At 70.0% G+C, this 112,521-nt stretch carries 107 protein-coding genes (1 of these 107 only partly in view); 50 read left to right on the top strand and 57 right to left on the bottom strand.

Features of this window, described 5'->3' with window-relative positions:
* Both OO70_RS15545 and OO70_RS15540 read right to left on the bottom strand, forming a co-directional pair.
* A protein-coding gene (locus OO70_RS15545) for an SDR family NAD(P)-dependent oxidoreductase (protein WP_043670332.1) crosses the window boundary here: on the bottom strand, positions 1–234 show its 5' portion. Its footprint begins 735 nt before the window's first position; only the first 234 of its 969 coding nucleotides appear in the window; its start codon is at positions 232–234; its stop codon lies beyond the left edge, outside the window.
* Positions 235–530: 296 nt separating this feature from the next.
* Positions 531–1,553 (bottom strand): PHP domain-containing protein, encoded by a 1,023-nt coding sequence (locus OO70_RS15540; protein ID WP_043670327.1) that lies wholly within the window; start codon positions 1,551–1,553, stop codon positions 531–533.
* A gap of 80 nt (positions 1,554–1,633) precedes the next feature.
* Between OO70_RS15540 and OO70_RS15535 the strand changes: the two genes are divergently transcribed.
* Positions 1,634–1,870 (top strand): hypothetical protein, encoded by a 237-nt coding sequence (locus tag OO70_RS15535; RefSeq protein WP_043670324.1) that lies wholly within the window; start codon positions 1,634–1,636, stop codon positions 1,868–1,870.
* A gap of 18 nt (positions 1,871–1,888) precedes the next feature.
* On the opposite strand, the gene OO70_RS15530 is transcribed toward OO70_RS15535, so the two are convergent.
* The 3 genes from OO70_RS15530 to OO70_RS15520 all read right to left on the bottom strand — a co-directional run bounded on the left by OO70_RS15530 (position 1,889) and on the right by OO70_RS15520 (position 4,583).
* Positions 1,889–3,130, bottom strand: coding sequence for a glycoside hydrolase family 16 protein (locus OO70_RS15530; RefSeq protein ID WP_043670321.1), 1,242 nt, complete (start codon positions 3,128–3,130; stop codon positions 1,889–1,891).
* A gap of 153 nt (positions 3,131–3,283) precedes the next feature.
* Positions 3,284–3,880: a VanZ family protein gene (locus OO70_RS15525; protein WP_043670318.1), complete on the bottom strand. Its 597-nt coding sequence runs from the start codon at positions 3,878–3,880 to the stop codon at positions 3,284–3,286.
* 40 nt (positions 3,881–3,920) lie between these two features.
* Positions 3,921–4,583: a DUF4230 domain-containing protein gene (locus OO70_RS15520; protein ID WP_043670315.1), complete on the bottom strand. Its 663-nt coding sequence runs from the start codon at positions 4,581–4,583 to the stop codon at positions 3,921–3,923.
* A 144-nt stretch (positions 4,584–4,727) separates the two neighbouring features.
* Between OO70_RS15520 and OO70_RS15515 the strand changes: the two genes are divergently transcribed.
* Positions 4,728–5,918: a cytochrome P450 gene (locus OO70_RS15515; protein ID WP_043670312.1), complete on the top strand. Its 1,191-nt coding sequence runs from the start codon at positions 4,728–4,730 to the stop codon at positions 5,916–5,918.
* 7 nt (positions 5,919–5,925) lie between these two features.
* Here OO70_RS15515 and otr(A) read toward each other — a convergent pair whose 3' ends face one another.
* Positions 5,926–7,785, bottom strand: a complete 1,860-nt coding sequence (gene otr(A), locus OO70_RS15510) for a tetracycline resistance ribosomal protection protein Otr(A) (RefSeq protein ID WP_043670310.1) — start codon at positions 7,783–7,785, stop codon at positions 5,926–5,928.
* A 200-nt stretch (positions 7,786–7,985) separates the two neighbouring features.
* On the opposite strand from otr(A), the gene OO70_RS15505 reads away from it, so the two are divergent.
* Both OO70_RS15505 and tuf read left to right on the top strand, forming a co-directional pair.
* Positions 7,986–8,939, top strand: coding sequence for a ribose-phosphate diphosphokinase (locus OO70_RS15505; RefSeq protein ID WP_043670307.1), 954 nt, complete (start codon positions 7,986–7,988; stop codon positions 8,937–8,939).
* A gap of 55 nt (positions 8,940–8,994) precedes the next feature.
* Positions 8,995–10,188 carry an elongation factor Tu gene (gene tuf, locus OO70_RS15500; RefSeq protein WP_043670303.1) on the top strand — a complete coding sequence of 398 codons (1,194 nt, stop codon included), beginning with the start codon at positions 8,995–8,997 and terminating at the stop codon, positions 10,186–10,188.
* 45 nt (positions 10,189–10,233) lie between these two features.
* Here tuf and OO70_RS15495 read toward each other — a convergent pair whose 3' ends face one another.
* A complete protein-coding gene (locus OO70_RS15495; RefSeq protein WP_234336849.1) occupies positions 10,234–10,614 on the bottom strand; it encodes an anti-sigma factor antagonist in 381 nt (126 codons plus the stop codon).
* Positions 10,615–10,792: 178 nt separating this feature from the next.
* Complete coding sequence (locus OO70_RS15490; RefSeq protein ID WP_407702776.1) at positions 10,793–11,242, bottom strand: MarR family winged helix-turn-helix transcriptional regulator; 450 nt, start codon at positions 11,240–11,242, stop codon at positions 10,793–10,795.
* Between the two features lie 115 nt (positions 11,243–11,357).
* On the opposite strand from OO70_RS15490, the gene OO70_RS15485 reads away from it, so the two are divergent.
* Complete coding sequence (locus OO70_RS15485; protein WP_043670296.1) at positions 11,358–12,812, top strand: aldehyde dehydrogenase family protein; 1,455 nt, start codon at positions 11,358–11,360, stop codon at positions 12,810–12,812.
* Positions 12,813–12,857: 45 nt separating this feature from the next.
* Complete coding sequence (locus tag OO70_RS15480; protein WP_043670293.1) at positions 12,858–13,964, top strand: NAD(P)-dependent alcohol dehydrogenase; 1,107 nt, start codon at positions 12,858–12,860, stop codon at positions 13,962–13,964.
* 60 nt (positions 13,965–14,024) lie between these two features.
* Here OO70_RS15480 and OO70_RS15475 read toward each other — a convergent pair whose 3' ends face one another.
* A complete protein-coding gene (locus OO70_RS15475) occupies positions 14,025–14,975 on the bottom strand; it encodes an NADP-dependent oxidoreductase (RefSeq protein ID WP_043670290.1) in 951 nt (316 codons plus the stop codon).
* A gap of 71 nt (positions 14,976–15,046) precedes the next feature.
* Between OO70_RS15475 and OO70_RS15470 the strand changes: the two genes are divergently transcribed.
* Entirely contained in the window at positions 15,047–15,994 is a 948-nt protein-coding gene (locus tag OO70_RS15470; RefSeq protein ID WP_043670287.1) for a GlxA family transcriptional regulator, read from the top strand.
* A gap of 57 nt (positions 15,995–16,051) precedes the next feature.
* Positions 16,052–16,879 carry a hypothetical protein gene (locus OO70_RS15465; protein ID WP_043670284.1) on the top strand — a complete coding sequence of 276 codons (828 nt, stop codon included), beginning with the start codon at positions 16,052–16,054 and terminating at the stop codon, positions 16,877–16,879.
* 7 nt (positions 16,880–16,886) lie between these two features.
* Here OO70_RS15465 and OO70_RS15460 read toward each other — a convergent pair whose 3' ends face one another.
* Complete coding sequence (locus OO70_RS15460) at positions 16,887–17,450, bottom strand: TetR/AcrR family transcriptional regulator (RefSeq protein WP_043670281.1); 564 nt, start codon at positions 17,448–17,450, stop codon at positions 16,887–16,889.
* On the bottom strand, positions 17,447–17,809 hold the full coding sequence (locus OO70_RS15455; protein WP_043670278.1) for a DUF1304 domain-containing protein: 363 nt from the start codon (positions 17,807–17,809) through the stop codon (positions 17,447–17,449). The genes OO70_RS15460 and OO70_RS15455 overlap by 4 nt, the downstream gene beginning before the upstream one ends.
* 259 nt (positions 17,810–18,068) lie before the next feature.
* Between OO70_RS15455 and OO70_RS15450 the strand changes: the two genes are divergently transcribed.
* The 5 genes from OO70_RS15450 to OO70_RS15430 are packed head-to-tail and all read left to right on the top strand — an operon-like array spanning position 18,069 to position 22,410.
* A complete protein-coding gene (locus tag OO70_RS15450) occupies positions 18,069–19,787 on the top strand; it encodes an ATP-binding protein (RefSeq protein ID WP_043670274.1) in 1,719 nt (572 codons plus the stop codon).
* Between the two features lie 5 nt (positions 19,788–19,792).
* Positions 19,793–20,203: a roadblock/LC7 domain-containing protein gene (locus tag OO70_RS15445; protein WP_043670271.1), complete on the top strand. Its 411-nt coding sequence runs from the start codon at positions 19,793–19,795 to the stop codon at positions 20,201–20,203.
* On the top strand, positions 20,200–20,571 hold the full coding sequence (locus OO70_RS15440) for a DUF742 domain-containing protein (RefSeq protein ID WP_043670268.1): 372 nt from the start codon (positions 20,200–20,202) through the stop codon (positions 20,569–20,571). The genes OO70_RS15445 and OO70_RS15440 overlap by 4 nt, the downstream gene beginning before the upstream one ends.
* Positions 20,552–21,160: a GTP-binding protein gene (locus tag OO70_RS15435; protein ID WP_043670264.1), complete on the top strand. Its 609-nt coding sequence runs from the start codon at positions 20,552–20,554 to the stop codon at positions 21,158–21,160. Before OO70_RS15440 ends, OO70_RS15435 begins: the two co-directional genes overlap by 20 nt.
* On the top strand, positions 21,157–22,410 hold the full coding sequence (locus OO70_RS15430; RefSeq protein ID WP_043670261.1) for a cytochrome P450: 1,254 nt from the start codon (positions 21,157–21,159) through the stop codon (positions 22,408–22,410). The genes OO70_RS15435 and OO70_RS15430 overlap by 4 nt, the downstream gene beginning before the upstream one ends.
* A 102-nt stretch (positions 22,411–22,512) precedes the next feature.
* Here the strand turns inward: OO70_RS15430 and OO70_RS15425 are convergent, their stop codons facing one another.
* The 3 genes from OO70_RS15425 to OO70_RS15415 form a co-directional block, all read right to left on the bottom strand.
* The gene (locus OO70_RS15425; protein WP_043670258.1) at positions 22,513–23,526 is read right to left on the bottom strand and encodes a 7-epi-alpha-eudesmol synthase; all 1,014 of its coding nucleotides are present in this window, start codon (positions 23,524–23,526) and stop codon (positions 22,513–22,515) included.
* Between the two features lie 178 nt (positions 23,527–23,704).
* A complete protein-coding gene (locus OO70_RS15420) occupies positions 23,705–25,336 on the bottom strand; it encodes an amidohydrolase (RefSeq protein ID WP_043670255.1) in 1,632 nt (543 codons plus the stop codon).
* A gap of 19 nt (positions 25,337–25,355) precedes the next feature.
* Complete coding sequence (locus OO70_RS15415; protein WP_043670252.1) at positions 25,356–26,846, bottom strand: APC family permease; 1,491 nt, start codon at positions 26,844–26,846, stop codon at positions 25,356–25,358.
* Between the two features lie 135 nt (positions 26,847–26,981).
* Between OO70_RS15415 and OO70_RS15410 the strand changes: the two genes are divergently transcribed.
* Together OO70_RS15410 and OO70_RS15405 are read left to right on the top strand one after the other, a co-directional pair.
* Entirely contained in the window at positions 26,982–27,701 is a 720-nt protein-coding gene (locus OO70_RS15410) for a TetR/AcrR family transcriptional regulator (RefSeq protein WP_043670250.1), read from the top strand.
* A 16-nt stretch (positions 27,702–27,717) separates the two neighbouring features.
* Positions 27,718–28,182, top strand: a complete 465-nt coding sequence (locus OO70_RS15405) for a pyridoxamine 5'-phosphate oxidase family protein (RefSeq protein ID WP_043670247.1) — start codon at positions 27,718–27,720, stop codon at positions 28,180–28,182.
* Between the two features lie 12 nt (positions 28,183–28,194).
* On the opposite strand, the gene OO70_RS15400 is transcribed toward OO70_RS15405, so the two are convergent.
* Positions 28,195–29,628: an FG-GAP repeat domain-containing protein gene (locus OO70_RS15400; RefSeq protein ID WP_043670244.1), complete on the bottom strand. Its 1,434-nt coding sequence runs from the start codon at positions 29,626–29,628 to the stop codon at positions 28,195–28,197.
* A 168-nt stretch (positions 29,629–29,796) separates the two neighbouring features.
* Between OO70_RS15400 and OO70_RS15395 the strand changes: the two genes are divergently transcribed.
* On the top strand, positions 29,797–30,189 hold the full coding sequence (locus tag OO70_RS15395; protein WP_043670242.1) for a VOC family protein: 393 nt from the start codon (positions 29,797–29,799) through the stop codon (positions 30,187–30,189).
* 6 nt (positions 30,190–30,195) lie between these two features.
* Here the strand turns inward: OO70_RS15395 and OO70_RS15390 are convergent, their stop codons facing one another.
* The gene (locus OO70_RS15390; protein WP_043670240.1) at positions 30,196–30,498 is read right to left on the bottom strand and encodes a DUF4235 domain-containing protein; all 303 of its coding nucleotides are present in this window, start codon (positions 30,496–30,498) and stop codon (positions 30,196–30,198) included.
* 116 nt (positions 30,499–30,614) lie between these two features.
* Here OO70_RS15390 and OO70_RS15385 point away from each other — a divergent pair, with 116 nt between their 5' ends.
* Positions 30,615–31,622 carry a cation diffusion facilitator family transporter gene (locus OO70_RS15385; RefSeq protein ID WP_043670237.1) on the top strand — a complete coding sequence of 336 codons (1,008 nt, stop codon included), beginning with the start codon at positions 30,615–30,617 and terminating at the stop codon, positions 31,620–31,622.
* Positions 31,623–31,705: 83 nt separating this feature from the next.
* Here OO70_RS15385 and OO70_RS15380 read toward each other — a convergent pair whose 3' ends face one another.
* Positions 31,706–32,155: a nitroreductase family deazaflavin-dependent oxidoreductase gene (locus OO70_RS15380; RefSeq protein WP_043670234.1), complete on the bottom strand. Its 450-nt coding sequence runs from the start codon at positions 32,153–32,155 to the stop codon at positions 31,706–31,708.
* Between the two features lie 194 nt (positions 32,156–32,349).
* Here OO70_RS15380 and OO70_RS15375 point away from each other — a divergent pair, with 194 nt between their 5' ends.
* The 3 genes from OO70_RS15375 (at position 32,350) to OO70_RS15365 (ending at position 34,358) form a co-directional block, all read left to right on the top strand.
* Positions 32,350–32,793, top strand: a complete 444-nt coding sequence (locus tag OO70_RS15375) for a nuclear transport factor 2 family protein (RefSeq protein WP_043670231.1) — start codon at positions 32,350–32,352, stop codon at positions 32,791–32,793.
* Positions 32,794–32,935: 142 nt separating this feature from the next.
* On the top strand, positions 32,936–34,150 hold the full coding sequence (locus OO70_RS15370; RefSeq protein ID WP_043670227.1) for a cytochrome P450: 1,215 nt from the start codon (positions 32,936–32,938) through the stop codon (positions 34,148–34,150).
* 13 nt (positions 34,151–34,163) lie between these two features.
* Positions 34,164–34,358 carry a ferredoxin gene (locus tag OO70_RS15365; protein WP_043670223.1) on the top strand — a complete coding sequence of 65 codons (195 nt, stop codon included), beginning with the start codon at positions 34,164–34,166 and terminating at the stop codon, positions 34,356–34,358.
* A 116-nt stretch (positions 34,359–34,474) separates the two neighbouring features.
* Here the strand turns inward: OO70_RS15365 and OO70_RS15360 are convergent, their stop codons facing one another.
* Positions 34,475–34,825, bottom strand: a complete 351-nt coding sequence (locus OO70_RS15360) for a nuclear transport factor 2 family protein (RefSeq protein ID WP_043670220.1) — start codon at positions 34,823–34,825, stop codon at positions 34,475–34,477.
* Positions 34,826–34,893: 68 nt separating this feature from the next.
* On the bottom strand, positions 34,894–35,469 hold the full coding sequence (locus OO70_RS15355; RefSeq protein WP_043670218.1) for a TetR/AcrR family transcriptional regulator: 576 nt from the start codon (positions 35,467–35,469) through the stop codon (positions 34,894–34,896).
* Positions 35,470–35,567: 98 nt separating this feature from the next.
* Between OO70_RS15355 and OO70_RS15350 the strand changes: the two genes are divergently transcribed.
* Positions 35,568–36,026 (top strand): nuclear transport factor 2 family protein, encoded by a 459-nt coding sequence (locus OO70_RS15350; RefSeq protein ID WP_043670215.1) that lies wholly within the window; start codon positions 35,568–35,570, stop codon positions 36,024–36,026.
* Positions 36,027–36,035: 9 nt separating this feature from the next.
* The gene (locus OO70_RS15345) at positions 36,036–36,560 is read left to right on the top strand and encodes a flavoprotein (protein WP_043670212.1); all 525 of its coding nucleotides are present in this window, start codon (positions 36,036–36,038) and stop codon (positions 36,558–36,560) included.
* On the opposite strand, the gene OO70_RS15340 is transcribed toward OO70_RS15345, so the two are convergent.
* The 6 genes from OO70_RS15340 to OO70_RS15315 all read right to left on the bottom strand — a co-directional run bounded on the left by OO70_RS15340 (position 36,557) and on the right by OO70_RS15315 (position 42,971).
* The gene (locus tag OO70_RS15340) at positions 36,557–37,411 is read right to left on the bottom strand and encodes a hypothetical protein (protein ID WP_234336848.1); all 855 of its coding nucleotides are present in this window, start codon (positions 37,409–37,411) and stop codon (positions 36,557–36,559) included. The genes OO70_RS15345 and OO70_RS15340 overlap by 4 nt on opposite strands.
* Positions 37,412–37,566: 155 nt before the next feature.
* Positions 37,567–38,877 (bottom strand): alpha-glucosidase/alpha-galactosidase, encoded by a 1,311-nt coding sequence (melA, locus tag OO70_RS15335; protein WP_043670206.1) that lies wholly within the window; start codon positions 38,875–38,877, stop codon positions 37,567–37,569.
* Between the two features lie 39 nt (positions 38,878–38,916).
* Positions 38,917–39,735: a carbohydrate ABC transporter permease gene (locus tag OO70_RS15330; RefSeq protein WP_043670202.1), complete on the bottom strand. Its 819-nt coding sequence runs from the start codon at positions 39,733–39,735 to the stop codon at positions 38,917–38,919.
* Positions 39,732–40,694 carry a carbohydrate ABC transporter permease gene (locus tag OO70_RS15325; RefSeq protein ID WP_043670200.1) on the bottom strand — a complete coding sequence of 321 codons (963 nt, stop codon included), beginning with the start codon at positions 40,692–40,694 and terminating at the stop codon, positions 39,732–39,734. The genes OO70_RS15330 and OO70_RS15325 overlap by 4 nt, the downstream gene beginning before the upstream one ends.
* Before the next feature lie 23 nt (positions 40,695–40,717).
* Complete coding sequence (locus tag OO70_RS15320) at positions 40,718–42,010, bottom strand: ABC transporter substrate-binding protein (protein WP_051741263.1); 1,293 nt, start codon at positions 42,008–42,010, stop codon at positions 40,718–40,720.
* Between the two features lie 10 nt (positions 42,011–42,020).
* Positions 42,021–42,971, bottom strand: a complete 951-nt coding sequence (locus tag OO70_RS15315; RefSeq protein ID WP_043670197.1) for an endo alpha-1,4 polygalactosaminidase — start codon at positions 42,969–42,971, stop codon at positions 42,021–42,023.
* Positions 42,972–43,229: 258 nt separating this feature from the next.
* On the opposite strand from OO70_RS15315, the gene OO70_RS15310 reads away from it, so the two are divergent.
* Both OO70_RS15310 and OO70_RS15305 read left to right on the top strand, forming a co-directional pair.
* Positions 43,230–44,201 carry an aldo/keto reductase gene (locus tag OO70_RS15310; RefSeq protein ID WP_043670194.1) on the top strand — a complete coding sequence of 324 codons (972 nt, stop codon included), beginning with the start codon at positions 43,230–43,232 and terminating at the stop codon, positions 44,199–44,201.
* Between the two features lie 528 nt (positions 44,202–44,729).
* On the top strand, positions 44,730–46,535 hold the full coding sequence (locus OO70_RS15305; protein ID WP_043670191.1) for a ricin-type beta-trefoil lectin domain protein: 1,806 nt from the start codon (positions 44,730–44,732) through the stop codon (positions 46,533–46,535).
* A 3-nt stretch (positions 46,536–46,538) separates the two neighbouring features.
* Here OO70_RS15305 and OO70_RS15300 read toward each other — a convergent pair whose 3' ends face one another.
* From OO70_RS15300 to OO70_RS15285, 4 genes are all read right to left on the bottom strand, one after another.
* Positions 46,539–47,030 (bottom strand): universal stress protein, encoded by a 492-nt coding sequence (locus OO70_RS15300; protein ID WP_043670187.1) that lies wholly within the window; start codon positions 47,028–47,030, stop codon positions 46,539–46,541.
* 16 nt (positions 47,031–47,046) lie between these two features.
* The gene (locus OO70_RS15295; RefSeq protein WP_078651421.1) at positions 47,047–48,297 is read right to left on the bottom strand and encodes an arsenic transporter; all 1,251 of its coding nucleotides are present in this window, start codon (positions 48,295–48,297) and stop codon (positions 47,047–47,049) included.
* Positions 48,298–48,367: 70 nt separating this feature from the next.
* Positions 48,368–49,072, bottom strand: a complete 705-nt coding sequence (locus OO70_RS15290) for a DUF4232 domain-containing protein (protein ID WP_043670184.1) — start codon at positions 49,070–49,072, stop codon at positions 48,368–48,370.
* Between the two features lie 158 nt (positions 49,073–49,230).
* Positions 49,231–50,613: a serine/threonine-protein kinase gene (locus OO70_RS15285; protein WP_043670181.1), complete on the bottom strand. Its 1,383-nt coding sequence runs from the start codon at positions 50,611–50,613 to the stop codon at positions 49,231–49,233.
* 46 nt (positions 50,614–50,659) lie between these two features.
* Here OO70_RS15285 and OO70_RS15280 point away from each other — a divergent pair, with 46 nt between their 5' ends.
* On the top strand, positions 50,660–51,211 hold the full coding sequence (locus tag OO70_RS15280; RefSeq protein ID WP_043670178.1) for an RNA polymerase sigma factor: 552 nt from the start codon (positions 50,660–50,662) through the stop codon (positions 51,209–51,211).
* 6 nt (positions 51,212–51,217) lie between these two features.
* Here OO70_RS15280 and OO70_RS15275 read toward each other — a convergent pair whose 3' ends face one another.
* Complete coding sequence (locus tag OO70_RS15275) at positions 51,218–53,593, bottom strand: SpoIIE family protein phosphatase (RefSeq protein WP_043670175.1); 2,376 nt, start codon at positions 53,591–53,593, stop codon at positions 51,218–51,220.
* Positions 53,594–53,849: 256 nt separating this feature from the next.
* Between OO70_RS15275 and OO70_RS15270 the strand changes: the two genes are divergently transcribed.
* The 3 genes from OO70_RS15270 (at position 53,850) to OO70_RS15260 (ending at position 59,812) form a co-directional block, all read left to right on the top strand.
* Complete coding sequence (locus tag OO70_RS15270) at positions 53,850–56,948, top strand: glycoside hydrolase family 2 TIM barrel-domain containing protein (RefSeq protein ID WP_043670172.1); 3,099 nt, start codon at positions 53,850–53,852, stop codon at positions 56,946–56,948.
* A 157-nt stretch (positions 56,949–57,105) separates the two neighbouring features.
* Positions 57,106–59,349, top strand: coding sequence for a glycoside hydrolase family 9 protein (locus OO70_RS15265; protein WP_043670169.1), 2,244 nt, complete (start codon positions 57,106–57,108; stop codon positions 59,347–59,349).
* Between the two features lie 7 nt (positions 59,350–59,356).
* A complete protein-coding gene (locus tag OO70_RS15260) occupies positions 59,357–59,812 on the top strand; it encodes a hypothetical protein (protein ID WP_043670166.1) in 456 nt (151 codons plus the stop codon).
* 6 nt (positions 59,813–59,818) lie between these two features.
* Here OO70_RS15260 and qcrB read toward each other — a convergent pair whose 3' ends face one another.
* The 3 genes from qcrB to OO70_RS15245 all read right to left on the bottom strand — a co-directional run bounded on the left by qcrB (position 59,819) and on the right by OO70_RS15245 (position 62,860).
* A complete protein-coding gene (gene qcrB, locus OO70_RS15255) occupies positions 59,819–61,285 on the bottom strand; it encodes a cytochrome bc1 complex cytochrome b subunit (protein ID WP_043670163.1) in 1,467 nt (488 codons plus the stop codon).
* Positions 61,282–62,220: an RNA polymerase sigma factor SigJ gene (sigJ, locus tag OO70_RS15250; RefSeq protein ID WP_106971685.1), complete on the bottom strand. Its 939-nt coding sequence runs from the start codon at positions 62,218–62,220 to the stop codon at positions 61,282–61,284. Before sigJ ends, qcrB begins: the two co-directional genes overlap by 4 nt.
* A gap of 142 nt (positions 62,221–62,362) precedes the next feature.
* Positions 62,363–62,860 (bottom strand): methylated-DNA--[protein]-cysteine S-methyltransferase, encoded by a 498-nt coding sequence (locus OO70_RS15245; RefSeq protein ID WP_043670160.1) that lies wholly within the window; start codon positions 62,858–62,860, stop codon positions 62,363–62,365.
* Positions 62,861–62,997: 137 nt separating this feature from the next.
* Between OO70_RS15245 and OO70_RS15240 the strand changes: the two genes are divergently transcribed.
* Positions 62,998–63,243, top strand: a complete 246-nt coding sequence (locus OO70_RS15240) for a hypothetical protein (protein WP_019057811.1) — start codon at positions 62,998–63,000, stop codon at positions 63,241–63,243.
* A gap of 3 nt (positions 63,244–63,246) precedes the next feature.
* Positions 63,247–63,624, top strand: coding sequence for a toxin Doc (locus tag OO70_RS15235; protein ID WP_043670157.1), 378 nt, complete (start codon positions 63,247–63,249; stop codon positions 63,622–63,624).
* Positions 63,625–63,659: 35 nt separating this feature from the next.
* Here the strand turns inward: OO70_RS15235 and OO70_RS15230 are convergent, their stop codons facing one another.
* Positions 63,660–64,553, bottom strand: a complete 894-nt coding sequence (locus OO70_RS15230; protein WP_043670154.1) for a helix-turn-helix domain-containing protein — start codon at positions 64,551–64,553, stop codon at positions 63,660–63,662.
* A gap of 148 nt (positions 64,554–64,701) precedes the next feature.
* On the opposite strand from OO70_RS15230, the gene OO70_RS15225 reads away from it, so the two are divergent.
* The 3 genes from OO70_RS15225 to OO70_RS15215 all read left to right on the top strand — a co-directional run bounded on the left by OO70_RS15225 (position 64,702) and on the right by OO70_RS15215 (position 68,310).
* Positions 64,702–65,589 carry an oxidoreductase gene (locus OO70_RS15225; protein WP_051741261.1) on the top strand — a complete coding sequence of 296 codons (888 nt, stop codon included), beginning with the start codon at positions 64,702–64,704 and terminating at the stop codon, positions 65,587–65,589.
* Positions 65,586–66,290 (top strand): SDR family NAD(P)-dependent oxidoreductase, encoded by a 705-nt coding sequence (locus OO70_RS15220; RefSeq protein ID WP_043670151.1) that lies wholly within the window; start codon positions 65,586–65,588, stop codon positions 66,288–66,290. Before OO70_RS15225 ends, OO70_RS15220 begins: the two co-directional genes overlap by 4 nt.
* A gap of 388 nt (positions 66,291–66,678) precedes the next feature.
* Positions 66,679–68,310: an RICIN domain-containing protein gene (locus OO70_RS15215; RefSeq protein WP_199827316.1), complete on the top strand. Its 1,632-nt coding sequence runs from the start codon at positions 66,679–66,681 to the stop codon at positions 68,308–68,310.
* A gap of 66 nt (positions 68,311–68,376) precedes the next feature.
* On the opposite strand, the gene OO70_RS15210 is transcribed toward OO70_RS15215, so the two are convergent.
* The 4 genes from OO70_RS15210 to OO70_RS15195 all read right to left on the bottom strand — a co-directional run bounded on the left by OO70_RS15210 (position 68,377) and on the right by OO70_RS15195 (position 72,139).
* On the bottom strand, positions 68,377–69,072 hold the full coding sequence (locus tag OO70_RS15210) for an alpha/beta fold hydrolase (protein ID WP_043670145.1): 696 nt from the start codon (positions 69,070–69,072) through the stop codon (positions 68,377–68,379).
* A 45-nt stretch (positions 69,073–69,117) separates the two neighbouring features.
* Positions 69,118–69,786, bottom strand: coding sequence for a cyclase family protein (locus OO70_RS15205; RefSeq protein WP_043670142.1), 669 nt, complete (start codon positions 69,784–69,786; stop codon positions 69,118–69,120).
* Positions 69,786–71,384, bottom strand: a complete 1,599-nt coding sequence (locus tag OO70_RS15200; RefSeq protein ID WP_043670139.1) for a purine-cytosine permease family protein — start codon at positions 71,382–71,384, stop codon at positions 69,786–69,788. The genes OO70_RS15205 and OO70_RS15200 overlap by 1 nt, the downstream gene beginning before the upstream one ends.
* Positions 71,385–71,587: 203 nt before the next feature.
* Positions 71,588–72,139: a hypothetical protein gene (locus OO70_RS15195; protein ID WP_043670136.1), complete on the bottom strand. Its 552-nt coding sequence runs from the start codon at positions 72,137–72,139 to the stop codon at positions 71,588–71,590.
* Positions 72,140–72,509: 370 nt separating this feature from the next.
* Between OO70_RS15195 and OO70_RS15190 the strand changes: the two genes are divergently transcribed.
* Complete coding sequence (locus OO70_RS15190) at positions 72,510–72,947, top strand: protease inhibitor (RefSeq protein WP_043670133.1); 438 nt, start codon at positions 72,510–72,512, stop codon at positions 72,945–72,947.
* 136 nt (positions 72,948–73,083) lie between these two features.
* Here the strand turns inward: OO70_RS15190 and OO70_RS15185 are convergent, their stop codons facing one another.
* The 3 genes from OO70_RS15185 to OO70_RS15175 all read right to left on the bottom strand — a co-directional run bounded on the left by OO70_RS15185 (position 73,084) and on the right by OO70_RS15175 (position 75,705).
* A complete protein-coding gene (locus OO70_RS15185; protein ID WP_043670131.1) occupies positions 73,084–73,470 on the bottom strand; it encodes an STAS domain-containing protein in 387 nt (128 codons plus the stop codon).
* A 137-nt stretch (positions 73,471–73,607) separates the two neighbouring features.
* The gene (locus OO70_RS15180) at positions 73,608–74,114 is read right to left on the bottom strand and encodes a methyltransferase family protein (protein WP_043670128.1); all 507 of its coding nucleotides are present in this window, start codon (positions 74,112–74,114) and stop codon (positions 73,608–73,610) included.
* Between the two features lie 88 nt (positions 74,115–74,202).
* On the bottom strand, positions 74,203–75,705 hold the full coding sequence (locus OO70_RS15175; protein ID WP_043670126.1) for an MFS transporter: 1,503 nt from the start codon (positions 75,703–75,705) through the stop codon (positions 74,203–74,205).
* 122 nt (positions 75,706–75,827) lie between these two features.
* On the opposite strand from OO70_RS15175, the gene OO70_RS15170 reads away from it, so the two are divergent.
* Positions 75,828–76,670 carry an alpha/beta fold hydrolase gene (locus tag OO70_RS15170; protein ID WP_051741259.1) on the top strand — a complete coding sequence of 281 codons (843 nt, stop codon included), beginning with the start codon at positions 75,828–75,830 and terminating at the stop codon, positions 76,668–76,670.
* A 20-nt stretch (positions 76,671–76,690) separates the two neighbouring features.
* Here OO70_RS15170 and OO70_RS15165 read toward each other — a convergent pair whose 3' ends face one another.
* Positions 76,691–77,356 carry a TetR/AcrR family transcriptional regulator gene (locus OO70_RS15165; RefSeq protein WP_043670123.1) on the bottom strand — a complete coding sequence of 222 codons (666 nt, stop codon included), beginning with the start codon at positions 77,354–77,356 and terminating at the stop codon, positions 76,691–76,693.
* Positions 77,357–77,432: 76 nt separating this feature from the next.
* On the opposite strand from OO70_RS15165, the gene OO70_RS15160 reads away from it, so the two are divergent.
* On the top strand, positions 77,433–77,873 hold the full coding sequence (locus OO70_RS15160; protein ID WP_043670121.1) for a VOC family protein: 441 nt from the start codon (positions 77,433–77,435) through the stop codon (positions 77,871–77,873).
* Positions 77,874–77,993: 120 nt separating this feature from the next.
* The gene (locus OO70_RS15155) at positions 77,994–78,521 is read left to right on the top strand and encodes an SRPBCC family protein (protein ID WP_043670119.1); all 528 of its coding nucleotides are present in this window, start codon (positions 77,994–77,996) and stop codon (positions 78,519–78,521) included.
* Positions 78,522–78,546: 25 nt separating this feature from the next.
* On the opposite strand, the gene OO70_RS15150 is transcribed toward OO70_RS15155, so the two are convergent.
* The 4 genes from OO70_RS15150 to OO70_RS15135 all read right to left on the bottom strand — a co-directional run bounded on the left by OO70_RS15150 (position 78,547) and on the right by OO70_RS15135 (position 84,698).
* Entirely contained in the window at positions 78,547–81,363 is a 2,817-nt protein-coding gene (locus tag OO70_RS15150; protein WP_043670117.1) for an NHLP bacteriocin export ABC transporter permease/ATPase subunit, read from the bottom strand.
* 1 nt (position 81,364) lies between these two features.
* Positions 81,365–83,587, bottom strand: coding sequence for an NHLP family bacteriocin export ABC transporter peptidase/permease/ATPase subunit (locus OO70_RS15145; RefSeq protein ID WP_043670115.1), 2,223 nt, complete (start codon positions 83,585–83,587; stop codon positions 81,365–81,367).
* The gene (locus tag OO70_RS15140) at positions 83,584–84,390 is read right to left on the bottom strand and encodes an HlyD family efflux transporter periplasmic adaptor subunit (RefSeq protein ID WP_043670111.1); all 807 of its coding nucleotides are present in this window, start codon (positions 84,388–84,390) and stop codon (positions 83,584–83,586) included. Before OO70_RS15140 ends, OO70_RS15145 begins: the two co-directional genes overlap by 4 nt.
* A 92-nt stretch (positions 84,391–84,482) precedes the next feature.
* Positions 84,483–84,698, bottom strand: coding sequence for a hypothetical protein (locus OO70_RS15135; protein ID WP_043672476.1), 216 nt, complete (start codon positions 84,696–84,698; stop codon positions 84,483–84,485).
* Positions 84,699–85,466: 768 nt separating this feature from the next.
* On the opposite strand from OO70_RS15135, the gene OO70_RS15130 reads away from it, so the two are divergent.
* The gene (locus OO70_RS15130; protein ID WP_199827315.1) at positions 85,467–86,870 is read left to right on the top strand and encodes a S1 family peptidase; all 1,404 of its coding nucleotides are present in this window, start codon (positions 85,467–85,469) and stop codon (positions 86,868–86,870) included.
* A gap of 76 nt (positions 86,871–86,946) precedes the next feature.
* On the opposite strand, the gene OO70_RS15125 is transcribed toward OO70_RS15130, so the two are convergent.
* A complete protein-coding gene (locus tag OO70_RS15125; RefSeq protein ID WP_043670108.1) occupies positions 86,947–89,085 on the bottom strand; it encodes a SpoIIE family protein phosphatase in 2,139 nt (712 codons plus the stop codon).
* Positions 89,086–89,253: 168 nt separating this feature from the next.
* On the opposite strand from OO70_RS15125, the gene OO70_RS15120 reads away from it, so the two are divergent.
* From OO70_RS15120 to OO70_RS15095, 6 genes are all read left to right on the top strand, one after another.
* The gene (locus OO70_RS15120; protein WP_043670105.1) at positions 89,254–91,698 is read left to right on the top strand and encodes a SpoIIE family protein phosphatase; all 2,445 of its coding nucleotides are present in this window, start codon (positions 89,254–89,256) and stop codon (positions 91,696–91,698) included.
* Between the two features lie 80 nt (positions 91,699–91,778).
* On the top strand, positions 91,779–92,063 hold the full coding sequence (locus OO70_RS15115; protein WP_043670102.1) for a hypothetical protein: 285 nt from the start codon (positions 91,779–91,781) through the stop codon (positions 92,061–92,063).
* A 91-nt stretch (positions 92,064–92,154) separates the two neighbouring features.
* A complete protein-coding gene (locus tag OO70_RS15110; RefSeq protein ID WP_043670098.1) occupies positions 92,155–93,222 on the top strand; it encodes a glucose-1-phosphate thymidylyltransferase in 1,068 nt (355 codons plus the stop codon).
* A complete protein-coding gene (gene rfbB, locus OO70_RS15105; protein ID WP_043670095.1) occupies positions 93,219–94,190 on the top strand; it encodes a dTDP-glucose 4,6-dehydratase in 972 nt (323 codons plus the stop codon). Before OO70_RS15110 ends, rfbB begins: the two co-directional genes overlap by 4 nt.
* Positions 94,190–95,071 carry a dTDP-4-dehydrorhamnose reductase gene (rfbD, locus tag OO70_RS15100; RefSeq protein ID WP_043670090.1) on the top strand — a complete coding sequence of 294 codons (882 nt, stop codon included), beginning with the start codon at positions 94,190–94,192 and terminating at the stop codon, positions 95,069–95,071. Before rfbB ends, rfbD begins: the two co-directional genes overlap by 1 nt.
* Positions 95,068–95,871, top strand: a complete 804-nt coding sequence (locus OO70_RS15095; RefSeq protein ID WP_043670087.1) for a class I SAM-dependent methyltransferase — start codon at positions 95,068–95,070, stop codon at positions 95,869–95,871. Before rfbD ends, OO70_RS15095 begins: the two co-directional genes overlap by 4 nt.
* Here OO70_RS15095 and rfbC read toward each other — a convergent pair.
* From rfbC to OO70_RS15075, 5 genes are all read right to left on the bottom strand, one after another.
* Positions 95,861–96,469, bottom strand: coding sequence for a dTDP-4-dehydrorhamnose 3,5-epimerase (gene rfbC, locus OO70_RS15090; protein WP_043670084.1), 609 nt, complete (start codon positions 96,467–96,469; stop codon positions 95,861–95,863). The two genes, OO70_RS15095 and rfbC, sit on opposite strands and share 11 nt — an antisense overlap.
* Positions 96,470–96,503: 34 nt before the next feature.
* Positions 96,504–98,474, bottom strand: a complete 1,971-nt coding sequence (locus tag OO70_RS15085; protein WP_043670081.1) for a glycosyltransferase family 2 protein — start codon at positions 98,472–98,474, stop codon at positions 96,504–96,506.
* Between the two features lie 136 nt (positions 98,475–98,610).
* A complete protein-coding gene (locus tag OO70_RS15080) occupies positions 98,611–99,204 on the bottom strand; it encodes a hydrolase (protein ID WP_043670078.1) in 594 nt (197 codons plus the stop codon).
* Between the two features lie 30 nt (positions 99,205–99,234).
* A complete protein-coding gene (locus OO70_RS54605; protein ID WP_158711479.1) occupies positions 99,235–99,372 on the bottom strand; it encodes a hypothetical protein in 138 nt (45 codons plus the stop codon).
* Entirely contained in the window at positions 99,369–99,830 is a 462-nt protein-coding gene (locus OO70_RS15075; protein WP_043670075.1) for a MarR family winged helix-turn-helix transcriptional regulator, read from the bottom strand. The genes OO70_RS54605 and OO70_RS15075 overlap by 4 nt, the downstream gene beginning before the upstream one ends.
* A gap of 86 nt (positions 99,831–99,916) precedes the next feature.
* On the opposite strand from OO70_RS15075, the gene OO70_RS15070 reads away from it, so the two are divergent.
* Positions 99,917–100,417 (top strand): metallophosphoesterase family protein, encoded by a 501-nt coding sequence (locus OO70_RS15070; protein ID WP_043670073.1) that lies wholly within the window; start codon positions 99,917–99,919, stop codon positions 100,415–100,417.
* An 8-nt stretch (positions 100,418–100,425) separates the two neighbouring features.
* Here the strand turns inward: OO70_RS15070 and OO70_RS15065 are convergent, their stop codons facing one another.
* On the bottom strand, positions 100,426–101,532 hold the full coding sequence (locus tag OO70_RS15065) for an XdhC family protein (protein ID WP_043670070.1): 1,107 nt from the start codon (positions 101,530–101,532) through the stop codon (positions 100,426–100,428).
* Between the two features lie 218 nt (positions 101,533–101,750).
* On the opposite strand from OO70_RS15065, the gene OO70_RS15060 reads away from it, so the two are divergent.
* Both OO70_RS15060 and OO70_RS15055 read left to right on the top strand, forming a co-directional pair.
* Positions 101,751–103,754: an elongation factor G gene (locus OO70_RS15060; protein ID WP_043670067.1), complete on the top strand. Its 2,004-nt coding sequence runs from the start codon at positions 101,751–101,753 to the stop codon at positions 103,752–103,754.
* Between the two features lie 87 nt (positions 103,755–103,841).
* Positions 103,842–105,698: a cellulase family glycosylhydrolase gene (locus OO70_RS15055; protein ID WP_043672470.1), complete on the top strand. Its 1,857-nt coding sequence runs from the start codon at positions 103,842–103,844 to the stop codon at positions 105,696–105,698.
* Between the two features lie 50 nt (positions 105,699–105,748).
* Here OO70_RS15055 and OO70_RS15050 read toward each other — a convergent pair whose 3' ends face one another.
* Positions 105,749–106,996, bottom strand: coding sequence for a YncE family protein (locus OO70_RS15050; protein ID WP_043670064.1), 1,248 nt, complete (start codon positions 106,994–106,996; stop codon positions 105,749–105,751).
* Between the two features lie 165 nt (positions 106,997–107,161).
* Between OO70_RS15050 and OO70_RS15045 the strand changes: the two genes are divergently transcribed.
* A complete protein-coding gene (locus OO70_RS15045; RefSeq protein ID WP_043670061.1) occupies positions 107,162–107,827 on the top strand; it encodes a TetR/AcrR family transcriptional regulator in 666 nt (221 codons plus the stop codon).
* Here OO70_RS15045 and OO70_RS15040 read toward each other — a convergent pair.
* Entirely contained in the window at positions 107,824–108,798 is a 975-nt protein-coding gene (locus OO70_RS15040; RefSeq protein WP_063749720.1) for a helix-turn-helix transcriptional regulator, read from the bottom strand. The two genes, OO70_RS15045 and OO70_RS15040, sit on opposite strands and share 4 nt — an antisense overlap.
* A gap of 107 nt (positions 108,799–108,905) precedes the next feature.
* On the opposite strand from OO70_RS15040, the gene OO70_RS15035 reads away from it, so the two are divergent.
* Both OO70_RS15035 and OO70_RS15030 read left to right on the top strand, forming a co-directional pair.
* Positions 108,906–109,304 (top strand): VOC family protein, encoded by a 399-nt coding sequence (locus tag OO70_RS15035; protein WP_043670058.1) that lies wholly within the window; start codon positions 108,906–108,908, stop codon positions 109,302–109,304.
* Between the two features lie 123 nt (positions 109,305–109,427).
* The gene (locus OO70_RS15030) at positions 109,428–111,386 is read left to right on the top strand and encodes a ricin-type beta-trefoil lectin domain protein (protein ID WP_043670055.1); all 1,959 of its coding nucleotides are present in this window, start codon (positions 109,428–109,430) and stop codon (positions 111,384–111,386) included.
* Positions 111,387–111,435: 49 nt separating this feature from the next.
* Here OO70_RS15030 and OO70_RS15025 read toward each other — a convergent pair whose 3' ends face one another.
* Positions 111,436–111,777, bottom strand: a complete 342-nt coding sequence (locus tag OO70_RS15025) for a hypothetical protein (protein WP_106971703.1) — start codon at positions 111,775–111,777, stop codon at positions 111,436–111,438.
* A 5-nt stretch (positions 111,778–111,782) separates the two neighbouring features.
* Positions 111,783–112,521: cytochrome c oxidase subunit I (locus OO70_RS15020; RefSeq protein ID WP_043672465.1), on the bottom strand; the 739-nt coding region annotated here is incomplete at its 5' end.

Below are 112,521 nucleotides of genomic sequence, written 5' to 3'. Positions count from 1 at the left end.
CACCTCGACGCCGGGCAGGCCGGCCACGGCCTCCCGGGCGGCGTCCGGGCGGCGGGCGGGGACGATCACCTGGGCGCCCGCCTTGGTGAGCGCGCGGGTGGCCTCCAGGCCGAGGCCGGAGTAGCCACCGGTCACGATCGCGAGCTTGCCGCCGAGGTCGAGGCCGTCCAGGACGTCGTCGGCGGTGCTCTTGTCGTCGAATCCCGAACCGATCTTGTGCTGTGCAGTGGTCATACCAGGAACGCTACGAATTGAAGTGCGCTCCAAGTCAAGCCGAGGAGAGCCGGGGGCGGACCCGGACAGGGAGAAGCCCCGACCGCGACGGGGGAATCACGGCCGGGGCGGCCAAGTGGTGGGCACGGAAGGCGGTCGCCTCGCGGCGAAAGGCTCCACAGGGCTTCAGCCGAACGATCTTCCCTGTGGGCGGAGGTTGAGGCCCGGGGACACTGTTCCCTCCGCACCCACGGTCTGTTCAACGGGGAACCACCTGTGAGTGTTCCTGGGCGGGTCGCCGCACGCGGTGATGTGCATCACTTGCCAGTGGTCCAGTCCAGTAGCTTCTCCGCCGACCAGGTCGTCAGCACCCGTTCGGCGGACACCCCGCACTCCTCCGCCCGCGCACAGCCGTTGATCTGCCAGTCGAGCTGACCGGGCGCGTGCGCGTCCGTGTCGATCGAGAACAGCACCCCGGCGTCGACGGCCTTCCGCAGCAGCCGCCTCGGCGGGTCGAGCCGTTCCGGACGGCTGTTGATCTCCACGGCCGTCCCGGACTCGGCACACGCGGCGAACACCTCGTCCGCGTCGAACTCCGACTCCGGCCGCGCGGCACCTCCGTCCCGCCCGATGAGCAGCCGCCCGGTGCAGTGCCCGAGGACGTCCGCGTACGGATTCCGTACGGCGGCCACCATGCGGCGGGTCATGGCGCGGGATTCCATGCGCAGCTTGGAGTGCACGGAGACCACGACAAGGTCGAGCCGCTCCAGCAGCTCCGGTTCCTGGTCCAGCGAGCCGTCGTCGAGGATGTCGCACTCGATGCCGGTGAGCAGCCGGAACGGCGCCCAGGTCTCGTTCAGCGCGGCCACCACGTCCAGCTGCTCGCGCAGCCGCTCCGGGGACAGTCCGCGGGCCACGGTCAACCGGGGCGAGTGGTCGGTCAGCACCGCCCACTCATGGCCGAGCCGGGCCGCCGTACGGCCCATCTCCTCGATCGGGCTGCCGCCGTCCGACCAGTCGGAGTGGAGGTGGCAGTCGCCGCGCAGCAGCGCCCGCAGCTTCTTGCCGCCGGGGCTGGACGGGATCGGGGCCTCGGCCTCCAGTTGCTGCAGATAGGCGGGAACCTGCCCGGAGAGGGCCTCGCGGGCCACCTGTGCGGTCTTCGGGCCGATGCCCTTGAGGGACTCCAGCGTCCCGGCGGCGGCGCGTTCGGCGATCTCGCCGTCGGGGAGTGCCGCCAGGACCCTGGCCGCCGTACGGAAGGCGCGTACGCGGTAGGTCGGGGCCAGGGAGCGTTCCAGCAGGAAGGCGATCCGGTCCAGTGCCTGCACGGGATCCATCGAGCCTCCTCCCGCGAGTGGTCCCCGGACGGAAACCGTGGACCACTCGCGACCGCGTGATGCGTTCTAGGCTCTATTGCATGACCGAAATCGCCAGCCCGCACATCTCGACCCCGCGGATCATGGTGCTCAAGGTGCAGCCCGGTACCCCGCCGTTCCGCATCGTGCAGATCGACGGGGAAATGGTCTGCGAGGCCCGAGGCATCACCGATGTCCTGGAGGTCGCGGCCGTGTGCGGCATCACGGTCCGCGACCTGGACGACCCGGACGTGGTCCGCTGGGTCGGTGGGGACAAGCTCACCTGGTTGCCGCACTAGTCCCTACGGCCTGTGGACTCAGCCGACCGTCCACTTCTGGTTGGCGGCGCCCGAGCAGGTCCAGATCTGCAGCGGCGTGCCGTTCGCGGAGTTGTTGCCGGTCACGTCCAGGCACTTGTTGGCCTGCGGGTTGACGATGTCGTTCGCCGAGCTGACGGCCCACTGCTGGGCGGCGGAGCCGTTGCAGTCGTAGAGCTGGACCTTGGTGCCGTCCGCGGTGCCGCCGGCGTTCACGTCCAGGCACTTGCCGAGCGCGCGGATCGTGCCGTCGGAGCCCACCGTCCACTGCTGGGCGGCGGAGCCGTTGCAGTCGTAGAGCTGGATGGCGGTCCCGTTGGCGGAGCTCGCACCGTTGACGTCGACGCACTTGCCGGCGAGACCCTTGATCGCCACCCCGGTGGCCGTGTTGCTCGTGGTCACCGACACCGAGTCCACCACCAGCTGGGCCGGGAAGGCCGTGGCGCTGTTCGGGTCGCCGGGCCAGTCGCCGCCGACCGCCAGGTTGAGGATCAGGAAGAACGGCTTGTTGAAGGCCCAGGTGTTGCTGCCCACGTCGGCGGGTGTGCGGGTCTGGTAGACGACACCGTCGACCGACCACTTGATCGAGTTGGGCGCCCAGTCGACGGCGAACGTGTGGAAGGCGTCCGCGAAGGCCGCGCCGTTCGCCAGCGTGTAGGCGGCGCCGATGCCGTTCGAGCCGGAGTAGCCGGGGCCGTGGATGGTGCCGTGGATCGTGGAGGGCTCGTAGCCGACGTTCTCCATGACGTCGATCTCACCCGAGTTGGGCCAGCCGACCGAACCGATGTCAGTGCCGAGCATCCAGAACGCGGGCCACATGCCCTGCCCGCGCGGGATCTTCATCCGGGCCTCGACATGCCCGTACTGCGCGCTGAACTTCCCGGAGGTGTTCATCCGGGCCGAGGTGTACTGACAAGTGCCGTACCAACACTGGTAGTTGGCCGGGTTCTCCTTCTTGGCCGTGATCACCAGATGGCCCTGGCCGTCCAGGGCCGCGTTGTTGGTACCGGACGTGTAGTACTCGCGCTCGTGGTTGTTGACGTTGTCGCCGGTCTCCAGTGACCACTTCGAGGAGTTGACGGCACTGCCGGCGGTCCCGTCGAAGGTGTCGGAGAACGTGACGGCGTCGGCCTGGGCGGCCGACGAGGAGACCGCCTGCGCCGGACCGATCGCGGCGGACGCGACCAGTGCGGCGGACAGGGCGGCGAAGAGGCATCTGCGCAGGAGTCGTGGGGAGGCCACGGCATTCCCTTCTGTGCGGCGGACGTGGGGACCGACACGCCGACTGAGGTGGGGGGTGAAAGCGTCGCCTCTTGATTTAAGGAGTGAGATAAGGAGAGCGTCAATACCTTGGTACGGACCAGTAGTTGAATGTTACGGGCCAGTAGTTGATCGTTACGAAGCGGCCTTCGGCGCTTTGGACGCCTTCGCTGGCTTTGTTGTCCTTGCTGCCTTCGCGACGGGCTTCCGCGCGTGCACCGCCCGGCCGAGCCGGCGCCCCAGCAGGACCCAACCGATCAGCGCGCCCGAGGTGTTGAGGATGACGTCGTCGATGTCGAAGGCCCGCCCGGTGATCAGCGCGCCCTGCGCGAACTCCACCAGAAGCATGACGGTCGCCGTCAGTAGCAGCACTTTCAGAATGCCGCGTGCCCGTGGTGCGAACACGGGCACCAGCACCCCGAACGGGATGCCGAGCACCACGTTCCCGCCGATCTGCTTGATGGCGTCCCGCATGGCCGGCTGGTCGAGATAGGCCTTCAGGGAACGGCCCGGGTGCAGATTGGTGTGCACGAGCGCCTTGGACGCGGGGGACGGCTCCAGCGTGAGCTTGGCCAGTACGACGGCGAAGGCCACCATGAGGACGAAGCCGATCAGCATCGCCAACAGACGTACAGGGAGGGACAGTCGATGGCGTCCGCGCTCGGGGCGGGTCGACCTCGAATCGGGCTCCGTCTTCTTGGTGGTGCGCAGGCGCGAGACGGTACGGGCCATGCGGTGGGCCTCCAGTTATTCATGGTTGATCAGTGTCCGGTCAGGCGCTGTACGAGATGTTCACGTTCTTGAAGCCGAGCGAGCCGAGGAGACCCTTGAGCATGTTGGTGGTGTTCGTCTCGGCGCGGGTGGTCAGGCCGCTGGTCTTCGCCGCCTCGGCGATGTGCTTGGAGGCGAGCTTCTGCACGGCCTGCTCGCTGTTGGGGTTGTCGGAGAAGATGTCGCCCAGGCGGTCCAGCAGACCGCGCTGCTTGGAGACCGTGTAGGAGTGGTCCGGGTCCAGCGCGGGCTTGCCGAGCGTCGCGTGCGGCAGCTTGATACTGGCCGACGTGCGGTCGCTGTTGACCGTCACGTCCTGCTTGCCGAGCTTGCCCAGGTCGACATAGCCCTCCACGGTGCCCGCGCCGACGTACAGCGTGCGGGTGCCGCGGATCGCCTGGGGCAGGAACTTGGCGTCCTTCTCCAGGTCCACGACGACCTGGAAGTTGCCGGCGGCCGCGTCGTAACGGCTCATGTCCTGAATGGACTTGAGCAGAGCGGGACCCGAACGGTCGTGGGTCTCGGTGCCGAAGATGTCCCGCAGTCCCGGGAGCACGGCCAGTCGGAGCCCCGCGAACAGCACGGCGATCACAACGACGACGGCGGTGAGCACCTTCGCCCAGCCCGGCATGCGCCGGGTCGTACGGCTGATGGAAGTCGTCATGGGGACGGCCCTCCCTTCCTCTGTATCCGCATGCCCCTCAAATCGCTTGTCAGACCGACCTGTTGGCCGAATGAACCCGCTGACGGGAGCGTGGAGGGCGCACTAGCGTGAAAAGTCACTGTTCCGGCCCGCCAGGAGTCCCGGATGACCGCAGACAGCATTTCCCCGCCGCTTCTCCCCATGCATCTCGTGACCTATCCGGAGTCCGCTCCGCCCCGTCTCGTGACACTGGCCACGGGTACCCCGGTGTGGCTCGTCACCCGGTACGCCGACGTACGGCGGGTGCTCATGGACCCCCGCTTCGACCGGAGTTCGCTGCACGCGAAGGACGCGCCGCCGCTCCTCGTCGTACCGAACATCCTCGACAACCCGGACGGGCTGCTGAACCAGGACGGTGCCGGGCACCAACGGCTGCGCGGCACCGTGCAGCGGGCGTTCACGCCCCGCGCGATCGCCCGGTGGCGGCCCTGGGTGGCCTCGGTGGTCGACGCGCTCCTCGACGACTTCGCCCGGCAGTCGCAACCCGCCGACATCGTCGAGGGGTTCACCTGTCCGCTGCCGGTCTCGGTGATCTGCCGGCTCATGGGGCTCGACCACCTGGAGCGCGACCGCATCCGGAACTGGGCCGACCACGCCCTGTCCGGCGGTGCGCACACGGCGGAGCAGGTCATCGCCGCCATGACCGAGTTCGGGGTGTTCGCCGGCCGGCTGATCGACGAACGGCGCCGGAACCCCGGCGAGGACCTGGTGAGCGCACTGGTGACGGCGGGCGACAGCCTCGGCATCGAGGACCGGCACCTGGTGGCGCTGGTCTGCGGACTCGTCGTCGCCGGACACGAGACCACCATGACCGCGCTCGGCAACATCGTCGTCTACCTCCTCACCGACGGACAGGCGGCCCGGACCGCCCTCGCCGAGAACGAGGAGACGGCCGCGACCGCCGCCGAGCAACTGCTGCGCCACGTGCCGCTCAGCGAGGGCCGCGTGCTGCCCGGGCTGATCCGCCGGGCCGTCGAGGACGTCGAGATCGGCGGGGTGACGATCCCGGCGGGCAGCGTGGTCGCCGTCCAGACCAACTCCGCCAGCCGGGATCCCGACGTCTATCCCGTGGGCCCGCCCGACGTGACCGCCCCGCTGCCGGTACCCGGCGTGATCTTCGGGGCGGGACCCCACCACTGTCTGGGCGCCTGGCTGGCCCGCCTGGAACTCGAACTGGGCCTGCACCGCCTGACCGCCCGATTCCCGCTGCTGCGCGCCGAGTTCACCCCGGACACCATCGAGTGGCGGGAGGGACAACTGACCCGCGGCCCGCTACGGCTGCCCGTGTCCTGGTGAACACCCGCTAGTGCGACCGCAGTTCACGGTCACCGGACGGACGCGACCACCACACCCCCTCACCGTGCGTGAGCCCGCGCAGACTCAGCTCCACCTCGCGCACCCGGCGGGCCGGCAGCTCGCCGGTGATCAGCCAACTGCCGACACCGCCCGTCGCCCCCGCGAACTCGGCGCGGCAGGAGGCGAGTTGGGCGGTCACCGGCGCGAGCGCGTCGAGCGGGACCTCCGCCTCGAACGCGACGTACGGCTCGTAGAGTCGCGTCCGCGCCAGCCGCAGCGCCCGACGCAGCACGATCGGGGTGAGACCGCGGAAGTCGGCCGCCGTGCTGATCGGGGCGGCGTACCCGGAGCGGGTGAGGGTTACCCGGTAGTCCGTGACGGGTGCGCCCTCCAGTCCGCTGAGCAGCGTCGCGTGGACCGTGTCCTCGATGGCCTGGTGGAACGCGCGGGGGAGGGCGCCGAGTTCGGTCTCGTAGCCGAAGACCCCGCCGGAGCCGCGCTCTCCCGGTTCGACGCGCAGCCCGATCGTGGCCCAGTAGTGGGTGTGGTCGTGCCACGGGAACTCGTCGCAGGCCTCGCCGGTCCCGGCCGGGCGTTCCAGGAACCGCACCCGGCTCGGTTCGAAGTCGGCCTCGACGCCGAAGTCCTGGACGAGGGTCGCCGCGATGACCTCCTTCTGTACCTCGCCGTACAGGAGCAGCACGGTCGCCCCGGAGGCGGCCGGCCGCGCGTGCAGCAGCGGGTCCTGGTCGGCCAGGGTCAGCAGCGCCGAGCGCAGCGCCGCCGCCTGCTCGGGGCGCCGGGCCCGTACGACGGTCTCCAGGGTCGGCGGCGCGAACTGCGGTGCCCGCTCGGTGAGTTCACCGAGCCGGTCGCCGACCCGGATGTCCTTCGGGCCGGTCAGCGCCCCGATGTTCCCGGCGGTGAGCGGGCCCGGTCGGCCGATCACCTCGAGACGCGTGACCCGTCCGGAGATCTCGACGGCCCGTCCGTCCGCCCCGTGCCGGCGGAACGTGAGCCGCTGCTGCGGGGCCACCTCACCGTCGTAGAGCCGCAGATACGCCGTCCGTTCGCGGCCGGGACCGGGGCGCACCGCGAACACTGTGCCCCTCGGTGTGCCCGGGCCGGTGACCGAGGGCGGGATCAACCGGATCAGGTGGTCGACGAGTTCGGTGACGCCCTGGCCGCCGAGGGCCGAACCGAAGAGGAGGGGGTGGATCGAGCCTTCGGCGGTGCGGGCGGCGAGGCTCTTGCTCAGGTCGTCCGGGGTCGGGGACGGGCCGTCGACGACTGCCGCGAGGATGGCCGGGTCGACGTCGGCAAGTGCCTCGGCCAGCTCCGGGTCGCCGGGCGGGCGGGGCAGCACGCGGGCGCCGGGTGTGCCGAGGCCCGTCACGTCCGTGAGCGGGACGACGTGCGGGGTCAGCCGGCGTCGGATGTCCGCGAGCAACTCTTCGGCGCGGGCGCCCGCGCGGTCGATCTTGTTGACGAAGACGAGCGTGGGCAGCCGTAGCCGTCGCAGGGTTCGCATCAGGACGCGGGTCTGCGCCTGGACGCCTTCCACGGCGGACAGCAGCAGGACGGCGCCGTCGAGCACCTCCAGGGCGCGCTCGACCTCCGCGATGAAGTCCGAGTGGCCGGGGGTGTCGATCAGGTTGATCTGGGTGTCGCCGGACGTGAACGCGGCGACGGCCGAACGGATCGTGATCCCGCGCTGCCGCTCGATCGCGCCGTCGTCCGTACGGGTGTCACCGGCGTCGACGCTGCCGAGCCGGTCGATCGCGCCGTGGTCGAACAGCAGCCGCTCGGTGAGGCTGGTCTTACCGGCGTCGACGTGGGCCAGAATTCCGATGTTCAGGGTGTGCATGCGTGGTCGAGTCCTCGAGAACCGTCGTCCAGTGGGGAAGCTGGTGGATTCCGAGGAGTCGGCGCATCTGGGGCTCCTGACATGCGGGGGAGTGCGGACGCCGTCATCATGGCCTGCGGGAGTGGGCGGTACGCAACCCGTTTTCGCGGGTCAGTAGCATGAGGCACGGCCGGGAATGATCATGCGAGGAGCAGCAGATCGTGCGAGACATCGCCGTGTTCAGCGGGAGTGCCCATCCCGAGTTGGCCAAGGAGGTCTGCGCGCATCTCGGTGTTCCGCTCAGTCCCACCCGGGTCAGCCGGTTCGCCAACGACTGCCTGGAGGTACAGCTCCAGGCCAACTGCCGGGAACGGGACGTCTTCCTGATCCAGCCGCTCGTCAAGCCCGTCCAGGAGAACCTGGTCGAGCTGCTGCTGATGAGCGACGCGGCGCGCGGCGCCTCCGCCGGACGGATCACCGTCGTCATGCCGCACTACTCCTACGCCCGCTCCGACAAGAAGGACGCCCCGCGCATCTCGCTCGGCGGACGGCTGGTCGCCGACCTGATGGTGGCGGCGGGCGCGAGCCGCGTTCTGGCCATGACCCTGCACTCGCCGCAGGTGCACGGCTTCTTCTCGGTGCCGGTCGACCATCTGCACGCGCTGCGCGAACTGGCCGCGCACTTCCGGCAGTACGACCTCTCCCGCACCACCGTCGTCTCCCCGGACCTCGGCAACGCCAAGGAGGCCGCCGCGTTCGCCCGGCTGATCGGCGCCCAGGTGGCGGCCGGCGCCAAGCAGCGGTACGCGGACGACCGGGTCGTCATCAGCTCCGTCATCGGTGAGATCGCCGACCGGGACGTCATCGTCCTGGACGACGAGATCGCTAAGGGCAGCACCGTCCTCGAACTCCTGGACCGGCTACGGGACTTGGGGCCGCGCTCGATCCGAGTGGCCTGTACGCACGGCCTGTTCGCGTCCGGCGCGCTGAAGCGGATCGGGGAGCAGCCCGACGTACTGGAGATCGTCTGCACCAACACCGTGCCGGTGCCCGAGGAGGAGCGCACCGAGAAGCTGCGCATCCTGTCCATCGCCCCGGCGCTCGCCGAGGCCGTACGCCGCATTCACAACGGTGAGTCCGTCAGCGCCCTGTTCGACGCGCCGCCGAACGAATAGACATGAGGGGACGGAGCAACGCTCGGCATCACCGAGGTGATCAGGAGGACTCGCCGTGGCGAAGGCGAAGTTCGAGCGGACCAAACCCCATGTGAACGTCGGCACGATCGGTCACATCGACCACGGCAAGACCACCCTCACGGCGGCCATCACGAAGGTGCTGCACGACCGGTTCCCCGACCTCAACCCCTTCACGCCGTTCGACCAGATCGACAAGGCGCCCGAGGAACGACAGCGCGGCATCACCATCTCGATCGCCCATGTCGAGTACCAGACCGAACACCGGCACTACGCGCACGTCGACTGCCCCGGGCACGCCGACTACATCAAGAACATGATCACCGGTGCCGCCCAGATGGACGGCGCGATCCTGGTCGTCGCGGCCACCGACGGACCCATGCCGCAGACCAAGGAACACGTGCTGCTGGCCCGGCAGGTCGGCGTGCCGTACATCGTCGTCGCCCTCAACAAGACGGACATGGTCGACGACGAGGAGATCCTGGAACTGGTCGAGCTGGAGGTGCGGGAGCTGCTCACCGAGTACGAGTTCCCCGGCGACGACCTCCCGGTGGTCAAGGTGTCCGCGCTCAAGGCCCTCGAAGGGGACCCCGAGTGGACCGCCTCGGTGCTCGAACTCCTGGACGCCGTCGACGAGTTCGTGCCGCAACCGGTGCGGGACGTGGACCGGCCGTTCCTGCTGCCGATCGAGGACGTCTTCACCATCACCGGCCGCGGCACGGTCGTCACCGGGCGGATCGAGCGCGGGGTGCTGAAGGTCAACAACGAGGTGGAGATCATCGGCATCCACCCGCAGAAGACGAAGACGACCGTCACCGGCATCGAGATGTTCCGCAAGCTCCTCGACGAGGGCCGGGCCGGCGAGAACGTCGGACTGCTGCTGCGCGGGGTGAAGCGCGAGGACGTGGAGCGCGGCCAGGTCGTCATCAAGCCCGGATCGGTCACCCCGCACGTGGAGTTCGAGGCCCGCGCCTACATCCTCTCCAAGGACGAGGGCGGCCGGCACACGCCCTTCTTCCACAACTACCGGCCGCAGTTCTACTTCCGCACGACGGACGTGACCGGTGTGGTGACCCTGCCGAAGGGCACCGAGATGGTCATGCCGGGCGACAACACGACGATGCACGTCGAGCTGATCCAACCCATCGCGATGGAGGAGGGGTTGAAGTTCGCGATCCGTGAGGGCGGCCGGACGGTCGGGGCCGGTCAGGTCACCAAGATCCTCAAGTAGCCCTGCCCGCACGGGACATCACGGCGGATTGCTGCAGATCGCGGCTCATAACGTGCCGGACGTGGCCTCGGGCTGCCCCAGGGCCGCGTCCAGCGTCGCCTGCGGCGGCAGCAGCCGATTCAGGCCGGTGACCCGCAGGATGCGCAGGGTCAGCGGATGGGTGCAGACGAGATGCAGCCGACCGTCCCGGTCGAGTACCCGCTGCCGCGCCCGGTAGAGCAGGCGCAGCCCGGAGCAGTCGAAAAACTCGATCTGCCGGAGATCGATCACGATCCGCGCGCCCGGTCGTCCCGTCACCCGGTCCAGGGACGGGAGGATCTCCGTCGCCGCGGCGATGTCGATCTCCCCGCGGAACTCCAGGACCGTGAACCCACGGTCCTGGTGGATGCGCAGATGCCGGGTGAGCGGCGCGGGTTCCTGCTGCACGACCACATCGCCTCCAACCGGCCCTCGGTGAAGCGGGGTTGAGCGCAAAACCGTTCCCCGCCCTGAAAGTTACCCTCGATGGAGTGAATTTGAGCATGTTCGATTGACATATGTCTTCGAATCGAGCCAGAGCTTTCTGAGATGTTCGGCGCAGCCGCGCACCGGCGCACGCCCGGGCCTACGACAGGGCGTGCCAGGCCTTGGAAAGTGCCTGGCGGAACTGCTCGCCCTGGTGTGCCGTGAGTTCGCCCACCATCCGCTCCTCCAGCTCCCGCACCGGCTCGGCGCAGCCCGCCAGCAGCTCGCGCCCCTCGTCGGTCAGCAGGATCAGCAGCTCGCGCCGGTTGCGCGGATTGCGTTCCCGGCGGATCAGTCCGCGGCCCTCCAGGGAGCGCACGAGGTCGGCGATGGACTGGGCGGTGACGAAGGAATCGCGGGCCAGCTGCGCCGCGGACAGACCGTCGTGTCGCTCCAGGACCGTCAGCGCGGTGTACTGGAGTGCGGTGATCCCGTACGGCCTGACCAGCTCGTCCAGGCGTGAGCGGACGACCAGCTCCACCTGCTTGACCATGTACAGCAGGGACGGGGGTGCCTTCGTCGCGTGCGTGCCGACCAGGGATTCAGCCATGGATTCACCCTAGAGCATTGACAGGAAACCTGTCTGTAACGAGACTGCGGACCAGACGAGAAACCAACAGGAATCCTGTTGGTTGAAATCTTGGCAACGATGCTGAGGAGTGGCGATGACCGCCTTCGAGATCGAACCCGGCCGCCTGTTCGTCGGGGGTCAGTGGCGCGAGGCCGCCGACGGAGCGCGCACCGAGGTGGTCGACCCGTCCCGGGGCCGGGTCGTGACCACGGTCGCGGAGGCGGGCCCCGCCGACGTCGACGCGGCCGTCCGTGCCGCCCGCGAGGCCTTCGACAGCGGCCGCTGGTCCGGGCTCAGCGGCCGTGAACGCGGCCGGATCCTGCACCGCGTCGCCGAACTCATCCGCGAGAACGCCGACGAACTCGCCCACCTGGAGAGCCTCGACGTAGGCAAGCCCATCACTTTGTGCCACGCCGTCGACGTCACCAACGCGGCCAACGACTACGAGCACTACGCCGCCCTCGCCTTCTCCCTCGACGGCGCCACCCGCGACACCCCGCTCAACGCCCTCGCCTACACCAAGCGCGAGCCGCTCGGCGTGGTCGCCGCGATCACCCCCTTCAACTTCCCGCTGATTCTGGCCGGTTCGAAACTCGCTCCCGCCCTCGCGGCCGGCAACACCGTGGTCCACAAGCCCGCCGACGAGACCCCGCTCAGCGCCCTGTACATGGCCGGGCTGCTCCAGCGGGCCGGCGTCCCGGACGGTGTCGTCAACGTCGTGACCGGTACCGGCCCGGTCGCCGGCGAGGCCCTGCTGCGACACGCGGGCGTCGACAAGATCGCCTTCACCGGCTCCACCGCCGTAGGCCGGCACGCCGCGAGCGTCGCCGGCGAGAACCTCAAGCCCGTCACCATGGAACTCGGCGGCAACGCGGCCCACATCGTCTTCGAGGACGCCGACCTGGAGAAGGCCGTCGGCGCGGTCATCAAGGGCTTCGTCTTCAACACCGGCCAGTTCTGCATGGGCGGCCCCCGCCTGCTGGTCGCCCGCCCCGTCTACAGCACGCTCCTCAACATCCTTGCCGACGCGGTCCCCGGCGTACCGCTCGGCGACCCCCGGCTGCCCGAGACCGTCGTGGGCCCGATGGCGGGGGAGAAGCACCTGCGGAAGGTCGAGGAATACGTCGACCTGGCCCGCAAGGAGGGCGCCCGCATCGTCTGCGGCGGCGAGCGCCTCGACCTGGACGGCGGCTACTACTACAAACCCACCGTCATCGCCGACCTCGCCAACGACTCCCGAGTGATCCAGGAGGAGATCTTCGGCCCGGTCCTCACCATGCAGCCCTTCGACACAGAGGACGAGGCCGTCGAACTCGCCAACTCCACCCCCTACGGCCTTGCTTCGGGCGTCCAGACCGGCAACCTCGCCCGCGCACACCGCATCGCCGACCGGCTCCAGGCGGGCATCGTCTGGGTCAACGACTGGGCGATGCTCGACCCCAACATCCCCTTCGGCGGCGTCAAGGACTCCGGCTTCGGCCGCGAGTACGGCCCCGAGGGCCTCGCCGCCTACACCCGGACCAAGTCCGTCGTCGTCTCGCTCGACTGACCACCCTTCACCTCGACTGACCACGTCCATCAAGGAGTTCGTACGATGTCCACCACCACGCGCGCGGCCGTCGTCGAGTCGGGCGGCGCACCGTTCACCCTCACCGACGTCGAGCTGGCCGAGCCGGGACCGCACGAGGCGCTGGTCCGGGTCGTCGCAACAGGCCTGTGCCACACGGATCTTGGAGTGGCGAGCGGCGGACTGCCCTTCCCGCTCCCCGGAGTTCTCGGTCACGAGGGCGCAGGTGTCGTCGAGGAGGTCGGTTCCGCCGTCACCGGTGTCGCACCCGGCGACCATGTCGTGCTGTCCTTCACGTCCTGCGGCGACTGCCGCAACTGCCAGGGCGGGCACCCCGCCTACTGTGCGACCTGGCTGCCGTTGAACCTCATCGGCGGTCGCCGCGCCGACGGCAGCAGCACCATCAGCCGCGACGGGGAGCCACTCGGCGGGCACTTCTTCGGCCAATCCTCGTTCGCCGAGCGGGCGTTGGTCGACGAACGCAGCCTCGTCAAGGTCGACCCGGATGTGCCGCTGGAGTCGATCGCCCCGCTGGGCTGCGGAGTCCAGACGGGAGTCGGCGCCGTCTGGAACGTACTCGAGCCGCGACTCGGTGACACGGTTGTGGTGCTCGGCGCCGGGGCGGTGGGCCTGTCGGCGGTGATGGCCGCCGCGCTCACTCCGGCCACCCGGATCATCGCCGTCGACCGGGTCGCCGAACGCCTGTCCCTGGCAAAGGAGTTGGGGGCCACCCACACCGTCAACGCGGCCGAGGGCGACCTCGGTGAGACCCTCGCGGTACTGACCGACGGCCGGGGCGCCGACGGCATCGTCGAGACCACCGGCAACGTCGGCGTCCTCCGCCAGGGCGCCGACGCGCTCGCAGCCCGGGGCACCCTGGTCGTCGTAGGGGCGCCGCCGTTCGGGAGCGAAGTCGCCCTGGACGTCAACGGGTTGATCCCCGGGAAGCGAATCGTGGGACTCACTCTCGGCGACAGCGAGACGCAGAGCTTCATCCCCGCGCTCGTGCAGCTGGTGAAGGAGGGTCGGCTCCCGCTGCACCGCCTGATCAGCACCTATCCGTTCGCGGACATCGACCAGGCGGTGCGGGACATGAGCGCGGGCAAGGCCATCAAGCCGGTGCTCACTTTCTGACCCACTGGCCCGTGCTCACCTTCTGAATCACCAACCCCGCTCACCTTCCGACCTGTTCGTTCAGTCGACCGTCAGCACCAGCTTGCCCACGGTGCGGCCGGTGCCGCCGAGCGCGTGTGCCTCGGCGGCGTCGGCCAGCGGGAACGCCCCGGCGATCGTCGCGCGCAGCTTGCCCGCCTCGACGAGTTCCGCGATCGCCTGCATGTCGGCGCGGTCGGCGTCGACGAGCATCCGGACCGCCCGCACCCCGAGCCGCTCGGCCTCCTCGTAGAAGTCCGCCTTGCCCATCGGCACGATGGAGACCACGATCCCGCCCGGACGCAGCACCCGCAGCGACTTGAGCGCGGTCTCGCCGCCGAGCATGTCCAGGACGACATCAACGTCCTTCACGGCCTCGGCGAAGTCGGTCTCCTGGTAGTCGATCGCCTCGTCGACGCCGAGTTCGCGCAGGAAGTCGTGCTTGCCCGCGCTCGCCGTGCCGATCACATACGCGCCGCGCGCCTTGGCGATCTGCACGGCCACATGCCCGACCCCGCCGGCCGCCGCGTGGATCAGCACCCGCTGGCCCGGCTGGACATCCGCGTTCTCCACCAGGGCCTGCCACGCGGTCAGCGCGACCAGGGGCAGCGCGCCCGCCTGGACGTGGTCGACCCCGGCCGGCATGTGGACGAAGAAGCGGGCTGGAGCGGCGACGTACTCGGCGTGCGAGCCGTGGCCCCACGGGTAGGACAGCATCCCGAAGACCTCGTCGCCGGCCTTGAAGCGGGCGACGCCGACACCCACGGCCTCGACGACACCGGAGACGTCCCAGCCTAGGACGAACGGGGGCTCGCCGAGGAATCCGCCGGTGGCGCGGTGCTTCCAGTCGGTGGGGTTGATCCCGGCGGCACGCACCCGGATCAGGATCTCGTTGGCCCGGGGCAAGGGCCGCTCCACCTCGACGACTTCGAGGACCTCGGGACCGCCGAGGACGTGCTGACTGATGGCTCGCATGGTGTTCACAGTGCTCATGGTCAATCAGCCTGCCGGGCCCCGCACGACAAGAAAATGGCACGATGGCCAACCTTCGATAGAATCGTGCCATGCAGCATGTGGAACGGGTCGTGGTCCTGGCGCTCGACGGCGTCTACCCCTTCGAGCTGGGCATCCCCAGCCGTATCTTCGGCGCCGCCGACGGCCGCTACGAGGTACTGACCTGCACCGTCGACGGCCGTCCGGTGCGCACCAACGCCGACTTCTCGGTCGCGGTGGAGCACGGCCCGGAGATCCTCGAGACGGCGGACACGGTCGTGGTCGCCTCCATGGCGACCCCGCGCATCCCCTCCGGGCTGCCCGTCGAGATCGCCGATGCCCTCGCCCGGATCCGCCCCGACGCGCGGATCGTCTCGATCTGCACGGCCGCCTTCGTGCTCGCCGCCGCCGGTCTCCTCGACGGCCGCCGCGCCACCACCCACTGGCAGGTCGTCGACCGCTTCCGGGCCCTGTATCCGCAGGTCGACCTGGACCCGGACGTGCTCTTCGTCCAGGACGGCCGGATGCTCACGTCCGCAGGCGCGGCCTCGGGAGTCGACATCTGCCTGCACATCGTGCGCACGGACCACGGCAGCGAACTCGCCAACGCGGTCGCCCGCAGCTGCGTCGTCCCGCCGTTCCGCGACGGAGGCCAGGCCCAGTACATCCAGCAGCCGGTGCCGGACTGCGGGGTCACCAGCACGGCCGCCACCCGCGACTGGGCCCTTACCCACCTCGACGAACCCCTCGCCCTGAACGACCTCGCCCGCCACGCCGGCATGAGCCTGCGCACTTTCGCTCGCCGCTTCAACGACGAGGTGGGCCTCAGCCCCGGCCGCTGGCTGATCCAGCAGCGGGTGGCCCGCGCCCGCGATCTGCTGGAGGCCAGTGACCTGTCGGTCGACCAGATCGCCGGCCGCGTCGGCTTCGCGACGGGCGCGTCCCTGCGGCAGCACCTGCACGCGGCGATCGGGGTCTCCCCGCAGGCGTATCGGCGTACGTTCCAGGAAGCCCGCTGATCCCCAACGTTTTGGCCCGCCCGTGCGTCGTAGGAACAAGATGTGAGGGGGTAGGGCATGCGCAGAGGGTTCGCGTTGGTCGCCGTGCTGGTGGCCGTGACCGCGGTGGGATGTGGCAGCGAGGACGGGGGAGACGTCGTGGTCGCGGGCACGGCCCCGGCCAAGCCCTATGACGGGCCGCTGTACGTACCGGCCAGTGGCTCCGACAAGTCGGGTGCCGCCGGCCGTGCGCTGGAGTGCGACGGGAAGATGTACGAGGGCGGCGGCGCCGACGCGTGGAGCAAGGGCGACGGCGGCAAGACCCCGGAGGGCGGCCTGCGGGCGTACTTCGACATGCAGCAGCCGGACGTGCCGCGCACGGGCTACCGCGTCGAGCGCGAGGAGAGCGGGCGGGTCCTGTTCTCCTACGACGTCGGCGGCCGTACGAAGGTCGCCGTCGTCGTCGCCAAGGACGGGAAGAACAGGCCGGGTTGGGGCCCGGAGAGCAGCGCCTCCTGCGACCCGGCCGAACTCCCGGCGAGCTTCGCCGAGGCGCACGGATACGAGATCTGGACCGACAAGGACGGCAAGCGGGTGCCGACCACGGTGGTGAGCAGCTCGGTCGGGGCCGCGCACTGCGACTGGCAGAAGGCGCATTTCCTGCAGACCGGTGAAGGCAGGAAGGGCAGGCTGTACGCCCGCGATCCCGACAAGGTGCTGCCGTCCGAGATGCTCACCGCCCCCTACGACGGTGACGTCCGCATGCCGGCGAGTGCCCGCGACACCGGATACCGCTACCAGGACTGGCAGTTGTGGCTCACGGCCGACGCGTCGAAGGCGTACGTCCGCACGCCGGACGGCGTGGAGGCGTGGCCCGCGGTCAAGGACGGCACGGGCTGCCTCTGAGCCTCCGTCACCGGCTCATGTGCAGGGCGACCAGCAACTGCCATACCTGGTCGGCGATTTCCTCCGGCGTGCCCTCCAACAGCCCGTGCAGCCAGTCGGCCAGGACCCCGCCGAAGGTCCCGGCGACGGCCGAGGCGACCAGCGGGGCGTCCGCCGCGCCCGCGAGTTCGCGTTCGCGGAGGCTGTAGGCGCGCAGGTCCCGGTGCAGGACCCGGCCGAGCGGGCCGCCGCCGCCCGGGCTCAACAGGGCGCGGTACAGGGCCGCGTGGGGGAGTAGGCCGGCGAAGAACTCCGGCAGCGCGGGCGGCGCGTGCACCGGGTCGGGTCGGCCGCGCCAGGCGTGCAGTGCCTCCACGGCGTCCCGTACGACATCCGCGCAGGCGTCGACAGCAAGCGCTTCCAGGCCGTCGTAGTGGACATAGAACGTGGCCCGGCCGACCCCGGCCCGGCGTGCCAGCGCGGCGACGCCGACTTCCTCCAGGGGGTGTTCGGCGCACTCGTCGAAGAGGGCCTGGCGCAGCCGTGCCCGGGTGCGGGCGGCCCGCCGGTCCTCGGGCTCGGCGCGGCTCACCGGGCGATCAGGACGGCGGCCAGGGCCAGCGCGCCGGGCAGCGCCTGCGCGAACAGGATGCGCCGGTTCGCCGTCACCGCGCCGTAGACACCCGCGACCACGACACAGCTCAGGAAGAACACCTGGGCGCGGAAGCCTGTCGGATCGGCGGCGATCAGACCCCAGACCAGACCCGCGGCGAGGAAGCCGTTGTACAGGCCCTGGTTGGCGGCCAGGGGTGCGGTCGCTCTCGCCATCTCGGGGTCGAAGCCGTGCAGACCGCGCCCGGGCTTCTTCTGCCACAGGAACATTTCCAGCACCAGGATGTACAGATGCAGCGCGGCCACCAGTCCGACCAGCACGTTCGCGAGCGTTTCCATGATCAGTCGACTCCTCGTCATCTTGGACAGGTGTCCATCATAACTGGACACATGTCCATGTTCAGACTTTCCGGAGAGTGACGGAACCCTCACTTCCGCACGGTCGTGAGGTTGATCTTTTACGGTTCAAACCCGATAAGCTCCCGTGCGGCGCAGCGAGTTGACGTGATCGTCACGGGTCGGCTGGCGGTGCGTCCTCCTGAGTGCGGTCTGTCCTCGCACACCCCCCTGTTCGTTCGTGTCGCTTCGAAGGATGCAGATGGAACTCGCCACTCCGCCACCGGCGGCGCGGGCACCTGTCGCCTGGTACAGCTGGTGGCTGATGCCGCTGGCGTTAGGGGGCGGGACCGTCGCCGCCACGTTCATGAGCCCGGAGCGAATAACCGCGACCGTCGCCGGAGCGGCGGCCACGGCGGCCAGTGCCGTGTGCGTACGACTGCTCGTCCGTAGCCGGACTCAACTGCGCCGCGCCGAAAGCGGTTTCCGCACCGCGCAGGCCGAGCACTCCCAGCAGTGGCAGCACCATGTGGCGGGCCTGGAGCGGAAGTTCGGCGCCGAGCGCGCCACGCTGGAGGCGCGGCTGACCGAGCACTCCGGCGCCTACGAGACTCAACTCACCGATCGCTCCCATGCCTATGAGACCCAACTCGGTGAGCAGGCGCGGGCGTTCGAGGAGCGACTGACCGAGCAGGCCGCGTCCTTCGAGGCGCAGCTCGCCGACCAGGCCGAGGTGTGGCAGGAGCAGCTGGCCCACCAGCTCGCCGCGGTGGCCAGGCTCGCCGACGAGCAACTCCCGGACGCGCTCAAGCAGTTGCGCGCGGGTGATTCCATCGACGACCTGCTGCCGGTCGCCGACCAGTGCGCGAAGGTCAGCGCCGAGCTCCAGGCCGAACTCCGCAAGGTGCTGCGGATCTCGCTCATCGGCGTCGAGGAGGAGTTCAACCGCTCCACCGCCGCCGAGCAGGCCGTCATCAGCATCGGCAACCGCATCCACGTACTGACCGGCAAGCTCCGCGGCCGACTGCACGAACTCCAGGGCGAGCACGGGCGGTTGCCCGCCGTCGCCCGCGGTCTGATGGAGCTGGACCAGGAGATCGGCCCTGCCGACTGTCTCGCCGCGAGCGTCGGTGTGCTCGGCGGCTCGGACCGGCCCGGCCGGCAGTGGCAGGAACCGCAGCGCCTGCTCAGCGTGGTGCGCGGCGGCATCGGCCGGATCAAGGACTTCCAGCGGGTCGACGTACGCCATCTGCCCGAACTAGGCGTCGACGGCGGCCTGGTGGACCACCTCACGCTGATCTTCGCCCACCTCCTCGACAACGCGGCCCGCTACTCGCCGCCCACCGAACCGGTCATCGTCTCCGGCAAGGAGGTGCCGAACGGCGTCGGCATCGAGATCCAGGACTCCGGCAAGGGTCTGAGCGAGGAGTCCAGGCGCGAGGCCGAACACGCCCTCGCCGGCACCGGCGCGGGACCCGGCCTCGGCGGGATCTCGGAGGACGCCAGCATCGGCCTCCGTGTCGTCGGCACTCTCGCCCGCCGCTACGGCATCCGCGTCACCTTCGCCGACTCGCCCTGGCTCGGCACCTCGGTGGTCGTCGTGGTCCCGCACAAGTACTTCAGCCAACTGCCCCCGGCCGCCGTGACCGGCACCCCCTCGTTCCAGGCCGCCGCGACGGCCGCGACCGCGGCGCTGACACGTGTACCGTCCGGCGCCGGGACCCCGGACGGGACCGCCGCGGCACAGGACACCACGCCCGGCGGACTGCCCAGGCGCCGCAGCAGACGCGGCGAGACGGCGCGGCCACCGGCGGCCGAACGGGCCGAGCGGACCGGGGAGATGGCCGTCTCCGCGGTCCCGCCCGACGCCTCCTTCACCGGCCTGGCCGCCTTCGCCACCGCCGGACGGGAGACCGCGGGGGAGGAACCGGCGTCCGCAGGCCGCGAGTTCACCGAGCACAGCACGGAAGAGAGCGACTAGTTCACATGACGCAACAGGGAACCGACGTGAGCTGGGCGCTCCGCGATCTGGTGGAGTCCATCCCGGAGATCCGCTTCGCCCTGGTGGCCTCCAGCGACGGCAAGGCGATCACCTCCTTCGGCGCGGAGGACCCCGACGACGTGGACCGCTTCGCCGCCGTGGTGGCCGGTCTGCAGGCGCTGGCCCAGCCGGTCGCCGAGCAGTTCCCCAAGTACGCGGGGCAGTTGCGGCTGGCGATGATCGAGGTCGACGGCGGCCATCTCTTCGTGGTGCGCGCGGGTGTCGAGACGTATCTCGGCGTGCTGGCCCGGGAGGGCCTCGACCAGGGCCTGCTCGGGCACCAGATGCGGGACATGGCCCGCAGGATGGGTGAGCTCCTCGGCACCACTCCGCGCCTGGAGGAGCACTCTGGATGAGTGCTCCCCGCCGGCCCACCGATCCGTCCGGTCTTGAGCGTTACTACGTCCTCACCGGAGGGCGCAGCGGACCGGGTGGTTCGGCGTCGAGCCTCGACGTGGCGACCCTCATCGTCTCCCGTACCGCGCCCGTACCGGGCATGCAGCACGAGCACGAGGAGATCCTCCGGCGCTGCCGCGAACCGCTGTCGGTGGCCGAACTCGGCGCCCACCTCGGACTGCCCTTCAACATTCTCGCGGTGCTGCTGGCGGATCTGCTGGAGGCAGACCGCGTCGAAGCCCGTGACCCCATCCCGGCGCACGACGCCGGCCGCGGGCCCGACCTCGCGCTCCTTGAGGAGGTACTCAGTGGACTTCAAAGGCTTTGACCATCCCGGCTCCCCGGTCGGTGACGGTACCCGCTCGGTGAAGGTGATGATCGCCGGCGGTTTCGGCACCGGGAAGACCACGATGGTCCGCTCGGTCAGCGACATCAAGCCGCTCACCACCGAGGAGACCCTCACCCAGGCGAGCGCCGGCGTCGACCACCTCATCGGGGTGACCGACAAGACGGAGACCACCGTCAGCCTCGACTTCGGCAAGATCGGCATCAACGACGAGCTGGTCCTCTACCTGTTCGGTACACCCGGTCAGGAGCGGTTCTGGTTCCTGTGGAACGGCCTGTTCAAGGGCGCGCTCGGCGCGGTGGTCCTCGTCGACACCCGTCGGCTCGCCTCCAGTTTCCGGGCGATCGAGGAGATGGAGCGGCAGGACGTCCCGTTCGTCATCGCGCTGAACGTCTTCCCCGACTCCCCACAGCATCCGCTCGACGAGATACGGGACGCCCTCGACATCCCCCCGGACATCCCGATCGTGGCCTGCGACGCCCGCGACCGCTCCTCCAGCCGTGACGTACTGGTCGCGCTGATACGGCACTTGAAGGACCGCTCGGCCGTCGTCGCACTGGAGCCCCGATGACCGACCAGACCTTAAACGGCCCCGATGCTCCGAGGGGTTGCCCCGTCGCACACGGGTCGGGTGACGACCTCACGCGACTGTACGGGCCGGACGCTGCGACGGACCCGCGCGGCATCTACGAGCGGCTGCGCGAGCAACACGGCTCCGTCGCACCGGTGTTGCTCGAAGGCGACGTCCCGGCGTGGCTGGTCCTCGGGTACCGGGACAACCGGCGGGTGCTGGACAACCCTCGTCAGTTCACCCGGGACGCGCGGATCTGGCGGGACTGGCGCGAGGGGCGGGTCTCGGAGACCTCGCCGATCATGCCGATGGTCGGGTGGCGGCCGGACTGTGTCTCCCAGGACGGCGAACCTCACCGTCGGTTGCGGGGCGCGGTGACCGACGGGTTGCTGGCGGCGGCCGGGCGGGGTGTCCGGCGGCACGCGACTTACTTCGCCAACAAGCAGATTGACGCGTTCGCGGGTGCCGGGCGCGCTGATCTGGTGGCGGACTATGCCGAGTACCTGCCGATGCTTGTTCTCACCCGGATTCTGGGGCTTCCTGCGAGGGACGGGAACCGGCTCGTCGAATCAAGTGCCCAGGTTCTCAAGGGTGGTGAGGACGCACTGCTGCACAACGACCGCATCATCTCGATCCTCGGTGAACTCGCCGAGCGCAAACGGGCCGAGCCGGGTTCCGATTTCACCACCGCGCTCATCGAGCACCCCGCGGGGCTCGATGCGGAAGAGGTCGTGATGCATCTTCGGCTCGTGCTGATCGCCGCGCACACCACTACGAGCAACTTGTTGGCTCGGGTGTTGCAGCGGATCCTTACCGACACCTCGCGGCTTTCCGGCCTGGTGAGTGGGCAGTTGACTGTCTCGGCGGTGGTTGAGGAAGTCATGTGGGACACCCCGCCGTTGGCCGTCATGCCAGGGCGGTTCGCTACGGCGGATCTTGAACTCGGGGGGCATCGGATCGAGGAGGGGGACCTGCTCGTCCTCGGGCTCGGCGCGGGGAATGTCGATCCGGAGGTTCGGCCGGACGCGGGGATGTCCATGCAGGGCAACGAGTCGCATCTGGCGTTCAGTTCGGGGCCGCACGAGTGCCCGGGGCAGAGTATCGGGCAGGCGATTCTTGAGGTCGGGGTGGACGTGTTGCTGCATCGGTTGCCGGGGGTGCGGTTGGGGGTTTTGGCGGAGGCGTTGACTTCTACGGCGTCTACGTGGGAGTCGCGATTGGATGCGCTGCCGGTTGAATTCGCCGTGTGAGTCGGTAGTACTTCGGGTGCGGGCCGGTGGGGGCTGGTCGCGCAGTTCCCCGCGCCCCTAAAAAAGCTGCCCGACCCCTGGCCGGGCAGCTTGCCCCCTCTTTCAGACTGCCAACAAGTCGTCCACCGAACCCTTGCCCGCCAACTCCGTCTTCTTCTCCGCGTACCGGCCCGACACCAGCGCCCACTCGTAGTTGCCGTTGATCCAGTGCTGGATTGCCTCCACGCCCTGGCGCACTCGGAGGCGCTCGTCCTCGTCCAGGCTCAACTCGTCGCACATCTGCGGGACTTGGGACTCGAGCTCGAGGTACTCGGCCAGGCAGGCGTTCGTCATTCGGTAGGCCTCTTCGGCTGCCGCCTCCCACGACAGGCCGCGCTCCCGGTGGAGCACGGCTATCAGGTTGTGGCCGTCTCCCCGGCGTCGTTCGCGTTCGAAGGAGTGGATGTCGTTCATGAAACCGATGGTGTCGGCGGCGAGGTCACGCATGCGTTCCATCAGGGGATGTGCCTGAACCTGTGCCGGGACCTCGAAGCCTCGGCTGCGTTCCCCGGCGTCGATGCTGTGGTGGATGCCGACCGTGCGGCGCCGGAACTCCGTGTACTCCTCTAGGTCCAGCGTGCCCGCGATGCCCCGGGCCGCCAGGTCGACCTCCTCGCAGTGCGCCACCAGGAACCGTCCCCAGGACGCGGCGAACCGCGTCCGCCAGGTCAGGGACATGCCATCCGAAAGGTGGTCCCACACCTGCGTCCAGGCCACGGTGATCGGGCAGACGACCCGGGGCCTGCTGCCCGCCGGACGCAAGGGCGTGACGATCAACTCCCGTGCCACGTCCAGGATTCGGTCGGCGCGGTCGGGCCGGCCCGCGTCGAACTGGTCGTCGAAGAGGAACGCCAGCGAGAACCAGTTCATCAGGACGACCATGTCGGCGGCCGACGCGTGCGGATACGTGCGGGCCGCGGCCTGCGGGAGATCCCATGACCGGTACTCCTCGAACCCGGCCTGGCTGCGCACCAGGCCCATGTCCCAGATCCAGCGCAGATGGCGGGCCCGGGCGTACTCCATATGGTCGCTGACGGGGGTGTCGAAGGGGAGGTCGAAGGTGACGTCCTGAGGCATGCGCTTCCTTTCGGGAGACGGAACACGGGAGTCCCCCCACTGCGCGCGGGCGGTCCGTTCGACCGCCCGCGCCCTCGAACTGCGCTTCGCGGTAAGAAAGTTGAACCGAGAAGCGGTACGAGGCTGCCCAGAGCGTAAATGATCTACGCGGTGCCCCAGTCGTGATCTCTGTTACTGCTCACGCCCCCTGAGCTGCGTACACTCCCTCTCCTCCCACGTAGGTCAGCGCCACCCTCGTCTCCGCGATCTCCTCCGGCGGACCGGCGAACGGGTCGCGGTCCAGGACCACCAGATCCGCCAACGCCCCCGCCACCACCCGGCCGGTGTCGTCCAGATGGTTCGCGTACGCCGAACCCGCGGTGTACGCCGTGAGCGCTTCGGCGAGCCCGATGCGCTCCCCGGGCAGGAACACCGGCCCGGTGCTTCCGGGTTCGACCCGGTTGACCGCGACATGGATGCCCTGCAGCGGATCGGGGCTGCTGACTGGCCAGTCGCTGCCCGCCGCGAGCGTGGCCCCGGAATGGAGCAGTGCCCCGAACGGGTACTGCCACAAGGCCCGTTCGGGCCCGAGGAACGGGATCGTCAGCTCGTCCATCTGCGGTTCGTGCGCGGCCCACAGCGGTTGGATGTTCGCCACCGCGCCGAGTCGTACGAACCGCGCCACATCGTCCGGGTGCACCACTTGAAGGTGCGCGAGATGCGGCCGGGTGTCACTCGGCCCGTTCGCGGCCCGCGTCGCCTCCACGGCGTCCAGCGCGTCCCGTACGGCCCGGTCGCCCAGCGCGTGGAAGTGGCACTGGAAGCCGAGCGCGTCCAACTCGACGACGTACTTGGGCAGTTGCTCCGGATCGATGAAGCTGGTGCCCCGATTGGCCGTGGCGCAGCCGCACTTGTCCAGGTAGGGATCGAGCAGGGCTGCGGTACCGGTCTCGGCGACCCCGTCCAGCATCAGCTTCACACTGCCCGCGCTGAATCGGCCGTGGCTCAACGCGGCCCGCCGCTCGACGAGTTCGGGGATCTGCTCGGCCCCGCGCTCGCGGTCCCACCACAGCGCGCCGACGACCCGCGCGGTGAGCGAACCGTCCCGGGCCGCCGCGAGATACGCGTCCGACGGATCGTCCATCCCCAGGAACTCCCCGACGAGCGCGTCCTGCCAGGCCGTGATGCCGAGTGAGTGCAGGTGTCGTTGGGCGTGCAGCAGTGCGGCCAGCCGGTCGGCGGGGGTGGCCGGAGGCGTGAGCCGGCCGACCAACTGCATCGCCCCCTCCTGGAGCGTCCCGGTCGGCTCACCCGAGGCGTCACGCTCGATTCGCCCGTCCATCGGGTCGGCCGTGGCCCGCGTGATGTCCGCCAACTCCAGGGCCCGACTGTTGACCCAGGCACCGTGATGATCCCGGTTGGGCAGATACACCGGCCGGTCCGGTACGACCGAGTCCAGCAACTCCTTCGTCGGCGTACCCCCCTCGAACGCCTCCATCGACCATCCGCCCCCGGTGATCCACTCCCGCTCGGGATGCGCGTCCGCATAGGCCCGCACAGCGGCGACCGTGTCCTCCGCGGTCTTGGCCCGCGTCAGATCGCACTGGGTCAGCTCCAGCCCCGCCGGCACCGGATGCACATGCGCGTCCTGGAACCCGGGCAGCAGCAACCGCCCCGCCAGATCAACGACTTGGGTGCGTGGCCCGGCAAGGTCGCGCACCTCGGCATGGCCTACGGCGGTGATCCGGTCGCCGGTGACGGCCACGGCGGTCGCGGTGCGGCCCTCGGGGGTGAGGACAGGGCCGCCTGTGAAGAGGAGGTCTGCGTGCATGGTCCGTATCCTTGCGGGGTTATCGGGAGGTGGCGAGGAGCTGCGGGGCGTCGGCGTCGGTGCCTTCGCCCGAGTGGAAGTACGGCGATCTGCGCACCCACTTCGCCCACGCGGCGGCCAGGAAGCCGGACGCGATCATCGCCAGCGGGGTGAGCAGCAGGAACCAGCCGTTGTCCGCGCTGACTTCGAGGTGATCGGTGGACGTGTAGAAGGACCAGCCGAGGTAACCGCCCAGTGCCAGAAGGGAGATGGCGCTCAGCGTGGGCAGTACGACCGCGCGGACGCCCTGCCTCCAGTCCTCCCGGAGGAGGGAGCGGAAGCGGACGGCGGCGGCCAGGGCGGTGAGGGCGTAGGAGAGGGCGACGACGATTCCTACCGCGTTCACCGTCGCCATGATCATGTCGGCGAGGCGGGGTATCACCAGCGCCATTGCCGCGACCGCCGTCGCCAGCGCGCCGATCAGCAGGGTGCCGAGGGCCGGAGTGCCGTACCGGGAGCTGACCTTGGACCAGACGGGGCCGAGGGTGCGGTCCCGGCTCATCGCGAACATGCCGCGGGCGGTGGGGATCACGCCGGCCTGGAGGGAAGCCACTGCTGAGAACATCAGCGCTACGAGCGGTAGCGCGGCCAGTGGCTGGGAGGCGAGGCGGTCGCCGAAGTACGCCAGGCCCTGGGCGCCATGGCCCGCCAACTCGCCCTCGGACAGCACCCGTTGGAAGGCGATCGAGCCGAGCAGGAACAGGCCCAGCATCGTCACGAGGGTGATCAGGCCGGCCCGGGACGCGTCGCGCGGGTCGCGCACCTCCTCGTTCACGGTGAACGCGGCCTCGAATCCCCAGTAGCAGAACACCGACAGCAGCAGTCCCTGCGCCAGCGCCGATGCCGAGGGGATCGCGAACGGGTCGAACCAGCTCAGGCTGAAGGCGTGCGGGCCGGTGACGATGCCGTAGCCGCAGAAGCCGAGCAGGACGACGTACTCGAAGATCAGCAGGCCGGTCTGGAGGCGGGCGGCGGTGCGGACGCCGGTGACGGCGGTGAGGGTGACGGCGACCAGGACCACGATGCCCACGGCGGTCGTCTGCGCCGTCGAGCCGGGGTCGAGGGTGAGGCCGCCCACCGCGTGCACTCCGGCTTCGCCGGCGAGCTGGATCATGGCCGAGCCGGTGACCGCCGTGGTGTACGCGAGGAACGCGATCGTCGCCACGATGTTCACCCAGCCGACCAGGAAGCCGAGCCACGGAGTGAGTGAACGGCCCACCCACACATAGCCGTTGCCCGCGTTCGGCTCGACCTTGTTCAGCCGGGAGTAGGCGCCCGCGATGCCCAGGATCGGCAGGAACGCCAGCAGCATGATGGCCGGCAGATGCAGCCCGACCACCCCGGCGGTCACGCCGAGACCGATGCCGATGCTGGTGGTCGCGGCGGTGCTGGACGCGGCGATGGCGACGCCGTCCAGCAGACCGAGGGACTTGCGCAGTGCGGGCCCCGACGGGGGTGGCGTGTCGTTCATGGCGTGCTCTCCGCTCGCACCGGGGGGCCCGAACGGCCCCGGTGAACGCACATGAAACTGCCCGCGCCCTTAACAGGTCAACGGTGTTGTCATAAGGTGCGGACACCCGGCACACGAGCATCGAGGAGGTGTCGTATGAGCGAGCGTGTCGTCCCGGCCGCCGCCCGGCGGCGCAGACGCCCCACCAAGCAGGGCGTCGTCCTGTCCGAGGAACTGATCGTCGAGACCGCGCTGAGGCTTATCGAGGAGCACGGCACCGAGGCCCTCTCCGTGCGCCGTCTCGGCCGCGCGCTCGGCGCCGACCCCAGTTCGCTGTACCGCTACTTCCGGCACACCGACGACCTGATGCTGGCCGTCGCCGACGAGCTGATCGGCCGGACGATGCGCACCTGGCGCCCCAGCGGCGACTGGCGGACCGACCTGCGGGACCTGGGCCTGCGCATGCACGCGGGCGCGCTCGCGCACCCGAGGGCGGCGGTGCTCAGTGCGTACCGGGTGACCGGGCGGGTGTACGAGATCCAGGCCGTGGAGGCGATCCTCGGGGTGCTGCGCGGGGCCGGTTTCCCCGATGCCGAGGCGGTGCGGATCTATCACGCCTACGTCGACCAGGCCCTCGCGTTCGGCGCCCTCGACTCCGCGAACACGGCGCTGCCGAAGCCCGCCCGCGACGCGGAGGCGGCCGTATGGCAGGCGACGTACGCGCGGCTGCCGTCCGACACGTACCCGCACATCGCGGCCACGGCCCGGTATCTCGTGGCCACCATGCGGCACAGCTCCTACCCGGCCGCCCTGGATCTGCTGCTGAGCGCGGCGGCGGCGCGCCTCGCCGAGATCCGTGGCTCGGCGGAGGGCTGAGCGGCAGACTGGGGCCATGACTCAAGAGCCCGCGCGCACCGCGAAGCAGCGCAAGCAGGACACGCTCCGTCGGCTGGAGCATGACGAGGACGCCTGGGTCGCCACGGCCGGTGAGGACGGGGGAGCGCCCTATCTCGTGCCGCTGTCGTTCGTGTGGGACGGCACGACCCTGCTCTTCGCCACCCCGGCCGCGAGCCCCACCGGCCGCAACCTCGCCGCGACCGGCGTCGCTCGGCTCGGCATCGGCCCGACCCGGGACGTCGTGATGGTCGAGGGCACCGTCGTGATGCTGACACCCGCCGACCTGCCTGAGGAGGATGCCGAGATCTTCGCCTCGAAGACAGGGTTCGATCCGCGCCAACTCGCCACGCCCTACAGCTACTTCAGGGTCCTCCCGCAGCGCGTCCAGGCCTGGCGAGAGGCCAACGAGCTCAAAGGACGCGACCTGATGCGCGACGGGGAATGGCTGGTGGCCGACTGAGCACCTGCTGCTTCACGAGGAGCGCGGGGCGAAGTCCGTCGTCGTGAACGTCGCCTTGTTCGTGTGCGTCGTGCCGTCGGTGATCCACCAGCGCGTGGGGCGCTCGCCGTAGGTGCCGAACCTGGCGTCCGCGCCCCAGTTCAGGACCAGTTCGTCCTTGCCGTCACCGTCGAAGTCGGCGGCGCCCGCGGGCCGGGCGTGCCGCCACTTCGCCGGGATCTTCTTGCCGTCCTCCCTGCCGGGCCCGTCGCGCAGGACGGTGGTCCGCCGGGTGCCGTCGAGGAGGGTGGCGCCCTCGTACGTCGCGACGAGGATGCCGTCACGGCCGTCGCCGTCCGGGTCGGCGGACACGTAACCGCCGGGTCCGTACGGGGTGCGCGCGGACCCGGGTGCCTCGGGCAGGCGGTACGTCACCGATGCGCCGCCGTCGCCGGGGTACACGGCGAGCGACCCGTCGACCTCGGCCGGCTCCGTCTCGTAGCCGGGTTCGTCGTTGCGACTGCCGTCGTCGCCGACGGCCACATCGCGTTGCCCGTCACCGTCGAAGTCGCCGAACGCGTGGGCGTTCCCGCTCCTCAACTGCTTGCCGGACGACGACAGTTGGGACCCGCGGCGAGCCGTGTAGAGGGTGTTGCCGGACTGTTCGCCGTCGCTCACCGCGTGCAGCAGGAGCGAGGTCGCGCGGGGAGCACCGGACGGGTCGATGGCGTCGGCGATCAGTTCGCCGTCCGCCCAGGGGAGGCTCGTGTCGGTGCGGGCGGGTGCGCCCGAGCGCGTGAACGGGCCGTACATCACCACGAGGGAGGAGTGGTTGTACGCGAGGCCGGCGAGGTCGTGGTGCCCGTCCCCGTCGAAGTCACCGCGCACCACGGACTGGATGCCCAACTTGGTTGCGCTCTGGGGTAGTTGAACCGGGGTGGCGGAGCTCTTCGCGCTGGATCCGCCCCAGGTGATGTACGGGACGGTGCGCGGGGCGATGACGTTGTCGTCCTCCGCGATCGTGCCGGGGACGGTCGTGACGAAGTCCGGGAAGCCGTCGCCGTCCAGATCGGCGGTGGTGACGTCCGTGGCGGCAACGGAGTTCTTCGGCGCCAACAGTTGCTTGCCCGGCGCGGGCAGGCCCAGGTCGCCGCGCCCGTACACCGCGCGCGTCGACGGGTCGAGACCCTTCGCCGATCCGTAGACCACACCGATCCGTTCATCGGCGGCGAAGTTCTCGCCGCGGCCGACGAAGACCGGCACCACGAGGTCGCGGTGCCCGTCGCCGTTGAGGTCGTCGGGATCCTTGGAACCCTTCCCCGGAGCGGGAGTTCGGCTCGCCGCGGCCGTGGTGGGCGCGCCCGAGGAGGGCGACGGTTCCTGGGCGCTGGTGTTGCCGCCGCATCCGCTGAGCGGAGCGAGCGCGGTGCAGACGGCAAGGGTCACTACGGCGACTCGGGACTTCATTCGAGTAACTCTCGCATCCCGCGTCACAGTCGAACCACAGAAGTCATGCGGTTGTTGCCTGTTCGTTGATCAGAGCGCCTCGGCGGCATCAACTCGCCGAACGGGGATATCCGTTGGGTGCGTGGCAACCGGACTCGACCCTCGCGCGCCTGAACCTTCGGAGGACACATGGCACTCGTGAACGCCTGCTTCGTCGTGCTCGACGCGGTCGAGCCGGAGAAGCTCGCCGTGTTCTACACGGAGCTGCTGGACGGCGAGCAGACGGACATCACGCTCGACCAGGTGGAGATCAGGGGCGCCGACGGGACGCGGCTGGCGTTCCGCCGGGACGTCAGCGCGACCCCGCCGAGCTGGCCCCGCGCGGAGAACAACCAGCAGGTCCACCTGGACTTCCTGGTGGAGGACATGGACGAGGCGGAGCGCAGGATCGTCGGACTCGGCGGACGTCCGCTGGAGACCAAGGACATGCCGGGCCCGTTCGCGGAGCGCGTGTACGCGGACCCGGCCGGCCACTCCTTCACACTGCGTCCGATACCGCCCACGGCAGCCGACCAGGGCTGAGACGGCTCACTCCCGGCCGCCCTTGTCCTTCGCCGGCCAGATCCCGGTCGAGCGCTCGATGGCCTTCGCACCGGTGCGGTCCGCCGCGCTGCGCGCCACGGAGAAGAGGGCGCCCTGGAGCGCGGCGGCGAGCAGGATCTCGCCCCAGCCGCGGTCCCGGTCCAGCGGGTCCGGGGCATTGTCCTCGTGCCGTATCGCCTTCCACGTGGCGCGGAAGGCACGCCCCGCGAGGGCACCGCTCACCAGGCCCAGGACGAGTCCGACGGGCTGGTAGACGAGGGGGAGTTTCTTCTTCTTGTTCTTGGCCACGTGGGTCTCCTTCTGCGGACGGGCGGGTCGGGCACGGGTCGGCACCCCGACGGTGTCATCGAAGCCGGGTCTTCGGTAGAGGGTGTGAGCAGCACCTTCAGGGGCAGTCGGCGTAGATGAGCGACACAGCCGCCGATCGTACGAAGGACAAAGAATCCGACCGTGAGGCAGACGGCGCCACGGATCGCAAGACCCGCGTCACCGTCCTCGTCGCACTCGCCGCGAATCTGGTGATCGCGGTCGCCAAGGCCGTCGGTGGTCTGGTCGCGGGATCGCCCGCCCTGCTCTCGGAGGCCGCGCACTCGGTGGCCGACAGCCTCAACGAGGTCTTCCTCCTCGCCGCGCTGCGCCGCAGCCGTCGCCCCGCCGACCAGCGGCATCCCTTCGGCTACGGCAAGGAACGGTTCTTCTGGTCGCTCCTCGCGGCCGTCGGGATCTTCGTCATGGGCGCCTGCTTCTCGGTGTTCCAAGGGGTCGAGGCCCTCAGGAACGGCGCGTCGGAGACGTCCACCGGCTATGTGGTCGGCCTGATCGTGCTCGCCGTGTCCCTGATCGTCGAGGGCGTCTCCCTGCTCCGGGCCCTGCACCAGGTGCGTGCCCAGGGCGGTGGCATGGAGGCCCTGCGCGACCCCGCGCTGCGTACCGTCGTCGCCGAGGACGGCACGGCCGTGGTCGGCGTGACCCTCGCCATCATCGGCATGGCGCTGCACATGATCACCGGAGAGGTGGTGTGGGAGGCGTCCGCCTCGATCGCGATCGGACTGCTGCTCGGCTACGTCGCCTACCGCCTGGGCCGTGACGCCCGCGACCAGCTCATCGGCGAGGCCGTCGACCCCGAACTGGGCGACAGGATCCGCTCGTTGCTCGCGGCCGAGCCCGAGATCGACAGCGTGGAAGCGCTGTTCACGATGCGGATGGGGCTCGACTCGACGATGGTCGCCGCCCGGATCGACCTGGTTCCCGGCATGGACAGCGAGCGGGTGGAGGAGGTCTCCATGCGGATCAAGGAGTCCCTCGGCCGTGCGGTGTCCGAGGCCGGCGAGATCTTCCTGGACATCACCGACCGGCCGGCGGAGGAAGCATGGAAAAGCCCCGCCGCGACGGGGGAGCGCGGCGGGGCCTGAACGTCGGCTGCCCGACGGACACCGGTTCATGCGTCCCGGAAAAGAAAATTTCTCCGGCCCAGGAGATCGGTGGAGGGGATCGATCAGCTTCCGTCGGCCGGTTCGAGGACGAACACCGGGATCTGCCGGTCCGTCTTCGTCTGGTACTCGGCATATGGGGGATACGCGGCGACCGCCCGCTCCCACCACTCGTCCTTCTCCGTGCCGGTCACCTCGCGGGCCGTCAGGTCCCACTTCTCCGGCCCGTCCTGAAGCTCGACCCGGGGATCGGCCTGGATGTTGAAGTACCAGACCGGATGCTTGGGCGCGCCGCCCTGCGAGGCGACCACGGCATAGCTCCCCTCGTGCTCGACACGCATCAGCGGCGTCTTGCGGATCTTCCCGCTCTTCGCGCCCACCGTCGTCAACAGGATGACGGGCAGCCCCGTCTCCCTCAGTGTCGTCCCCTTGGTGCCACCGGAGCTCTCGTACAGCTCCACCTGGTCGCGCACCCACTGCGTCGGGCTGGGTTCGTACTCACCCTCAAGAGGCATGGCATCCGTCCCATCTCACGTTCTACGACTGTCTCGCACCGAGTCAACACCAGCCGCCGCGCGATTCATCCACACCGCGACGCACTTCGGCCACGGCCCCTCCACCGGGTGATGACCTCGGAGGTAATCGCACCGGAACGACCTCTCCGGCACAGTCGACACCCGGACGACCACCATCCGAGAGAGGGCACCCGATGTTCGCGACACCGACCACCCGCACCGTCGTAGAGGACCTGCTCCACCGGATCGGGCACGCCGAGCCGGAGCACATCGCGGAGTTGTACGCCGAGCCCGCCGACTGGCGGCTGAACTGGCCCGAGGACGAGCACGGCCGCACCGCCACGCCGTGGATCCGGCACCGCGCCACCCGCGCCGACGCCGCCGACCACTACCGGGACATCGCCGCCCACCATGTGCCGGGACAGGCGGGCACGGAGATCGAGCGCATCCTGGTCGACGGCGAGGACGCGGTGGTGCTCGGCGAGATCCGGCTGACCGCGAGGCCCACCGGACGGCCGTATCGCGCCAGGTTCGCCCTTCACCTGACCGTCCGGAACGGACTGATCGTCCGTCACCACGTCTACGAGGACACCCTCGCCGTAGTCCGTGCCTTTGCCGGCGGATCGGGTGCGGGGTGACCGTGGGGACGGGCTAACCGGACCACCAGGTTCAGCCAGATTGTAGGGACCACCGATCTGGCCGAACTTCAGGTGGCCCCATAGGTGCCTCGGGCATCTAATGAAGATCGGCAAGACGCACTCATTGTCTGCGAGGTCTTCCATGACGGAACTGACGGCTGCGACCGACCTGACCGAACCCGTCGCCTTCCCCCAGGACCGCACCTGCCCCTACCACCCGCCCACCGGCTACGACCCCCTCCGCGCCGCCCGCCCGCTGACCCGCGTCACGCTGTACGACGGCCGCACGGCATGGCTCGTCACCGGACACGCCGCCGCCCGCGCACTGCTGGCCGACCAGCGCCTGTCCACCGACCGCACCCACCCCGACTTCCCCGTGACCACCGAACGTTTCGCCGCGGTCCGGGACCGGAAGATCGCGCTGCTCGGCGAGAACGACCCCAAGCACCGCACCCAGCGGCGCATGATGATCCCCGGCTTCACCGTCAAGCGCGCCACCGCACTGCGGCCCGGCATCCAGCGGATCGTCGACGACCTGCTCGACGCGATGATCGCCCAGGGCCCGACCGCCGACCTGGTGCCGGCGTTCGCGCTCCCCGTGCCCTCGATGGTGATCTGCGCCCTGCTCGGCGTCCCGTACGCCGACCACGAGTTCTTCGAGGCCCAGTCCCGACGGCTGCTGCGCGGCCCCAGGGCCGAGGACAGCCAGGACGCACGCGATCAACTGGACGAGTATCTGGGCGAGTTGATCGACCGCAAGCAACGGGACCCCGGCGAGGGGCTGCTGGACGACCTCGTGCGCGAGCAGCTGAACGAAGGGACCCTGGACCGCACGGAGTTGATCTCCTTCGCCGTCATTCTCCTTGTCGCGGGCCACGAGACGACCGCCAACATGATCTCGCTCGGCACCTTCACCCTGCTGCGTCACCCCGAGCGGTTGGCCGAACTCCGGGACGATCCGGGGCTGTTGCCGGACGCGGTCGAGGAACTGATGCGGTCGCTCTCCATCGTGGACGGGCTGGTGCGGCTCGCCACCGAGGACATCGAGCTGGACGGTACGACGATCCGGGCCGGCGAGGGCGTGCTCTTCTCGACCGCGGTCATCAATCGCGACGAGGCCGTCTACACCGCCCCGGACACCCTCGACTGGCACCGGCCCAACCGCCATCACGTGTCGTTCGGCTTCGGCATCCACCAGTGCCTCGGCCAGAACCTGGCCCGCGCCGAACTGGAGATCGCCCTGCACAGCCTCTTCGACCGGCTGCCCACCCTGCGGCTGGCCGTCCCGGCGGAGGAGATCCCCTTCAAACCCGGCGACACGATCCAGGGGATGCTGGAACTCCCCGTGACCTGGTAAGAGGCTGCGTTCCATGCACACCGAAATCCACATCGACAAGGACGTCTGCATCGGGGCGGGCCAGTGCGCCCTCGCCGCCCCACGCGTCTTCACCCAGGACGACGACGGCTACAGCACGGTGCTCCCCGGGAGGGAGGACGCGGGCGACGACCCCATGCTCAGGGAGGCGGCACGGGCCTGCCCGGTCGGCGCGATCACGGTGAGCTGACCTGGCGCATCGAACACGGTGGTCGGCCTGACGGGCCGAGCGGCTCGCGCGCGAGAGCTGTTCGGCTCGTCAGGCGGCCGGACCACACCTCCGTAAGAGGCGGACCGGTCCCTGTCCTACTCGACGGGGTCCAGATAGAAGTTCGCCTGCGAGGCCCGGTCGCCCTCGGTCCGCACGATGACCACACCCCTCAGCAGCTGAGGCTCGCCCTCGACGGTGGTGCCGGTCATCTCCCACTCGCTCCAGAGGGAGTCGCCGTCCTCCACGGACCGCAGTACGCGCGCCTCGATGTCCGGCACGCGCGCGAAGAGGCCGGCCCAGTTCTCGCGTACGACGTCCTGTCCTACGAAGCTCCGCGCCGGGTGGGTCGGCATGTCGCAGCGGTAGTCCTCGGTGAAGCAGGAGACCAGTGCCTCGAGATCGTGCGTCGAGATCGCCTTCTGTAGATCGCTGAGGAACGCGGACACGCGAACTTCCCTTCAATCGAACGGAGTTGGACCGTTGGAGGGGGGCTCGCCGCCTCCGCCGGTGGATCCTAGTTCACGGCGGATGCGCCGCCCGGCGTGCCCCGCAGCAACGACAGGGCGGCCCCGCGCGCCTCCGCCGCCGACTCCGCGCTCCCGGTGATGCCCGCCGTGACCATGGCACCCTCGGCCAACAGGAACAGCTGTCCTGCCAGTGCCGTGGGCAGCCCCGCGTCCGCCACAAGACCGGCGAGATACTCGCGGAACGCCCGCTTGTGCGCCCGGACTTGGGCCACCACGCGCTCCGAGGTCGCACCCAGTTCGCCGTAGGAGTTGATCCACGCGCAGCCGCGGAAGTCGGCCTCGCCGAACCACTCCTCCAGCCAGTCGAAGACGGCCGGAATTCGCTCCAGTGGATCATCGTGCCGTTCGACGTGCTCGGCGAGGCGTCCGCGCCAGCGCAGGTCGCGCCGTTCCAGATACGCCTCCACCAACTGGTCCTTCGCCGGGAAGAGTTGATAGAGCCGCTTGAGGGAGACACCGGAGGCGGTACGGACGGCGTCCATGCCGACGGCCTGGACGCCCTGGCCGTAGAACAGCCTCTCGGCGGCGTCCAGCGCCTGCTCCCGGGCGACTTCGCTGTCCATGGAACCGGCCCCTCCTTGACGTGAGAACGTGCGTTCTCTACGTTAGCAGCCACCCGGAGAACGCTCGTTCTCTACTCATTGCCGCTCTGGAGACGACCATGGCCGACCGCCCTCCCCTCCCGCCCTTCACCCGTGAGACCGCGGCGCAGAAGGTCCAGGCCGCCGAGGACGCCTGGAACACCCGCGACCCGCAACGCGTGGCGCTCGCCTACTCGGAGGACTCCGTCTGGCGCAACCGCGACACCTTCGTCACCGGCCGCGCCGAGATCGTCGCGTTCCTCACCGCCAAGTGGGCGCGTGAGTACGAGTACGCGCTGCGCAAGGACCTGTGGGCCTTCGACGGGAACCGCATCGCCGTCCGCTTCCAGTACGAGTGCCGGGACGCCGACGGGCAGTGGTGGCGGTCGTACGGCAACGAGCTGTGGGAGTTCGACGAGCACGGGCTGATGACCCGGCGCGAGGCGAGCATCAACGACCTGGCCATCGAGGAGAAGGAGCGGCGCGTCTTCGGCGTGCGGCCCGAGAGCGAGCGCGGGCGGTCGTTCCCGCTTCAGTAGGCTCCTCGGGTGACCGAACAGGACTCGAAAGCCTTCCTCTACGTCGTCGTCTGCGCCGCCGGCATCGCCGCGGACATCAGCAGACTGATCACCGCCGCGCAGGAGCGGAACTGGGAGGTCGGGGTCATCGCGACCCCGGTCGCGATGGGCGGCTTCTTCGACACGGCGGCCGTCCAGGCGCAGACCGGGCGCTCGATACGTTCGGCGTGGCGTACCCCGGGTGATCCGCGTCCCTTCCCGCCGCCGGACGCAGTGGTCGTCGCACCCGCCACCTTCAACACGATCAACAAATGGGCGGCCGGTACGGCGGACACCCTCGCGCTGGGCACCCTCTGCGAGGCGTACGGCCTCGGTGTCCCGACCGCCGTACTCCCTTGTGTGGGCGACGCGTTGGCCGCCCACCCCGCCTACCGGTCGAGCCTGAAAAGGCTGAGTGAGATGGGCGTGCGGTTCGGGGAGCCGTACTCCGGCGAGGTCCAAGAGGACGGCAGCCGGCCGGAGTTCGGCTGGGAACGGGCGCTGGACCTGCTCTAGCCGCAGGTCACGGTCGGCCCGGCCAACATGCCCCCGGTGTAGAGCGCCTGGCCCTGGGGCATCCAGTAGCCCAGCTTCGAAACCACCGTGGAACAACGGGACTTGAGCGCGACCCGGACCACCACGGTGTCCGAGTGCCCCGGCTGGAGATCGGTGAGCGCGCAGTCCAGGGCGTGCGGAAGCCGGTCCTGAGCCGGGTGGCGGCCGATCAGCGGATTGACGCAACGGGCGTCGGTCGTGGTCAGTTCCGCGCCTGTGCCCTCCTCCGCGATGAGCCCGAACCGCGCGCTGCCGTCACCCTCGTCACTGTGCCGGTGGACCGTGTACGTCAGGGTCGTCACCGAGTCGGGTCGCAGCGTGCTCCGGTCGACCTCGATGCCGTGCGTGGCCTTCGGCTTCGGCGCGGTCAGCGTGAGCGTGGAGTGGACGGTGCCCTGCACGTCCACTCCCTCGGGCATCGAGCGGACGCGCACGGTGGCCGTGAAGTCGTAGGTCCCCGGGCCCGGATACTGGCCCGACCCCGGTAGCGTCCCGGACGCGACCGTCTCGCCGGCGCGCCGGGCGGTCCAGGTGCCCGAGGTGCGGCAGGCGTAGCGGGTGGTCGCCCTGAGCTTCCGGCAGGTCGCGGGAGCCGAGACCGCCATGGTCGGGGTGCCGCTGCCCGCGCAGAGACTGACGACCGCGTGCTGGCCGTGCGCCCCGTGCAGGGTGCCGGCGGGTGCGCACAGGGTCGACGGCGGCTCGGGCGGGGGCGGGGCCGGGTCCGTGTCGCCCCACGCGGGCGACACCAGGGCCAGCGGCAGCACGGCTGCCCCCATCAGGGTCCTCAGGCTGGTCGAACGTCTCGGCACCGCGTTCCTCCCGTACGGCGATGACCGGCCCGGCGCCGGTCGTCTGCGGTGAGGATGCGGGACCCCTGTGGCTGCCCGGCCGCTCCCACGCCGGGCGGCCGGGGGCGGTCACACCAACGCCGGATGCCCGGCGCGACACCGGCACCGGACGCGGGTCAGTGCCCCAGCAGCGCCCGCAGCTCCGGCTGCAACAGCTCTCCGTGCGCCCGTACGAGGTCGTCGCACAGGTCCCAGATCCGCTCGACCGGCAGTGCCGCCGCCGTCGCCGGGTCGGCCATCGCCGCGTGCCGGATGTGGCGCGGGTCGCCGCCCGTGGCCGCGCGGACCACGAGGTCGGTGACGGAGACGTACGCGCTGTTGAGGGCCGCGCACTGCGGCGGAAGGGCTCCGATCCGGGTCGGCTGGACCCCCAACGCCTCGACCAGACACGGGACTTCGACGACCGAGTCGGCGGGGAGGTTGGCGATGAGCCCGCGGTTGGGGACGTTGCCGTAGACCGTGCGCGGTGTGCCGGTGACGATGCTGTGGATGATCTGCGGGGCGTACTCCAGCGTGCCCTCCACGGGGAGCGGGATTCCGGAGGCGAGGGCCTCGCGGGTGCGTTCGTAGCTCGCCGTGTTCTCCTCGATGATCTCCAGATACGCGCCGACCGGCAGCCGTAGTCGCTCGATCTCCTCGGGGTGGTGGAGATACCAGGGCACGTACTCGGCGGAGTGCTCGCTGGTCTCGGTGGGGTAGTGGCCGAGCCTGCGGTACATGTCCACGCGGACCCGGCGGAGCAGCTCGGGGTCGCGTGCGATGGTCTCGTCCAGGAGGGGGTAGAGGCTCCGGCCCGCGCGCTCCCAACGCAGCACCCAGGACTGGTGGTTGACGCCTGCGGCGAGGTACGAGACCTCCTCGAAGGGGACGCCGACGAGCTGGGACAGGTCGTGCATCGTCCAGTACACCGAGTGGCACAGGCCCGTCGCCTTGAGGGCGGGGGCGATGCGGCTCAGGTAGAGGAGGTTCATCGCCATCGGGTTGGTGTAGTTCAACAGGTGGGCGTCCGGGCAGAGTTGGGCCATGTCCTCGGCCAGCGACTTCAGCACCGGGAAGGTGCGCAGCGCGCGGAAGACACCGCCGATGCCCAGGGTGTCGCCGATCGTCTGGCGGACGCCGTACCGGGCGGGGACCGCGAAGTCGGTGCGGGTGGCCTCGTTCATGCCGACCTGGACGATGTTGACGACGAAGTCGGCGTCCGCGAGGGCCGCCCGGCGGTCGAGGTGCGCGGTGATCTCCGGTTTGACGCCGCGTACTTCGGCGATGTGCCGGGCCGCGCCCTCCGCCGTGGCGAGGCGTTCGGGGTCGATGTCGTGCAACGCGATCCGGGCGTGGGCGAGTTCGGGGAAGGCGAACAGGTCGGCCAGCAGACCCTGTGTGAACACCACACTGCCGGCCCCCACGAACGCGATCCTGACGTCGGTCATCGGGCTCCTCCGAAGATTGGGTCAAGTACCGTGCGCGGCTCATCCCTTGAGCCCGCTCGACGTCAGCGACTGGATGAAGGTCTTCTGTGCCAGCAGGAACGCCACCAGCACCGGCACCACCGTGATGACATTGCCCGCCATCACTGCCGACCACTTGGTGTGGTGCTGTCCCTGAAAGGTCGTCAGGCCCAACTGGAGCGTGTACTGGGTGTCGTGGTTGATCGCGATCAGCGGCCACGACAGGTCGTTCCACGTCGACAGGAACGTGAGGACGGCGACCGTGGCGAGCGCCGGGCGGGCCAGTGGCATGACGATCGAGAACAGCACCCGCAGCCGCGAACACCCGTCGATCCAGGCCGCTTCCTCCATCTCCCTCGGCAGCGCGAGGAAGAACTGCCGGAACAGGAACACCGCGAACGGCGTCACCAGCGACGGCACGATCAGCGCGCCCAGCGAGTCGATCAGCCCGAACCACTTCATCATCAGGAACGTCGGGATCATCGTCAGCTGGAACGGCACGACCATCGTCGCCAGCATCAGCCCCAGCAGCAGCCGCGACCCGGCGAACCGCATCCGCGCGAACGCGTACCCGCCGAGCGACCCGAGCAGCAGATTCGACACGACCGCCACCGACGCCACGATCAGCGAGTTGGCGAACCAGCGCGGGAACAGCGCGTTGCCCAGCACATAGCGGTAGCCGCCGAGGTCAACTCCCTTGGGCCACAGGGCGGGTGGGAAGCGATTGATCTCCGCGTTCGACATCACCGAGCTGAGCAGCAGCCACACGAACGGCAGCGCGAAGCACAACGCCAGCGGCGCCAGCACCAGATGCCACGCACTCACCCGCCGCGCACTCATCGGACCCCTCCTTCGGTACGGCCCTGCCGTCGCCGTACGACCCGCAACGCGCCGCCCGCCACCAGCAGCGCCAGCGCGAGGACGTACGCGGACGCGGCGCCGTAGCCCGCGGTGAACATCTGGAAGGCCTGCTGCCAGACGAAGTAGACGATCACCGTGGTCGAACCGAGCGGCCCGCCCTTCGTCGTCACGTAGATCAGGTCGAAGACCTGGAGCGCGGTGATGAGCTGCCACAGCAGCAGGAACACCGTGACCGGGGTGAGCGCGGGCAGCGTCACATGGCGCAGCACCTGTGCGCGGCCCGCGCCGTCGATGCGGGCCGCCTCGACGAGTTCGGGCGGCACGTCCTGGAGCGCGGCCAGATAGACCACGACACAGAAGCCGACCCCGCTCCACAGCGAGATCAGCACCAGAAGGTACAGCGCCTGGTCCGGGTCGGCGAGGAACCCCTGTGCGGAGATGCCGAGGTGGTGCAGCAGCGCGTTGGCGACCCCGAACTCCGGGTCGAGGATGAACGAGAACAGCACGCCCTGCGCGGTCGCCGACACCACGAACGGAATGAACACCAGCGTGCGGTACAGGCCGATCAGTCGGATACGGCGATTGAGCGCGAGGGCCAGCGCCAGCCCGCCGACCAGGCTGAGCGGCACGTACAGCGCCGCGTACAGCAGCGTGTTGCCCACCGCCGTACGGAAGTTGGGGTCCTGGGCGAGCGCCCGGTAGTTGTCGAGGCCGACCCAACGGCCGGGCGTGACCAGGTCGTCGGCGCGGAACGACAGCAGCAGCGACCAGACGACGGGCACGACACTCAGCCCGAGGATCACCACGACGGACGGGCCGATGAACGCCCAAGCGGTGGAGCGCTCTTGGCGGGCGCGGCGACGGGCGGCGCGGCGCGCTGCCTGGGCGGTGGTGGCGGGCTGTGCGGGAAGCGTGAGCGCGCGGGGCAGTGTGGACATCGGGGTCTCCCGGAAGGGGGAAGTCACCTGGGGATGAGCAGGGCCGCGTCGGCCTTGTCGGCGCAGGAACGGAGCGCCTTCTCGGGGGAGTCCCGGCCGAGCAGCACGGAGACGATCGCCTCGCCCAACGCCTGCGAGATCTGCGGATACGCGGCATGGACCGGCCGGACACGGGCCGAGCGCAGGCTGTCGGTGAAGACGTCGAGACCGACCGTACGGGCGCTGTGCTCCCGCCATTCAGGCCGTGCGGCGGTCCCCGTGCTCAGCGGCAGACCGCCCGCCGAGAGGTCCCAACGGACGTCATGGGCAGGCTCGTTCATCCACCGCACGAACTCCACGGCCGCTCGGGAACGGGCCGAGCCGTTGTCGAAGACCGTCCAGGTGTCGGGCCCGGAGATGGTGACCGCGTGCCCGCTGTACGTCGGCAGCGGCACGACCCCGTAGTCGATCTTCGCGGTGACGATGTCGGGGAGTTCCCAGGGCCCGGTGGCGACCATGGCCATACGGCCGTTGAGGAACACCTGGTAGAGCTGATCGCTGCCGGGCTTGGTGTCGAGGTACACGCTCTTGTCGTGGCCGAGTTGGGCGAGCGTGCCCAGTGCCCGTACGCCCTGGTCGGCGAAGCCGATGTGTTTGCCGTCCGGTGCGACGACCTCGCCGCCGAGGTCCCACAGCATCGGCCACAGTCGCCACACCGTGTCCTCGTCGCCCACGGCCGGCCAGCCGGTGCCGAAGACGCCCCGGTCGTGGTCGGTCAACTGCCGTGCGGTGTCGGTGAATTGGTCCCAACTCCAGCCGGGCTTCGGGTAGTCGAGCCCGGCCTGCCGGAACAGCTTCCTGTTGTAGACGACGGCCAGCGAGTCGAGCACTGCGGGCGCGGCGCGCACTCGCCCGTTGACGGTGACCGCGTCCCGTACCGGCTTCCAGAACGTGTCCCACGGCGTCGGGCCGGTCCGCATCGCGGACGTCAGGTCGACGACGCGCGGGCTGCGCGCGACGCTCGCCAGGTCCGAGCCGAAGATGTAGGCGATGTCCGGATAGGAGCCGGCGGCGAGCGCGGCGGTCACCTTCTGGAGCATCGCGTCGGCCAACACCCCACCCCCGCCCGGGTCCACGCGGATCTTCGGATGGGTCCGGTTGAACTCGGCGACCAGCGCCTCCACCGCCTTGCGGCCCGTGTCGGCCTGCCCGTGCCACAGCTCCACGGTCACCCGCCCGTCCGCACCGACCCCGTCCGAGGCCCCGCCCGCACACCCGCTCGTGGCGGCGGCGGCCGCCCCGAGCAGCAGCCCACGCCGTGACAACCCGTTGCTCATGACGGCCTCCTCACCGCACCTTGCGGACGTAGCCGGCGCTGCCGGGCGTCGACACGTCGACATCCCGGCGCACGATGCTGAGCCTCGTCCCGAAGCCCGAACGGGCCTTGCGCAGACCGGAGTCGGAGTACTCGATGACGATGACCCGGTCGTCGAAGGCCTTTGCGTACGCCCCGCACTCGTCGTACTCCGCGCACTCCTCCGCCACCGCGAAGTCGAGCCCGGTCCGCTTCCTGAGCCCGGCCAACTCCACGGTGTTCTTCTGAGCGATGGCGAGCCGGCGGGCGTGCGCGTGCCGGGAGAGCAGGGTGATGAAGGCGGTCGCGTCGTTCGCCGTCAGGAGGTGGTGGGAGCGGGTGTAACTGTCGTAGTTGTCCGGCTCGACGGCGTCGAAGCCCTTGGCCGCGCAGCCGTCGATCCACCGGTCGACCCGTGCCGCCACCCGCTCGCGCTTCGCCGCCGTACCGATGTCGAGGAGCGCCTCGCCCCAGTCCTCGTCGACGACCACCTTGCCGTTCGTGTCCCGCAGCAGCAGGTCGGCGGGCCAGGAGGCGCGCCCGTCCGGCTGGGCCTGGAAGGCGTTGACGTAACAGATGTTGTAGAGGCCGGGCGCGGGCGACGCCGTACGGTCGCGGCTGACGATGCGGACGCCGGCCGGTGGGGGATAGGCGCCGCCGATCTGGTAGTCGAAGTCGGCGTGGCGGGGCGGGAGTCGCACCGTACCGGGCGCCGAACGCGAGGGGCTCGTCGACGGCGTGGGGCTTTTCGACGGCGCCGCGCGGGACGGGCTCTCCGAAGGCGCCGAACGCGACGGGCCCTTCGGCGCCGCGCGCGACGGCTGTTCCGGCGAGGCACCGGTCGAGGTTCCGCACGAGGTCAGTACCGCTGTGGTCGCGACGGCGGTGCCCAGGACCGCGGCCGTCCCGAGACCTCCGACGCGGGAGACACCCTTGGCGGGCATGTCCGCTCCATCAATCGCGGGTACGACCCCGCCTCGGACCGGATGGCGTCGCGGTCCTGGCGACTGTGGCCGGGCTTGGAACCTGTCCGCTACCGGCTGGGCGTACCTCTGCGTACCGCGCCGCACGCGCGGGCACGTCCAGGATCAAAGCGCCCGGCCGCGCCACCCGTCAAGGGTGCGCGCACAGAGGCGACTTCGAGCACTCACGAAGTCGTACGCTCCAGACCGGTACCGAACTCGAAGGCAGGAGCAGCAACGATGCAGTACGTGAAGCTCGGTTCGACCGGCCTGGACGTCTCGCGGATCTCTCTGGGCTGCATGACCTACGGCCTCCCGGACCGCGGCACCCACGAGTGGACCCTCGACGAGGAGGCGTCGCGCCCGCTGATCCGGCAGGCGCTGGACGCCGGCATCAACTTCTTCGACACGGCCAACGTCTACTCCGACGGCACCAGCGAGGAGATCACCGGCAGGGCGCTGCGCGACTTCGCCCGCCGCGACGACGTCGTGCTCGCCACGAAGGTGCACGGCCGGACGCGCCCCGGGCCCAACGGCGCCGGACTGTCCCGCAAGGCGATCATGTCCGAGATCGATCTCAGTCTCGCCCGCCTCGGCACCGACTACGTCGACCTGTACCAGATCCACCGCGCCGACCCGCACACTCCGGTCGAGGAGACGATGGAGGCGCTGCACGACCTGGTGAAGGCGGGCAAGGTCCGCTACATCGGGGCGAGTTCGATGTACGCCTGGCAGTTCGCCAAGCACCAGCACATCGCCGAGCGGCACGGCTGGACCAAGTTCGTGTCCATGCAGAACCACTACAACCTCCTCTACCGCGAGGAGGAGCGCGAGATGCTGCCCCTGTGTGCGGACCAGGGCGTGGGCGTCCTTCCCTGGAGCCCGCTGGCGCGGGGCCGCCTCACCCGGGACTGGGGCACCACCACCGAGCGCAGCAGCACCGACAACTTCGGCAACCGCCTCTATCAGGAGGGCGACCGCAGCATCGTCGAAGCGGTCACCCGGATCGCCGGCGACCGGGGCGTCCCGCGCGCCCAAGTGGCCCTCGCCTGGCTGCTGCACCAGAACACGGTGGCCGCACCCATCATCGGCGCGGCCAAGCCGCAGCACATCGAGGACGCCGTCGCCGCCGTCGAACTGGAGCTGAGCGAGAAGGAGTTGGAGGAGCTGGAGCAGCCCTACACTCCGCACGCGATCAGCGGCCACTCCTGACGGCGCGCCTATTGGTTGTGCGTGAACTCCCTGGTCGGTGATGTCGTGGAAGGCGTCGAGTCCCACGACATCACCGTCCCGCCCGACAATGGGCGGGCGGTTGGAACATGACCTGGGAAAACTGGAAGAAGGGCGGCTTCCTCGCCCCACTCGGAGGGTGCCGTTGGTTGCCTCCGGCCAATGGTTTTGGGATTTCCCGTGTGGATACGGTGGCAATCCCATAACGGACCCGATTGACGAATCGTCAAATGGTGGGGGCCGGACCGCAATGCACAAAACCCCGGGATCTCTTGTTCCGCCTCGCTGACCTGTGCAAAGGTGTGCCTGTCGGCGCGCAGACACATAGCTGATTCCCCTCTGCGTGTATGAGGCCGCTCCCGTACGTCACCCCCCATGCTTCAAAAGAGCTGCCCCAGGCGGACGTTCGGGATGCCATCAATCGGACGGGCAGACCAGTCCGTCCGTCGGCAGGGTCGCATACCCGCCGGTATGGACCAAATTCCGCGTTTCACCTGGAGGAATGCAGCCGTGAAGGACGCAGGTCCCTCGAATTCCCCGACTTCCGCTCACCACTTCGAAGTGACCGACGAGCAGCTCAGCGCCGAGCTGAAGAAGTGGACGGGGACGACGCCCGCGCTGCAACCCGTCGGCGAACTGCTGGACCGGCACTGGGAAGCGGCCTTCGCCTATGCGGGGTTGTGCACCGACGGACCGCACCACGCCGGAATGCTCACCACGGCCGCTTTCACCCGGCTCTTCGGAGAATCCCTGCGGCAGTCCGGACCGACCGCGGCCTGGCGGCCCCAGGTGCTGGTCACCGTCCGCCGTATCGCCGCGGAATGGGACACCGACCACCGCCAGGAAATGCTCCACCCGGACCTGCGCTCGGCCGTCGGCGACGGAGACCGCATCGCGTCCCGGTTGCTCCCGGTGCCCGAACGGCGGCTGATCTCGCGGGCGTTCCAGCGGCTGCCCCAGACGGCGCGCACCCTGCTCTGGCACCTCGAGGTCGAGTCCGAGCCCGTCGCCGTAGCCGCCGGGCTGGTCGGCCTGGACGAAGAGGGCGCCCGCATCGAACTCGGCCGCGCGGTCGGGCGGTTGCGCGAGGAGTGCCTCCAGGTCCACCGCGAACTCGCCCCCAGCGACGAGTGCCAGCTCTACATACGGCTGCTGGACGTCACCTTCCGGCGCGGCGGCGCGGAGGTCGACCCGGACCTCGCCATGCACCTCACCGTCTGCAAGCACTGCCGGTTCACCGCCGACCAGCTGAACCAGTTCAACGCCGGACTCGGCGTGGCGCTGGCGGAAGCGGTGCTCGGCTGGGGCGCACGCGCCTACCTGGAGGTAAGGGCCGGCAGCCGTGCCCTGCCCGCCCAGGTGTCGTCCGCCTCGACCGAACTCGCCCTGCGGTCCGGCCCGCGCCGCGGCGAACTCAGATCGGCCCACAAGGCGGCCCGCCGCGTCCGCCGCCGCAACCTCACCGCGGCCGTGCTGACCGTGAGCGGACTGGTCGTCCTCCCGCTCGTCGTGTGGTCCATCGGCGGCTCCGGCGACGCGAAGACCCAGACCGAGAGCCAGGCCGCCGGCGCCTCCGGCACCGGCAAGGAATCCGCCAACCCCTCCTGGGTCGGCAAGACCGACACCACCCAGGGCACGCTCAGCGGCCGGCTGCACAACGTCGAGTCCGGCCTCTGCATCGGCATCGCCGGCAACAAGCCCCTCAAGGGCACCGAGGCCGAACTGCAGACCTGCTCCTCGGCGGCCGGCCAGCAGTGGTCGTACGAGACCGACGGCCAGCTGCGCAGCACCGCCGACCCCGGCCTGTGCCTCGACTCGCACCTCGCCTTCGAGGTCCAGCTCGCCCCCTGCACGAGCACGTCCTCGGCGACCGCGAAGAACATCCGCTACGACTTCACCCTCCAGGGCATCCTGGTACCGCGCTGGAACCAGGACCTGGCCCTGACTCCCGCCTCCACCGACGGCGGCGGCGCGCTCGTCCTGAAGACGCGGGCGGACGGCTCGGCCCAGCGGTGGGTCTTCGACACGTCGAAGGCCGACCCCCAGATGCAGGTCGTCAACTGGGACACGGACACCACCGGGTCGCCGACCCCCACGACCAAGAAGGCCGTCCCGGAAGCTTCGAAGACGCCGACGGCCACGCCCACTCCTACGCCGAGCGCGTCGACCCCGCAGTCCACGCCGACCACGGCGTCCCCGACGGACTACTGCGACTACTACCCGTCCTACTGCTCAGGGGGCGGCCAGGGCGGTTGGTCCGGAGGCGGCGGTTACGGCGGTGGCGGGTACGGCGGCGGCTACCACGGCGGTCACTGAACCTCAGTGATGCGGCGGTGGGGGAGGCGGCAGGGTCGAGATGCCCGGCGCCGCCTCCGGCCAGACCAGCAGTACCGGACAGGGCGCGTGATCGACGGCGAACCGTACGGCGGGCCCGAGACTGTGCGGGCCGAGCCGGGCCCGGTCGCCGTCGCGGGCCAGCACCAGCAGATCCGCGTCGTCGGCGGCGGCCACCACCTCACGCTCGACCCGCCCGGCCCGCTCCATCCGGACATACGGCCGCCCCAGCCGCTCGGCCGCCGCGTCCAGCAGCTCCGCCGCCGACGTGCTGCCCAGATCCTCGAGCCGGGTCCCGGGATCCCGCCGCGGACCACCCCGCCCGAGCAGCCCGGCGAACGCCCCGTGCGCGACCCCGGGCACGTCAGGGCCGCTCACATGCAGGAGCACCACCTCGGAATCCGCCGGCGCATGCGTCCGTACGGCGTCCACACAGGCGGGCCAGGTGCCCTCGACCAGCCAGGCGATCACGCGCATTCGGCCTCCCTCGGTGTCAGAGAACCTGGAGCGACACCCACAGTGCCACCACGGCCGGGACGAGCGCCGACGGCACGGCGAGCAGCCCCAGCTTCGTGAACTCCTTGATATCCACGTCATGTTCGTGCTGATGCACGATCCGCCGCCACAGCAGCGTCGCGAGCGAACCGGCGTAGGTCAGGTTCGGCCCGATGTTCACCCCGAGCAGCACGGCGAGCACCGCTCCCGGCCCTGCCTGCGCGGTCAACGGCAGCAGAACCAGCACCGCCGGCAGGTTGTTGATGAGATTCGCCAGTACGGCGGCCAGCGCGGCGATCCCGAGCAGGGCCGCGATCCCGGTCCCGCCGGGCAGGACGTGCCCGAGCGCGTCGGAGAGCCCGTTGTCCACCACCGCCCGCACCACGATCCCGAGCGCCAGCACGAACGCCAGGAACGAGGGAGCGGCGGCCCGCACGACCGTGAGCGGGGTCGCCTGCCGTCGTAGCAGCGCCCGCCCGGCCATGACGAGCGCCCCCGCGAACGCGGCCCACGCCGGATCGATGCCGACCGCCGAGGTCAGCACGAACCCGGCGAGGGTGCAGGCGACGGTCGCCAGCGCGAACACCGGCAGTTCGGGGGTGTCGCCGGAGGTCGGCGAGGGTGCCGCCGCCGCGAGGTCACGGGCGAAGAACTTCCGGAACACGAGGTACTCGGCGCCGATAGCGACCAGCCAGGGCAGCACCATCAGCCCGGCGAACCGGGTGAAGCTCAGGCCGCTCGCCGCGAAGGCGAGGAGGTTCGTCAGGTTGGAGACCGGCAGCAGCAGCGAGGCGGTGTTCGACAGATGCGTGCACGCGTAGACGTGCGGCTTGGGACGCACCCCCATCCGGGACGCCGTCGCGAACACGACCGGCGTCAGCAGCACGATGGTGGCGTCCAGACTGAGTACGGCCGTGATCGCCGAGGCCAGTGCGAACACCGCCGTCAGCAGCCGGCTCGGACTGCCCTTCGCCCACTCGGCCATCCATGCCCCGCAGGTCCTGAACAGGCCCTCCACATCGCAGAAGTGGGCCAGCACGAGCACCGCCGCCAGGAACCCGACCACCGGTCCGAGCCGTTCGGCCTCCGCCCGCGCGTGGTCCAGCGAGATCGCCCCGGTGGCCACGGCGATCCCGGCGGCCGGGACCGCCAGCACCGCCTCCGGCCACCCGAAGGGACGGACGACGGCCCACACCAGGACGGCGACGAGCAGGACGACGGACAGGGTTTCGGCGAGCGGGGTGTTCAGGGGACGGTCCTCCGGGACGCGGGCAGCGGTGCCCGCCCCATGTAACCAGGCGGCCGCCCGAAGACCGCGGTCAGGCGCCCGTGCCCGCGCTGAACACTGTCAGACGCACCGAGGACGCGTTGCCCGACACCGGCACCGCGCCGTTCGTCCACGTCACCTTCAGCGGGTCCTTCTCGTCGGGCGGGGTCACCACCAGCGTGGCGGGGGTCGCCGTCTTCGCGCCGCTGATCTCCGGGTTGGAGAAGGTCAGACCGGCCCAGGCACTTTGCCCCGGCTTCAGCGTGACCGTGGTGGCGGTGCTGCCCGACTCGCGCTGGGGGTCGGGGCCCAGCTGTGTGCCGGACGCGTTCACGAACGCGGCACCGGGATAGCCGCGGACCGTGCACGTACGGCCGGACGCGTTGGTGAGGACGATCGGGAAGTTCTCCTGCCCGGCGCCCGGATCGTTGCCGCCCACCTTGGCCTTGAGTTCGGAGGTGTGGCACCGGCTGCTGGTGGTGACGCCGGAGCTCGAAGAGGTGGACGTGGAGGAACCCGACGAGGTGGAGGTCGAGTCCGTACCGGTGGCGGTGTCGCTGCCGCTCGACGAGGAGACCGGCGTACCGGAGCCGTCCGCCGAGGCGTCGCCGCCCGCTGGTGCGGCCGTACCCGACTCGGTCTGCGGGCTGCTCACCGTACCGCTGCCGTTGCCACAGGCCGTCGTCGTCAGACCCAGCACGGCGACCGCGCTCACGAGCAGGGCCGCCCGGCGCAGGGACTGGGACGTGTTCGCCATCTTCAACACTCCTGGAGGTTCACCGCACAGCGCCTCGCGCGCTGTCACAGAGGTCCGATGCGCGTGCGCGCCGAAAGGTTCGCGGGATCACCGTTTTTTTACGCCAGTGACTACGCCAGTGACTACGCCAGTGACTACGACAGGGACTGCGACAGTGATCAGGTGACCCGCAGCGAGCGGAGTATGCGCGCCGTCGCGTCACCGCTGTGCTGCCGTATCTGGACGTACACCTGGGGCTGCGCCGCGCCGCCGACCTGACGGAGCGCGGTCTCGGAGAGGGTGCCCGTGCTGCCCGAGCAATCGCTCCAGGTGCGGATCGTGCCGCGCCAGGCCGCGTCCGAGTAGGCGTGGCTGCCGTCGTAGTGGCAGCCGGAGTGGGAGATGCCGTCCACCTCGGTCGTCACGCTGCCGTGCTCGCTCAGGCCGATGAACACGCCGTTCACGTCCGCCGAGAGGTCCTGCCACTTCGCCAGGTCGTCGGCGACGGCCAGCCCCGGTTCGTGTCCGGCCGTCAGTCCGAGCGCCTGTGGATTCCAGCCCGAGTCGCGCAGCTGGCGGCCCCATGCGGCGGGCACCTCGGCCACGACCCGGCCGGTGCTGTCCTTGACCCGCAGGTCCGAACTCCCGGACGACGACGGCAGGTTCAACACGGCGACACCCGCGCCGACGGCCACCACGACGAACAGACCCGCCATCAGCGCGACCCCCCGATGCCGGCCGCGCGGCTTGCCCTGCTTGTGCGCGGGGGCCGCCTCGGCGGCCAGCCGCTCCAGCTCCTCCGCGAACGCGTGAGCCGTCGGCCAGCGCCGCTCGCGGTCCGGTTCCAGCGCGCGCAACAGGGCCCGCTGGACATCGGGGGACACGTCCGGCCGCAGCCGGTCCGGCCGTACGACCTGCCCCGGTGCCCCCGGAACCGTGCCGGTGAGCAGCTCGTAGCCGACCGCGCCCAGGCTGTACACGTCGGCGCGCTCGTCGATGCCGAACCCGGGCTGCGCCTGCTCCGGCGGCTGATAGCCCGCGGAACCCGCGGCCAGGGTGAGGCCCGACCCCTGCGCCAGGCTCTTGGCCAGGCCCAGGTCGGCGAGCAGGACGCGGTAGGACCCGTCAGGGGCGGTGCGCAGCAGCACGTTGGTCGGCTTGATGTCCCGGTGCACGATCCCCGCCTTGTGCAGGGCGGCGGCGCCCCGGGCGGCCAGCGCGGTCAGCCGCAGCGCCTCGGAGACGGGCAGCGGACCCGCGGTGAGCAGGTCGGCGAGGGTGCCGGCGTCGGCGTACTCCATCACGAAGTACGGCCGTCCGTCGGGCAGCTCACCGATGTCGTAGACCTGCACCACCCGGTTCGAGTCGGCCCTGCGCAGCAGCCGGGCCTCGGACAGGAAGCGGTCGACGATGTCGAGGCGGTGCGCCCAGTTGTCGGCGAGGACCTTCACGGCCACCGGGGCTTCGAGCACGTCGTCGTGCGCGAGCCAGACTGTGCCGAACGCGCCGGTACCGAGGCGGCGTTCGAGTCGGTAGCGGCCGATCTGTTCGACGAAGTGCATGGGACTATCATGCCTGCTCGGAGATCGAGGCGGAGGAGTGGATCCAGTGCGGGACATGGCACCGACCGAGGAGCTTGCGCGGCGTGCCGCGGCGGGCGACCCGGCCGCACTGGACGAGCTGCTGCGCTCGATCCAGCTGGAGGTCGTACGGCGGTGCGGGCGGTTCCTGCCGTGCCGTGAGGACGCCGAGGAAGCGGCGCAGGACGTACTGCTGCAAGTCGCCCGGAAGATCGGCACGTTCGAGGGCCGCAGCCTGTTCAGCACCTGGCTCTACACGGTGGTCGCCAACGGCGCCCGGCAGAAGTACCGCGAGCTGAAGCGCCGGGCCGCCGAGCAGCCCGCGGTGATCGACGTGCAGCAGCATGTCGACCCGCGCACCACGAGTGTGATCGCCGGGTCGAAGATCGACCTACTGGAGGCGCTGGAGCGCCTTGAACGGGAGCAGCCGCACCTCGTCGCGCCGCTGGTCTACCGCGACATCTGCAACCTGGAGTACGCCGACATCGCCGACCGGCTCGGCATCCCGCTCGGCACCCTCAAGTCCCGGCTGCACGAGGCCCGCCGCCAGGTCAGGCCCTGGCTGACCGACCTCTCCTGACCCGGCTCACACCTCGTCGAAGAGGGAGAGCTCCGCCCAGATCGTCTTGCCGTCGGTCGTGTGCCTGCTGCCCCAGCGCTGGGTGAGCTGCGCGACCAGCAGCAGTCCGCGCCCGCCCTCGTCCCAGGTCTTGGCGCGGCGCAGGTGCGGGGCCGTGTGGTTGGTGTCGGAGACCTCGCAGATCAGCGTGGCCGCGTCATGGATCAGCCGGAGCCGGATGGGGTGCGCGCCGTAGCGGATGGCGTTGGTGACCAGCTCGCTCACCACCAGCTCGGCCGTGAACCCGGCCTCGCTCATGTTCCAGGTGTCGAGCTGTTCCACGACCTGCTTGCGGATCGGGGCGACGAGCGACGGGTCGGCCGGGATGTCCCAGGTCGCGACCTGCTCGGCGGGCAGCCCCTGGGTGCGGGCCAGCAGCAGCGCCACGTCGTCGGCGGCGCCGCCCGGCGGGAGCACGGCGTGCAGGATCCGGTCGCAGGTCTCGTCCAGTGAGTCCGAGGCGGCGTACAGGGCGTCGAACAGCAGCCGTTGACTGACGTCGAGGTCCCGCTCGCGGTTCTCGATCAGCCCGTCGGTGTACAGCGCGAGCACGGTGCCCTCGGGCAGCTCGAACTCGGCCGACTCGAAGGGGAGTCCGCCGAGGCCGAGCGGCGGCCCCGCGGGCAGGTCGACGGGCTCGGGCGGGCCGCCCGGCCGGATCATGACCGGCGGCGGATGTCCGGCGCGGGCCAGCGTGCAGCGCCGGGACACCGGGTCGTAGACCGCGTACAGGCAGGTCGCGCCGACCTCGCCCGGGCTGCCGTCGTTCCCGGCCTCCGCGGACAGCCGTACGACGAGGTCGTCGAGGTGGGTCAGCAGTTCGTCGGGGGCCAGGTCGATGTCGGCGAGGGTGCGGACTGCCGTGCGCAGCCGGCCCATCGTGGCGGAAGCCTGGATGCCGTGGCCGACGACGTCCCCGACGACCATGGCGACCCGCATCCCGGACAGCGGGATCACGTCGAACCAGTCACCGCCGACCCCGGCGCGCGCCGCCGGCAGATAGCGAGAGGCGGCTTCCAGGGCGGCCGTGCTCGGCAGTTTGCGGGGGAGCAGGCTGCGCTGGAGGGCGAGCGCGGTCTCGCGTTCGCGGGAGAAGCGGCGGGCGTTGTCGATGCAGACGGCGGCGCGGGCCGTGACCTCCTCGGCCAGCAGGACGTCGTCGTCCGCGAACGGGTCGAGGCGCCGGTACCGGGTGAGCACAGCCACGCCGAGGGTGACGCCGCGGGCCTGGATCGGTACGGCCATCGAGGAGTGGATGCCGTACTCCTGGACGCGCTGGGTGCGGGTGCGGTCCCAGGACAGCCAGAGTTCCAGTTCCCGGCCCGACGCGACGAGCGTGCGGCCCGCGACCAGCGCGTCGGCCTGCGGGGACTGTTCCGGGTACAGGTTCAGCTGGCCCGGCTTGGCGACCGCCTCGGGGCTGCCCTGCTGGACAGACTGGTGGGCGGCTCGGCGCAGTCTGAGCGGCGCGGTGATCGCCGTCGGGGGCTCGCCGCCGTGCTCCGACGGGTCCAGCAGATCGATGCTGACGAAGTCGGCCAGCGCGGGCACACAGACGTCCGCCAGCTCTTGGGCCGTACGGGTGACGTCGAGGGTGGTGCCGATGCGGACGCTCGCCTCGTTGACGAGTTGCAGTCGCTCCCGCGCCAGGTAGTTCTCGGTGAAGTCGTGCGCGGCCAGACACACGCCCCGCACCCGCCCCTCGGCGTCGGTGATCGGCGCCATCCGGGCCAGCCAGGCGTGCGCGGCGTCCTCGCCGCCGGTGCGCATGTAGATCTGGAAGTCCTCGGCGGTGCCCGAGGTGAGCACGCGCAGCATGTACTGCTCCAGCTCCGCGCTCTGCGTCTTCCCGCCGATCTCGGTGATCCGCAGCCCCTGGATGCGCTCCTCGGGCAGGCCGATCACCTCGCCCATCGCGTCGTTGACCCGGCTCAGTCGCAGCCGCTCGTCGTAGACCGCGATGGCACAAGGCGACTGGGTCAGCGCCGCCGTCGCGAGGGGGTCCTCGGAGGCACGCGGGCCGCCACCCTCCAGCGGTGTCACGACGAGCCAGTCGCCCGGGCCGCCGTCCCTGGGACGCCGGTGGTGGGCCAGCAGCCACACGGACACGGCGCTGCCGTCCCGGTGGCGCAACGCGACCGTGCCGTCCCAGCGGGCGCCCGTGATCTCGGGCAGCGCCTCGTCGCCACCGGCCAGCAGCCCCGCGGCCGGGCGGCCCACGACCTCGTCCGCGGTGTGACCGAGGAGCCTTCGGGCCCCGTCGTTCCACTCCACCAGAGTTCCGGCATCGTCGATGACAACCCGCGCCGTCGCGGCATCGTCGAACGGGTAGACCGGACTCATCGTCGCCACTCCATCGCGCGCACTCACAGTGAACAGACCCGCCACTTGCGTTCCAGCCTAGTGCGTCACGCTCCCGCGCGGACCGGAACCCCCACGGCCGCGGGTACCGGTGGTCAAGGGGGAAAACCGGTCGAAGTGGCGCATGCGGCAGAAGTCCGCCCCCGCACCCTTGACGGTCCGGTGTGGCACCCCGTCAGAATCTGTTTGGTCACGATCAGTTGTGAGTACTTCTGGGCCCTGATGAGGGAGAGCCGCCATGACGGTCACTCGCAGATCGGTTTTGATCGCTTCCACGGCCGCGCCGACGGCCGCATCACTCCTGGCCGCCCCGGCCGCACGCGCCGCCGGGACCACGGGGGCCGCCTCCGGCCGCCACACGGTCGCGCTGCGCGACGGCTGGCGCTTCGTGCTGGTCAACCCGGGCGGCATCACCGACCCGACCGGCGCCTACGCCGACGCCGCCGCACCGGACTACGACGACTCGACCTGGCGCCAGGTCGCGGTCCCGCACGACTGGAGCATCGAACAGACCCCCACCACGGCATACGGCACGACCAGCGGCACCGGGTTCTTCCCCGGCGGCCTCGGCTGGTACCGCATCGCCTTCACCCTGCCACCCGCCTTCGCGGGCAAGCGGATCTCGGTGGAGTTCGACGGCGTCTACATGGACTCGTACGTCTACTGCAACGGCACGCAGGTCGGTCAACACCCCTACGGATACACGGGGTTCGCCCTCGACCTCACGGACCTTGTGCACACCGACGGCACCACGGAGAACGTCGTCGCGGTGAAGGTCCAGAACCAACTCCCCAGCAGCCGCTGGTACTCGGGCAGCGGCATCTACCGCGAGGCCCGCCTCGTGATCACCGAACCGGTGCACGTGGAGCGCTGGGGTACGTACGTCACGACCCCGGACATCACCGCCGAACGGGCCGTCGTGCGCGTACAAACGGCCGTGCTGAACGAATCCGGCACCGCGAGCGAGGTCGAAGTCGGATCGAGGGTCGTCGACCCCGGCGGCCGGACGGTGGCCCGGGCCACCTCCACCATCACCGTCGCCGACCGCAGCACCGAGACCCACGAACTCGCGGTCCCGAAGCCCAAGTTGTGGGACATCGAGACCCCGGACCACCGCTATACCCTGGAGACCGAACTCCGCGTGGACGGCAAGCCGGTCGACACCCACCGCACCACCTTCGGCATCCGCACCTACCGCTTCGACCCGGACGAGGGCTTCTCCCTGAACGGCACCCACACCAAGATCAAGGGCGTCGACCTCCACCACGACCAGGGCGCCCTCGGCTCCGCGATCAGCATCGACGCGGTGCGCAGGCAGTTGACCATCATGAAGTCGATGGGCGTCAACGCCTTCCGCACCTCCCACAACCCGCCCTCACCGCAAATCATCGAGGCCTGCGAGGAGTTGGGCATCGTGATGATGGTCGAGGCGTTCGACTGCTGGCACAGCGGCAAGACGACCTACGACTACCACCGGTTCTTCGACGCCTGGTGCGAGAAGGACGCCACCGAGATGGTCCTCGCCGCCCGCAACTCGCCCGCCGTCGTGCTGTGGTCCATCGGCAACGAGATCCCCGACTCCACCTCCACCGCCGGGCTGGCGATAGCAGACCGCATCATCGGCGCGATCAAGGCGGCGGACGACACCCGGCCGGTGGTCATCGGCTCGAACAAGTACCACGGAGTGCCCGCCAAGGGCTCCGCCGCCGACCTCATGCTCGCCAAGCTCGACGGACTCGGCCTGAACTACAACACCGCCAAGTCGGTCGACGGCCTGCACGCCGCCTATCCGCACCTGTTTCTCTTCGAGTCGGAGTCCTCCTCGGAGACCTCGACGCGCGGCACCTACCAGGAGCCGGAGCACCTGAACACCGGCGAGAACTACACCCCCGGCAGGCGCGCCACCTCCTCGTACGACAACAACCTCGCCTCCTGGACGATGAGTGGCGAGTACGGCCACAAGAAGGACCGGGACCGGAAGTGGTTCGCGGGCCAGTTCCTGTGGTCGGGCATCGACTACATCGGCGAGCCGACGCCGTACGACGTCTTCCCGGTCAAGGCGTCCTTCTTCGGCGCGGTCGACACGGCCGGCTTCCCGAAGGACATGTACCACCTCTTCCGCAGCCAGTGGATCAGCGAGCCCATGGTCCACCTGGTACCGATGAGCTGGAACCACGAGCCGGGGGACACGGTCGAGGTCTGGGCCTACGCCAACGTCGGCACCGTCGAGCTGTTCCTCAACGGAAAGTCCCTCGGGACAAGGGAGTTCGACACCAAGACGACTACCGACGGCCGCGCCTACCTGGAGACCACCGAGCCCACTGGCGACGACAAGACCTTCACCACCGGCCCCTACCCGGGCAGTTACACCAGCCCGAACGGCAGCGCGGGCAAACTCCACCTGACCTGGCAAGTGCCGTACGAGCCGGGTGAGTTGAAGGCGGTGGCGAGGAGTGGCGGGAAGGTGGTCGCCTCGGACGTGCTGCGTACTGCGGGAGCCGCGCACGCCGTACGTCTCACGGCCGACCGCAAGTCCCTTGCCGCCGACGGGCGTTCACTGGTCTTCGTGACGGCGGAAGTGGTCGACGCCCACGGTGTCGTGCTGCCCGACGCCGAGGATCTGATCGCCTTCGAGGTGACGGGCGGGTCCCTGGCCGGGCTGGACAACGGGCGGGAGGAGAGTGCCGAGCGCTACCAGGCGAGCACCCGAACCGCCTTCCACGGCAAGGCACTTGCGATCGTGCGGTCCGGTACGCGGGCGGGTGCGCTGAAGGTGACGGCGCGGGCGGAAGGGCTGCGGGCAGGCACGGTGAGGGTACGGACGACACCTGGCCGGGACGTAGCCACGACTTCGGCGCCGCGATTCGAGCCCGACCTTCCCGCCCCGCTGAACTACCCCTGCGCCGACGCCAGTTACTCGGGCCGCCCCGACACGCTGCCCGCCGCCATGCTCGACGGTGACTCGGCCACCGGCTGGTCCAACGCCTTCGCCAAGTCGGCCACGGCACTGCTGCCGGCGTTCAGCGGTGCGCGCGAGAAGGACTGGGTGTCGGTGGACTGGGGGAGGGCGCGGTCCTTCGACCGGGTGGAGGTGTCGTTCACGGTGGACGCGACGCACAGTCTGCCCGCGGCGGTGGCGGTCGCGGTGTGGGACGGCCGGGCGTGGGTGCCGGTCGAGGGGGCTGCCGTCGACTGGGCCACGACCTCGGACAACCCGACCGTCGTCACCTTCGACGCCGTGCGCGGCTCCCGGTTGCGGCTCACGCTGACGAGCGGTCATCCGGGAGTGGCCCAAGGAGGGGTGCGGATCAGCAAGTTGGAGGCTCCTGCCGGGTAGCACGACGTCCTCCGCTGCGGTCCGGACGGGAATCTGGCCTGTCCGGACCGTTGACGGGATGTCATGTCTCGAACAGCATGGCCTGCGTCCGCATCTGGGAGCGCTCCCATCGCGCATGCCGTCGGAGCGCGCCCCCACCTCCCCGAGGAGCCCAGACGTGAAACGACGCAGAACGACCCTGCTCGCCGCCACGGCCCTCCTCGCGGCGGCGCTCACCGCCCTGCCGGCAGGCTCGGCCGGAGCCGACGAGGTCGAGCAGGTCAGGAACGGCACCTTCGACACCACCACCGAGCCCTGGTGGACGACGAGCAACGTCACGGCGGGGCTGTCGGACGGACAGCTCTGCGCGGACGTGCCGGGCGGCACGACCAACCGCTGGGACGCTGCCGTCGGCCAGAACGACATCACGCTGGTGAAGGGCGAGTCGTACAAGTTCGCCTTCACGGCGTCCGGTTCGCCCGAAGGGCAGGTGGCGCGGGCGATCGTCGGCCTGTCGGTGTCGCCGTACGACACCTACTACGAGGTGAGCCCCGAGCTGAGTGTGTCGGGCAACTCCTATGCGTACACGTTCACTTCGCCCGTCGACACCACGCAGGGGCAGGTCGCCTTCCAACTCGGCGGCGGTGCCGATGCCTGGCACTTCTGCATGGATGACGTGTCGTTGCTGGGCGGTGTGCCGCCCGAGGTGTACGAGCCGGACACCGGGCCGCGCGTGCGGGTCAATCAGGTCGCCTATCTGCCCGGTGGGCCGAAGAACGCCACGCTGGTGACCGCGTTGACGTCCGTGCTGCCCTGGCAGTTGAAGAACGCGGCGGGTGCGGTGGTAGCCCACGGGCGGACCGTCCCACGCGGCACCGATGTGTCCTCCGGTCAGAACGTGCAGTCCATCGACTTCGGTTCCTACCGGGGCCGTGGTGAGGGCTTCACACTGGTGGCGGACGGGGAGACGAGCCGGCCGTTCGACATCGGGGCCGCCGCCTATGAGCAGTTGCGGGTCGACTCGCTGAAGTACTACTACACGCAGCGCAGCGGCATCGCGATACGCGACGACCTGCGCCCCGGCTACTCCCGCCCGGCCGGTCACCTGAACGTCGCGCCCAACCAGGGCGACGCGCACGTGCCCTGCCAACCCGGCCTGTGCGACTACACACTTGACGTGACCGGCGGCTGGTACGACGCCGGGGACCACGGCAAGTACGTCATCAACGGCGGTATCTCCACCTGGGAGTTGCTCAGCACCTACGAGCGCTCACTGCTGGCCCGCACCGGGCAGCCGGCCGAGCTGCGCGACGGGACGCTCGCCATCCCGGAGAGCGGCAACAAGGTGCCGGACGTGCTCGACGAGGCCCGCTGGGAACTGGAGTTCCTGCTGAAGATGCAGGTGCCGGACGGGCAGCCGCTGGCCGGCATGGCGCACGACAAGGTCCACGACGAACAGTGGACCGGGCTGCCGCTGCTGCCGAGCCAGGACCCCCAGAAGCGCGAACTGCACGCCCCGACCACACAGGCCACGCTCAACCTCGCGGCCACGGCGGCGCAGGCGGCGCGTCTGTACCGGCCCTACGACCGGGAGTTCGCGGCGAAGTCACTGGCTGCGGCGAGGAAGGCGTGGGCGGCGGCGCTCGCGCACTCCTCGGTGTACCCGGACCCGAACGACGGCATCGGCGGCGGCGCGTACCCCGACGACAACGCGACCGACGAGTTCTACTGGGCGGCGGCGGAGCTGTATCTGACCACGGGTGAGCGGCAGTTCGCCGACTACGTCGTCAACTCCCCGCTCAACACGGCCGACATCTTCGGCAGCCTCGGCTTCGACTGGGCGCGGACGGCGGCACTGGGGCGACTCGACCTCGCGACCGTCCCCAACCGACTGCCCGGCCGGGAGGCGATCCGCCGGTCGGTGATCGAGGGCGCGAACACCTACCTGACCACGCTGCGCACCCAGCCCTACGGCATGCCGTACGCGCCGCCCGGCAACGTCTACGACTGGGGATCCAACAGCCAGATCCTCAACAACGCGCACGTCATCGCCACCGCGTACGACCTCACCGGCGCCGCGAAATACCGCGACGGCGCGCTCCAGAGCATGGACTACATCCTCGGTCGCAATGCCCTCAACATGTCGTACGTCACCGGGTACGGCGAGGCCAACTCCCACAACGAACACAGCCGTTGGTACGCCCACGAGCTCGACCCGAACCTGCCGAACCCGCCGAGGGGGACCCTGGCGGGCGGCCCCAACTCGTCCATCCAGGACCCGTACGCACAGAGCAAACTCACGGGCTGCGTCGGGCAGTTCTGCTACATCGACGACATCCAGTCGTGGTCGACGAACGAGACGGCGGTGAACTGGAACGCGGCGTTGGCGTGGATGGCATCGTTCGCGGCGGATCAGGGATGATCTCTGGATGAGCAGATTCGCCGAAGTCGTCGTGCTGGCCCTTCACGCGCACGAAGTGATGGAACCGCTGACCCGGGACGACCCGGAGCGCACCTGGCGTGGCCGGTTCGTACCGATCCAGAGCCAGTGGGGGACGTCGTTCGGCGCGGGATGGGCCACCGAGTTCGAGCGCATGCGCCCACGGGAGGGGCTCCTGAAGCATCTGGAGTCACTCCCGTGGCCTTGGCCGGGGAGCGTCCAGGTGCTGATCCATGACGAGGACGACGAGTGCTTCGGACTGTGGATGCTCCATGACGGAAAGCTCGTGGAGGTGACCCTCCCGCGCACCCGCCGCTTCCACCAACCGGCCCCGCCCACCGAGGAGTTCCCGCCCGATCCGGGCTACCTCATGCGGACGGACGAGGACCGTGAGCTGCCGGAGCAGACCCCGGAACACCTCCGGGATCCGCGGCCGGCCTGGTAGTGGGCGTCAGGGCTCGCGTTCAACGAGTTCCCTCGGGCGCTTGTGCGCGGTGAGTGTGTGGAGCTCGGCCTGGCTGAGCGGCTGGTGCACCTCCACGTACTCGCCGTGCGGCAGCCGCTTGATCACGCCCGTCTCGCGGCCGTGCAACACCAGTTCCGCGTCACGGAGTTGGAGGCCCAGGCAGATGCGGCGGGTGACGACGAACGCGATCGCCGGGACGGCGAACACCGCCACCCGCACCGCCCACGTCACCGTGTTGATCGACAGGTGGAGGCGCGTTGCCACGATGTCGTTGCCGCCGCCGGCAAGCAGGACGAGGTAGAGGCTGATCCAGGCCACGCCGATGCCCGTGCGGGTCGGGCGGTTGCGGGGGCGGTCCAGGAGGTGGTGTTCGCGTTTGTCGCCGGTCCGCCAGGACTCCAGGAACGGGTACACGCCGATGAAGACCAACAGGAGTGGGAAGACCACGATCGGGATCAGTACGCCCAGCACCAACGTGTGGCCCCACAGCGTGACTTCCCAGCCCGGCATGACGCGGACCAGGCCCTCCGCGAAGCCCAGGTACCAGTCCGGTTGGGCGCCCGTGGAGACCTGGTCGGCGCGGTAGGGGCCGTAGGACCAGACCGGGTTGATCGATGCAACCGCCGCGATGAGGGTGAGGGCGCCGAAGACCAGGAAGAAGAAGCCGCCTGCCTTGGCCAAGTAGACCGGCATGAACGGAGCGCCCACCACGTTGCGTTCGGTGCGGCCGGGGCCCGCGAACTGGGTGTGCTTGTGGTAGACGACCAGGAGGATGTGGACGACCACCAGCGCCGCCATGATGCCGGGGATCAGCAGGACGTGGAGTGAGTAGAAGCGGGACACGATGTCGTGGCCGGGGTATTCGCCGCCGAACAGGAACATCGACAGGTACGTCCCGACGATCGGGACCGAGAGCAGCGCGCCGTCCACGAAACGCATGCCCGTGCCCGACAGCAGGTCGTCCGGGAGCGAGTAGCCGAAGAGGCCCTCGAACAGGCCGAGGAACAACAGGGTCCAGCCGAACAGCCAGTTGAGCTCGCGCGGCTTGCGGAACGAACCCGTGAAGAAGTGCCGCATCATGTGCGTCAGCATCGCGGCGATGAAGATCAGTGCCGCCCAGTGGTGCAACTGCCGGATCAGCAGCCCGCCGCGCACGTCGAAGCTGAGGTGCAGCGTCGAGGCGTACGCGTCGGACATCCGGATGCCGTTCAGAGGGACGTAACTGCCGTGGTACGTCACCTCGTTCATCGACGGGTGGAAGAAGAGGGTGAGATACACGCCGGTGAGGATCAGCACCACGAAGCTGTACAGACAGATCTCGCCGAGCAGGAAGGACCAGTGGTCCGGGAACACCTTGCGCAGATACTGCTTGCCGAGCGAGTAGATCCCGAGCCGGCCGTCGAACCAGTCGGCGACGCGCTCGCCCCGCGAGGACTCGGACGTGACGGTCACTGGTCCTCCTCGTCCTTGTGCACGTGCGTGAGCTTCTCGGGGTTGGTCACGATGTAGACCCCGGACACCTGGTCGCCCTCGGGAGTGAGGTCCATGACCATCACCGCGTACGGCGAGTCGCCCTCGAACAGCACGGCCGCGTCGTCGCCGTTGACGCGCCGGTAGCGCAGCTCCAGGTCCTGGGGACCGTGGCGCCGGGCCGCGAACGAGTTGATGAGCCGGACGGCCTTGTCCCGCCCGTGCACCGGGCGTAGCCCCGCCGGCTTCCGGTTGCCCCCGCTGTCGGTCCACACCGTGACGTCCGGCGCGAGGATCTCCATCAGTGAGGCGATGTCCCCGCCGATCGCGGCCCGCACGAACCGCTCGGTCGCCTCCCGCCGCACCCGGGGATGCGCCTCGTACAGCGGCCGCCGCGCGTGCACATGGGCCCGCGCCCGGTGCGCGAGTTGCCGTACGGCGGCCGGAGTGCGCTCGATGATGTCCGCGATCTCGGTGTGGGCGTACCCGAAGACCTCGTTGAGGACGAAGACCGCGCGCTCCAGTGGGCTCAGTGACTCCAGTACCACCAGCATGGCCAGCGACACGGACTCGGCGCGCAGGGCGGGGTCCACGGGGTCGCCGTCGGCGGCCTGGTCGACCAGCGGCTCCGGCAACCACGGGCCTACGTACGTCTCGCGGCGGTGGTTGATCGTGGCACGGCGCTGCAGCGCGTGGTTGACGGCGATGCGGACGAGATAGGCGCGCTGGTTGGTGATGGTGTCGAGCGGGGAGCGCCGGGAGCGCGTCGTCCAGGACAACCAGGTCTCCTGAAGGACGTCGTCGGTGTCGGCGACGCTGCCCAGCATGTTGTAGACGAGGCCGAACAGCAGCTCCCGATGGTCCATGAAGACAGTGGTCGCCTCATCGGTGACGGCGAACTCAGAGATCTCGGACATGTATGCGCCTCCCCAGTGGCGTGCTCACTACTGCGAGGGGTGGCGGGGGTCGGAATGTGACATCCGAGGGGCTGAATGTGACGTAGGTCTCGGCGAATTCGCGAGGTCCAGTTCTTCCGCTCTTCCGCATCGCCGTCGTTCGTCAGCCCAGCATCGGCTGCAGCGCACCCTCGTGTGTCAGTAGGCGTACTTTGCGCTCGACCCCGGCGGCGTAACCCCGCATCGAACCGTCCGCGCCGATCACCCGATGGCACGGGCGCACCAGTAGCAGCGGATTCGCGCCGATCGCCGCGCCCAGCGCCCGGATCTCGGCGCGCGGTACACCGAGTCGCTCGGCCAGCGCGCCGTACGTCGTCGTGGTGCCGTACGGGATGTCGTCGAGGGCGTGCCATACGCGCTGTTGGAACTCCGTTCCCCGGGCGGCGAGCGGGAGTTGGAAGCGGGTGAGGTGTCCGGCGAAGTAGGCGGACAGTTGGCGGGTGGCCTCGGTGAAGGCCGGGTCGTCGCGTTGCCAGTCGGGGGCGATGCTCGGGTGGTCCGGCATGGAGAGGGAGGTGAGTGTGGTGCCGGCGGGTGACTTCTCGCCGGTCAGGAGGAGTTGGCCCGCAGGGCTGTCGGTGAGTGTCCAGATGGTGGTCATACAGACGAGTCTGCTCGCAGGCGGCGGTTGAGTCCGGCGGGATTCGGACACGGCGTTGGAACCGGGTCGGTACCGTCAAGAAGGCTGCTTGACCTGGCGGTATTTACGGGTAAGTACCCGAGCGGTACCGTGTGGGCATGCCAGCTCTCAACGTGGAGTTCAGCGACCGCGAGCTAGAGGACCTGCGGCAGATCGCCAAGGAGCGCGGTACGTCGATGAAGGCCCTCGTACGGGAGGCGGCCGCGGCCGACATCGCGCGGCACCGGGCGCTTCAGGAGGGCGCGGAGGCGTTCCGGCGGTTCTTCGCGACGCACGCCGACGAGTTCGCCGCCGCGTTCCCCGACGACGAACCGTCGGCCAAGGGCGAGGGGCGGGTCGCCTGACGCATGCCCACCGTCATCCATATTGACGTGCCCTGGCTGCTCCAGCGCCATGAGGAAGTCCTGCCGGACCAGCCCACCATCAACGACTTCTCGGCGTTGGTGGCAGCCGTCGCCCGGCACCGCGTCGACCCGCCCCGCCTCGGCGTCGACTCCGATCCGGCCTGGCGGGCCACCGCCCTGCTGCACACCCTCGCCCTGCTCAAGCCGTTGCCCTCGGCCAACGCCCGCTTCGCCTGCGCCACCGCGGTCGCCTACATGTTCGTCAGCGGTGTCGGCATCGATCCGCCCTACGGCGCCCTCGTCGACCTCGCCCGCGATCTGATCTCCGGCAAGACGGATGTGTACGGCGCGGCGGACCGGTTGCGGTCCTGGCAGATCTGACGGGGAGGTCTGACAGAGAGGTCTGACGGGGCGATCTACCGGTCCTCGTCGAGCCGGGCGCTCTCCTCCTGGGCCTCGGCGCCGTCCTCGCGTGAGGTGTTGTCGGACGCGGTGAGGCTGCCGAGCAGTCCCAGCAGTTCCGCGCTGCGGCTGCCCGGCTCGGCGTGGAAGACGACCACGCTCAGCGTGTCCGTGCCCGGGATCTCGAACTTGTTCGACCGCAGCTCGAAGTCACCGACCAAGGGGTGGCTGAGGAGACTGGTCCGGCCGACCATCGGGCGTACCTCGTGGCGGCTCCACAGCAGTCGGAACCGGTCGCTGCGGACGGACAGTTCGCCGACCAGCTCGACGAGGCGTGGATCGTCGACGTCGGGTCCGATGTGGCCGCGCAGGGTCGCCACGCCCTCGGCGGTCAGCTCCTCCCAGTCGCGGCGCAGCGCCTGCTCGGCAGGGTCGAGGAACACCGCGCGCAACAGGTTCACGCCGGGGACGTAGTTCGGGGACAGCGCCCGGCACAGCGCGTTGGCCGCGAGGCAGTCCGTGAACCGGTTCTGCACATACGCGGGATGGCCGACCCAGGTGTCCAGCAGCTCGCGGACGCTCGCCGGCACCGCCTCGGGCCGCCTGGCCCGTCTGCGGGACACGGCCGGCCGTTCCGGCTGCGCCAGGCCGACCAGGTGCGCGGTCGCTGAGGCGTCCAGGCGCAGCACCCGGGCGAGTGCCTCCAGGACCTGTACCGACGGGTTGCGGTCGCGGCCCTGCTCCAGGCGCAGGTAGTAGTCGGAGCTGATGCCGGCCAGCAGCGCGACCTCCTCCCGGCGCAACCCCGGCACCCGCCGCAGTCCGCCGCCGCTCAGACCCACGTCCTCGGGCCGGACCCGCTCACGGCGGGCCCGCAGAAACTCGCCGAGCGCGTTCTTGCTGTCCACACCCACCACCGTAGGTCCGAATCCCCGGAGGTGGGTGTCCCTGTCACTACCAGGAACATCCGGGTACTGCCTGCTCAGCCGGTACGGGCGCAGAGTCGGTGGCGGGACGAACAGTCCCCACGCAGCTCTCAGTGAAAGGCGCGCCATCATGGCCGACACCGTCTCCGGCGGCACCCTCACCCCCGCCGAGGGCCTCACCCTCACCCGCATGGGATACGGCGCCATGCAACTGGCCGGCCCCCATGTGTTCGGCCCACCGAAGGACCGCACCGAAGCGGTGGCCGTCCTCCGTGAGGCCGTCGAGCGGGGCATCACCCACATCGACACCAGCGACTTCTACGGCCCCGTCGTCGTCAACGAGATCATCAGGGAGGCACTCCACCCCTACCCCGACGACCTGCACCTCGTCACCAAGGTCGGCGCCCGGCGCGGTCCCGACGGCAGCTGGATCATGTCCCGGCACCCCGAGGACCTCAAGGCCCAGGTGTACGACAACCTCCGCAACCTCGGGCTCGACGCGCTCGACGTGGTGAACCTCCGTGTGGGCGTCCAGGACACCGCCGACGAGGAGTCGATCGGCGACAAGTTCGGTGCCCTGGCCGAGTTGCAGAAGGCGGGGCTGATCCGGCACCTCGGGCTCAGCACCGTCTCCGCCGCCCAGTTGACCGAGGCCCAGGCCATCGCCCCCGTCGTCACCGTCCAGAACCTGTACAACCTGGCCAACCGGGACGACGACGCCCTCGTCGAGCGGTGCGCGGCGGAGAACATCGCGTTCGCCGCGTACTTCCCGCTCGGTGGCTTCACCCCGCTCCAGTCGCAGGTTCTGTCGGACGTGGCCGCGCGCCTGGACGCCTCGCCCCAACAGGTCGCCCTGGCCTGGCTGTTGCAGCGTTCGGCCACCACCGTCCTCATCCCCGGCACCTCCTCCCGCGCCCATCTGCGTGAGAACATCGCCGCCGCGGACCTGGTGCTGCCCGCCGACGCGATCACCGAACTCGACGCCATCGGCGGGCGGTTGGAGGACTCCACCGTATGAGCGTCGTCCTCGTCACGGGCGCCAACAAGGGCATCGGCCGGGCCACCGCGCGCCGTCTGCACGAACTCGGCCACACCGTGTACCTCGGAGCCCGCGACCCCGGGCGCGGCCGTGCGGCGGCGGCCGATGAACTCGGCATCACATTCGTCCAGTTGGACGTGACCGACGACGCCTCCGTCGCCGAGGCCGCCGCCGAACTCGCCCGCAGGGAAGGGCATCTGGACGTCCTGGTCAACAACGCGGGCACCGCCGAGGGCGATCCCAAGCCCGCGGACGCGACGGCCGAGGACATGCGGCGGATCTACGACGTCAACGTCTTCGGCGTCGTCCGCGTCATCCACGCCTTCCTGCCCCTGCTGCGGGCCGCCGAGGCGCCGTCGATCGTCAACGTCACCAGCGGCCTCGGCTCGTTCGGCACCGTCGGCGATCCCGCCCGGCACGAGAGCACGTATCCCACGCCCGTCTACGGCTCCTCGAAGGCGGCGGTGAACATGCTCACCGTGCAGTACGCCAAGGGCCTGCCCGGTATCCGGGTCAACGCCGTCGACCCCGGCCTCACCGAGACCGACCTGCACGGACAGAGCGGGCCCGGGATCCAGCCGGTGGACCTGGGCGCGGAACCCGTCGTACGGCTCGTCGGGCTGGGTGCTCAGGCGCCCACCGGCACCCTCACCGAGGGGGCCGGGGTCATGCCCTGGTGAGATGAGGGCGGGGGTGGGCCGCCCCCGCCCTCGGGGCCGCCGACCGAGGGCGGGAGGAGCAAGGTCGGCGGCCGTTTGGCGCGGGAGAGCCGCCGTCCAGCGCGAGGCCTCCGGGAAGGCCGATTCCAGTGGACCGCCACGTGGCGTGCGCCGGGAGCGTGCGCGGCGTACCGGCGTGTGCGTGTGCTTCACACGGGGCGCATGGAAAGTCGAAAGCCGATGCGAGTGAACCGAGTTGTCACCGCGTCTGACTTACTTTCAAAGGTGAGGATGTTACCCAAGTGCCTTGTTGGGTTCGGTGGGTTGTGCAAGGGTGAAACACCCGCGCGGGGGCAAATGCCCGGGGCTCATTGACCTGTTGATGAACCGAATCCGAGGAATCCACTCCGTGTCCATCCCTCACCCCCCTCGTCCTCCTTACCCTCCGCCGAACGGCGGGGCACCCGAGGAATCCGACGAGACCCTGGCCGCCCGGCTGCGGGGCCGTCCGGAGGGCGAGGCCGTTCATTCCGTCGCGCTCCTCATGGCGCGGCACTGGCAGCCGGTCCAGGATTACGCGGCCATCTGTCTCGCCGCCACGGGCAGCGCCCCCGCCATGGCCACCGCGGCCGCCTTCCACCAGGTGTTCGACCGGCTGACGTTCGGCGAACACGGTGTGGCGCTGCGCCCCCGGCTGCTGCTGACCGTGCGCGACACGATCCGGGAGTGGTCCTCGGAAGAGCGAATATCCGGTGTTCTGCCCGACCTGGAGAAACCCTCCGGGGGACGGGCCATGCGTGTTGCCAAGTCCATGACAGCTGAAAATCGCAAGCTCGCCGAGCGGTCTTTCCAGACCCTCGCTCCGTTCTTCCAGTGTCTGTTGTGGCACACCGAGGTCGAAGCCGAGTCGATAACCGTGCCGGCGGCACTGCTCGGGATGGATACCGACACCGCGTCGGCCGCTCTCCAGCAGGCGCACGAAAAATTCCGCGAAGGCTGTGTACGCGCCCACCGGGAACTCGCGCTGACCCAGGATTGCCGCTTCTACAACCGCCTCCTCGACGTCCCGATTCGCCGCGGCGGCGCACTGCTGCCGGATGTCCAGCAACATCTGAACCAGTGCCGCTACTGCCGTTTCGCCGCCGAACAACTGAGTTATTTCGAAGGCGGGCTGGGAGTCCTGCTTGCGGAGGCGGTACTCGGCTGGGGAGCCCGCCCCTACCTCGCATCCCGCCCCGGCCGCGCCCGGCACGACGCGCGGACGAAGACCGCCTCCCGGCACGGCGGACACGCCGCCGGCGGCACGGGGCGGCATCGTCTGCTGTCCCGGCTTCCCGCTCCCGGCCGCCGTATCGTCGACGCGGCCCGGTCGGCGAGGTCGTCCCGGTCGCTGTTCGTCGGCGCGGGCCTGGTCGGTGCCGGAGTCCTCGCGACCGTCCTCGCCGTCAGCCTCTGGCCGGACCACAGTGGCACCGCCGGCCCGATCGCCTCCACCGGCGGGAGCGGCGGCTCCGGACACGTGTCATCGTCGGCGCCCGGCACGGCCCGGCTCCCCGCCGCACCCCAGCGCACGAGGCTGCAGAACGCCGCCGCCGACCTGTGCCTCGACATCCGGGGCACCGCGAAGGCCGGCGCCGGCACTACCCTGGCCGCGTGCTCGTCGGCGAAGACGCAGGAGTGGTCGTACGAGACCGACGGGCTGCTGCGCAGTGTCGCGAGCCCCGGACTGTGCCTGGACTCGCACGCGGACGCCGGTGTCGTCGTCCTCGGCACCTGCGCCGACGCGAAGGCCAAGCGCGGCAACGATGTCCGCTACGACCTCACCGTCCAGGGCGAGTTGCTGCCCCGCTGGCAGTCCGGGCTCGCGCTGACCTCCACCACCAAGGACCCCGGCGCCGACATCGTCCTCAAGGTCCGCGACGGCTCCGCCACCCAGCGCTGGCTCACCGACTCGGTGTCGGCCAGCCCCGGTTCGCTGTCGATCGCCGGCACGGGAGGACCATCAGCGCGCCCCGCGAAGATCGCGGACCGGCTCGGCTGACGACATCCTCGCCGTGGTGGGAGACGCGGGTCCGTGCCCTCGCGGGGGAGCGGACCCGCACCCGCGTCAGGACCCGGCTGCCGACTCGGTCAGGATCAGGGCCAGTTCGCGGGGCTGGGAGAACATCGGCCAGTGGCCCGTGTTCATGCGGACCAGCTCCCAGCGTCCGCTCTCGACCAGTTCGCCCACCGGGTCCATCAACTCGTCGCCGTCGAGCAGGCACTTGATATAGGTGGCCGGCAACTCGGCGAGCGGGCGGGACAGGATGGCCGGTTCGGTGAGGGTGGCGCCCGGGTGCGCGGTGCCGTCGGTGACTATGCGGGTGATCTGCTCGTCCGTGAGGTCCTGGCCGGCGTAGTCGGCCGGGTCCAGGGTCGGCCAGTCGCCGCCGTTCTCGTCGAGGGACTTCCTGATGTAGTCACTCGGGAAGCCGTCCAGGAACGACGTGCCGTCGACCGGCACGTTCGCATCGACGAACACCACCCGGGCCAGCCGGTCGCCGATCCGCTCCGCCGCCTGGCCGACAGGCACACCGGCGTAGCTGTGCCCGACCAGGACGACGTCCCGCAGATCGAGGCGCTCGACCTCGTCGACGATGTCCTGGACGTGGGTCTGCTGTCCGGCAGGAACCCCCTGCTTCTCCGCGAGCCCGGACAGGGTCAGGGCATGCACCTCGTGCCCGGCCCCGCGCAGCTCGGTCACCACCTCGTCCCATGCCCATGCACCGAGCCACGAGCCTGCCACCACAACGAATCGAGTCATGGGGCAAACGTAGACGGCGGGTCTGACAACGGCCCTCCGGGACGATCAGACCGCCCGTGCGACAGCCCGCACCGGCGCGCCGTCCGCCCCCGGCAGCCGGAGCGGGAACAGGAACAACTCCACGTCCGGGAGGCCCACCACCTGCTCCAGACCCGTGAGGTTCTCGGCGATCACCCCGCCCGCGCCGCACAGCACACGGTGGGCGGGCAGGTCGAAGTCGGCCGTCTCATCGCCGGGTTGGGGTGTCGGATCGACACTCAGCGCGTCGACCGCGACCGTACGGACGCCTGCAGCTACGAGGGCCTCGGCGGCCTCCGGGGTGAGCCACGGGTGGGCGAGGTAGTGGTCGGTGCCCCAGTACGCCGACCAGCCCGTGGCCAGCAGCACCAGCGAGCCCGGCCGCAGCCTGCGCAGCGCGGGCGCCAGCAGGTCGGGCGTGATCGGCGCCCGGGGCGGCAGCCCCCGCACGTCGGCCACCACCGCGTGCCCGGCGAAGCGGTCCAGGGGCAGTTCGTCGAGGCGGGGCCACGCGTCGTCCACGTGGTAGGGCGCGTCGACATGCGTGCCCGATTGCGAACCCAGGTGCAGCTGAAGGACGTTGACCCCGTCACGGGGGGCGCGCAGTGCGGGCGTGACCTCGACCGCCGGGTCACCGGGATACACGGGCATCCCGGTGACGACGGGCACTGACAGGTCGATCCAGGGGGACGGCATCAACTGCCCTCGGTGGCCAACGCGGGCGCCTCGGCGGCGGACTCCGCGCCGGGGCCGGTGATCGGCGGCACCGGGACCTCGACGGTACGGGCCAGCCGCGCGCCCTCGGGGCCGTACACGGCACGGGGTTCGGGGAACAGCCTCAGCAGCGACAGGAACAGCACGGCGGCCACGGCCAGCGACAGCGGCAGGCTGATGTCGACACCGTTCGCCAGGTCGCCGAGAGGACCGACGAACTGCCCCGGGATGTTGGTGAACAGCACACCGACCACGGCGGCCACCCACCAGGCGGTCATGCCGCGCCAGTTCCAGCCGTGCGTGAACCAGTAACGCCCGCCGCGCTGACGGCGGTTGAAGACCTGGAGCGCGTCCGGGTCGTACCAGCCGCGCCGGGTGTAGAAGCCCAGCATCATCACGACCATCCACGGTGTCGTACAGGTGATGATCATCGTGGCGAAGGTCGAGATCGACTGCACGAGGTCGAGGCCGAACCGCCCGATGAAGATGAACGCGATGGACAGCACACCGACCAGCAGCGTCGCCTGCACCCGCGACAGCCGCGGGAACACCGACGAGAAGTCGAGCCCGGTGCCGTAGAGCGAGGTCGTGCCCGTCGACATGCCGCCGATCAGGGCCAGCAGACAGACCGGCAGGAAGAACCAGCTGGGTGAGATCGCGAGGAGTCCGCCCACGAAGTCGGGGGCCGACGGGTCGACGTACTTGGGGGCCTTCGTGGCGATGATGCTCGCGGTCGCCAGGCCGAAGACGAACGGCAGCAGGGTCGCGATCTGCGACAGGAACGCGGCCCCGATCACCTTGCGGCGCGGGGTGTTCGCCGGGATGTAGCGCGACCAGTCGCCGAGGAACGCGCCGAACGACACCGGGTTGGACAGCACGATCAGGGCCGCGCCGATGAACGACGGCCAGAACAGCGACTGCGTCGCCGCGTCCGCCGAGGACGTGAAGACACCGGCGTACGACGGGTCGAAATCACCGGCGAAGGCGATCGCGCCGAGCAGGAACAGGACCGTCGCGGACGTCACGGCGATCTTGTTCACGAACAGCATGAACCGGAAGCCGTAGACGCAGACCGCGAGGACCAGTCCGGCGAACAGCGCGTACGCGACGACGTACGACAGCGTGCTCTGCTCCAGGCCGAACAGCCGGTGCGCGCCGCCGACCAGGGCGTCGCCGGAGCTCCACACCGAGATGGAGAAGAACGCGACGGCGGTGAGCAGGGACAGGAACGAGCCGACGACGCGACCGTGCACGCCCAGGTGCGCGGAGGAGGCGACCGCGTTGTTCGTGCCGTTGACCGGGCCGAACACCGCCATCGGGCAGAGGATCAGCGCGCCTACGACGACTCCGAGGAGCGTGGCCGCGAGGCCCTGCCGGAAGGAGAGGCCGAACAGGATGGGGAAGGCGCCCAGGACGCAGGTGGAGAAGGTGTTGGCGCCGCCGAACGCGACCCGGAACAGGTCGAGCGGGGTGGCGGTGCGGTCCGCGTCGGGGATGCGCTCGACGCCGTAGGTCTCGACCTCGGTCAGGGACTGGCTCGGCGCGGCGGGGGAGGGGGCGGGGGCGGGCTGCGAGGACAAGGGGGCTCCAGCGGGGGACGGCGGTGGAGCGCGTTGTGGCGCGGTGGCGGCGGGGACGGTCGTTCACGCGCGCGGGGTGGGCGGAGTGAGCGGATGCCGTCCTCAGGGTGTCTGCCGACGTTATGGCGGGCCGCAACACCCGCACCAGAGGACGGTTCATCCATCTTCCGTGCCGTGGGTGGAGGAATCATCCACCCGCGTTCCTATGCGCTGTCGCCCGGGGCGTCCTCCGGTTCGGCGTCGGGGCCCTGGGCGCGGACCCGCTGGACGTGTTCGAGGGAGTCGCGCAGTTCGCTGAGCCAGTCGTCGGTGTGCCGCTGGACGAGGCGGACGCACCAGGCGAGGGCGTCGCTGCGGCTGCGGGCCACGCCGGCGGCGATGAGGGTGTCGAGGACCTGGCGCTCGGGCTGGCGCAGCCTGGTCATGACGGGTGCGGCGATGTGTGTGAACAGGGAGCGCTCCCCGGCGCACTCCACACCCCACGAGACCTTCCTGCGGAACCGGTGCTCGGCCTCGCGGGCGAGTGCGATCCGGGTCTCCCGGGTGCGCTCGCGGAACTCCTGGACCCGGCCCTGGACGGCGGCCTCCTTCTCGGCGTCCGAGACGTCCTCGGCGAGCTTGGGCGCGGGGATGCGGCCGATCACGGTGACCTCCTCGCGGTCGACCGTGACCTCGACCAGTTCCTCGAAGAGGTCGTCGGGCAGACGGCCGGTGAACCAGCCGCGAAGCTTCTCCTGCTGCTCTGTCGTAATCATGTAATGACGATTACTCGCGAGCAGAGCGAACGCAAGGGGCTGCGGCGGAGTGCGCCGAGAGCTGAAGCGGAATGTTTCGGGACTGTTTCAGGACGATTGGCGAGCAGGGGTAAACCGGCCATCCGACCTGATTCGGCGATCAAGAACCCCGTGGTTCCGGGGTCCGCGCGTTCGAATTCTGTGACTTCGCGCCACTGATTCAACACGCAAGGTTACTGAAACCTGTGGGTGGGATGTGAGTTTCGGCGGCGGACTCGGCAGAGTGGCGCCCGCCGGTCCGGCACCGACCGAGCGGGACCGGCACCTCCTCGAACCGATCCGTTCGTGATCGGTTCGCGATCGATCTGTATCGAGCGGAAGGATGCACACAATGCGGAACACCGCGCGCTGGGCAGCGACCCTGGGCCTGACGGCCACCGCCGTCTGCGGGCCCCTGACCGGCACGGCTCTCGCGGCCCACGGCGCCAACCCGTCCGCGCTCTACGCCCCCTCAGCCCTGGTGCTCACCATGGGCCACGGCAACGACGCCGCCACCGTCACCCCGGAACGCGCGGTGACCCTCACCTGCGCGCCCACCGCCTCCGGCACCCATCCGGCCGCCGCCGAGGCCTGCGCCGAACTGCGCGGCATCGGGGGCGACTTCGACGCCCTCACGGCCCGCGACGACGTGCTCTGCAACAAGCTTTACCGCCCCGTCGTCGTCACCATCGACGGTGTCTGGCAGGGCAGACGCATCTCCTACGAGCGCGTCTTCTCCAACGAGTGCGTGAAGGACTCCTACGGATACGGAGGCGTCTTCACGTTCTGAGAGACCGGGGTCGCACGGTCTCCGTGAGCAACAGGGAGGGTCCGTAGCTGGGGAGTGCGCGCCCCTGTCGCGGAGCGCTGCGATCCCGCACCAGGGGTCGGCCGGGCAGTGTGGGGCTGCCCGCCGGCCCCTGGCATCATTCGGGCTTACCGGGAGGCCCCGGGGGTGCCGGAAAATCGCGGAGCGGCGGGAAGCGGCCCAGCAGTCCCGAGGCGCGCAGCAGCCGGTCGATGCGCGGCCCGTCGGAGACGATGCGCAGCCGGCCGCCGCGCTCCCTGGCCCGCCGCTCGGCCCGGCACAGTACGCGCAGCCCCGAGCAGTCGAAGAACTCGACGGGCCGCAGATCCACCAGCACGTCGGGCTCCGCGACCGCGGTCGCCGCGTCCAGGTGATCGGTGACGAAACCGGCGGTCGCCATGTCGATCTCCCCGGACACCTCGACCACGGTGAAGGAACCGCTCGACCGCGTGCGGGCACAGGAGTTGGCCGCCGGCCTGTCGCGTTCGTCCGCTTCCGCTGTCATGGCCGCTCCACCTCGGCATGGGGCGCATTCGATCTCGGTAGCTACCCCGGCGAGGGCTTGCGCATCCCTCAACTCGCCGTGCGCAAGATCTGTTTCACTCGACATGGTGAATTCCGGTCCGAAAGGTTGACTTTCTGTCAGTAAGAGGTCGTGCCGGGGTCCCAAGGCCGCCATCGCGGCCACCATCCGGGCACCGCCGCGCGGTAGCGGTCGTAGTCGGCGCCGAATCTGCGGGCCAGGTCGGGCTCCTCGTACCAGCGCGCGAACGCCCACATCAACAGCCCCGCACAGCCGCCGTACCCGAACAGGACCGGCCGCGCGAACACCAGGGCCTGGCCCGCGATCGTCGCGACGACCGCCACGTACATCGGGTTGCGCACGTACCGGTACAGCCCGCCCACGACCAGCCGCTCCGTCGGCGCGACCGGCGCCGGAGTGCCCAGCCCCTCGGCGGCGAACCGCGCGAAGGCCGAGAGCAGCACGGCCGCGCCGACTACCAGCGGCACGAGGCCGAGCAGCCGCAGCGGTGGCCACCAGTCACCGGTCCGCCATCCGGTCAGCCACCACGGCAGCAGTACGGCCACGGTGCCCGGGGCGAGCGCCAGGAAGAGCGAACTGCCCACTACCGCCGCCGATTTGCGCATACCGCCACCATGACGCCGAAGAGGGGCCGCCGTCTCCCTGCGGACGGCGACCCCTCGGTCTGTGCGGCTCAGCCTCGGGCGGAGCCGGTCACATGTGGACGACCGGTGCGGCGTCCGCGTCCTGCTGCGGAACCCCGCGTCGGTAGAGCGCGAGCGCGATCAGCGTGCCCGCGGCGAAGAAGCCCGCCGACCACCAGAACGCGGTGGTGTAGCTCTCGATCGTCGCCTGCGCCTGGACCAGCTTGCTGGACGCGTCCTTCCCGGCCAGGTAGTCCGTCGCGGCGCTCGCGGCCAGCGTGTTCAGCAGCGCCGTACCGATCGAACCGCCCACCTGCTGCATGGCGTTGACCGTCGCCGAGGCGACACCCGCGTCCTCGGCGGCCACGCCACCCGTGGCGAGTTGCATCGCCGGCGGCATCACCATGCCGAGACCGGCGCCGATCACGATCAGCTGCGGCAGGACGTGGGTCGCGTACGACGAGGTGGTCCCGATGCCGGTCAGCCAGGCCATGCCGACCATGGCGATGGCGAAGCCCAGCGGAATGACGACCTTCGGGCCGAGACGCGGCACGAGCATCGTGGTGCCGATCTGCGCCATGACCATCAGGGCGCCGATCATCGGCAGGAACGCGACACCGGTCTTGGTGGGGCTGAAGCCGAGGTTCAACTGGAGGTAGTAGGTGAGGAAGAGGAACACACCGAACATGCCCGCACCGGTGATCAGCACGGCGAGGAACGAGGCGCCCCGGTTGCGGTCGAGCAGGATGCGCAGCGGCAGCAGCGGGTGCGCGGCACGGTTCTGCCACCAGACGAAGGCCGCCAGCAGTACGACGCCCACGATCAGGAAGCCCCAGGTCTGCGGCGAACTCCAGTCGTGCGTCTCGGCGTTGGAGAAGCCGTAGACGAGGGAGAAGAGACCACCGGCGACCAGTACCGTGCCCGGGACGTCCAGCTTGGAGCCCGCGGCGTCGCGGTGGTTGCTGAGCAGGACCCAGCCGCCGGCGAAGGCGACGAAGGCGATGGCGACGTTGACGTACAGCGTCCAGCGCCAGTCGAACGCGTCGGTCAGCACACCGCCGAGCAGCAGACCCACCGCACCACCGGCACCGGCGATGGCGCCGTACACGCTGAAGGCCCTGGCGCGCTCACGGGCGTCGGTGAAGGTCGTGTTGAGCAGGGAGAGCGCGGCCGGCGCGAGCAGTGCGCCCGCGACACCCTGGAGGGCGCGTGCCGTGACCAGCATCTCGAAGCTGGTGGCCGCACCGCCGAGCGCGGAGGCGGCGGCGAATCCGACGACACCGACGAGGAAGGCGGTCTTACGGCCGAAGAGGTCGGCGATGCGGCCGCCGAGCAGCAGCAGGGAGGCGAACGCCAGGGCGTACGCGGTGACGATCCACTGCCGGTTGCCGTCGGAGAACCCGAGGTCCTTCTGCGCCGACGGGAGGGCGATGTTCACGATGGTGGCGTCGAGGACCACCATCAGCTGCGCTACGGCGACGATCGCGAGGATCCACCACCGCTTCGAGGAGGACGCGGGCTGCGCCTCCACGGCACCCGACCGGGTGCCTTCGGTCAGAGTCTTCTGGGACATCGGGAACCACTCCAGGGAAGTCGTTCGGGTTTACCAAAACGTAAACGAAACGGTTTCGTACACATCGAGAGTAGAGCACATTCAGCGAAACGGCAACGTTTCGCTGAGGAGGGAGACCAGGCATGCGCAGTGGCGTGTTCGAGGCCGACGAGGCCGGGCTGTACTACGAGGTGCGCGGTACCGGCCCGGCGCTGTTGATGATCAGCGGGGCCGGGGGAGACGCCGGCTATTACTCCGGCATCGCCGAGATCCTTTCCGACGCTTTCATGGTGATCTGCTACGACCGGCGCGGCAACTCGCGCAGTACCGGCCGGTCAAAGACGCCGATGGACCTCGCCGTGCAGGCCGCCGACGCCCGCGCCCTCATCGACGGCCTGGCCGGCGGGCGGGCGCTGGTGTTCGGCAACAGCGGGGGCGCGATCATCGGACTCACCCTGGCCGCGCTGCACCCGGAGACGATGGCGGGCCTCATCGCCCACGAACCGCCCGCCGTGAACGTCCTGCCCGACGGCGACCCCGATCGCGGCTTCTTCGCCGAGATGGCCGCACTGTACGAGCAGGGCGGGGCACCCGCGGCGGGCCGCCGGTTCGCGGAGACGACCCGCGGCGAGGGCACGTACCGCTGGCCCGGCGACCTCTGGAAGCGGTTCCTCGGCAACCAGGACCACCTCTTCGGCACGGAGTGGCCCGGCTTCGCCGGCTTCCTGCCCGACGTGACCGCGCTCAAGTCGGCCCGGCTTCCTGTGGTGTTGGGCGCGGGTGCGGAGGATCGCGGTACGTACTACGCGCGCCCGTCGATCGAGATCGCCCGGCGCATCGGGGTGCCGTGGGCCGAATTCCCCGGCATCCACATGGAGTTCCTGCGCAACCCCGACCGATTCGCGGCGGTGGTACGGGTGTTGGCGACGCAGATGCACAGCCGGGAGGGTGATGTGCCGGAGCTCTGGGAGGGTGGTGCTCGGTGAGAGCTCTGGGAGGGCGGGGCTCAGTGCGAACCGAGCAACTCCGCGACCAACACCCGCCGCAGCCAGGCCCGGTAGGCGTCCCGTGTCCAACCCCGGCGCCTGCGCAGGAGTTGATGCATGTGCGGTGAGGCGAGGGCGTAGAGCGTGTCGGCGGCGGTGCGCGCGTCGAGGCCCGGGCGAAGGGCTCCGCGCTCCTGAAGTGCCGTGGCCAGGGCGAGATGCACGCCGTACGTCGCCTCGGCACCGGCGTCCGCGGACGCCCGCATGTCCGGGTCGGCGCCGGCCGCCTCGACGGTCACCATGATCAGGTCGCCGGCGCGCTCCAGCAGGTCGGTCGTCTGGTCGACGGCACGGCCGATCGCACGCTCGGAATCGGTCTCGTCCCGGATCGCCAGGGTCTCGGGGCGCTCCGGGACGGCGACCGGCTCCTCGTCACCGGCGATCGCGACGCCGAGGGTGTGCCCGAACAGGGCCGCCTTGGTGGGGAAGGCGTCGTACAGCGTGCGCTCACCGACACCGGCCAGCGCCGCCACTTCCTTCATGTGCGTGCCGGTGTATCCCGACTCCGTGAACAGCCGGGCGGCCGCTTCCCTGATGCGGGCGCGGGTCGCCGCTGCCGCCTCGGCGCGCTTGGCCGAGCGGTAGGGCCGCTTCTGGTTGCTCTTCTGGTTGACGGGGTCGGGCATGGGGAGGAGTCTAGAAGCAAATCGTCGCAGTCGTACTGCGGTGAAATGAGCCAGGGCGATGAGGAGTGTGGGTGTCATGCCGGAGCTCGCCGGAATCCATCATGTGAAGCTGCCCGTCACCGACCTCGACCGCTCGCGCGACTGGTACGGCCGCGTGCTCGGCTTCAAGGTCACACACGAGTTCGCGGACGCGGAGGACGGCGTCGTGCGCGGAGTGGCGGGGGAGGTTCCCGGGCTCGGTGACTCGATGCTCTGTCTGCGCGTCAACTCCGAGGCGGCGCACGGGTGTCAGGGCTTCGACCCGGTCAGCTTCGCGGTCCGGGACGGCGCCGACGTCGAGGCCTGGGCCGCCCACCTGGACACGCTCGGCATCCCGCACTCGCCGGTGATCGAGGCGTCGATCGGCTGGCTGCTGGTGTTCAACGACCCGGACGGCCTCGACCTGCATCTGTACAGCTGGGCGGCGCACGGGATCGATCACGGGGGCATCGCGGGGTACGGCAGGCCGGTTGTCTGAGCGGGGCGCGGTGCCTGCGCCGGGATCCTGGGCAGGGCGCGGTGTATGCCTTGGCCGGCATATAACCACAGAGGCGTACAGGACGACACCTCGCACCCCACCCCGAAGGACTGATCCACCATGTCCGTCGACCTCACCGGTACCTACCTGACCTTGGACGACGGCCGCCCCGCCGTCCGGTTCAGCCGCACCTACGACCAACTCCTCGACCGCGTCTGGCAGTTCGTGACCGACCCCGACGAACTTGCCCAGTGGTTCCCCTCGCGCGCCGAGTTCGACCTGCGCCCCGGCGGCACGGTCACTTTCAGCGGCGACCCCAACATGCCGGAGTCGACCGGCCGCGTCCTCGCCGTCGAGGCACCCCGGAACCTCTCCTTCGAATGGGGCGGCGACGAGCTGCACTTCGACCTGGAGGAGGTCGAGGAGAAACGCACCCGCTTCACGCTCACCAACGTCCTGAGCGCCGCGAACACCGCGTCCCGCAACGGCGCCGGCTGGGAGGTCTGCCTGACGGCGCTGGACGCGAAGGCCCACGGTGCGCGCGTCGAGGGACCGCATGCCGGGGCCGGTGCGTCCTGGAAGGCGTTCTACGACGGCTACTTGGCGGCCGGGATCCCCTCCGGCGCGCCCGTGCCCCGCTTGGGCTGACCTGTCCCGGGCCTGGACTGCCCTGTCACGCCATCTGTCGCCGCACCAGCTCGTGCAGCCGACCACCCGTGTCCGCCAACAGCTGTGCGGGCGGCCCCTGTTGGGCGACCTTGCCGTCCTCCATGACCACGACACGATCCGCGTCCAGCACCGTCGACAGGCGATGCGCGATGACGATCCGGGTGGCGTTGAGGGCCTTCGTGCTCTCGATCACCGTGCGCTGGGTCTCGTTGTCCAGGGCGCTGGTCGCCTCGTCGAAGAACAGGATGCGCGGCCGGCGGATCAACGCCTGCGCGATCATGAGGCGTTGACGCTGACCGCCCGACACCGCGCCGCTGCCCGCGACGATGGTGTGCAGGCCCATTGGCATCCGCCTGATGTCCTCGGCGAGCCCCGCCATCTCGGCCGCCGCCATCGCCTCCTCCGGGGTGTACGGCTCGGTGCCGCAGATGACGTCCAGTACGGAACCGGTGAACGGCTGCGCGTGCTGGAGCACGACCCCGCACTGCCGCCGCACCGCCGACTGGTCGAGGGCGCCCAGATCCTGGCCGTCGTAGAGGACGCTGCCGGAGACCGGTTTGTCGAAGCCGATGAGGAGTCGCAGCAGGGTGGACTTGCCGCAGCCGCTGGGGCCGACGATCGCCACGAACTCGCCCGCGCGGACCTCGAAGGACACGTCGTCGAGGACGAGGGGGCCGTCGTCGGCGTACCGGAAGGACACCCGGCGGGCCTCGATCGCGCCGGAGAGCTGACCGGGGCGCGTGCTCCCGGTGCGGACCTCGGGGGCCGCGTCCAGGACCGGCCTGATCTCCTCGAAGAGGGGGAGTGCGGAGACCGCGGAGACGAAGGCGCCGGTCAGGCTGGTGACGGAGGTCAGCAGCATCGTCACCGAGGTGTTGAAGGTGAGGAAGGAGGACGCCGACATCGACCCGCGCGCCGGGCCCGCGAGGAGCATGAACATCAGGAGGGTGCAGACAGGTAGATACACCGCGCCCATCACCGTGGTGAGGTTCTTGATCCGGCCGACCTTCTGCTGCAACTCGCGGCTGCGCGCGAACTCGGACGCCCAGGCCGCGTAGGCGTAGTTCTCGGCCGCCGCGACCCGCAACTTCGGTAGCCCGCGCAGCGTTTGGAACGCCTGGTTGTTCAGCTTGTTGCCGAGCACCACCAGCTTGCGCTGCCAGCGCACCTGCCACAGGCCGAGCCCCAGGAACGCGGCCGCGATCACGACGAGCATGCCGATCGCCGCGAGCGCCATCGAGGGGCTGTACCAGAACAGCAGGCCCAGGTTCATGGCGCCGACCGTCACCGACTGGGCGACCACCGGGCCAACTCCCGCCAGTAGGCGGCGAATTGAGCTGATGCCCATCGCCGCGCTCGCCAGTTCACCCGTCGAGCGTTCGGTGAAGAACTTCGTCGGCAGCCGCAACAGGCGGTCCCAGACGGCCGGTTGGAGCGTGGCCTCGATACGGCCCTCCAGGCGGAGGATGGTGAGGTTCTCCAGCAGCATGAAGGCCGCGGCGACCACGCTGGTGACCATCACGGCAAGACAGACCTGGACGATCAGTCCCGTCTGGGCCTTCGGCACGAACTCGCCGAGCACCTTGCCCGTCGCGATCGGCACCAACGCCCCGATCGCCACCGTCACCAGCCCGCTGATCAGCAGGTTCGACAGGTCGCTGCCGGTGCCCTGCATGCTGAAGCGCAGCAGCCTGAGCGGGCTGAGTCGGCGCTCGGGCAGTGGACGGTAGAACATCACCGCGCGCGGCTCGAACTCCTCCGCGTTCGCCTTCTCGATCGGTGTCTCGCGGCCGGTCGCCGGATGTACGGCGACGTAGCCGCCGCGTCGCCAGAGCAGTGCGACCGGTGCTCCGGACAGGGCCCGATGGCCCACTAGCGGGCCGACGTTGTCACGCCACCAGCGTCCGTCGAGCCGTACGGCACGCACCCGGACCCGTGACGCGAGGGCTATGCGTTCGACCGGGTCGAGACGGTCGCTCTCGCTGCCGCTCTGCGCGGGCTCGGCGAGGGGGATGCCGGCCGCCTCGGCGACCAACTTGCAGGCCGCGTACGACGCGTCGGCGTCCGCGGCCGTCGTGCGCCGCGCCGAGGACTTGCCGATCGACGCCAGGAGTGTCCGGTCGGCCTGCGCGCGGACCGCCTCACCGGCCTTGATACCGGCGGCGGTTCGTGTCTCATGAGTGCGCTCCAGCTGCTCGATCCACTTGTCCAGCGTGGACAACAGCCGGTACTGCTGGTCGACCATGCCCTGCCAGACACCCGGGTCCATCAGGAGATCGGCCGCCGCCTCGGCGCCGTACATCGAGCCGTACTGCACGCTGCCCGGGGGCACTTGCATCCAGAAGACGTCGTCGTCCGTGAGCGCGGCGGCCCGTTCGGAGGCCATCGGCGCCTGGAAGAGGATGGAGAGACCGCGGCCCACGCCGAGGGCGAGGGCGTATTCGAGCGGGCTCGAAGTCGGGGGAACGTACTGGGGGTTGCCGTACTCGTCGTACGACCAGGTCTGGGTGTTCGCGGGCTGGTACAGCTCACGCAGGTTGATGCGGTGCACCACGCAGTCCCGCAACGGGCGTGCCACCAGCGTGTGTTGGGGCCCTGTGACCGGGCCGAGCAGCAGCGAGCCCGCCTCCAGCCGGCCGAGGTGGTGCCAGTGCCCCTGCTGTACGGCGTCCACCGCGAAGAGGTCGATGGCCCCCGACGCGACCAGCCACAGCACCTGCGGGCCTTCGAGGTCGAGGCGGTTGAGCCCGGCGCAGTCCATCGGCGTGCCCAGGGCTCCCAGCGCGCCGAGGACCAGGTCGCCCTCGTGAACGGACGTCATCTCACCGCTCCTTGACCAGCGTGGCGTACGCGCCGCCGGCCGCCACCAGGGCGTCGTGCCGCCCTCGTTCCACGATCGTGCCGTGTTCGAGGACGACGATCTCGTCGCTGTCGCGCACCGTGCTGAGCCGGTGTGCGATCACCACGCAGGCGCAGCCGCGCTTGCGCAGGTTGTCCATCACGACCAGCTCGGTCTCCGCGTCCAGGGCGCTCGTCACCTCGTCGAGGACCAGGATGCTGGGCCTGCGCACCAACGCCCGTGCGATCTCCAGGCGTTGACGCTGACCGCCGGAGAAGTTGCGCCCGTCCTGCTCGACCCGGCTGTGGATGCCACCGGGCCGTCGCATGACCACGTCGTACAGGGCCGCGTCCCGCAACGCGTCCGTCACGGCCTCGTCCGGGATCGACGGGTCCCACAGCGCCACGTTGTCGCGGACCGAGCCCTCGAAGAGGAACACGTCCTGGTCGACGAAGGACACGGAGGCGGCGAGAGCGCCGCGCGGGATGTCCTCAAGGCGGTGGTCGTCGATGCGGATCACGCCCTCCCAGGGCGTGTAGAGGCCCGAAATCAGCCTGGACACCGTTGACTTGCCGCTGCCGGAGCCGCCGACGAGTGCCACCTGCTGCCCCGGTCCGACCGTCAGCGAGAAGCCGGTGAGGAGGGGCTTGTCGAGCGGGCTGTAGCCGAAGGTGATGTTCTCCAGCTCGACGTGTCCCTGCAGTCGGCGGGTCGAATCGGCGCCGCCGGCACGGGAGTAGAGGGGATCGGCCTGGAAGTTCTCGACGTCCTTGAGTCGGGCCACGTCGGCCGCGAAGTCCTGGATGCGGCCCGCGACGCCGTTGAGCCGGGTGATCGGTGCGGTGAAGCGGGTGACCAGGGCCTGGAAGGCGACCAACAGGCCGACGGAGATGTGTCCTTCGACGGCCCGCATGCCACCGATCCACAGGATCAGCGCGCTGTTGAGCGAGGCGAGCGTCGGAGCGACCACGCCCAGCCAGGCGCTCGGCACACCGAGTCGCTGCTGTTCCTCCAGGGTGGTCGCGTGCTGTCCGGCCCACTTGCGGAAGTAGCCGTCCTCGCCGCCGGTCGCCTTCATCGTCTCGATCAACTGGAGCCCGGTGTACGCCGTGTTGGTGAGCCGGGCGCTGTCGGCGCGCAGTTTCGCGGTACGCGTGGCGCGCAGCCGGATGACGACCCGCATCGCCACCACGTTCAGCAGGGCAACACCTATGCCCACGTAGGTGAGTTGGGGGTCGTATGTATAGAGGAGGAACGCGTAGAGCACCACGACCACCGCGTCCACGCCCGCCGCCGAGAGGTCACGGGCCAGGGTCTCTGCGACGGCGTCGTTCGACTGGAGGCGTTGCACCAGGTCGGCCGGGCTGCGCTGGGAGAAGAACGTCACCGGCAGCCGCAGCAGATGGCGCAGGAAGCGGGCGCTGGAGAGCGTGGAGGAGATGATGCGGCCGTGCAGCAGGTTCGCCTGCTGGAGCCAGGTCAGTGCCAGCGTGAGCAGGACGCATGTCCCCATCGACGCGAACAGGACGCCCAGCAACGACGTCTGACCGCCTATCAGGAACATGTCGATGTAGGTCCGGCTGAGCGCGGGCATCGCCGCGCCGACCAGGACCAGCAGCAGACTCGCCAGCACAGCGGCGGGCATCGTGCCCGCGGTGCCGCGCAGCCGGGCCGGCATCGCGCCCAGGACGCCCGGCTTGCGCCCGCCCTTCTCGAAACCGTCGCCCGGCTCCATGACCAGGACGACACCGGTGAAACTGGAGTCGAAGTCCTCCATGGGCACGAACCGGCGGCCCTTGCCGGGGTCGTTGATGAACACCCCGCGCCGGCCGAAGCGGCGCCCCATGCCGTCGTAGACGACGTAGTGGTTGAACTCCCAGAACAGGACCGCGGGCGACCGCACCTCGGCGAGGGCGGCCGTGTCCATCTGCATGCCCTTGGCCGTGAGGCCGTAACTGCGCGCCGCCTTCAGCAAGTTGCTGGCGCGGGAGCCGTCCCGGGAGACGCCGCAGGCGATGCGCAGTTCCTCCAGCGGGATGTGGCGGCCGTAGAAGCCGAGGACCATCGCGAGGGAGGCGGCGCCGCACTCCACGGCCTCCATCTGGAGGACGGTGGGTGAACGGACCGTCTTCGCGCGGCCCTTGGGCACCGGGCGCTTCGGTGGGGCGGAGCGGCGCCGGGAGCGGGTGTCCTGTGCGGGGCTCATGGCAGCAGCCAATCGAGGGGGCGCTGATCGGCCAGCCGGATCGAGGCCGAGGCCATGGTCATGGAGGTGAGGGCGAAGGGGGGTCCGTCCTGGGACGACCACTTGTAACCGCTCTTCGTCCGCGCCGACTTGTCGAGTTTCACCAGTACGGCCACCGGCCTGCCCTTCTTGGTGAACTGCTCGCCCAGCTGGCTGTCCCCGAGGAACGCGGCGATCTGCTGCGCCGACTCGGCGGACCGGTCCACCGCCTTCACCCGGCCGCGCAGCACGCCGTACGTCTGCGTCGGCACCGACGAGACGGTCAGGTCGACGGCGGCGTTCGCGGGGATGGTGGCCGCGTTCTCGGCGGGGACGTACACCGTCGCGTACAGCGGGTCGGTGGCGTGCGCGACCTTCTCCACGGCGGCGACGTTCGCGCCGGTCTGGATGATCTGGCCGATGGTGGCGGCGAGCGCGGTGATGCGGCCCGCGGCGACCGTGCGCACGACGGCGTCGCCGTCGCTCGAACGGACCTTGAGGACGGGCGAGTTGGCGGGCAGCCGCTCGCCCTCCTCCGCGAGGACGGCGGTGACCTGTCCGGCCACGGGACTCTGCAGGATGTAACTGCCCTCCCCGTGCGTGAGGATGGCGGACGCCCCGACCGTGGACGCCACGGAACCGGTGACCGCCCAAACGGACGCGGCGGCCACCACGACCACCGTCACGGTGAGCACGAGCCAGCCCTGAGGACGCGCGAAGCGCACCGGAAGATCGAGCTCTTCGGGCGACTGGAGCTTGGCGAGGGCCTGTTGGCGGAACTGCACGGGACTTCCCTCACCTAGGGGAGAGATCTTTTACGGCACCCGAAATCCCGGAGCCGGGAAACGGCTCCGGGACTCGGTCAAACAAGGTGCGATCAGAGACCGGCGACCAGGTTCGTGACCGGGGTCACGTTCAGGCCGGTGACACCCTCGACGGTGCCGACGACCGTGTCGACCAGGCCGGAGACCGGGGCGATGCCGTCAACCACACCGGTGACGGTGCTGAGGGCGTTCAGGGACAGGCCGCCGGAGACGTTGTCGAGCTCGGCGTCGGAGATCTCGACGGTCTGAACCTGGGGGGTGGAGTTCATGATGGAACTTCCCTTCATATGGATATTCACAAGGGGGGAGCGGCCCCCTCTGGGGACAGACGACGGCCGCGACCGCAGGCGCCGGGCGCCGTTTCCGGAGCCCTATCGGCTCCTGCGGTGCGATGGATCAAAGCACGCTGCGGACGGACGCAGCCAATCAAACTCCCGTCCCACCAGGGCACTTGAGCCCCAGGGGACGCGAACCGTGCAGGCGTGGGCACGAGGTGTCGGCGAGTTCTTCACACGCTGCACGGCATCGCTCCGCGGGAGGGGTTGCGGCGCCGAAGCGGAATCGGGCACTCCCCACCAAAGGCGTTCGCGGGGGCGTGTGCATGTGCAGATCTGTGGAGTCCAGTGACTTGGTTGGGTACGCGCTGTGCAGATTCCCTGAAGTGAGGATTCCGCTCACTGTTCTCGACTGACCGTCACCGACCGGTCGCGTTCCGTGTCTGTTCGGGACTGTGTCGGGAGTGCGCGAACCGGCCCCGTCCGCGAGCAGGTTTGAGCGGCACCGATTCGATCAAGACATCCGCCCGCTCGCCGCATACCCGACGGAGCGGGGCCGCAAGGCCGCCGGCACTGGCCCGCAGCCCCTTCGGACCCCTGCGAGGTCAGGGCTTGCACATGGCCGATTCCCGGTTTTGTAAAGGAAGTTGGGAAACGGAATTGAACGCCCCACGTGACACGTGCGTATCAACGGGCATCCAGGCGCCCCCCATAAGCCGCCGCCCGGCGGTACAGACCCCGGTCCCCAGGAGGTCGAGAAGTTTGAGTCACAAGCGAATTCCGAAGCGCAAGGTCGCGATAGCAGTGGGCGGTGTCGCCGCACTCGGAGCGGCGGCGATCCTGCTGCCGAACGCCAACGCGTCCCAGGACAGCTCGGCAGGCGCCGCCACCCCCAAGACCCTCAAGGCGACGGGCGCCTCCGACCTCTCCTCGCAGATCGCCGGACTGCTCGGTGACGCCTTCGCCGGGTCCTACTACGACAGCGCCACGCAGCAGCTTGTCGTCAACGTGATCTCGGGCGACAACAACAATGTGGTCGTGCAGGCGGAGAAGGCCGGCGCCAAGGTGCGCGAGGTGCAGAACAGCACCGCCGAACTCACCGCCGCCGCGCAGGTGTTGAAGACCAAGGCCACCGTCCCCGGTACGGCCTGGTCGGTCGACCCGAAGACCAACAAGATCCAGGTCCTCGCGGACAGCACCGTCACCGGCTCCAACTGGGACACCGTGCTGTCGACGGTCAAGAGCCTCGGTACCGACATGGCCACCGTCAAGAAGACCGCCGGCTCCTTCAAGACGCTGGTGTCGGGCGGCGACGCCATCTTCGCCCAGACCGACCAGGGCGGCGTGCGCTGCTCCCTCGGCTTCAACGTCACCGCGAGCGACGGCACCCCCGCCTTCCTGACCGCCGGACACTGCGGCGTCGCGGCGAAGCAGTGGTCCGACTCGCAGGACGGCGCTCCGATCGCCACCGTCGACCAGGCCACCTTCCCCGGCAACGACTTCTCCCTCGTGAAGTACGACGACCCGGCCACGCAGACCACGAGCGACGTCAACGTGGGCAACGGCCAGACCGTCCAGATCACCCAGGCCGAGGACGCCACGGTCGGCACGCAGGTCTTCCGGATGGGTAGCACCACCGGTCTGCACGACGGCACGGTCACCGGACTCGACGCGACCGTCAACTTCCAGAGCGAGACCGACCCCAACGGTGTCGACACCGTCAACGGCCTCATCCAGACGGACGTCTGCGCCGAGGCGGGTGACAGCGGCGGCTCGCTCTTCACCCAGGACGGCGGCGCGGTCGGCCTCACCTCGGGCGGCAGCGGCGACTGCACCAGCGGCGGCGAGACCTTCTTCCAGCCGGTCACCGCCGCGCTCACGGCGACCGGGGCCACCCTCGGCGACGCCGGTGCGGGTGCCGGTGCGGGCGACACCGCCACGGCGGACCCGTCGGCGACCGCGGCCGACCCCTCCGCCACCGACGGCACGGGCGACCAGTCCGGCGCGGTCGACCCGTCGGCCACCGACGGCACCGGTGACCAGTCCGGAGCCGTGGACCCGTCCGCGACCGACGGTACCGGCGACCAGAGCGGAGCCGGCGACGTGTCCGGCGACGGAACGGGCACCGGAGCCGACGACGGCTCCTCGCTCACCTCCAGCCACTGATCCGACCCCTTCCATCAGGTCGGCGGTGGATCGGTCCGGCCCTCCGGCGGGAGGGCCGGACCGCCTTGCGTGTACGTCATTCCGGTCCCGGTTCCCGGGCCCGCAGCAGAAGCAGCGCCACGTCGTCGATCCGCTCCTGCGCCGCGGCGCTGTGCCGCACCAGTTCGTCGGCGATCTCCTCCAGCGGCAAGTCCCCTGCCGCTGCGAGGCGTTGCCCCAGTTCGGCCAGGGCGTCCTCGATGTCGACGCCGGGGGACTCGATGAGCCCGTCGGTGTAGAGCGCGAGAACGGAGCCGGGTGCGAAGTCGACCTCCGTCGTCGGATAGACCGCGTCGGCGTCGATGCCCAGCAGCGGACCGCCCGCCAGATCCAGCACCCGTACCCGCCCGTCCGGACGGCGCAGCAACGGCGGCGGATGCCCGGCCCGCGCCATCACAGCCGTACCGCGCGCGGGATCGAGCCGTAGATACAGACAGCTCGCGAACAGCTCGGACCCGAGGTCGATCAGCAGCCGGTTGGTGCTGCGCATGACCTCCGCCGGTGGCTGACCGACCGTCGTGTACGCACGGACGGCGGTGCGGATCTGCCCCATCAGCCCGGCCGCGGTCACGTTGTGCCCCTGCACGTCACCGATCACCGCCGCCAGGCCCTCGGAGGTCACCAGGTCGTAGAAGTCGCCGCCGATCTCCATGCCCTGTGTGGCCGGCAGATAGCGGGCGGCGGCCTCGATGCCCGGCAGCGGCGGCAGCGAGTGCGGCAGCAGTGCCGCCTGCAACCCGTGCGCCAGCTGGTTCTTCGCGTCGTAGAGCTGCGCCCTCTCCAGTGCCTGCGCGATCAGCCCGCCCAGACTCGTCAGCACGGCCCGCTCGTCCGCGGGGAAGACCTGCGGCTCGGCATAGGCCAGCACACAGGTGCCGACCGGGCGCCCGGACGCGATCAACGGCAGATACGCCCAGGCCGCGAAACCGTCGGGCGTGGAGTGCCGGCTCGGATACAGCCGCTCCAGCTCCCGCCGTGACTCGAAGAACGCGGGTACACCGCTGTTCAGCGCGGCCGTCCCCGGTGTCGACCCGGTCAGCGCCATCCCGTCGAAGCGCTCCACGACCTGGGGGTCCGGATAGCCGCGGTGCCCCAGCACATGCAGGCGCCCGCCCCGCGAACCCAGGACGACCAGCGCCTGGCTGCCCACCGCCGGGGCGACCTCGTCGGCGATCAGCTGCACCACGTCCTCCACCCCGACCGCCTCGGTGAGCGCTCCGGCCAGGCTCAGCACCTGCGAGATGGTCACAAGGCGCGACGGCCCTGCACCCGGCTCAGGTGCCGCACGGCCCAGCTCCGCGACCGCCCGTGCCCGGCTGATCCGCACGCTCAGCCCGGTCGTGTTCGGATACAGCCGGAACGACAGCCACTCGCCCGGCGGCCGCAGCGCCACGAACGACGTGACCTGCTGACTGAGCAGCGCGGCACGGTAACGGTCCTCGTACACCGGGTCGTTGAGCCAGGACACCGACGCCCACAACTGGGTGCCCAGCAGTCCGCTCACCGACATGCCGAGCAGTTCCCCGGCCGCCGCGTTCGCGAAGCCGACCCGCCCGTGCAGATCCAGCGAACACAGCCCGTACGGCAGCCGGGCCACCATCCGCGCCGCCTCGACCGTGCCCAGCGTCCCGGCCACACTCGTCGCGGGCCCCGTCGCGAGCAGATCGGGCTCCGCGCGCACCGGCCGGCGCTCTTCGACGGCCCGCTCCAGCCGGACCGCGAGCCGGTCGCAGGCGGTGGTCAGCTGCTCGCGGTCCCGGTCGGACAGCACCGGCGGATGCGAACCGGGCCAGGTCACGAAAACCGAACCGTAGACAGTGGAGGCCGTGGCCACGGGCACGGCGGCCAGCGCGAAGGGGTACGGCAGCACGACCGCGATGCGCGGATAGCGGCGGGCCATGTCCTCCTCGCCGCCGACCCAGATCAGCCGCCGCTCGCGCACCGCCTCGGCGACCGGGATCGGCGCGCTCAGCCCGACCCGCTCCCAGGGCGCGGCGAAGGCGCGGGGCAGTCCCGCCATCACGGCCATCTCCAGCACCGGCTCGTCGGGCGTCAGCAGATACACCGCACCCGAGTGCGCGTGGACGCCGTCCATCATCGCGGCCAGCGCGAGGGACAGCATCGGCCGGCCGAGCGGCGTCTGCCGGGACGCCTGCGTATCGGACACGCCGACCACCTCCTCGCCCGGCCGTGCGGTCCTGGTCCCAGGGATCAGGCTCCACCCTGGGGGCCGGACGCGCACGGCGAGGGATGGCCCCGGCCGGCCGGGGCCATCCGGTCCCTCATCTCCACGGAACGGTCACAGGGGCTGCGCAGTCGCTGTATAAGCGCTGTAATTGCGGACGTGGTCAGTGAGGGCGCTGAGGGTCGCGGAGCGAGAACGCTGCGTGCCGAACTTGCCCTCAAAACGCTCACCGTCGATCTCGACTCCCGCGAACGGCTGCGCCGCGTCCTCGAACAGGCCCTCGTCTTCGCCGGTGCGAGCTTCGCCGGGGTGTACACGTCCGGCGGCGACGCCGACCTGCTGTGCCTGGTCGAGTCGGTCGGTGTGCCGCGGACGCTGTACGGGCTGCGCGACGGCTATCCCGCGTCCGGGGGATCGCCGGTCGCCGAAGTCCGGCTGACCGGGCGTGCGGTGTGGCTCGGTCCCGAGGAACTGGCCGCCGGTGGTGACGCGCGTCGGCTGCCGTCGGGGGAGTTCCATCTGGCGGCCCTGCCCGTGCGCGGGGATCAGGGCAGCGGCTGTCTGCTCGCGGTGAGCGAGCGATCGGCCGGCTTCGGCACCGACGACCGCGTCTGCCTCACGCTGATCGCCGAGGCGGTCGCGATCCCGGTCCCGGCCGAGGCCATGGCGGGCGAGGAACTGCCCGCGGGCTCGTTCGACCTGGCCATGGACACCGGGCGGGTCGAGGTCGGCGGCGACATCCTGGCCCTCTTCGGACTCGGCCCGGACGACTTCGACGGCAAGGTCGAGACCCTGCTCGGGCTGACCGTGCCGGAGGACCTGCCCTCGCTGATGTCCGTCGTCGAGGCCGACCACATGGCCATCGGCGACCGCGAGCTGGAGTTCCGGGTGCTGCAGCCCTCGGGACCGCCGAAGTGGCTGCGGCTGCGCGGCCGGCTCCTGCCCGGCGGCGACGGCCGCCCGGCCCGCCTCGTCGGCACCGTGGGTGACGCCTCCCAGCTGCGTTCGGGCGTCAACGACGTGGCCCGCGTCCAGCGCCTCGCCGCCGCGCTCGCCATGGCCGGCACGGTCCGCGACGTCAGCCAGGCCGTGGTCGCCGCCCTGCGCAAACCGCTGCGCGCCGACCGCATCGCGCTCGCCGAACTGGAGGGCGACCGGCTCGTCGTCACCGTCCTCGACCCGCCCGAACCGGAAGCCTGGCCCGAGCTGTGGCGCCAGGAGTGGCGCAGCGAATGGCCCGACGCACCCGTGCGCACCATGCCCACTCTCGCCGCCGCCCTGAGCGAGGGCCGCGCCGCGATCTGGCCGGCGGGGACCGACCTGGAACCCGCTCTCGCCGAGGTCGGGCCCGGTGGCCTCGCCGTCCTGCCGTTGTCCGCCGGCGGCCGGGTGTCCGGCGCCTGTCTGATCGGCTGGGACGACCCGCACGTCTTCGGCCCCGACGAACGCGCCCTGCTCACCGCCTCCGCCGGCCTCGCCGGACAGGCCCTGATGCGCGCCCACGCCTTCGACGCCGAGCACGAACTCGTCGGCATGCTCCAACGCCAGCTGCTGCCGCGCCGCCTGCCGAAACTCCCCGGCGCGGTCGCCGTCGCCCGCTATCTGCCGACGACGGCGGGCCTGGAGGTCGGCGGCGACTGGTACGACGTGATCCCGCTGCCCGACAACCACGTCGCCCTCGTCATCGGCGACGTCCAGGGCCACAACGCGGGCGCCGCCACCCTCATGAGCCAGATGCGCACCGCCCTGCGCGCCTACGCCGTCGAGGGACACCCGCCGGACGTGGTCGTCTCGCACGCCAACCGGCTCCTCATGGACCTGGAGACGGACCTCTTCGCCACCTGCTGCTACGTCGACGTCAACCTGGAGGAGGGCTCCGCCTGGTACGTGCGGGCCGGCCATCTGCCGCCCGTCCTGCGTCACCCTGACGGCGGCACCGAGATCCCCGACGCGGACGGCGGCCCGCCGCTCGGCGTCGTCACGCAGGCCGACTTCCCGATGAGCCCGCTGAGGCTCCAGCCCGGCACCGTCATCGCCCTCACCACAGACGGCCTCGTGGAGTCCAAGGAGGCCGACATCGACGAGGGCATCGACCGCCTCGCCCACGGCCTCGCCGTCTCCGACCCCGCCCACCTCGGCCTCGTCGCCGACGCCCTGCTCGGCAACGCCCGCCGCGACGACGACGTAGCCCTGCTCCTCATGCGCTACGACGGCCTCGCCACCCGGCCCCGGCGGGAGAACTGGACGGTGTGGCGCGTCCCCGAGGCGGCCCGGCACGCGCGCCGCTTCACCAAGCGCACCCTGCGCGTCTGGGGTGTCACCGAGGAGACCGACGTCATCCTCCTGGTCGTCTCCGAGCTGGTCACCAACGCGCTGGTGCACACCGACGGACCGGTCCGGCTCGACCTCACCCTCGTCAACCGCCGGTTCCGCGTCGCCGTCGCCGACTCCTCGCCGCGCACCCCGGTCAAACCGACCAGCATCGGCTGGGAAGCCACCGGTGGCCGCGGGATCCTCCTCGTCGAGGCCATGTCGGCGGCCTGGGGCACCGTGCCGGTGAGCGGCGGCAAACAGGTCTGGGCAGAGATCGCACTCGACGGATAGACCGCCGCACGGGTGCCTGCGGGGCGCGCGGCGGCAGGTCGGGGCCGCCGCGCGCGCTCGCCGTGATGGGGTGCGTGCTTGTGGCACACACCTTCGAAGAGCTGGTCGAGAAGCAGCGCGCGGCCCAGGCGGCACGCGCCCGGGTCCAGGAGATGCGCGACTCCCTGGGAGCCCCCGCCCACGAATCCTGGACGGAGACCGAGACCGACACCTACGAGACCGCCTGGCGGGCCTGGCGCGACCTCGCCCGGGACGCCCAGGCCGCGGTGAACGAGTACGCGAAGGACGAGGGCCTCGACCGCGCCGGGGTCGAGGCGGACGTACAGCGCACAGCGGGCGATAGCACCGGCTCGGACACGGATTAGACACCTCGGTGCCCACCTATCGTTGGACTGTCGTAACAAACGAACAAGGGGAGGAACGATGAACGTCCCGGTATGACGCTAAGGTGAAGCGATGAAGGCTCTCGTTCTCTCCGGCGGCACTGGATCCCGCCTGAGGCCGATCACACACACATCGGCAAAACAGCTCGTCCCGGTGGCCAACAAGGCCGTCCTTTTCTACGGGCTCGAATCGCTCGCCGACGCGGGCATCACCGAGGTCGGCATCATCGTCGGCGACACCGCGGCGGAGATCGAGGAGGCGGTGGGCGACGGGTCGAAGTTCGGCCTGCAGATCACCTACATCCCGCAGGACCGTCCTCTCGGACTGGCCCACGCCGTTCTCATCGCGCGCGAGTACCTCGGCGACGACGACTTCGTGATGTATCTCGGTGACAACTTCATCGTCGGCGGCATCACCGGTCTCGTCGAGGGCTTCCAGTCCAACAAGCCCGACGCGCAGATCCTCCTCACCCACGTGCCCGACCCCCGCTCCTTCGGCGTCGCCGAGCTCAGCGAGTCCGGCCAGGTCATCGGCCTGGAGGAGAAGCCGGAGCACCCCAAGAGCGACCTCGCCCTGGTCGGTGTCTACCTCTTCACGCCCGCCATCCACGACGCCGTGCGCGCCATCAAGCCGTCCTGGCGCGGCGAGCTGGAGATCACCCACGCGATCCAGCAGCTGATCGACGACGGCGCCGACGTGCGCTCCTCGGTCATCCACGGCTACTGGAAGGACACGGGCAACGTCGTCGACATGCTCGAGGTCAACCGGACCGTCCTGGAGAGCATGGACCGCCGCATCGACGGCGAGGTGGACGACGCCTCCGAGACCATCGGCCGCGTGGTGATCGAAGAGGGCGCGCGCATCGAGCGCTCACGCATCGTCGGACCCGTCATCATCGGGTCCGGAACCGTGGTGAGCGACTCCTACGTCGGACCGTTCACCTCGGTCGCGGAGAACTGCCGGATCACGGACAGTGAGCTGGAGTTCTCCATAGTGCTGCAGGACTCGTCCATCGCCGGGGTGGGCCGGATCGAGTCCTCGCTCATCGGCAAGCACGTCGAAGTGACCCCCGCTCCGGGGGTACCCAGCGCCCACCGCCTCGTTCTCGGAGACCACAGCAAGGTGCAGATCCGTTCATGAATCTCCTCGTCACCGGCGCCGCCGGCTTCATCGGTTCCACGTACGCCCGCATGCTCCTCGCCTCGGACGCGCCCGACGCGCCCCGCATCACGGTGCTGGACAAGCTCACGTACGCCGGCACGCTCGACAACCTCGACCTCGAGCACCCGCGCCTCGACTTCGTCCAGGGCGACATATGCGACGCCGAACTGGTCGACAAGCTGATGGCCGAGGCGGACCAGGTGGTCCACTTCGCGGCCGAGTCCCACGTGGACCGCTCGATCAACGGCGCCGCCGACTTCGTCCGCACCAACGTGGTGGGCACCCAGGTCCTGCTCGACGCCGCCCTGCGGTACAGCGTGCCGTTCGTGCACGTCTCCACCGACGAGGTCTACGGCTCCATCGAGACCGGCTCCTGGCCCGAGACCCACCCGCTCGCGCCGAACTCGCCGTACTCCGCGTCGAAGGCATCCTCCGACCTGCTCGCCCTGGCCTACCACCGCACCCACGGCCTGGACGTGCGCGTCACCCGGTGCTCGAACAACTACGGGCCGCACCAGTTCCCCGAGAAGGTCATCCCGCTGTTCGTCAGCAACCTCCTCGACGGCAAGAAGGTGCCGCTGTACGGCGAGGGCCTCAACGTCCGCGACTGGCTGCACGTCGAGGACCACTGCCAGGGCATCGAGCTCGTGCGCACCAAGGGCCGGGCGGGCGAGGTCTACAACATCGGCGGCGGCACGGAACTCAGCAACAAGGAGCTCACCGGTCTGCTGCTCGAGGCCTGTGGCGCGGACTGGGACCGGGTCGAGCGCGTCGAGGACCGCAAGGGCCACGACCTGCGCTACTCCGTCGACTGGTCCAAGATCCACGACGAACTCGGCTACTCCCCGCAGCACGACTTCACCGAGGGGCTGGCCGACACCGTCGCCTGGTACCGCGACAACCGCGCCTGGTGGGAGCCCCTCAAGGCCCGGGTGGAGCGTGCCTGATGAAGTGGCTGGTCACCGGAGCCGGCGGGATGCTCGGCCACGACGTGCTGGAGGAACTCGCCCGCCGCGGTGAGCAGTTCGTCGGTCTCGACCGCAGCGCCCTGGACATCACCGACCCCGCGTCGGTGGACCGGGCGTTCGCGGAACACCACCCCGACGTGGTGGTCAACTGCGCGGCGTACACCGCCGTCGACGACGCCGAGACCGACGAGGAGCGGGCCCTTCTCATCAACGGCGAGGGGCCCCGGCTCCTCGCCCGCGCCTGCGCGGCGGCGGGCGCACGGCTGGTGCACGTCTCCACCGACTACGTCTTCGACGGCGAGGCCCGTAGCACGCCGTACCCGGAGAATCACTCCACCGCCCCGCGCACCGCGTACGGCCGTACCAAACTCGCGGGCGAGCAGGCCGTGTTGGCCGAACTGCCCGGTAACAGCGCGGTTGTCCGAACGGCTTGGCTGTACGGAGCCTGTGGGGGTAACTTCGTCCGCACAATGATCGAGCTGGAGGCACGTCGCGACACTCTCGACGTCGTCGACGACCAGCGCGGTCAACCGACCTGGACCGCCGACGTCGCCGTGCGGATCGCCGATCTCGGCGAGCGCATCGGTCAAGTCGAAGGCGCGCACGGGGTGTTCCACGCGACCAGCTCCGGTGAGACCAGCTGGCACGGTCTCGCACAGGAGGTGTTCCGGCTCATCGACGCCGATCCGGAGCGTGTGCGCCCCACCACGAGCGCGGCCTTCGTCCGTCCCGCGCCCCGCCCCGCCTACAGCGCCCTCGGGCACGAGCGGTGGCGGGAGGTCGGCCTGGAACCGCCAAGGGACTGGCGGTCAGCCCTGCACGAAGCACTTCCGCATATCCGCAAGGAGATTTCTTCGTGAAACGTCATGAGTTCCTGCGGGGGCTCCACAAAGCAACAGCGAACCGCAACTACCTGGAGATCGGCGTCAACGACGGCCGCAGCCTGACGCTCTCCCGGGTACCCAGCGTCGCGATCGATCCCGCGTTCAAGGTGGTCACGGAGATCCGCTGTGACGTCCACCTGGCCAAGGCGACCAGCGACGACTTCTTCGCCCGGGACAACCCGCTGGTGCATCTGCGGGGCGGCCGCCACCCGCTGCGTCAACTGGCCCGCAACCGCAGCCCGTTGGGCTGGTGGCGGACCACCACGCTGGACCTGTCGTTCATCGACGGCATGCACCTCTTCGAGTACGCGCTCCGCGACTTCATCAACGTGGAGAAGCACTCGGACTGGGCCAGCGTCATCGTCTTCGACGACATGCTGCCGCGCAGCATCGACGAGGCGGCGCGGGACCGGCACACCGACGCCTGGACCGGTGACGTCTACAAGCTGGTCGAGATCCTCGCCCGCTACCGTCCCGACCTGGTGACGGTCCTGGTCGACACCCAGCCCACCGGCCAGCTCGTGGTCTTCGGCGCCGACCCCAGCAGCACCGTCCTCAAGGACAAGTACGACGAGATCATCGCCGAGTTCGAGGTCCCGGACCCGCAGAAGGTGCCCGAGGCGATCCTGGAGCGCACCACCGCGGTGAAGCCCGAGGCGCTGCTCGGCGCCGGTTTCTGGGGCCCCCTCGCCACGGCCCGCAACCGCGGGACCAAGCGGTCCCGCGGCTGGGAGCCCCTGCGCCGCTCGGTGGAGCAGCTCAGCGTCAGCCGCTGACCTGCCCACCGCGCAGTCGCTCGTAGTAGGCGGAGCAGTCCGCGTAGGACGGAAGAAGTCCTGACTGCTCCGCCTCTGCCAGTGTCGGCGCCTCGGCGTCCTTCTCCGACAGCACCGGCTCGAAGCCCTCGGGCCAGGCGATGCCCAGCGCGGGGTCGAGCGGGTTGATCCCGTGCTCACGTCCCGGCGAGTAACCCGTCGAACACAGGTACACCACCGTCGCGTCGTCGGTGAGGGCCATGAACGCGTGCCCCAGCCCCTCCGCGAGGAACACGGAGTGGTGGGTCTCGTCGTCCAGCCGTACGGCCTCCCACTGACCGAACGTGGGAGAGCCGACGCGGATGTCCACGATCACGTCGAGGACGGCGCCGCGCACGCACTTCACGTACTTGGCCTGGCTCGGCGGTACGTCGGAGAAGTGCACACCGCGCACCACGCCCCGCCGCGACACCGAGCAGTTGGCCTGCGCCAGGTCCAGGTCGTACCCGGTGGCCTCGCGGAACTCCGCACCGCGGTACCACTCGTGGAAACTGCCCCGGTCGTCAGGGAAGACCTTGGGTTCCAGGACCCAGGCGCCTTCTATACCCAGTGCTCGCACGTTCTTCCGTCCTCCATGGCTTGCTTGCGTGGTGCTACTTGTTCAGGGCGCGCTTCAGCTTGCGCGCCACCCGGCGGGCCAGCCCCGGCTTGGGCTTGGCGGCCACCGGCTTGGGCGCCGGCGTCGACTGGGCGGGCTTGGGGGCGGCCTTCGGGACCGCCTCCACCCGGACACCGCCGGCGTCACCGGTCAGCCGCACCGGCAGCGCCAGGAAACGCTGCCCGGTGGCGGCCGGAGTCAGGCACACCGACGCGTTCCACGCCAGGTCCTTCAGCTCGGCGGCGGGCACCTCGGCGGCCAGTCGGGCACCGGAGGACTCGGGGGAGACCACACCGGGCACGTCCAGGGTCGTACCGGACGACTTGTGGGTCAGGCGCAGCAGTACGTCGGTGGTGGCCGGGACGTAGAAGGGGAGCAGGACGCCGACGCGGGCGCCGGTGACCGTGAAGTCCTCGGGCTTGAGGTCGGCGAGGCCGAGGCGCTTGCTCGCCTTGTCGATGTCCAGCGAGAAGTTGCCGTGCGGCTCCGTGTAGTACGGGAGCATCACCTGGCCGGCGACGACCCCGGCGTGCCCGGCGTTCTCGCCGTGCTGCGGGACCGGGCCGAGGCGGCACTCCTTGTTCCAGGAGCCGATGACGACACGGACGTAGGTGTCCCAGAGGCCGGCGTCGAGCGGGGTGCCGACCGCAGCGGTGGCCGGGTCGATGGTGGCCGTCGCGTGCAGCACCAGGCGGACGCCGTCGCCGTCGGCGACCGTCTCGTGCGAGATCTGCACGGGCTGGAAGTGCGAGGCGGCGCTGGTGCGTTCGCGGACGACGAGGTCGGCCGTCGCCTTCTTGAAGTTCGCGGTGGCGTCGGCCGTGAGCATGGCGGTCGCCTCGGCGAGGGTCTTCGGCTCCGGGTGCTTGGGCGCGGGGGCGCCCTTGGCCTCGAAGACCGCCGGCTTGCCGTCGATGACGAACTCGGCCTTGTAGTGGACGAGCAGCTTGCCGTCGCGCCACTCGATCTCGCCCGGGACCGCCGTCGGCTTGAGGGAGGCCTCCCACTCGGCGAGCTCGACGAGGTCGTCGTAGCGGTCGGCGGCGGCGAGGGCCGCGACGACCCGCAGCCGCGGGCCGAGACCGGCCGCGACACCGGGGCCGAAGCGCTCGGTCATGACACCGCGGATCTCCTTGAGGAGTTCGCGGCGGTAGTCGTCGGGGACCTTGAGCAGCCGGCCGCCGCCGAGGCGCTCCATCATCTCGACGCGCAGCCAGCGGCGGAAGATCTTGTCGCGGGCCGGACCCGGCTCGGTGTACTTCTCGACGACGTCGAGGGCCTCGCGCAGGTTCTTGAAGTAGCCGACGGGGTCGAAGCGCTGGAAGCCGGCGTTCGCGGCGTCCTCGCGCTTGATGTGGTAGTAGCAGACGTAGTCGCTGAGCACGGCGACGTTGTCCGCGGCGAGGTAGGCCTCCGTCACGAAGACGTGGTCCTCCAGGCGGCGACGCCCCTCGGGGAACCGCAGGTTGATGCGGTCGAGGAACGCGCGGCGGAGCATCTTGTGCGGGGTGAGGCTGTCCATCAGCGGCGCGGTCTCGACCGACGCGTGCGGGTAGTTCTTGCGGAACAGCTCCACGGGTACGGCGCGGCCCTTGCCGGCCATCTTGCCGACGATGACGTCGGCGCCGTTGGCCACGCCGTACTCGTACATCCGCTCCAGGGCCTCGTCGCCGAGGTAGTCGTCGTTGTCGACGAACATGACGAACTCGCCCTTGGAGGCGGCGATGCCGACGTTCCGGGGCTTGCCCGACCAGCCGGAGGCCTCCTGGTGGATCACATGCATGTGGGGGTGCTCGGCGGCGATCTCGTCGAGCCGCGCGGGCGTGCCGTCCGTCGAGCCGTCGTCGACGAAGATCGCCTCGTACTCGTCGTTAGGCAGCGACTGCCTGAGCAGAGAGGAGATGCAATCCTCGATATAAGGCCCTGGGTTGTAGACAGGGACGACGACACTGACCTTGACCGACATCCGGCTTCTGGCCCCCTTGTTTGTGGTGCGCGTTGCCCGATACGGAACGGCGCGGTGGGCTGATGCTAACCCGGTCCGTCTCTATGCCGCCCATTGGGCTGGTGTTGGGCAACGGTTAACCCGCAGGAGACCTACGTCAGCTCACGTCGTGGGTCTTGGCCAGAAGTTCCAGGACCTCGGCGGACGTGCCCGTCTCGCCCAGACGCGGAAAGATCCGCTCGATGCTGTGGGCGTGCGACACGGCGTCCAGGTCGCTCATCGCGTCCGTGGCCAGGGTCACGTGATAGCCGTGCTCGTGGGCGGCACGGGCGGTCGACTCGACGCCGATGCTGGTGGCGATGCCGGTCAGCACGATCTGCGTGACACCGCGCCGGCGCAGCTGTACGTCGAGGTCGGTGCCGTGGAAGGCGCCCCAGTTGCGCTTGATCACCTGGATGTCGCCGGGGTGTCCGGCCAGTTCGTCGACGATGACGTCCCAGCCCTCGGGGCGGGCCGCGCCGCCGCCGCGCTGCTGCGCGGTACGGCCGGGCACCGCGTCCGCGCCGTCGGCCGCGAAGGTGACCCGGACCAGGACCACGGGAAGGCCGGCGGCCCGGAAGGCGTCGGCGAGCTCGACGGTACGGGCGACGACCTCGGGACCGCTGTACGGCTGCGTCGGGGCGCCGACGATGCCGCCCTGGAGGTCGATCACAACGAGGGCGGTACGCGGGTCGAGGGTGGTGAGTGTCATGGGGGGAGGCCTTTCAGGGGTTGCGGGGGCTCACGTGGTCTTCGGGGTGAGGGTGCGCAGGGAACGGTTCAGTACGGAACCGAGCACCATCGGCGCGATCAGGCGCCGGTCGAAGCCGCTCGGCGCGGGATGTGCGGTCCGTGGTGCCTGGGTGAGCTTCGGTATCACTGCTCCGACAGCCGTTCCAACAACGTCAGCGCGTCGAGGACGGTCCGCCGCTCCCGCTCCGTGTACCGGTCCTCGAAGGCGCGCGCCAGCCACTCCTCGCGGACCTGCCGGTTGTCCTCGATCCGCTCGCGGCCCGCTTCGGTGAGCGTGACGAGCTGTCTACGGCCGTCCTCGGGATCGGGACTGCGCCGGATCAGCCCGTGCTGGTCGAGGGCGGCGAGGGTGGCGGCCATCGACTGCGGCCTGACCCCCTCGGCGGACGCCAGGGCGCTGGCCGTGGCCGCGCCGTGCTTGCCGACGAGCGTGAGCGCCGACTCCTGCGACGGAGTGAGGTCCTCGTCCGCGGCGACCTCACGCAATCTGCGCCGCAGCCGACTGAACACCACCCGCAGATCGCGGGCGGAGCGGGCGGCGGTGTCGGAGATGCCCGCGGGTGTCCCGGTGCGCTGGTGATCCATGCCCTCACCGTAAGACTCTCAGGTGAGACTGTCCAGGTGAAACTGCACAGTCTCACCTGAAGATATGCGGGCCCTAGTCTGAAGCCGTGCGTCTGCTGCTGATGTCCGACACCCATCTCCCCAAGCGCGCCAAGGAGCTGCCCGCGCAGCTCCTCGCCGAACTTCCGCGCGCCGACGTGGTGTTCCACGCCGGGGACTGGGTCGACACCGCGACCCTGGACCTGCTGGAGAGCCGCAGCCGTCGGTTCGTCGGTGTGTACGGAAACAACGACGGGCCCGAGCTGCGCGCCCGGCTCCCCGAGGTGGCGTACGCCGAACTGGGCGGCCTGCGCTTCGGTGCCGTGCACGAGACCGGCCCCGCCCAGGGTCGCGAGGCGCGCTGTGCGGCCCGCTTCCCCGACCTGGACGTGCTGGTCTTCGGGCACAGCCACATCCCCTGGGACACCACGGCCGACACCGGTCTGCGCCTGCTCAACCCGGGCTCCCCGACCGACCGCCGCCGCCAGCCGTACTGCACGTACATGACGGTCACGGTCGACGACGGCACCCTGACGGACCTCGTACTGCACCGGTTGCCGCCGCGGTGACGCACCGATCAGCCCGACGGCGCCCGATGGATCGCCCCCGCCGTCGCCATCAACGGCGCCCCCGTGCCGCCCCACCGCAGCGCCACGATCTCGGCCGCCACCGACACGGCCACCTCCTCGGGTGTACGGGCGCCGAGGTCGAGGCCGACCGGTGAGCGCAGGCGGGCCAACTCGCCCTCGCCCAGGCCGGATTCGAGCAGCTGCCGCATCCGTTCGTCGTGGGTGCGGCGGCTGCCCATCGCTCCGATGTACGCGGCCGGCCGGCGCAGCGCCTCCTCCAGGAGCGGTACGTCGAACTTCGGGTCGTGGGTGAGGACGCAGATCACCGTGCGCTCGTCGGTGTCCGTGCCGTGCAGATAGCGGTGCGGCCAGTCCACGACCACCTCCACGCCCGCCGGGAACCGCTTCGGCGTCGCGAACACCGGGCGGGCGTCGCACACGGTGACTCGGTAGCCGAGGAAGTCACCGATCCGGGCGACCGCCGCCGCGTAGTCGATCGCGCCGAAGACCAGCATCCGGGGCGGCGGTGCGAAGGAGTGCAGGAACACGGTGACGGAGTCCTCGCGTCGCTCGCCGCTTGGCCCGTAGTGCCGCAACCCCGTTGCACCGAGGGCGAGTTCACCGCGGGCGTCGGCCGTGACCGCCACGTCCAGACCCGTCGAGCCCAGGGTGCCTTCCACCCTGTCGGGCCACACGGCGAGGGTGGCTCCGCGCAGTGCCGGGCCGTCGGTCACGGTCGCGACCGTCACCGGTTCGTGGGCGGCGACCGACCGTGCGATCGCCCCGAACGCGGGATCGGTCTCGGGCGTGACCGGCCGTACCAGCACGGTGATCTCGCCGCCGCAGGTGAGCCCGACCGCGAAGGCGTCCTCGTCGCTGTACCCGAAGGTCTCCAGCCGGGCCTCGCCGCTCGCCACGACCTCGCGCGCCAGCTCGAAGACAGCCCCCTCCACACAGCCGCCGGACACACTGCCCACGACCTCGTCGTCCGGGCCCACGGCCATGGCCGCGCCGGGGTCGCGCGGCGCGCTGCGGCTGACCGCGACCACCGTGGCCAGGCCGAACGGGGCGTGCGCGGCGTACCAGCCGCTCAGCACCGGGAGAAGGTCACGCATGGTCGGCTCCTGTCACCACCACCGCCGGATGTCGCAAGCGTCGCATCCGGTGCGCGAGCGGCCCCGGATTGCCACAGACGTTAATCGTTGGCGTCGCTCCCGTCGCTCTGCTGCACTGAAAGGCATCAGTCACCGACGACCGAGGAGCACTGAGATGCGCGCACCGTTCATGTCCGTCCAGGAAGGAAGGCCCCCCTCATCAAAGGACATGACACCAGGTGCACTTGCTCAACCTCGGGATTCTCGCGCACGTAGACGCAGGTAAGACCAGCCTCACCGAGCGCCTGCTGCACTCGGCCGGCGTGATCGACGAGATCGGCAGCGTCGACGACGGGAACACCCGCACCGACACCCTCGCGCTGGAGCGGCAGCGCGGCATCACCATTAAATCCGCCGTCGTCTCGTTCCCCGTCGACGACGTCACCGTCAACCTCATCGACACCCCCGGCCACCCGGACTTCATCGCCGAGGTTGAACGAGTCCTCGGCGTGCTCGACGGTGCGGTCCTGGTCGTCTCGGCCGTCGAGGGCGTCCAGCCGCAGACCCGCATTCTGATGCGCACGCTCCAGCGGCTGCGCATCCCGACACTCCTCTTCGTCAACAAGATCGACCGACGCGGGGCACGCCACGACGACCTCCTGCGCGCGATCTCCGAACGGCTCAGGGCGTCCGTCGTACCGATGGGCTCGGTCGAGGGCCTCGGGACACGCGAGGCCGCCTTCCTGCCGGGCCTCGGCCCGACCGCGTCAGCCGTTCTCGCCGACTACGACGACGAACTGCTCGCCGCGTACGTCGAGAACACCGTGTCGTACGACGGCCTGCGCGCCGCCCTCGTCGCCCAGACCCGCCAGGCCCGCGTACACCCCGTCTACTTCGGCTCGGCCATCACCGGGGCCGGCGTGGACGCGCTGATCACCGGCATCAAGGAACTGCTCCCCGCCGCCGAGGGCGACCCCCAAGGCCCGCTCTCCGGCACGGTGTTCAAGGTCGAGCGGGGCCTTGCGGGGGAGAAGGTCGCCTACGCGCGGATGTTCTCCGGCACCCTCCGTACCCGCGACCGGATCACCTTCGGCGACGCGGGAGAGGAGGGCAAGGTCACCTCGGTCAGCGTTTTCGACCACGGCACGGACATCGGTGCCGACTCCGTCCCGGCGGGCCGGATCGGCAGATTGTGGGGCCTCGGTGAGATCCGGATCGGCGATGCGATCTGGGGGTCCCCCCGCGCGAGCGCAGCCGAGCGTGGGGGAGTGCCGCGGAAGGCGTACGAGCACGTCTTCGCGCCGCCGACCCTGGAAACCGTCGTCGTCCCGGGCCCGGACGCCGACCGGCGGGCCCTGCACCTCGCGCTCACCCGACTCGCCGAACAGGACCCGCTGATCGGCCTGCGCCACGACGAGGTGCGTCAGGAGACCGCCGTCTCGCTCTACGGCGAGGTCCAGAAGGAGGTCATTCAGGCCACGCTCGCCGACGAGTTCGGGGTGCGGGTCACGTTCCGCGAGACGACTCCGCTGTGCATCGAGCGGCCGCTCCACACGGGCGCGGCGGTCGAGTTCAACAAGAAGGAGCCGAACCCGTTCCTCGCCACGGTCGGGCTGCGGGTCGACCCGGGCCCGGTCGGCTCGGGTGTGCGGTTCGGTCTGGAGGTGGAGCTGGGCGCGATGCCGTACGCCTTCTTCAAGGCCGTCGAGGACAGCGTGCGCGAGACGCTCGGGCAGGGGCTGCACGGCTGGCGGGTCACCGACTGCGTGGTCACCATGACGCACTCCGGCTACTCGCCCCGGCAGAGCCACGCCCACCAGGGCTTCGACAAGAGCATGTCGAGCACGGGGGCCGACTTCCGCGGGCTGACCCCGCTCGTCCTCGTCGAGGCGCTGCGGCGGGCGGGGAGCCAGGTGCACGAGCCGATGCACCGGTTCCGTGTCGAGGTGCCGGCCGACACCCTCGGCGCCCTGCTGCCGGTGTTCGCCGCGCTGCGGGCCGTACCGCAGACCACCGAGACGCAGGGGTCGCTCTGTGTACTGGAAGGGGTGGTGCCGGCGGCCCAAGTGCACGGGTTGGAGAGGCAGTTGCCGGGGCTGACGGGCGGGGAGGGGGAGTGGGAGAGCGCCTTCGACCACTACGCGCCGGTCGCGCACGGCACCGTTCCGCAGCGGGCACGTACCGACCACAACCCGCTGAACCGGAAGGAATACCTGTTGAACGTGACACGTCGAGTGGCCTGAAAGGTGTCAACAGGGCTTGTACCGCGCAAACTTACTCATGGGTCAGAAGTGTTGACAGTGTCCGGAATTCACCGGACCGTAGTGGACATGACAAATGTCCGGGCGCGTTTGATCGGTGTCCTGGTTGTCCTCTGCGGATTCCTGTCGGTGCTGGGTGCCTCGCCCGCCACCGCCGCCACCCCAACCGACTCCCTCTGGTTCGACGGCTCAGCGCTGACCGTGCAGAACGGCAGCTTCGTCGACAGCTACGGCCGCCAGGTCGTGCTGCGCGGCTACAACGTCTCCGGTGAGACCAAACTGGCGGAGAACGACGGTCTCCCCTTCGCCTCGGTCGCCGACGCGAAGAAGTCCGCGACCGCGCTGCGCGCCCTCGGCGGCGGCAACTCGGTCCGCTTCCTGCTCTCCTGGGCCTACGCCGAACCCGTTCGCGGCCAGGTCGACACCACGTACCTGGCGGCCGCCACCGCCCAGATGCAGGCGTTCCTCGACGCCGGCATCCGCGTCTACCCCGACTTCCACCAGGACCTGTACTCCAAGTACCTGTTCAACAGCGGCAGTTGGTACACCGGCGACGGCGCCCCCAAGTGGGCGGTGGCGCTGGGGAGTTACCCCCAGGAGTCCTGCGGCATCTGTCTCTTCTGGGGTCAGAACATCACCCAGAACGCGGCCGTCACGGAGGCCCAGTACGACTTCTGGCACAACAACTACGGCCTCCAGGACTCCTTCCTCGCCACCGCCCAGTCGACCATGACGTACATCCAACAGCATCTGACCACCGACGAGTTCGCGGGTGTCGTCGGCTTCGACCCCTACAACGAACCCTTCGCGGGGACCTACGACTCGGGCCAGACCAGCCGCACTTGGGAGCAGAACCTGCTCTGGCCGTTCTATGTGAAGTTCCGGGCCCGGATGGACGCGGCCGGCTGGACGGCCAAGCCCGCCCTGGTCGAGCCGAACCTCTTCTGGAACTCCAACATCTCCAGCCAGGTGCAGGAGGGCGGACTCCTCGACGCGGGCACGCTCGGGTCGCGCTATGTCTTCAACACCCACTTCTACGACCAGAAGGCGATCTCCGGCATCCTGATGTGGGGCAACGCGGCCGACGGCCAGTACTCGACCGACTTCGGGACGGTCCGTGACCGGGCCACCGCGGCCGGCACCGCCGCCATCGTCAGCGAGTTCGGGCATCCGCTGTCCGGCTCGGTCTCGGGCAAGGCGCCGACCGTCCTCAAGGCGATGTACCAGGCCCTCGACTCCCGCCTGCCGGGCGCGAGTTGGTGGTCCAACCCGGCCGGCTCCGGCCCGGTCCTGTCCGGTACGCAGTGGCAGTGGGACATCTACAACGGCCGCCACAGCGAGCTGATGAACGACAACCCCGACAAGGTGCTCGCCTCCGGCGACGCCTGGAACGACGAGGACCTCTCGGCCGTCAACATGACCGACTCCGGCACGGTGACACTCCGTCAGGACGCCCGCCTCCTCGACCGGATCTACCCGAGCGCGACCGCCGGCACCACGGTCGCCTTCACCTACGAGGACCGCTCCCGCGACGGCTCCACGACCCTGACCTGGAACCCGGTCCCCAGCACTCTTCCGAACGTGTCCTCGCTGGTCGGCTCCGGCCAGTACGGCCTGCTGATGTGGCGCTCCAACAGCTCCACCGCCCCGACCGAACTCCACCTCCCGGCGTCCTTCCCGGCCGCGTCCACGACCGTGGTCTCCGACCTGGGAGCGATCTCGGGAGTCCCGGCATACACGTCCTCGACTCCGATCGGCTACGCGAACGAGCCCGGCGGCACCGGAAGCCACCGTCTCCTGCTCTCGGCCACCGGCTCGGGAACCCTGCACTACGCCCTGATCACCAACGGCGCGTCGAGCCCCTCCTCGACGCTGCTGAGCGCGGCCAAGTCCGAACTGGCCACCTGGGCGGCATCGCACAGCTAACAAACGCAACGGCACCGATCCCCTCGGGGACCGGTGCCGTTGACGGTCGCTCAACTCGCGGACGGGCTGGTCCAGTCGGCCTGCACATGGCCCAGCCGTACGCGCTGCGGATGGTCGCCCACCGGAACGGAGAGCACCTTCTGCCCGGTGGCGAAGTCGATGGCCGTCACCTGGTCGGCGCCGGCCTCCGAGATGATGCAGTCCTTGCCGTCACCGCTCACGGTCGCCCAGTACGGCGTGGACGCCGTGACGAGCGGGCCCTCCTGCAGGGTGGCCCGGTCCACGACCGTCGCGTAGTTGTCCATCGTCCCGGCGACGCACAGCTTGGTGCCGTCGGGGTTCATCGAGATGCCGTGGTGACGCGAGTCGAGCAGCCAGGTGGTGCGGTCGGTGCTCGTCGCGGGATTCGCCGGGAGCGTCTTCACGCGGGTGATCTTGTCGGTGGCGACGTCGTACTCCAGGAAGCCGTTGAAGAACGACACCTGGAAGTACAGCTTGGACCAGTCCGGTGTGAAGGCGGCGGGGCGGACCGCGTCCGAGAAGTTCGTGAGGCCGATCGCGTCCAGCCGGTCCCGCATGTCGATGATCTTGACCTGCTTGAACGTGGTGGCGTCGACGACGGTGATGTGCCGGTCGCCCTTGGTCCAGTCCCAGATCGGATCGTCGAGGGAGGTGGTGACCTCGCCGATCGCCATGTTCCAGATGTACTTGCCGCCGTTGGTGAAGAAGTTCTCGTGCGGCTTGTCGCCGGTGTCGAACTCGCCCAGTTCGGCGCCGGTGTTGATGTCCAGTACCTGCACCTTGTTGGCGGTCGATGCCGAGACCGCGACGCGGGTGCCGTCAGGAGAGACCGCCATGTGGTCGGCGCGGTAACCGGCCACCGGGAAACGCCAGTTGATGGTGTCGGTGGCAAGGTTGATCGACACCACGTCGGCGAAGCTGGGGCGGGAGACGACGAGGGACTTGCCGTCCGGCGTGGAGTACATGTCGTCCACGTACTGGTCGTGTCCCTGCCCGACCTCGTTGTGGATGGACGTGTAGTAGATCCACTTGATCGGGTCGGCGTTGATCTCCGCCAGCCGTGCCGCCTTGTCGGGGACGATGTTGATTTCCCCGATCTTCGCGAAGTCTCCGGTGGACTTGATGACGTCCGCGGTGCCGTCCCAGTTGTTGCCGACGAACAACACCTCACGCAAAGCAGCGGAGGAGTCGGCTGTGGCGGCCGTCGCGGGAGCGGCTACGGTCAGGACGAGGGCGGCGGCCATGGAGCAAAGGTGCCTGGGTCTGAAGGCAGGCATGACTGCTCTCTTCTGTGAGGTGAGAGGGTGCCGAGGTGGCGTGAAGAAATCTGAACACGCGCGAATTCAGAGTGAACTTACTGAAAAGTAAGGAAGGGCCCTCTTCTCCGCAAGACTGTGGACACGACAAGATTGGCCGATGGTCGACGAGATAGAGGTGTGACAGTGGTGGGCAGGCTCAAGGCGCCGACCGGTCGTTACGGCGGCAAGTCCGCCGAGCAGCGGCAGGCCGAGCGACGCGGACGCTTCCTGGACGCCGCGCTCCAGCTGTTCGGCGACACCCCCGGCTACCGCGGCACGACCGTCGCCGCGCTCAGCGAGGCCGCGGGACTGTCCACCCGGCAGTTCTACGAGGAGTTCCGCAGCCTGGAGGACGTCCTCGCCGCCCTCCATCTTCAGGTCAACGACTGGGCCGAGGAAGCCGTCCTGGCCGCGCTCACCGACGCCGACGGCCTGCCGCTCGTCGAGCGGGCGACCGCGATCTTCCACGCCTACGCCGCGAACGTCACCGGCGACCCGCGCCGCATCCGCATCACCTTCGTCGAGATCATCGGCGTCAGCCCACGCCTCGAGGAACAGCGGCTGGCCCGCCGCGCCCGCTGGATCAACCTCATCCGCGGCGAGGCGAGGGCCGCGGCCGAGCGCGGGGAGGCGGCGCGGCGCGACTACCGCATCGCCGCGACGGCGTTCATCGGTAGCGTCAACGGCCTCCTCCACGACTGGAGCGCGGGCTGGGTGGACGCCACGCTGGACGAGATCGTCGACGAACTGGTCCGACAGCTCGTGGGCATCATGCAGCCACCGGGCTGGAAAGGTCAGGACCTGTCCTAGGCCGGCTCGTCGGTCGCGTACTCGTCCAGGCGGTGGGCCAGCGCGCGGACGAGGTCGCGCAGGGCGGCGGGGCGTTCGACGACGAACGGGTGGTCGAGGGCGGCGAGGACGGGCGGGATCCAGTCCAGCCGCTCGGCCCGGATCCGGACGCGGACCCAGTCGGCGTCTTCGTCGGAAGTCACCACGGTGGCGATCCCGGCCGGGAGATGCCCGCGAATGTCCTGCACGCTGCCCCGGATCCGCAGTGACACGTCGTGTGTCCACGGCGTGCGCGCGAGGCCGTCCAGCACCGTGGCCGCCGGGTCGAAGTCCGCCGGTACGTCGAACGAGCCGGAGCGCACGCGCAGCGCGGTGATCCGGTCCAGGCGGAACGTGCGCACCTCCCCGTCGGCGGGGTCCGCGCCGGTCAGATACCACCGGCCGGCATGCGCCACGAGGCCGTACGGCAGGACGGTGCGGTCGCTGTCGTGGCCCTTCCGGTCGGTGTAGCCGATCGCCACCGGCCGCCGATGGAGCGCGGCCTCGGCGAGTTCGAGCAGCACCTCCGTCTCCGGCGCGTTGGCGGTGCGGGGCCGCGCGGTGAAGTCGGCCGTGTCGAGCAGGGCGTCGAGCCGGCGGCGCAGGGCGGCGGGCAGGACGCGCAGCAGTTTCGCCGTGGCGCTCTCGCCGGCCGCGGCGGACGTGGTGACCAGCCCGGCCCTTCTCCCGGCCAGCAGACCGAGCACCACGGCCAGCGCCTCCTCGTCCGTGAGCATCAGCGGGGGCATCCGATAGCCGGGGGCGAGCCGGTAGCCGCCGTAGCGACCGCGGACCGAGTCGACGGGCACGCCCAGTTCCAGCAGGTGGCCGACGTAGCGGCGGACCGTGCGCTCGTCGACGCCCAGCCGGGCGGCCAGGTCGGGGACGGTACGGAGGCCACCGCCCTGGAGGATCTCCAGCAGGGCGAGCACGCGCGCGGTCGATGTGGTCACTCCTGAAGTCTGCCTCGAATACCGGGCGGGTTCTGTCCGGTATCGGTCCTAGCGTGGGAGACGCCCGGCAGCCACTACTGCCTCCGACCCCTGACAGGGAGTCCCTCATGAACTTCGTCTCGATCCGTGTCATCACCGACGACGTCGCCCGTCTCGTCGGTTTCTACGAACGGGTCACCGGTGTCCCGGCCACGTGGTCGACCCCCGATTTCGCCGAACTCGTCACGCCCGCCTGCACGTTGGCGGTCGCGAGCACCCGCACCGTGGCGCTGTTCGGCACCGACTCCGCACGACCCGCCGCCAACCGCTCGGTGATCACCGAGTTCCGCGTCGCCGACGTCGACGCCGAACACGAGCGGCTGACCTCCCTCGACTGCGAGATCGTGCAGAAGCCGACGACGATGCCGTGGGGCAACCGCTCCCTCCTCTTCCGCGACCCCGACGGCAACCTGATCAACTTCTTCACGCCGGTCACTCCCGAGGCTGTGAAGCGACAGGAACGCTGATGCGTGGATTCCAACTCCCCCTTGTGTCACAGGAGTTGACTTCGCCCTCCGGCGGCTCTACTTTCAGCGCGCCGTGTCGTTCGGCGACCCGATCCTGGTTCGAAATATCGGCAAAGGAGCCGCATGTTCCGCACCCCCATCCTGCGCGCCGTCGCGATGGCCGCAGCGGCAGTCACCCTGCTTCTGTTCACCAGGCCCGCGCCCGCGGACCCACTCCGGGCGACCCCCGTCGCCTCGACGACCCGTCAGATCGCGGTGCCCACCGCGCCGATGGGCTGGGCCTCCTGGAACAGCTTCGCCGCGAAGATCGACTACAGCGTCATCAAGGCACAGGTCGACGCGTTCGTCGCCGCGGGCCTCCCGGCGGCCGGCTACAACTACATCAACATCGACGAGGGCTGGTGGCAGGGCACCCGTGACAGCGCGGGCAACATCACCGTCGACACCAGCGAGTGGCCCGGCGGGATGAGCGCCATCGCCGACTACATCCACAGCAAGGGCCTCAAGGCCGGTATCTACACGGACGCCGGCGCGAACGGCTGCGGCTACTACTACCCGACGGGCCGCCCCGCCGCCGCGAACACCGGCAGCGAGGGCCACTACGACCAGGACATGCTGCAGTTCTCGCAGTGGGGCTTCGACTTCGTGAAGGTCGACTGGTGCGGCGGTGACGCCGAGGGTCTCGACGCGGCGACCGCGTACAAGGCGATCAGCGCCTCGGTCGCCAAGGCCACCGCCAGTACCGGCCGCGCGCTGACCCTCTCGATCTGCAACTGGGGCTACCAGAACCCCTGGAACTGGGCCACGGGCCTCGCCCCCATGTGGCGGACCAGCACGGACATCTACTACTACGGTGGCACGGCGTCCCAGGCGAGTGTGCTCTCCAACTTCGACCAGACCCTGCATCCGGCCGCCCAGCACACCGGCTACTACAACGACCCCGACATGCTCACCGTCGGCATGTCCGGCCTCACGGCGGCCCAGAACTGTACCCACATGGCCCTGTGGGCGATCTCCGGCGCCCCGCTGCTCGCCGGCAACGACCTCACCACGATGACCAGTGAGACCGCCGCGATCCTCAAGAACTCCGACGTCGTCGCCGTCGACCAGGACCCGCGCGGCCTCCAGGGCGTCAAGGTCGCCGAGGACACCACCGGCCTCCAGGTCTACGGCAGGGTCCTCTCCGGCACCGGCAACCGCGCGGTCGTCCTCCTCAACCGCACCTCCTCCGCCCAGAACATCACCGTCCGCTGGTCCGACCTCGGCCTGACCAGCGCCTCCGTGACGGTCCGCGACCTCTGGGCGCAGTCCAACCTCGGCTCGTACGCCACGAGTTACACCGCCAGTGTCCCGGCGGGCGGCTCGGCGATGCTGAAGGTGAGCGGCGGCACCGAGGCGGCGAGCACGAACTACACGGCCACCTCCACCGGCAAGTACACCGGCGTGAGCGCGGCGAGCACCGGTCTGGACGTCGTCGACATCCCCTACACCAACACCGGCTCCACCGCCGTCACCGGCACCCTCCAAGTCAACAGCCAGACCGCGACGACGGTCTCCTTCCCGCCGACCGGCTCCAGCCAGGGCACGGTCTCGGTCCAGGTCGACCTGTCGAAGGGCTCCGCCAACTCCCTCACCTTCACCGGCAGTTCACTGCCGACCCTGGGAGCGGTCAACGTCCAGCCCATCCCGGGCACGAACGGTTCCCTGGTCGTCGGCACCGGGTCCGGCCGCTGTGCCGACGTCTACAACAACACCATCACCAACGGCACGCAGGCCGAGATCTGGGACTGCAACGGCGGCCAGAACCAGGCCTGGACGTACACCTCCCGCAAGGAACTCGTGGTGTACGGCAACAAGTGCCTGGACGCCTACAACAACGGCACCACCAACGGCACGAAGGTCGTCATCTGGGACTGCAACGGCCAGAACAACCAGAAGTGGACCGCCAACTCCGACGGCACCCTCACCAACGTCAACGCGGGCCTGTGCCTGGACGCGTCCGGCGCCGCCACGGCCAACGGCACCCTGCTGATCCTGTACACCTGCGGCACGGCGAACAACCAGAAGTGGACGCTGACGTAGCCGTAGCGCACTGTCCCGCCGGTCGTCAGGGCCGGCGGGACGCGTGTCCCTAGGTGAGCGCGGTGATGACCAGTCCCGTCGCCGCGAGCAGCGCACACCCCAACAGGCAGGCGGTGAGGAGGTGTTGGCGCAGGCGCCGGTACCTCTCCTCGTACTCGTCCCGCAACTGCCTGCCCCGCTCGGCCGTACGCTCCCAGGAGGCGCGGGCGAGGGTGAGGTACTCCGTCTCGAAGTGCCTTTCCACTTCGGCCCGTTGGCCGTCGGTGAGCCAGTCGAGCCGGGCGGTGAAACGGCCAGCGGCCGTACGACCCTCGGTGCGGGCGGCCGCGATCAGCAGGTGACCCTCGATCTCGTTGAGGAACGTCCCCGGGTCCAGGGGGTGTTCGTCCATGGCGGTCACTGGGGCGTCAACTCCCGTTCCAGGGCCGGGATCTCGGAGTGATGGAGGTCGAACGCCGGGGATTCGCTGCGGATGCGGGGCAGCGTGAGGAAGTTGTGCCGCGGGGGCGGGCAGGATGTCGCCCACTCCAGTGAACGGCCGTAGCCCCACGGGTCGTCGACCTCGACCTTCTTGCCGTACTTGGCCGTCTTCCACACGTTGTAGAGGAACGGCAGGATGGTGATCTTGCCGAGGCGCTCGTCGAGCATCTTGCCGGTCATCTTCGGCCACCAGAAGTGGAAGCCGGAGAACATCGCGAACACGACCGTGCCGAAGACGACGTAGTGGAAGTGGGCGACGACGAAGTACGAGTCGGAGGTCGAGAAGTCGAGGGGCGGTGACGCCAGCATCACGCCGGTCAGGCCGCCGAACACGAACGTGATGAGGAAGCCGGTGGCCCAGAGCATCGGGGTCTCGAAGGACAGGGAGCCCTTCCACATGGTTCCGATCCAGTTGAAGAACTTCACGCCGGTCGGTACGGCGATGAGGAACGTCATGAAGGAGAAGAACGGGAGGAGGACGCCGCCGGTGACGTACATGTGGTGGGCCCACACGGTCACGGACAGGCCGGCGATGGAGATGGTCGCGGCGACCAGTCCCATGTAGCCGAACATCGGCTTGCGGGAGAAGACCGGGATGACCTCGGAGATGATGCCGAAGAACGGCAGGGCGATGATGTACACCTCTGGATGGCCG

The sequence above is a fragment of the Streptomyces xylophagus genome (genome assembly GCF_000716435.1).
In the GTDB taxonomy this organism is placed as follows: Bacteria; Actinomycetota; Actinomycetes; order Streptomycetales; family Streptomycetaceae; genus Streptomyces; species Streptomyces xylophagus.
Note: the sequence above shows the minus strand (reverse complement) of the source record. Positions and strands in the feature narration are given on the sequence as shown.

What these genes read in the sequence shown, in the direction of transcription:
- OO70_RS15515 (WP_043670312.1), top strand. Translation starts at nt 4,728, where the DNA reads ATGACCGCAGACAGCATTTCCCCGCCGCTTCTCCCCATGCATCTCGTG.
- OO70_RS15180 (WP_043670128.1), bottom strand. Translation starts at nt 74,114, where the DNA reads ATGCGCAAATCGGCGGCGGTAGTGGGCAGTTCGCTCTTCCTGGCGCTC.
- OO70_RS15445 (WP_043670271.1), top strand. Translation starts at nt 19,793, where the DNA reads ATGACGCAACAGGGAACCGACGTGAGCTGGGCGCTCCGCGATCTGGTG.
- OO70_RS15475 (WP_043670290.1), bottom strand. Translation starts at nt 14,975, where the DNA reads ATGAGCACTGTGAACACCATGCGAGCCATCAGTCAGCACGTCCTCGGC.
- OO70_RS15195 (WP_043670136.1), bottom strand. Translation starts at nt 72,139, where the DNA reads ATGATTACGACAGAGCAGCAGGAGAAGCTTCGCGGCTGGTTCACCGGC.
- OO70_RS15175 (WP_043670126.1), bottom strand. Translation starts at nt 75,705, where the DNA reads ATGTCCCAGAAGACTCTGACCGAAGGCACCCGGTCGGGTGCCGTGGAG.
- OO70_RS15025 (WP_106971703.1), bottom strand. Translation starts at nt 111,777, where the DNA reads ATGGACGAACACCCCCTGGACCCGGGGACGTTCCTCAACGAGATCGAG.
- OO70_RS15210 (WP_043670145.1), bottom strand. Translation starts at nt 69,072, where the DNA reads ATGACTCGATTCGTTGTGGTGGCAGGCTCGTGGCTCGGTGCATGGGCA.
- OO70_RS15535 (WP_043670324.1), top strand. Translation starts at nt 1,634, where the DNA reads ATGACCGAAATCGCCAGCCCGCACATCTCGACCCCGCGGATCATGGTG.
- OO70_RS15455 (WP_043670278.1), bottom strand. Translation starts at nt 17,809, where the DNA reads ATGGAAACGCTCGCGAACGTGCTGGTCGGACTGGTGGCCGCGCTGCAT.
- OO70_RS15395 (WP_043670242.1), top strand. Translation starts at nt 29,797, where the DNA reads ATGGCACTCGTGAACGCCTGCTTCGTCGTGCTCGACGCGGTCGAGCCG.
- OO70_RS15220 (WP_043670151.1), top strand. Translation starts at nt 65,586, where the DNA reads ATGAGCGTCGTCCTCGTCACGGGCGCCAACAAGGGCATCGGCCGGGCC.
- OO70_RS15300 (WP_043670187.1), bottom strand. Translation starts at nt 47,030, where the DNA reads ATGCGCGTGATCGCCTGGCTGGTCGAGGGCACCTGGCCCGCCTGTGTG.
- OO70_RS15480 (WP_043670293.1), top strand. Translation starts at nt 12,858, where the DNA reads ATGTCCACCACCACGCGCGCGGCCGTCGTCGAGTCGGGCGGCGCACCG.
- OO70_RS15375 (WP_043670231.1), top strand. Translation starts at nt 32,350, where the DNA reads ATGTTCGCGACACCGACCACCCGCACCGTCGTAGAGGACCTGCTCCAC.
- OO70_RS15155 (WP_043670119.1), top strand. Translation starts at nt 77,994, where the DNA reads ATGTCCGTCGACCTCACCGGTACCTACCTGACCTTGGACGACGGCCGC.
- OO70_RS15385 (WP_043670237.1), top strand. Translation starts at nt 30,615, where the DNA reads ATGAGCGACACAGCCGCCGATCGTACGAAGGACAAAGAATCCGACCGT.
- OO70_RS15325 (WP_043670200.1), bottom strand. Translation starts at nt 40,694, where the DNA reads ATGTCCACACTGCCCCGCGCGCTCACGCTTCCCGCACAGCCCGCCACC.
- melA (WP_043670206.1), bottom strand. Translation starts at nt 38,877, where the DNA reads ATGACCGACGTCAGGATCGCGTTCGTGGGGGCCGGCAGTGTGGTGTTC.
- OO70_RS15410 (WP_043670250.1), top strand. Translation starts at nt 26,982, where the DNA reads ATGAGCGAGCGTGTCGTCCCGGCCGCCGCCCGGCGGCGCAGACGCCCC.
- OO70_RS15380 (WP_043670234.1), bottom strand. Translation starts at nt 32,155, where the DNA reads ATGCCTCTTGAGGGTGAGTACGAACCCAGCCCGACGCAGTGGGTGCGC.
- OO70_RS15075 (WP_043670075.1), bottom strand. Translation starts at nt 99,830, where the DNA reads ATGGATCACCAGCGCACCGGGACACCCGCGGGCATCTCCGACACCGCC.
- OO70_RS15185 (WP_043670131.1), bottom strand. Translation starts at nt 73,470, where the DNA reads ATGACAGCGGAAGCGGACGAACGCGACAGGCCGGCGGCCAACTCCTGT.
- OO70_RS15370 (WP_043670227.1), top strand. Translation starts at nt 32,936, where the DNA reads ATGACGGAACTGACGGCTGCGACCGACCTGACCGAACCCGTCGCCTTC.
- OO70_RS15145 (WP_043670115.1), bottom strand. Translation starts at nt 83,587, where the DNA reads ATGAGCCCCGCACAGGACACCCGCTCCCGGCGCCGCTCCGCCCCACCG.
- OO70_RS15165 (WP_043670123.1), bottom strand. Translation starts at nt 77,356, where the DNA reads ATGCCCGACCCCGTCAACCAGAAGAGCAACCAGAAGCGGCCCTACCGC.
- OO70_RS15490 (WP_407702776.1), bottom strand. Translation starts at nt 11,242, where the DNA reads ATGGCTGAATCCCTGGTCGGCACGCACGCGACGAAGGCACCCCCGTCC.
- OO70_RS15415 (WP_043670252.1), bottom strand. Translation starts at nt 26,846, where the DNA reads ATGAACGACACGCCACCCCCGTCGGGGCCCGCACTGCGCAAGTCCCTC.
- OO70_RS15135 (WP_043672476.1), bottom strand. Translation starts at nt 84,698, where the DNA reads ATGAACTCCACCCCCCAGGTTCAGACCGTCGAGATCTCCGACGCCGAG.
- OO70_RS15190 (WP_043670133.1), top strand. Translation starts at nt 72,510, where the DNA reads ATGCGGAACACCGCGCGCTGGGCAGCGACCCTGGGCCTGACGGCCACC.
- OO70_RS15085 (WP_043670081.1), bottom strand. Translation starts at nt 98,474, where the DNA reads ATGTCGGTCAAGGTCAGTGTCGTCGTCCCTGTCTACAACCCAGGGCCT.
- OO70_RS15465 (WP_043670284.1), top strand. Translation starts at nt 16,052, where the DNA reads ATGCGCAGAGGGTTCGCGTTGGTCGCCGTGCTGGTGGCCGTGACCGCG.
- OO70_RS15205 (WP_043670142.1), bottom strand. Translation starts at nt 69,786, where the DNA reads ATGCCGTCCCCCTGGATCGACCTGTCAGTGCCCGTCGTCACCGGGATG.
- OO70_RS15430 (WP_043670261.1), top strand. Translation starts at nt 21,157, where the DNA reads ATGACCGACCAGACCTTAAACGGCCCCGATGCTCCGAGGGGTTGCCCC.
- OO70_RS15365 (WP_043670223.1), top strand. Translation starts at nt 34,164, where the DNA reads ATGCACACCGAAATCCACATCGACAAGGACGTCTGCATCGGGGCGGGC.
- OO70_RS15400 (WP_043670244.1), bottom strand. Translation starts at nt 29,628, where the DNA reads ATGAAGTCCCGAGTCGCCGTAGTGACCCTTGCCGTCTGCACCGCGCTC.
- rfbD (WP_043670090.1), top strand. Translation starts at nt 94,190, where the DNA reads ATGAAGTGGCTGGTCACCGGAGCCGGCGGGATGCTCGGCCACGACGTG.
- OO70_RS15150 (WP_043670117.1), bottom strand. Translation starts at nt 81,363, where the DNA reads ATGACGTCCGTTCACGAGGGCGACCTGGTCCTCGGCGCGCTGGGAGCC.
- OO70_RS15110 (WP_043670098.1), top strand. Translation starts at nt 92,155, where the DNA reads ATGAAGGCTCTCGTTCTCTCCGGCGGCACTGGATCCCGCCTGAGGCCG.
- OO70_RS15050 (WP_043670064.1), bottom strand. Translation starts at nt 106,996, where the DNA reads ATGCCTGCCTTCAGACCCAGGCACCTTTGCTCCATGGCCGCCGCCCTC.
- OO70_RS15405 (WP_043670247.1), top strand. Translation starts at nt 27,718, where the DNA reads ATGACTCAAGAGCCCGCGCGCACCGCGAAGCAGCGCAAGCAGGACACG.
- OO70_RS15425 (WP_043670258.1), bottom strand. Translation starts at nt 23,526, where the DNA reads ATGCCTCAGGACGTCACCTTCGACCTCCCCTTCGACACCCCCGTCAGC.
- OO70_RS15485 (WP_043670296.1), top strand. Translation starts at nt 11,358, where the DNA reads ATGACCGCCTTCGAGATCGAACCCGGCCGCCTGTTCGTCGGGGGTCAG.
- OO70_RS15080 (WP_043670078.1), bottom strand. Translation starts at nt 99,204, where the DNA reads ATGACACTCACCACCCTCGACCCGCGTACCGCCCTCGTTGTGATCGAC.
- OO70_RS15520 (WP_043670315.1), bottom strand. Translation starts at nt 4,583, where the DNA reads ATGACGACTTCCATCAGCCGTACGACCCGGCGCATGCCGGGCTGGGCG.
- OO70_RS15350 (WP_043670215.1), top strand. Translation starts at nt 35,568, where the DNA reads ATGGCCGACCGCCCTCCCCTCCCGCCCTTCACCCGTGAGACCGCGGCG.
- OO70_RS15285 (WP_043670181.1), bottom strand. Translation starts at nt 50,613, where the DNA reads ATGCACTTCGTCGAACAGATCGGCCGCTACCGACTCGAACGCCGCCTC.
- OO70_RS15260 (WP_043670166.1), top strand. Translation starts at nt 59,357, where the DNA reads ATGAGCAGATTCGCCGAAGTCGTCGTGCTGGCCCTTCACGCGCACGAA.
- OO70_RS15270 (WP_043670172.1), top strand. Translation starts at nt 53,850, where the DNA reads ATGACGGTCACTCGCAGATCGGTTTTGATCGCTTCCACGGCCGCGCCG.
- OO70_RS15450 (WP_043670274.1), top strand. Translation starts at nt 18,069, where the DNA reads ATGGAACTCGCCACTCCGCCACCGGCGGCGCGGGCACCTGTCGCCTGG.
- rfbB (WP_043670095.1), top strand. Translation starts at nt 93,219, where the DNA reads ATGAATCTCCTCGTCACCGGCGCCGCCGGCTTCATCGGTTCCACGTAC.
- OO70_RS15235 (WP_043670157.1), top strand. Translation starts at nt 63,247, where the DNA reads ATGCCCACCGTCATCCATATTGACGTGCCCTGGCTGCTCCAGCGCCAT.
- OO70_RS15170 (WP_051741259.1), top strand. Translation starts at nt 75,828, where the DNA reads ATGCGCAGTGGCGTGTTCGAGGCCGACGAGGCCGGGCTGTACTACGAG.
- OO70_RS15240 (WP_019057811.1), top strand. Translation starts at nt 62,998, where the DNA reads ATGCCAGCTCTCAACGTGGAGTTCAGCGACCGCGAGCTAGAGGACCTG.
- OO70_RS15035 (WP_043670058.1), top strand. Translation starts at nt 108,906, where the DNA reads ATGAACTTCGTCTCGATCCGTGTCATCACCGACGACGTCGCCCGTCTC.
- OO70_RS15290 (WP_043670184.1), bottom strand. Translation starts at nt 49,072, where the DNA reads ATGGCGAACACGTCCCAGTCCCTGCGCCGGGCGGCCCTGCTCGTGAGC.
- OO70_RS15330 (WP_043670202.1), bottom strand. Translation starts at nt 39,735, where the DNA reads ATGAGTGCGCGGCGGGTGAGTGCGTGGCATCTGGTGCTGGCGCCGCTG.
- OO70_RS15440 (WP_043670268.1), top strand. Translation starts at nt 20,200, where the DNA reads ATGAGTGCTCCCCGCCGGCCCACCGATCCGTCCGGTCTTGAGCGTTAC.
- OO70_RS15065 (WP_043670070.1), bottom strand. Translation starts at nt 101,532, where the DNA reads ATGCGTGACCTTCTCCCGGTGCTGAGCGGCTGGTACGCCGCGCACGCC.
- OO70_RS15225 (WP_051741261.1), top strand. Translation starts at nt 64,702, where the DNA reads ATGGCCGACACCGTCTCCGGCGGCACCCTCACCCCCGCCGAGGGCCTC.
- OO70_RS15245 (WP_043670160.1), bottom strand. Translation starts at nt 62,860, where the DNA reads ATGACCACCATCTGGACACTCACCGACAGCCCTGCGGGCCAACTCCTC.
- OO70_RS15320 (WP_051741263.1), bottom strand. Translation starts at nt 42,010, where the DNA reads ATGAGCAACGGGTTGTCACGGCGTGGGCTGCTGCTCGGGGCGGCCGCC.
- OO70_RS15030 (WP_043670055.1), top strand. Translation starts at nt 109,428, where the DNA reads ATGTTCCGCACCCCCATCCTGCGCGCCGTCGCGATGGCCGCAGCGGCA.
- OO70_RS15420 (WP_043670255.1), bottom strand. Translation starts at nt 25,336, where the DNA reads ATGCACGCAGACCTCCTCTTCACAGGCGGCCCTGTCCTCACCCCCGAG.
- sigJ (WP_106971685.1), bottom strand. Translation starts at nt 62,220, where the DNA reads ATGTCCGAGATCTCTGAGTTCGCCGTCACCGATGAGGCGACCACTGTC.
- OO70_RS15470 (WP_043670287.1), top strand. Translation starts at nt 15,047, where the DNA reads ATGCAGCATGTGGAACGGGTCGTGGTCCTGGCGCTCGACGGCGTCTAC.
- OO70_RS15540 (WP_043670327.1), bottom strand. Translation starts at nt 1,553, where the DNA reads ATGGATCCCGTGCAGGCACTGGACCGGATCGCCTTCCTGCTGGAACGC.
- OO70_RS15355 (WP_043670218.1), bottom strand. Translation starts at nt 35,469, where the DNA reads ATGGACAGCGAAGTCGCCCGGGAGCAGGCGCTGGACGCCGCCGAGAGG.
- OO70_RS15315 (WP_043670197.1), bottom strand. Translation starts at nt 42,971, where the DNA reads ATGCCCGCCAAGGGTGTCTCCCGCGTCGGAGGTCTCGGGACGGCCGCG.
- OO70_RS15275 (WP_043670175.1), bottom strand. Translation starts at nt 53,593, where the DNA reads ATGAGTCCGGTCTACCCGTTCGACGATGCCGCGACGGCGCGGGTTGTC.
- OO70_RS15160 (WP_043670121.1), top strand. Translation starts at nt 77,433, where the DNA reads ATGCCGGAGCTCGCCGGAATCCATCATGTGAAGCTGCCCGTCACCGAC.
- OO70_RS15525 (WP_043670318.1), bottom strand. Translation starts at nt 3,880, where the DNA reads ATGGCCCGTACCGTCTCGCGCCTGCGCACCACCAAGAAGACGGAGCCC.
- OO70_RS15310 (WP_043670194.1), top strand. Translation starts at nt 43,230, where the DNA reads ATGCAGTACGTGAAGCTCGGTTCGACCGGCCTGGACGTCTCGCGGATC.
- OO70_RS15055 (WP_043672470.1), top strand. Translation starts at nt 103,842, where the DNA reads ATGACAAATGTCCGGGCGCGTTTGATCGGTGTCCTGGTTGTCCTCTGC.